A 115,343-nucleotide genomic window follows, 5' to 3' on the forward strand; every position below is an offset into this window, starting at 1 on the left:
GAGCTGTTGCAGGAGCTATATTGAATTTAAAATTTTCATGTTTTTTCCACATCATACCAGGACCTAACTGTAAATAAGCTGGAGAGAAGAAGTGCGATATTTTATTACCATTTGTATCAAAACCAGAGTCCATTTGTGTCTTAAAATCTAAGAAAGCTGAGTAAAACCAATATCCTTTTGCTCTTTTTCCTAGTACTGAATTGTATAATAATCGGTCGTCTGACTTGCGAACATCAGCGTCTTTAAGTTTTGTCAATCCATAAGCAGCTATGATTTTATTATCCCAAATTAGATCTTTTGATTTATAATTAAAATCATAATTGATATTTATATTTCCTGCTATATTAGAAGTTCCTCCAGCTCTCCATTTATCATTAAAGGCTGATTGGTTAAATAAAAAATTGAAATTACCTCCTCTTTTCCAACCTACATTGGTAGTATCTTGTGCTTTTTTTTCAGTTTCAGAAGTTCTTTTTATTAATTCTCCTTCAATTGTTTGTGCGTTAAGCAAAGTTTGGCAGATTAATAATGCCAAGCATAAAAGTGATTTTTTCATGATGTAAATTTTTATTTAGTTCTCTTAAAAATCGGAACCGCTGAACAAGCTTCTCCAAACATTACACTTTTTGCTACTTTTTGTAGTTGTGTGATGGCCATGATGTATGCTTCTTTCGGGACTGGTTTTTTTGAGCAACCCTTCAAAATTACTGGTTTATCAAGGTATTTACTGAAATCTATTCGTAGAATTTCTTCTATATATACATTAACCTCAATATCTTCTTTATTTCCGAGGATAGTTTTTTTGGCGTATTTGTCTAAATAAGAAGCTATTAGTATAGGTGCCCAAGTTGGCAAAATAGCATCTGAACTACAATAAATGGCGCAATAATGATCTTTATATTGTGACCAATCATGATTTTTTAAAGCTTGTCTAAAATCTTTTTCTTTTAACAAAAATCCATCTATGAGCCATTGTTTAATATCAACAGCCGTTCTTATTCCACTAGGATAAAAATCCTCTAGATCAAATACTTCTAAAGAACTATTCGTTACTTTATTTATAATTTCTTCCATATTTAGTTGCAATCTCTAATTTTCAGTCATTGCAAAACTGTATACTGCAACTGAAAAATTTGTTTTTTCATTAAAGCATTCCTAATTCTAATTTTGCTTCTTCACTCATTAAATCTTTGCTCCAAGGTGGATCAAAAGTAATTTCTACTTCACATGATTTAACTGCTTCTAGTTTTTCTATTTTTTCTTTTACTTCATTAGGAAGTGTTTCTGCCACAGGACAATTGGGGGAGGTTAATGTCATTAAAATTTTCACATCCATGTCCTCATTTACAAAAACATCATAAATTAAGCCTAATTCGTAAATATCTACAGGTATTTCAGGATCATAAATTCGTTTTAATACTTTTACTACTTCTTCTCCTAAATTTATATTATCATTAAATTCTTCCATATTTTTTTAGATCTTATAAGTCGTTTAAGTTTTTAAATTCTCTTTTTCTTATAATTTTAGCCTTTATTTTTTTATGATTTTATACATATTATTACTTTTTACTTTATAAGTTAAATTTTGCTATTTTTTTTTATTTTCTACATTCTTAACTTATATTTACTAGTATAATATTTTAAAAAATTACTTTTTGCTTAAAAAAGCCAAAGCATACATTTTTATTTGTTTTATCATAGATACTAAACCGTTAGCTCTTGTAGGTGATAAATGTTCTTTTAAACCTATTTCGTCTATAAAATCTGTTTTGGCATCTAGAATAGCTTGTGCTGGTTGATTAGAAAATGTCCTTATTAATATTCCAATAATTCCTTTTGTTAGAATAGCATCACTATCAGCTGTAAAAACAATATTTCCTTCTTTTTCTTCAGCATAAACCCAAACTTTAGATTGACATCCTTTGATGATATTTTCCTCTGTTTTGTATTGTTCTTCAATTAGGGGTAATGATTTTCCTAGTTCGATTATGTATTCATAGCGTTGCATCCAATCATCAAACATTGAAAACTCATCTACAATTTCATTTTGAATTTCTTCTATGGTCATTCTTGATAGAATTTATTTCTGTTAATTATTCTTGTTTTATGTAAGAAATTAATTTGGATACAAATTTTTCAATTTCTACAGGTGGGTGTCCATGATCAAAGCCAGCTGATTGATATTCTTGATCTTCTTTTTTTATCTTCATATCTGCGTGTGCCGCTCCATCATGATAACGTAATTCAGTAGGTGCTTTCAGCTTGTCTAACGCTTTCAAATTAATTTGATTTAACAAAGTTTGTAATTCATCTATTTGTTGGGCTGTTAGATCTACTGATTTAAAATCATCTGCATCACGATTTTCGGTATAACTTAAAGAGTTTGGGGTTAATTTAATTCTTAAATGATAACCTCTTGTATTTGCTACATATTCTACAAACATTCCTTTTTCTTGTTTATCCGTTCTTCCCTCTTCAACTGGTTTTATTGACTCTTTTTCTTTGTTTTTTTCATTTTTCACAAGAGTTGATTCTGCCTGGGGTAAGGTTGTTTGTTTGCATTTACAGGAAACTAATAAAACAAAAACCGAAAATAGAGTGAGTGCATTTTTTTTCATCTGTATAATTATTTAAGATAACATCATTTTTGCTTTTTTTACAGCTTCTACAAAGACATCTATTTCTTCTTTTGTATTATAAAAGGAGAAACTTGCTCTTACAGTACCTGGGATTTGAAAAAAATTCATAATCGGTTGTGTACAGTGATGGCCTGTGCGAACGGCTATACCTAATTTATCTATAATTGTGCCAATATCGTATGGATGAATGCCTTTAATATTAAAAGAAATTACGGAGGTTTTATTTTCTGAAGTTCCAAATATTTTCAGTCCCTCTATCTCTAATAATTTTTCAGTTGCATACACTAAAAGTTGTTTTTCTTGTTTTTGAATATTTTCAAAACCTAGTTGGTTTAGATAATCAATAGCAGTACCTAAAACAATTCCATCTGCTATATTAGGTGTTCCTGCCTCAAATTTGTGGGGTAATTCAGCATACGTTGTTTTTTCAAACGTTACTTCTTTTATCATTTCGCCTCCCCCCATATAGGGTGGTAATTTATTTAGCCACTCTTCTTTTCCGTATAAGATACCTACTCCTGTTGGTCCACAAATTTTATGTCCAGAAAAAACATAAAAATCACAATTTAAGTTTTGTACATCTGGTTTTAAATGGGGAGTTGCTTGTGCTCCATCTATTAAAACAGCGGCTCCTACTTGATGTGCTTTTTCAATAATATATTCAATAGGATTTATTGTTCCTAAAGCATTTGAAATATGATTAACTGAAACTATTTTAGTATTCTCAGAGAGTAGTTTATCAAATTCCGATAGAATTAACTCTCCTTTTTCATTTATTGGAATCACAACTAATTTTGCTCCTGTACGCTCACACAACATTTGCCAAGGCACTATATTGCTATGATGCTCTAATGCAGACACCATTACCTCATCTTTTTCATTTAATAACGTTGTAAAACCATTGGCTACTAAATTAATTCCTTGTGTGGTTCCTGATGTAAAAATAACTTCATAATTATGTTTTGCATTAAGATGTGATTGGATTTTGTTTCGAGATTCTTCATAGGCATCAGTTGCTAACTGACTCAACGTATGTACCCCACGATGAATATTAGCATTAATTTCGTTATAGTACTTTGAAATAGCATCTATAACTACTTTGGGCTTTTGAGCAGTTGCTCCGTTATCAAAATATATTAAGGGTTTTCCATTTACTTTTTGTTTTAAAATAGGAAAATCTTCTCTAACTTTTTGGATATCAAACATATTATTCAAAAAAAATCTAAAAGCAAAATTAGTTAATTAGTTAGGATATTTTATCAAAGTTTTCAAAAACTTTCTTTATTTGATCTTCTATTAAAGTGTTTCTATACAAATTCAATAATATGCTTTTAAACTATAATAACTGGCATCTTAAAGCATATTTTTCTAGTATTTAAAGTGTTATATTTTTTACTTTTTATTTTCTTTAAATATCACGAAATGAAGGTATCTGACGAATAAAAAATATTTTTTAAAGCTTTATTCTATTTATTACGTTTTAATAAGGGTGAATACTAAAGATGAATTTTATAAAAGAAAAGACAAAATTCTTTTTTAGTTAAAAACAATCTTTGTTGAAACAAATTCAATATAAAAATACTACTTGGTTGTAAAGGATATTCTTTATCCTTAATATGAAGAAGAAGTAGATATATTTTTTTAAAATTATAAAAAACTTTATCTTGCAGTAAGTATTTTTTTATTCATAATAACCTATCATAAAAAATACACTTATTAGGAAGAGGTAAGATATTTTTTTGCATCCTCTTTAACTTAAAATTTATATACTATGAAGAAAATATTTGGGATTATCAGCTTATTTTTTATAGGTGTTATAGGTATCTTATTATTTCAAAACTATCCAAAATTAGACTTGATTTCTGGTTTTTCTGCAAAAAGTGTTGCCTCTGGTCATTTTTTAGATAATCGTCCTCTTTCTCTTATTGAAAAAACAGATAATGATATTAATTTGATTGATTTAGCAAAAAATGAAATTAATGATAAGTTTAAGTTTGCCGAGGCTTCTGTATACGGATTAAAAAAACGAAAAGCTGTATATAGAGAAGGTTTAGGTGCTGTATTAGTAAATGACGACTATGATCCAAATATGCCTTATTTGGTTCCTAAAAGAATTTTTACAATTAATAAAAATATTCCTTTTCCTTATGGAGATGGAGAACCTTTAAAATCTGTTTTTACAAATATTGACTACAACCGATTAGATAAAGCGGTTTCTCAAGCTTTTGAACCTAATAAAAAAGGAAAAAGATGTACTCGCGCGGTACTTGTAGTTTATAAGGATCAAATTATTTCTGAAAAATACGCTCCTAATTTCACAAAAGATTCAAGATTACTAGGTTGGTCTATGACTAAAAGTATTACAGGAACACTATTTGGTATTCTTCAAAAACAAGGTAAATTAAATATTAATCAACCTGCTCCTGTTGCTGAATGGAAGAATGATGCGCGCAAAAACATTACCATCCATAACTTATTACAAATGAACTCAGGTTTAGAATGGGATGAAAATTATGATAAACTATCAGATGCTACGAAAATGCTGTTTCAAGAAAGTGATATGACAAAATCTCAAATTAAAAAACCTTTGGTAGGCAAACCTAATGCTAGTTGGAACTACTCTTCTGGTACAACTAATTTACTTTCTGGAATTATTCGCAGTCAATTTAAAACACATCAAGAGTATTTAGATTTTTGGTATGGTGCTTTAATTGATAAAATTGGTATGCACTCAATGATTGTTGAAACAGATTTATCGGGTCATTATATAGGATCTTCTTATGCTTGGGCCAACGCGCGTGATTGGTCTAAGTTTGGTTTGTTATACTTACATAAAGGGAATTGGAATGGTGAACAATTATTTGAACCTAGCTGGTCTAGTTATGTTGCTACTCCTACTCCTACTTCTAATAATGAATACGGTGCTCAATTTTGGCTAAATGCTAGTGGTGTTCTACCTGACTGTCCTAAAAACATTTATTATGCAGATGGATTTCAAGGACAACGGGTATTCATTATACCTTCTCATGATATGGTAATTGTACGTCTGGGTCATGGTCATATTGATCTAAATGCTTTAGTAAAAGAGGTTTTAGCAAGTATAAAGTGATTATAAAGACTTTTTTTGAAGAGGCTGTCCAAAAAGTAATAAATCAACATACATGCAGTTTGTCTCTCCGGTAAGGAGGAGTCTCATAATCAATATTATGTAATTTCTCCCTTTGATCGAAATGAAAGATTACGAACTTTTTGGGCAGTCTCAAGGTTGAAAAAATAGTATTATAAGGGAATTTCAAAGTTTAAATGGTATAAAACATCTTCTACAGCATTTTTTCTTTTAATTGAATGAAACAGAAAGTGAATTTATTTTTTAATTTTTCTTATGGCACTTTTATTTAACCATCCCTCTTTTAAATCAGCTATTTGAATTTTGTAATAATTATCTAAATGATCTATAATATTTACTTTTGTTCCTGCATGTAGGACAAAAGCATTAGCCGCAACTGCATTAGGTTCACTTTTTACATTGACTACATCAACAAAAACGATCGCTGGTTTTTCTTTTTCTAAACGACTTTGTTCATAAAAACCAGCAAAAAGACTTAACAAAACTAAACATAGGCTACATAAAATTCCGGCGAAGAAAATTCTTTTTAAAATGGTTTCATAGGAATAATAATAGATTATAAAACAAATTAGCATACAGAAAGCTACAACAATAGATACCCAAGCCCAAGTATCATAATGAAAAACGGAGGTTAAATCTATTATGATTTTTGAAAAGCCAACCTGTGGTACTTCTTGAATATCATCAATTACCATTTTTTTAGCAAATGCTAAGTTATTTTGTATTTCTATATCATTAGGGTTCAATAACAAAGCTTTTTCAAAATTAAAAACAGCTGGTGCTACTCTATTTAATTTGTAATAGCAATTCCCTAGATTGAAATATATTTCTGCTGATTCTTTTCCTTGAGCTAAAATACTTTCATAGGATTGGATTGCTTCTTGGTATTTTCCTTTTTGATAGCAATCATTACCTTTTTCAAATAAATCATTTGCCCAAATAAATTGAGAAAGGAATAATAATATGTAGAATATTTTTTTCATTTTATTCAATCACTAAAACACAAAAGACACTAAATAAGGTGTAATTACAGTGTTTATTTTTTAATTTCTTTTTATTCTTTTTGTATTTAAACTATCTGCTTTTCTAAATCAGAAACAATACTTATTGCGAGATTGTAATCATTTTGAATACTTGTATTTGTTGAAGGTGCATATCGAGCAAATTCACAACTTTCTATTAATCCTATAAACTGATTCACAGTATCTTTGTTTGCTTTCTTCTGAATTAATAATTCGCAAATTTTATCTTTACTCATGTCTGATGTTTCAATATGTAGTTTGGCTTTTAAGAAATTATGCAACGCACGTTCTAAAGCAATATAAAAAGGTTCTTTATTTCCTAATTGTTTTTGGGCTTCAGACAAATATCTTTTAGCTAACTTATTTGATAATTTAATCTTATTCCCTAAAATGTCCGCATTACGTTCTTTTCTTTTACGACGTAAAATTATGATAAGTGGAATAGCTAAAAAAGGCGCAAATAATAAGCTATAAAATAAACTTGATCCTAAGAAATCCGAAGACGTTTTTGGTTCTAAATTAGTCTTTGTTTTTATAAATCCAAAAGTAGAAGTTGCCGTTACTTTAGATTTATTTGTACTAACTGTATTGTTTACTAAAACATTTCCTTTTTCTACAAATAGTGTAATTTCTTTTGAAGTAATTGATTTATAATGTTTTGTATTCAAATCAAAATACGTAAAAGTCATCGGTTTTATTAAATATTTCCCCTCACTTTGTGGAATAATGGTATAAGTATCTTGAATGTTTCCAGTCATACCTGAAAGTGATGTTTGTACACTTTCTTGGTGTTGTGGATCATACATTTCTAATGAAGAGGGTACTATAGGTTTAGGTAATGTAAATAGTTTTAAATTTCCTTTTCCTGAAACGATTATTTTTAGATCAATTGATTCACCTGCTTTTACGCTGGTTTTAGAAGGAATTACTTTAAATTCAAAATCCCCTACTGCTCCTGTAAAATCAGTTGATTTTCCTGCTTCAGGAAGAGGTTTAACTATAATTGTTTTTGCTCCTGCTGAAACTTTTTTATGTCCCATAGTCATAACTGGACGACCAAAAAAATCAACCTCTCCTGATGGGACCTCTACTTCTACGTCTAAAGTTAAGGGTTCTATTATTAATTTACCTGATTTTTGAGGGTAAAGAACCGTTTTACGCAATACAGCATAACGATACATTTCGCCTTTAAATTTTCCTTCTTCTACTTTTAATTGTTTGATGTCTATATTTTGACTCCAAAAATTATTGTATTTAGGATTTTGTGTTTCCTGCCAACCTCCAACTCCTGAACGGTGACTTACATAAATTTTATAAACTACCGTAATAGGTTCATTGAGATACGGATTATTGTTAGAAATTTCGGCTACTAAATGCACTCCTTCTTTACCCATAGCGGATGAAGGAGGTGTTTGTTGGCGTTGTTGTTGATAATAAGGGCTATTTCCTCCGTAAGGATCGTAAGGATCTCGTTCTTCTTGGACTGCATTACCTATAATAACTTTAACAGAATTAGATTTATATATTTGTCCATTTATTTCAACAGAAGCTCCTTTTATAAGGAAAGTTCCCTTTTTTGTAGGTTGAAGAAAATAGGAATACGTTTTTTCATAGGATTTTCTTCCGTTAATCCACGAATAACTAACGGATTGATTGGGACCTCCTATAATTCGGAAACCATCAAATGCTGGAGGATCAAAGTTATCTCCATCATCATTCATTGTAAAATCAATTCGTAAACGTTCGTTTATACCCAAATTGTTTTTGCTGACACTTGTTACAAACTGAACTTGGGCAGTAATTTTTACACAAAATAAAATAAGTATAAAAAATAGTTTTTTCATTCTTCTTGTTTTCTTTTCTACCAATCTTTTCCTTCTTGTTTTGGAGCTCCTTTTACTTTTCGAGCATTTACTCGATCTTGAATTTTTTTCTCCTCATTATTTACCGCATCTAACAAATTTTGCATCCTATCTTTTGGAACATTATTGGGTTTAGGTTGCGGATTATTTTGGTTTTGATCTTTGTTTTGATCTTTATTATTAGGTTTATCCTGTTTGTCTTTATTTTTATCATTTTGATTTTTGTCCTTATCTTGATTTTTATCTTGATTAGGTTTTTTATCAGGACTATCTCCTTTTTTATCTTTTTTCTTATCATCATTTTTTGAAGGTGGATTTTCCTTCAGTAATTTTTTTGCTAAAGCATAATTATAGCGTGATTCTTCATCTGCTGGATTATTACGTAATGCATTCTTATAGGCTTCAACTGCTTTGTCATACGTTTTTTCTTTCATATAGGTATTTCCTAAATTATGATAAGCGTAATGTTTTTCATTTTTTGTTTTTGCAGTTTCTGTTGCTCTAGCATAGGCTACTTTAGCTTCAGAAGCTTGATTTTGTTTATAAATTGCATTTCCTAAATTATATGCTGATAATCCTTTTTTAGGATGATTGCTTTTTGAAATTCTAAAATTTGCTTCGGCTTCAACATATTGTTTTTTTTCAAATTGCGAAACGCCATCTGGCAATTCAAAATCTTTCTTCTGTTGCGCAAAAATACTAACAGAAATGAATAAAACGATATGTAATACAATTCTTTTCATGAATATCTCTCTAATCTTTTTTTGAAAGGGATTTTTATTTTTTATCTTTTTCATTAAACAAATCTAGTTTTTGTACCCATTTTGTTTTTGTTTCTAAAAGAAATACATCTAGTAGTAATAGGAAAAATCCAGCTCCTAAAAACCATTGAAATTGTGATTGAAAGTTAGCCATTTCAGTAGCTTCAAATTGTGTTTTTTGAATGTTATTGAGTGATTTTCGCATAAAATCAACTACTTGTTTGGTATTTGTTCCATTAATATATCCCCCATTAGCTGCTTTAGCAATGGCTTCTAATGCTTCTGCGCGTAATTTAGTGGTAACTGTCTCTCCTGTTTCCTTGTTTTTATGGTATTCTATCGAATGACCATTTCTGATAGGAATAGGTCCTCCTTTAGGGGTTCCTACGCCAATTGTAATAATTTTTATTCCTCTTTTTCGAGCTTGTGTTGCTGCCTCGTGGGCCTTTTCGGAATGATCTTCTCCATCGGTTACCATTACTAGAAGTTTACTGGTATTTCCACTTCCTTCAAAGTATTTTTCTGTTAATCGAATTGCTTCGTCTAAATTACTTCCTTGTGATGAAATCATTCCAGGATTCATTCCTTGTAAGAACATTTTAGCTGCGTTGTAATCTGTTGTAATAGGCAACACAGGAAAGGCACTTCCTGAATAAGCAATAATTCCGATACGGTCATTTCCTAGACCATTGATAATTTGGGAAACTAATTGTTTACTTTTCTCCAATCGACTAGGTGCAATATCTTCACAAAGCATACTTTTAGAAATATCTATTGCAAAAACAATATCAATTCCTTCACGTTTTACTTTTTCTACTTTAGTTCCTATTTTAGGATTCACTAAGCCTAAAATTAACATGATTAATGCAAAGAATAGTAACCCAAATTTTAATGTTGGTTTAAACGTTGATTTTTCAGGGCTTAATTTTTTAAGTAGTTCTAAATCGCCAAACTCTTGCTGTTTTTTTCTTTTCCAAAATTGATTCCAAAGAAAAAGCCCTACCAAGAAAGGCAACAAGAAAAATAAATACAGATATTTTGATTCGTCTAATTCGTACATTTTTTTTTCAATTGCAATTTTCAATATTATTTTTTATTATAAAAAACTTTTAAAAATTGTTTTTCTTAATATTAATTCAATTAATAACAACAAGCCTGCTAACCAAACCCAAGGACGGTATTTTTCATCATAATTAACAAACTTTAACTCATCTACTTTTGTTTTTTCTAACTTGTTTATTTCGTTATAAATATTTTCTAAACTTGAATTATTTGTTGCTCTAAAATATTTTCCTCCTGTTTTTTGAGCAATTCCTTTCATTAGTTTTTCATCTATTTGAACGGGCATCATTTTAAATAAAAATCCACCATTAGGAGCATACGCATACGGGAATAAAGCATTCCCGTTAGTTCCAATTCCTATTGTATAAACTTTAATTCCTAAATCAGCTGCAATTTCGGCTGAAGTTTGAGGATCTAAAAAACCTGCATTATTTACGCCATCTGTCATTAGGATAATTACTTTACTTTTGGCTTTGCTGTCTTTCAGCCTATTAACAGCTGTTGCCAATCCCATTCCTATACCTGTCCCGTCCTGTAAAACATTGTCATATTTAATGTCTTCGATAGCTTGTAAGACAACTGCTTTATCACTTGTTACAGGTGTTTTTGTATAAGCTTCGGCTGCGTATACGACTACTCCTATTCGATCGTTTAAACGTTCTTTAACAAAATTAGATGCTACTTGTTTTAGAGCTTCCATTCTGTTAGGTTTTAGATCTTTTGCTAACATACTTCCCGAAACATCAGAAGCAATGACAATATCTATACCAAAAGTACTATTTGTTTTATTGCTTACATCTACTGTCCTAGGTCTTGCCATAGCTATAATTAAAGCACTTAAGGCCAATAGTCTCATAACAAAAAGCAAGGGTTTTAAACTAGGTAAAATTGATTTTGTTTTTTGAAAACTTTTTAATGAACTTATCTTAAGTGTTGGTTTTTCTTTTTTATTTGTAAGAAAGTACCATACTATCAATAAGGGTAATATTAGGAACAACCAAAAAAAATCAGGATTTAAAAATGTTACGTTCTTCATTTAGGGTGCTTTTTTAAGTTCAACAGATTGTAACATACGATTTGCTATTTTTTGAGCATTTTCATCTCCTTCTTTAAAAGCAATCATTATTTGTTGCAAACCTCCTTCTTGGCTAAATAGAAGTATTTGATATATCATTTTTTCTCCATTTTTCATCAGGCTACCATATCCTTTTAGGCCTTGTAATCCTTCTTTGGTTTTAAAATCTTCTTGTTTTACTACGACATCTTCGCAATCTTGATTTTGCAACGTTTGAATCATTCCTGTCAAGGCTTGACTCAAATCTACATTATTCTTTTGTTTAAATTCAGTTGATGAAATAGCTATATAAAAACCTTGAATTAAACTCCCATATTCAAACATTTGTGTATTCTTTACAATTCCTGCTATATCGTTAGGAAGGGCTTTAGATACATCTGTACGTTTTAGAACTTCAGGTGTTTCTATCCTGATTGCTGGATTTCCGTATTCTGATTTTATCCAATTTGTATTAACTAATTCTTTTGTTGATGGTCCTGTAAAACCGTTTTTAATAAAGTCTATTCCTTTTGTTATTCCAATAAATATGAATACAGATAGTATTAAGAAACTTATAATACCTGCAATAGCGGTCATTTTCTTTTTACGCAGTTGTTTTTTGCGATTTTCTTCTTGTTCTTTTTGCCATTTTACACTTGTATCATCTATTACTATTGGGATTGATTTATGAATATTAATAATACTTAATTCTACCTTTTTTCTATCATCTGCAATTTCAAAATCTAAAGGTTTAGACTGCGCAAACTTTACTAAATCGGCTTGTTTTAAAACTTTTTCTAAGCTTTCAACTGTTTCTCTAGAAAGTTTTAATTTTCTTTTTTGAGCTGCCTGTCTTAAACCTAAAATAAGTTCGGAAGTGGTACTTTCTTTAGCTGGAATTTCAATGGCTTCTTCTATGTATTCTCGAGCAATATCTGTTAATTCTGAATAATAGGCTTTAATCTCTCCTTTTACTAAAAGTTCTTTCTTTTCTAATAGCTGTAATAGTCCTGTTGCTTTTTCTATGGGTGTACTGTATACGGGTTCTTTTTCTATTGTTTTTTTGTATTTCTTATATAGTTTGTATCCTAAAAACATTAAACCTACGAAGGTTATCAGTATTAATAGGTATTTCCACCCATCTCCTACTGGTCTTTCTGCCTGGATAATAGGTTTTATATCATACATTTTTTGTTTTAAAGTATCTACTTTAACATTAAATACTTCTACTTTAATACTATCTGAAAAATAAGGTTTATTATTAATTAAAACAGGTATTTTAGGTATTACAAATTTACCTGAATCAAATTGAACTAGACCGTATTTTTTAATTAATTCAAACTTTGATTCTTCTTGTATTGTATCTACAGGGTAAGATTCTACTACTTCAAAAGAGCCAAATTTCTTATCATCTGAAAAAGTTACATTGTTTTTTCTATTTGCGTTAACTTTTAAACTTAGAGTAAATTGTGCTCCTATTTTGTTTTGTTTTTTATCAATAGAAGTTTCTAATTTTTGTGCAAAACAAAATGATGAAAAAAGTAATAATATATATAGTTTATCTTTCATTGATTAACGTTTTTTGATTTAAAGGATATTGTTTTTCATATTTACTTTATTGTTTTTTGCTAAACGACATTTTGTCAAATATGAAATTTATTAATATGCTTTTTAATTTATCTTTTTTCATTCTTAAATCTTTATCTTGACCTAAAATAACCTAACAATTTTGTCACATAACTTTCGTCTACTCTTGTATGTATTGTTCCTGCTCCACATTTTGAAAAAATGTCTTTGAAATAATTTATTTTTTCTTGATAATATTTTTCATATTGTAGACGAACATTTTGAGAGCTTGTATTAACCCATTGTGTTTGTCCTGTTTCTGCATCTTGCATAGCTACTAAACCTATATCTGGCATTTTCTCCTCTCGAATATCAAATACTCTTACACCTGTTATATCATGTTTTTTACTGGCAATCTTTAATATTTTCTCATAATTATCATCTGTTATAAAATCTGAAATCATGAATACAATCGCTTTTTTCTTTTGGGTTGCGGAAAGAAATTCTAGAGCATTTCCAATATTAGTTTGTTTACTTTTGGGTTCAAATTCAATTAATTCACGAATAATGCGTAATACATGTGACTTTCCTTTTTTAGGTGGAATATAGAGTTCTATCTGATCAGAAAATAGGATTAATCCTATTTTATCATTATTTTGGGTTGCAGAAAAAGCTAAAGTTGCCGCTATTTCGGTTACAATTTCACTTTTTAGCTGTTTTTTTGTTCCAAAACTTTCTGATCCTGAAATATCCACTACTAACATCATGGTTAATTCTCGCTCTTCTTCAAAAACTTTCACATAAGGTTCTTTGTATCGAGCAGTTACATTCCAATCAATTGCACGTACATCATCTCCATACTGATATTGGCGTACCTCAGAAAAGGTCATTCCTCTTCCTTTAAAGGAAGTATGGTACTCTCCCGAGAAGATATGATCACTGAGTCTTCGGGTCTTAATTTCTATTTTTCGAACTTTTTTAAGTAAGTCTTTTGTTTCCATTTTTTAAGTAATAGGCAATAAACAATAAGTAATAACCATTTGTTGTGGAATTACATATACTTTTTACTTTCTATGGTACTTCTATCTCATTTACAATTTTATTAATAATATCTACAGAAGTTACATTTTCGGCTTCTGCTTCATAAGTAATACCTATACGATGACGTAATACGTCATGTACAACAGCTCGAACGTCTTCTGGAATAACATATCCTCTGCGTTTGATAAAAGCATAACATTTAGCTGCCACAGCTAAATTAATACTACCGCGTGGTGAAGCCCCAAAACTAATTAAAGGTTTTAATGATTCTAGTTTATATTTTTCAGGATAGCGTGTTGCAAAAATAATATCTAAAATGTATTTCTCGATTTTTTCGTCCATATATACTTCTCGAACGGCTTCTTGAGCACGAAGTATCTGTTCTATAGAAACCACTGGTTTTACTTTATCAAAACCTCCATTTAAGTTTTGACGAATAACCATTCTTTCTTCTTCCATTTTAGGATAGTCTATTACTGTTTTTAACATAAAACGATCTACCTGTGCTTCTGGCAACGGATATGTTCCTTCTTGTTCTACTGGGTTTTGTGTAGCTAATACTAAAAAGGGTTTATCTAATTTAAAGGTACTATCGCCAATTGTTACTTGCTTTTCTTGCATTGCCTCTAACAAAGCTGATTGAACCTTTGCAGGAGCTCGGTTAATCTCATCTGCTAAAACGAAGTTAGCAAAAACGGGACCTTTTTTAATAGAAAAAGCATCATCCTTAATATTGTATATCATAGTTCCTACCACATCTGCTGGTAACAAATCAGGCGTAAATTGAATGCGACTAAAACTACCATAAACAGCTTGTGATAATGTGTTTATTGCTAAAGTTTTTGCTAATCCTGGAACTCCTTCTAGTAAAATATGTCCTTGTCCTAAAAGACCTATCAACAAACGCTCTACCATGTGTTTTTGCCCAACAATAACTTTATTCATCTCCATCGTTAATAGATCAATAAAAGCGCTTTCTCTTTCTATTTTTTCATTAATTACTCTAATATCTAAAGTGGTCGTATTCTCTTCCATCGATTGTTTTTTTAAAGTCGTGAAATTAATATCTTATTCAATATGATGCAAATTGAAAATTTAATTGATTTTAGGGTGTTAACAATCAGTTAAATATTTTCTTTTATCCCTTATTAAGACTCATTTTATGAAAGCTTTTTATTATTTTTAAGTAACTTTTGGGAATTTAAAGAAATGATTAATAAACGACTTCTTATAAAAAACTTGTTAGCTCATAATGATGAGAACAGCTTTTACGATAAAAAAAGACAACTTAACCTTCACAATCAAGAAGGGAAAGCTAAATTTCTAAAACACATTTGTGCCCTATCTAATTCTAATCCTAACAATAATTCTTATCTTGTTATAGGAGTTGAAGATGAAAGTAATGAAATTGTAGGAGATGATTTTTTTGATGACAGTCGAATCCAGAATTTAGTAAATGCGTTTCTTCAAAATCCACCGAAAATACAATATGAAAACATTCCTTTCCCCAATTTACCAAAAGAAAAAGTAGTAGGATTAGTTACCATTAAGCCAAATCATAAGGTATCTTATTTTAAAAAAAGTATAAACACTATAGAGCTGGGAAGTACATTTAAAAGAATTGGAAGTAATACAGTTCCTACACATGACAAAATCCCCTATAGCAAACAAAATACACAAACGGTTATTAGTATTGAAAATAATTCTAGAAATAGTGTTGAACACACTCTAGAGTCTGTTTTAGATTTCATAAATGTTAGGCATAAAGATATGGAAACACAATATAAAGTTTTTAAAGAACTTTTTATTGTGTGTTGGGCAGGCAACAAAAAAGAATGGAAAGACAAAACTTATTTTTCTAGAGTAGATATTGAGTTAATTAATGAACAGATTAAACTTTTTTATTCTGCATTAGATGAAGTTACAATTGAATATTCAGAAAACAATTTTATGATTACTGAATTTATACAATTGGGCATTAACGATAAAACGAGCTATTACCCTCTTGAAAAGGTTAATATTTCTTTTTTTGATAATGGGTATTACAAAATAGAGAACGAGGTTGTATTTGAGCCTCCTCAATTCAACAAAAAACTATTACATCATGTTTATAAAACAAATCTATTATTGCTAGAAAAACTAAGTAAAGAAATACCTCTTACGAATAAAGATTTAAAAGATCTTGAAAATCTACCCCATACTCTAATGCTTTGTTATTTAAATGGGTTTGAAGATGCTAAACAAAAACTCATTGCATCTAAACCTTTTTTAAAACATTACCAGAAAGTCTATATTACTTTTAAAGAGGCTTTAAGAGTATTACGAAAAATGAAATACAATCAATAATATTCTCAAAGTAAAAAGATCTACTTATGATTAATTTGTGATTGAAAAACAAAATAAGCCCTTTTAGAAGCTATTTCTTCTGCTTTCTTTTTAGAAGTAGCGCGAGCCTTGGTTATGACTTCTCCGTTTAAGTGTAATTTTACCGCAAAATATTTTACATTTCCAGCAGCATTATCATCATACGTTTCATAATGAAATGTTTTTTTCTCTTTTTGACACCACTCAATGAAAAGGCTTTTGTAACTTATTACTTTTCCTTCTAATCGATCAATATCTACATAAGGTTTTATAATTTTTTTTTGGATGAATTCTTCACAACATTCAAATCCTTTGTCCAGATATATTGCCCCAATAAAAGCTTCAAAAATATTTCCGTGTACATTTTCTCCAAAATGCTGTGCTGAAACTTTGGTTTCAACAAAATCAATTAGTTTAAAATCTTTTCCTAATTCATTCAAATGATCTCGCGAAACAATTTTAGAACGCATTTTAGTTAAGTATCCCTCGTCACCATTAGGAACTTTACTAAATAGATGAGCTGCTATTACAGAACCCAACATAGCATCTCCTAAAAATTCAAGTCGTTCATAATTTATTGGGTATCCCTTTTCATCTGTTTTATTCATAGATCTATGAGTAAAAGCACGACGATAATGTTCTATATTATCAGGTTTAAAACCTAAAATATAAGTCATTTTTTTAAAAAAAATCCCGTCTTCAGGATTCTGAAAACGGTTTTTTTTAAATATTCTATTAATAATTCTCATAAGATAGAATTACTCTACTTTTTTAAATAAAACACACGCATTATGACCTCCAAAACCAAAAGTATTACTCATAGCCACTTTTATATCCCGTTTTTGAGCTTTATTTAAAGTAAGGTTTAGGTTTGGATCAATATTTTCATCTACTACTGTATGGTTAATTGTAGGAGGAATAATACCATTTTTAATTGCTAAAATAGAAGCTATCGCTTCAATAGCTCCTGCAGCACCTAATAAGTGCCCTGTCATAGATTTAGTTGAATTAATATTAATGTTTTTAGCGTGTTGCCCAAAAACAGAACTGATTGCTTTTAATTCAGCTACATCTCCAAGAGGAGTAGAAGTACCATGCGTATTAATATGATCTACATCTTCTGGTCTTAAACCTGCATCTTGTAATGTATTATTCATTACCGCTATAACGCCAATTCCTTCTGGATGAGGAGCTGTTAAGTGATACGCATCCGAAGACATTCCGCATCCTCCTACTTCACAGTAAATTTTTGCACCACGCGCCTTTGCATGTTCATATTCTTCTAATACCAATGCTCCTGCTCCTTCTCCTAACACAAATCCGTCACGAGTAGCATCAAAAGGTCTAGAAGCTGTCTCAGGACTTTCATTTCTTGTTGATAATGCCTGCATTGAATTGAAACCTCCCATACCTGCAATAGTAACAGCTGCTTCAGATCCTCCTGAAACGATTACATCACACATACCTAAACGAATGTAATTGAAAGCATCAACTAAAGCGTTAGCTGAAGAGGCGCAAGCAGAAACTGTGGTATAGTTAGGCCCCATAAATCCATTACGCATAGAGATATGTCCTGGAGCAATATCAGCAATCATTTTAGGGATAAAGAAAGGATTAAAACGCGGCGTACCGTCTCCTTTGGCATAACTAAGTACTTCTTCTTGAAAAGTTTCTAGTCCTCCAATTCCCGCTCCCCAAATAACTCCAACACGATATTTATTAATTTTATCTAATTCTAAACCAGAGTCTTTAATGGCTTCATCACTTGCTACAATGGCATATTGAGCAAATTTATCCATTCTTCTAGCTTCTTTTCTATCAATAAACTCCTCTACTTTAAAGTTTTTTACTTCACAAGCAAATTTTGTTTTGTGTTTTTCTGTGTCATAATAAGTAATGGGAGCCGCACCGCTTCTTCCATTAATTAGACCTTCCCAGTATTCTTGAAGGTTATTTCCAATAGGAGTTAAAGCTCCTAATCCGGTTACTACTACTCGCTTTAATTGCATAGTTTAGCTGGTTTTGTTTTAATATAAAAAACCCCAAAGCACTTTTAATAATAACTAAAAGAAACAATGGGTATTACAGAATATGCTATATGATTGTAATACAATCAATGTTTGTACAAATCTAAAAAAGATTTTGATAAAGACAGTAAAAAATAAGAACATCTGTAAGCTTTTTTACTTACAGATGCCATTATTTATTATTTTTTAGCTTCTTCGATGTAAGAGATAGCTTGACCTACAGTAGCAATGTTTTCAGCTTGGTCATCTGGAATTTGAATATCAAATTCTTTTTCGAATTCCATGATTAGCTCAACAGTGTCTAATGAATCAGCTCCTAAATCGTTAGTGAAGCTTGCTTCAGAAACTACTTCGTTCTCGTCAACACCTAACTTGTCCACGATAATCGCTTTTACTCTTGATGCAATGTCTGACATAATCTTTAATTTTAAATTTTAATTAGTTGGCAAAAATAAAAAAATAATTTAATTCCTCCTTTTTTGTTTCATAAATCTAGTCACGAAATTATAAAATTAATTTTACAAAGAAGATTGTTTTTCATTATTTCTCATGAATTATTCTTTTTTTTGCATTTTTAAATGCTTTTATTTTTCTTAAAGCATATTTTTACTACGATAACAACACTTACAAAATCATGAAAAAAATTGCAATATTTGCTTCTGGCTCAGGATCTAATGCTGAAAAAATCATCTTATATTTTAAAAATAGTTCTAAAATAAATGTGGTACAAGTTTATTCAAACAATCCAAAAGCCAAAGTCTTAGACCGAGCTAAAAATCATAAAATCCCAACTTCTATTTTTACCAAAGAAGAGCTAAACACAGGATTTGTTCTAAAAGAATTAAAAGAATTAAAGCCTGATTTAATTGTATTAGCTGGCTTTTTATTAAAATTTCCCGAGAACATTATCAATGCTTACCCAAATCAAGTTATTAATATACATCCTGCTCTTTTACCTAAGTATGGAGGCAAAGGAATGTACGGAATGAACGTGCACGAAGCTGTTTTAAAAAATAAAGAAAAAGAAACGGGTATTACAATTCATTATGTAAATGAACATTATGATGAAGGAGCTATTATTGCACAATATTCTACAAATATAGAAAATTACGAAAACGCAGAAAAAATAGCCATGGCGGTTCATTTATTAGAGCATACTTATTTCTCCGTTGAAATAGAAAAACTTTTAAATTTTTAACTCATAAAACACATACAAATGCCATACCAAGTTCATATTTATACTGATGGAGCTGCAAAAGGAAACCCTGGTCCTGGAGGGTACGGGGTAGTTATGGAACTTGTAGGAACACTCTATAAGAAAGAATTTTTTGAAGGGTTTCGCCTAACCACTAATAACCGAATGGAGTTATTGGCAGCTATCGTAGGACTTGAAAAATTAAAACAGCCTAACATGAAAGTTTTAATAATTTCGGATTCTAAATATGTGGTAGATGCAGTAGAAAAAAAATGGGTAATTGGTTGGGAAAAAACAGGTTTTAAAGGAAAGAAAAACCCAGATTTGTGGCAACGTTTTTTAAAAATCTACCGTCAGCATCAGGTAGATTTTCAATGGGTTAAAGGACATAATAATCACCCACAAAACGAGCGTTGTGATCAATTAGCTGTTATGGCATCACAACTAAAAGCACTTTCAGTCGATCTTTTTTATGAAGAAGAAAACGATAAATAATTTTAATAAACTCATAAATTACTAATCAAAAGTCCGAAAGCATTCATATCAAGCAAATTGATTATAAAACAATAAAAAAGAAAGCACTAGTCTATTTTATTTAAATTAATTTTAGTCTCACTTAATTAAATTGTTTTTTTTAAACACATTATTAAATCAATTTATTTAAGCAATAACGAGATATAATATTGATAAAAATTCAATATAGATTATCTCTGTGATTTCTAGAGATAATCTATATTTCTATGGGTTTTAAAAGAATTTATTAAATATTTTTCAAAAAACAAAGAAGATCAAGATATACGGAATTTTTGTTTCACAGACATGGTTTTTATTGCTTTGAGGAAAAATGACTGTTTTTTTACGATCTAAAGTTATTTTTATCCGTAGCAAATTTTTACCACGAGATTTGAGTTGATGCTAAAACTTAATATTATTCTTTAATTTCTAATCCGGAATGAGAAATAGTCCGTTCAACTTTTTTATAAAGTTTTCAACTGGTAGCCAATATGCTTATATAAAAAAAGCCCCATAAGGAGCCAGTAATAAAATTTTTAAGATATTATTATTTTCCAAATACTTTTTTGTTAAAAACAATCAATATACCTACTCCAGTAGAGATCGCAATATCTGCTACATTAAAGATCGCATTGAAAAAGGTGAAGTACTTACCTCCAAAAACAGGCAACCATGATGGTAATTCACCTTGCCAAATAGGAAAATAAAACATATCAACAACTTTCCCATACAACCAAGTTCCATAAGGCTTATCTGAAAAAGTTGTTGCCAATTGTCCTTCACTATGATCAAAAATAACACCATAAAAAACAGAGTCTAATATATTACCAAAAGCACCTGCTAAAATTAGCGAAATGGCTACAATTAATAAACTAGACGCTTTTTCTTTTACAGACTGCCACAACCAATAACCAATTCCAAATACTGCAAAAATCCTAAAAGTTGTAAGAATTAATTTACCATAGATACCAGGTAGCTCAACCCCCCATGCCATTCCTTCATTTTCTACAAAAAGGAATTTAAACCATTTAGCTATAACAACTTCTTCATGCAACATGAAGTTTGTTTTTACATATATTTTTGATATTTGATCTATTAATAAAACTAGGAAAACTATTAAATAGGCTTTTTTTAGATTCATTTTTAAATTTTTGATGAGCAAAAATAAGGAATATTGTAATATAATTTAAGGAAACTTAAATAAGATAAAAAACGCTCCTTTTTCAAGAGCGTTTTGCAAATTGTTTTCTCTATTTTATTTTTGCGAATTTTTAGCTTCGATACTCATCGTAGCATGTGGAACTAATTTTAAGCGTTCTTTTGCAATTAATTTACCCGTTACTTTACAAATTCCATAGGTTTTATTTTCAATGCGAATTAAGGCATTTTTCAAATCTCTTATGAATTTTTCTTGACGGGTAGCCAGTTGGGAGTTAGCTTCTTTACTCATAGTTTCGCTTCCTTCTTCAAATGCTTTGAATGTAGGAGAGGTATCATCAGTACCATTATTCAAATCATTTAAATAAGCACTTTTTATAAGTTCTAGGTCGGCTTTGGCCTTTTCTAATTTAGTCTGGATTAACTCCTTAAATTCCGCTAAATCTGAATCCGAATATCTAATTTGTTCTTCCACCATAATTTAATGCGTTTTTTGGTTAATATCTAGTTTAGTTTGTTTTTTATAAACGTTGTTTATTTTGTTATATAAATTTTTGTTTTGAGATTATCAAATTCAATTTCTGTGCCGTTTTCTATATTTTCAGCAAAGATCAATTGTTCTGTTAAGGTTTCTGTTTGAATGTATTCTAAATTATCTGTTACAGCACGTTCTATTTCATTTTGAGTCATCATTGTAACTTTAATTTTATCGGTTACTTCAAAGCCAGAATCTTTACGAATATTTTGAATACGATTAACCAATTCACGCGCAATTCCTTCTTTTTTTAATTCATCTGAAATAGTGATATCTAAAGCAACTGTAATTCCTCCTGCATTTGCTACCAACCAACCTTCAATATCTTGAGATGTAATTTCTACATCTTGAATTGTCAAAGTAGTAGTATTTCCAGAAACAGCAACGTTTATTTCTCCTTTTCTTTCAATTTCTGCAATTTGTTCTTGTGAAAAACCTTGAATTTCTTTTGCAACTGCCCCCATATCTTTTCCAAAACGAGGTCCTAATGCTTTAAAATTAGGCTTGATTTGCTTTACTAAAATACCTGAAGCATCATCAAGTAATTCAATTTCTTTTACATTTACTTCTGCCTTAATCAAATCAGACACTGCTTCGATTTCTGTACGTTGTACTTCGTCTAACACAGGTATCATTACTTTTTGAAGCGGCTGACGTACTTTTATCATTTCTTTTTTACGTAAAGACAATACTAAAGAAGAAACGGTTTGCGCTTTCAACATCTTGCTTTCTAGCGATTTATCAACACAGTTTTCAAGGTAAACTGGGAAGTTAGCAAGGTGTACGCTATCAAAAGTTTCTTTTTGAGTCGCTGCATTTAAATCTTTATACAAGCGGTCCATAAAGAACGGTGCAATAGGCGCTGCTAATTTAGCTACTGTTTCTAAACAAGTATATAAAGTTTGGTACGCCGCGATTTTATCTGTTCCGTAATCACCTTTCCAGAATCTACGACGACATAAACGTACATACCAGTTACTTAAATTTTCCTGAACAAAATCAGAAATCACACGAGCCGCTTTCGTTGGTTCGTAATCTGCATAAGCTTCATCAACCGTTTGAATTAGCGTATGCAATTCCGATAAAATCCAACGATCAATTTCTGGTCTTTCTTCCAAAGGTATTTCTGTTTCTTTGTAAGCAAATCCATCAATGTTAGCATATAACGCAAAGAATGAATAGGTATTGTATAATGTTCCGAAAAACTTACGACGTACTTCTGCTACTCCTTCAATATCAAATTTCAGGTTATCCCAAGGATTTGCATTGGAAATCATATACCAACGCGTCGCATCAGGACCATATTCTTTTAAAGTTTCAAATGGGTCTACAGCATTTCCTAGACGTTTCGACATTTTTTGTCCGTTTTTGTCTAATACCAATCCGTTAGAAACTACATTTTTATAAGCTACTTTATCAAAAACCAAAGTTCCGATAGCATGTAACGTATAGAACCATCCACGTGTTTGGTCAACTCCTTCTGCAATAAAATCAGCGGGGAAGGATTGGTTTCCGTCTATCAATTCTTTGTTTTCAAATGGATAATGCCATTGTGCATAAGGCATTGCACCTGAATCGAACCATACATCAATTAAATCTGTTTCGCGATTCATTGGTTTACCAGATGGAGAAACTAAAACGATAGTATCTACTACATTTTTATGTAAGTCAACTAAGTCGTAATTGGTTTTTTCCATATTTCCTATTTGAAAACCTTTATATGGATTTTCGGTCATTACGCCAGCTGATACTGCTTTTTCAATTTCATTGAACAATTCTTCCACTGAGCCTATGCAGATTTCCTCTGTTTTGTCTTCCGTTCTCCAGATAGGCAATGGAATTCCCCAATAACGCGAACGTGAAAGATTCCAGTCGTTAGCATTTTTCAACCAATTTCCAAAACGTCCTTCACCCGTAGCTTTTGGCTTCCAGTTGATGGTTTCGTTTAAGTCAAACATTCTTTCTTTCACCTCCGTTACTTTGATAAACCAAGAGTCTAATGGATAGTATAAAATGGGTTTATCAGTTCTCCAACAATGTGGGTAACTGTGAACATATTTTTCTACTTTGAAGGCTTTGTTTTGCTCCTTTAATAAAATTGCGATTTCTACATCTACGGATTTTTCAGGGGCTTCGCCTTCATTGTAATATTCATTTTTAACGTATTTACCAGCGAATTCTCCTAATTGTGCTACAAATTTACCTTGTAAATCCACTAAAGGAACTGGATTTCCGTTTTCGTCTAACACCAACATCGGTGGTACTTCAGGAGTTGCTTCTTTTGCTACTTTAGCATCATCAGCACCAAAGGTAGGTGCCGTATGCACGATACCTGTACCATCTTCGGTAGTAACGAAATCACCTGCAATTACTCGGAACGCGTTTTCAGGCGTTTGGTATGGTAATGCCCAAGGCAATAATTGTTCGTATTTGATTCCAACTAAATCTGTACCTTTACATTCCGCTAAAATTTGGTAAGGGATTAGCCCCCTAGCCCCCGAAGGGGGAACATGTAGAAACTTGTCTTCTAATGCTTTAAATTCATCATTAGTTTCTACCGACTTATATTTTTTATCAAATTGTTTTGAAACCAAGTTTTTAGCTAATATCACATTAACTGGTTCAAACGTGTATTGATTGAAGGTTTTTACTAAAACATAATCAATTTTAGGACCAACGGTAAGAGCAGTATTACTTGGTAACGTCCAAGGCGTAGTCGTCCAAGCTAGGAAGAAGACCCCCTCCAACTCCCCCGAAGGAGGAGAGATGCGAAACGCTTTAGCCACACTGTTGGCTCCCTCTCCTTCGGAGAGGGCTGGGGTGAGGCTCTTGAATTGCGCTACTATCGTAGTATCAGTTACATCACGGTACGAACCTGGTTGGTTTACTTCGTGGGAAGATAATCCTGTTCCTGCTTTTGGTGAATACGGCTGAATCGTGTAGCCTTTGTATAATAAATCTTTAGTATAGATTTGTTTTAGCAACCACCAAACTGATTCCATGTATTTGGATTTATAGGTTACATACGGGTCTTCCATATCTACCCAATACCCCATTTTTTCAGTAAGGTCATTCCAAACATCGGTATAACGCATCACGGTACGTTTACATGCTTCGTTGTATTCAGTTACCGTAATGGTTTTTCCAATATCTTCTTTGGTGATACCTAATTCTTTTTCGGTTCCCAATTCTACAGGAAGTCCGTGCGTATCCCAACCCGCTTTACGCTTTACTTGGAACCCTTTTTGAGTTTTATAACGACAAAAAATATCCTTAATCGCACGTGCCATTACGTGATGAATACCCGGTAAACCGTTTGCTGAAGGAGGTCCTTCAAAAAACACATACGGGGTAGCTCCGTCACGTGAAGTTACCGATTGTTCAAAGACATTGTTTTTTTTCCAAAAATCAAGTACTTCAGAGGCCACTGTTGGCAAGTTAAGTCCTTTGTATTCGTTGAAATTCATATCGTTATATTCTATTAAAAATCAATCGGCGAATGTAATGATTTATAAATCAATAGCAAAAAAAAAAGACATATTTAATACAACAAATAAAATAATTATTAGTCTAAAAAATTAAAAAAAAATGTATTTTTACGTTCATCCTTAATGAGCTCCTAAATGATGAAAAAAAATATACCCTTTTTTCTTTGGTTGTGCACAATCATTTCCTACGCTCAATCAAACGTTGGGATTAACACCACAACTCCTACCGAAACGTTAGATATTAATGGTAATCTAAGAATAGAGAACTTACCTGATGGAAATAATGCGAATACTTATTCAAAAACATTGGTAACTAATAGCTCCAATACGGTACTAACGGATGGAGGAGCCTATACTGACGGGCATGTTTTTTTAGATGTTTTATCTACTTTAGCGGTATATTATTGGAATACGACAAGTACGGCAGGTTTTGATATGATTACACAAAATTTTACTACTATAAAACCCAATCAAGTTGTTGACGTTAATTTAGACCTTCCTTTTAGAATATCTGCGTTTGCATCAACTACTCCACCTGGGCACAACGGAACACCTTTAATTTTTAGCGCGGATACTCGTGTTGTAAAGACTTTTATTTACCTAAATGGGGGCTCTTATACCAATAAATTAATTGCAGCAAAAACTCAATATCTAAGTGGAAGTTTCAAAGAAACTGGAATTTATGGTACTAATTTGAGTTCTCAGATTTCATTACCTACACTGGGTACATATACAATTACGGTTCGTGTAGAGACTAATTGTATTAACGGATCTTCATTTAGAATAAACTATAATCCTACTACTGTGGGAAAAACAAATTATTTAAAACTAACCTCAGTAAATTAAGAGACATGAAAAATATTATAAAAACAATTATTATTTTGGTTTCTAATTTTTCGATAGCACAAGTTGGAATTGGAACAGACACACCAACAGCAACTTTAGATGTTAATGGAACGACGAGGATTAGAACTTTAAATGATGGTTCTAACAGCACTACCTATCCTTATTTTGTCGTAGCAGATGCACTAGGAAATCTGGCAAAAGCAGACAGACCAACTAAATTATTCACTTCCTTAGAACCTTCTTTTACTTTGGATACGAATATAACAAGCGATACACAAACTACTAACACTTTGTATAGTGCTACTGTAACTACAAGTGTGGCTAATCAGGTATTACAAATCAGTTGTTTAATTCCTTATCGTCTTTGTGATAACACCATTACAAGCAACCCACCTGCTTATCATGCTTCTACTAGAGTTCTAACCTATGAATGTATTTTAAATACTGGGAGTGACAATACAATTGCACATGAAACTGTTTTTTTTAGTGGAGGAAATCGTTTGAAGGAAACTCATTACTCCAACTTATCAGGAAATATTACAGTTATCACACCTGGCACCTATACCTTACGAATAAATATAAAAGCCGACGCTCCAAGTGGTGCAGGTTATCGGATTGAGCATAATATTAGTGGTACTACAGCCAGGGTTTTTATTTATTCTAGTAATTAAATATTGTCAGGCATGGTAAAACTCTTTTAAAACCTCTAATGAATAAGGCTTTTTGAAATTTTCTATATGTAAGGCATAAAAATCTAAAAGAACTTCTAAAAGCCTTTGACGTTTTAAATAATCTAATTTAAAATTGGCAGTATCATCAAAACTTGAAGACATAAAAAGTTTTAAAATCTGAGAGATTTCCTCATCTATAACAGAAGAAGTAGCTTCTAAAACAAAACAACCTTCATTCAAATCAAAAAAGGGAAAATCAGCATTCGTTAGATCTGGATAAAAACCTAAAAATTTAGTTAATTCTATTAAAAAGTTAAGATGAAAATTGACTGCATGATCATGGGTATCCAACCATGTCATGGCAGTTTCTAAAAATAAATAAAGGGATTCGTTTTTTTCTTCTTCTTTAATTACATAATGCAAAATTTCGGATAAAAATAAGGCAATAGTACTTTTAACAACATCAAAAGGGATAGTATGATAAGGAACTGCTACTTTAACTTCTTTAAAATATTTCAACCCTCCTTTGTTTTTATGATTAACCTCAATTTCAAGAATAGTTAGAGGTTGAAAGTACGCAATACGTTGACTATTTTTTTTGTTAGAAAAAGCAGAAGGTACAAAATAAGAAACTACACCTTGACTTTGTGTAAAACATTTTACTATCAGGGATTTTTCTTGATAGCGAATAGTGCTTAAAACGATTGCTTTAGTTTTTGTTAGCATAAAATCATTTACGGTTTAAAAAACGTTTTTCAATTAAATGCCATGAAAAATAGGCAATTATATAGGTTAATAAAATCATTATTAAACTTACAAAGAAAGGATTGTATTTTTTAAAATATTCAAAATATACAAACAGTTGTATTATGGGAAAATGATAGAGATAGATGCCATACGTATAATCAGCTTTTGAACTAAAGTTATTAAAAAAAGGAAGCGAATAAGCAAAAAACAACACTGTAACACCTAACACAAAAGGAAAAAAGAGATCCATATTCAAACCATATATTTGAACTAAAAATAAAAACCACGCTCCTGTTAGAAACTTCCACTTGTTTTTAATAAAAAAATTAAAGTTGAGATAAATATAGATGCCAATAATAAAATAAGCTAATTTTCCTGGGAGTTGTTTTTCAAATAATGGTAAATGAAACAATTCTAACATTACATAAGAATATAAAATAGAAGCTAGGTAAAAAAAGGCTAAGACTTTGTTTTTATTTTTAAATTTGTTGATTAAATAGAATAAGATAGGTAATATAATATAAAAACCTTCTTCTATTTTCATAGTCCACAGAGAGCCATTTATAAAAGGAATCGGATTTTCAGCAAATACACCTGGAAGGCAGGGTTCTATGAAATTTAAAAAAAATAGATTCCAAAAAAAATAACGACACGTCATCTTATCACTAAAATAATCTTGATAAGAAAGAGTGGAAAGAGCCGATAAAATTACTACAGAAAGAATTATTACTGTAATGTATGCTGGTAAAATACGTTTTGCCCTTTTTAGAAAATACATTTTTAAATTGGGGGTATTTACTAGGCTTTTAGTGACTAAAAAGCCACTTAGGACAAAAAAACCACTAACCGCTAAATTGGATTTACAAAAACAACTTAAAAAATACAATGATTTATCCTTTGTTAGCTCTGCTAAATGAGCCAGCATGATTATATTGGCCATTAAAAAACGAAGGAAGTTAATACTATTTTTTCTTAGCATCTATATTTATCGAATAATTAAAAGCTTTTTAACAACGGTTTCTTCTCCTTCTTGATCTGAAACTAACACTACATAAACACCTGATGATACTTTCGTTTTAGCAAAAGACAGGGTATCCCACTCAATAGTACCTCCTTGTGAAATGTTTTCAAAAACTAGATTCCCTTCTATATCCGTAATTTTAACATTACTTTTATCTTTTAATCCTGTAATTTTAACCATTCCTTTATGTTCTGGTCTATAGGGATTAGGATAAATATAGGTGTTTGAATAATCTTTAGCACCTACAGTAGCTAAACTTTGATATGAAACAGTCCCATTATTAGTTGCAAAATAGACTTTACCTGTTGTTTGATCTATTTCAATATCATCTATTATATTACTAGGTAAAGGTGAATTTTCTTTTGTAAAATGTAATTTTGTTTGTTGTCCATCTGGGGAAATTAAAAAAACACCTGATTCTTCAACCGAAACCCATTTATTATTTGCTCCATCTACTTCTATATCTAAAATATTAGATTGATAAAAAAGTTCTTGAGCCGTACCGTCTTCCAATAAAATAATTGGTTTTGTATCTAAGTTAGTATCTGTCAAAAAAGAATTAGTATTTGATAAATAACGCAAACCATTAAAGGTACCAATCCATAATTGATTATTGTTGTCGAGGGCTAAAGAGCGAATATCGTTATCTGGTAGGCTTCCTTTTCCTTTAACATTATTAATAATTATATTTTTATTTAATTTTTCATTAAATCCTATTACTCCTGTTTTTAGTGTTCCTAACCATTTAGTCCCATTTTTATCAATTTTCATTGAAGAAAAATTTTCTTCTTTAGGGTTTACAGAAATATTTTTGAATGAATAGTCTTTCCAATTATTATTTTTATCAAGGCTAAAGAGTGCATTTTCTGCTCTACTACTCGTGATCCATAAGTTTCCATTCAAATCAAAGTTAGGTGTATTTACAAGAAGGACGTTAGCAATTAATTCATCTTTTAGTGGAGTATTTTCTTTATTATATAATTTAGTGGGAGTAAGATTATCTAATTTTAGTAATCCGCTAAAAAAGGAACCTACAAATACTTCGTTTTTATTTTTGGGATTAAAAGCAATACTTGAAAGAGCTCTTGCTTCTAATAGATCTTTATATGGCAGGTTTATCCATTTTTCATTAGAATAAACACTAAGTCCAGATTTACTAGGTCCTCCACAACAATACCCATAAGGATTATATTGTCTGTTATACCCTCCAAAAACACCCCAAAGTATATCGTTAGTTGCTTTAATTCTAAAAAAACGATTTTTTTCTGGGCAACTTGGTGTTAAGTTAATGACAACCTGAGGATTATTTAAATCCATCGAATACAAACCATTACTTTCTGTTCCTATATAAATTTTATTATTTTTAAAAGATGAGTTTGTAAAAAATGATTGAAATTGATCTCTCCAAATTAATTGTTGTATCACAATGCCATTTTCATCAAAAATATCAATATAGTTAGATGACGTTATAATTAATTTATCTTCATTGTAATTAATATCTTTCGGACTTTGTAAAACGGAGGTTATATAGGAAAGCGAATTATTTGATTTCAACTCATGTATGGCTCCCGTCTCTGATAATAAAATATTTTTTGTTTTAGTAGATTTTAAACCAAACCAACTCCCTGGTTGTACCATAGTCCATTGATTAAAATCGATCAAAAAAGGATTACTCAACTTGGCTGCATAAAGTCCATTTGATTTTACAATTGCGTAAATGGTATCATGAATTATAGTTGTTCTAACAATGTCTTGCTCTGTTCCTCCTGCGCCTATAAAAAATGTATCTCCAAATTGGGAATGATCCATATCTAAAACAGTGATACCGTATCCTGTTGATATGTATATTTTGTTTTTGTATTCTTCAAAATGATTGATTCTTTTTTTACTTGCTAAAATATTAGATTTTTCTTCTATTCCTTTTAAATAAAACATAGAACCATCTGTTTCATTAACAATAATAACCAACCCAGTTGAATGCCCTACAATGGTTTTATTATAAGTTGGACTATAATGAATTTGTGTGATAGGATCTCCTGAAAGGCCTTCTATTGTTGATTTTTTCTCATTTTGATTTGTATCTAAATTAGACAAAAAATAGGCATTATCAGCAGCTATTAGTATTTTATTATCTACTAATTCAAGATCTTTAACTGCATTATAGGAATAATAGCCTTGCCAAGGGTTGAGTTCTTGAGCAAAAACGCAAGAAAAGTTTAAGAGTATAAATAAAAATGCAGTACAATTTTTCATGTCTTTCTGATTTCTTGCAACAAATATACTCTAAAAACAAGTTTATTTTTGTATAAATAAAAAAGGCACTTGAAAACAAGTGCCTTAAAATTATATATAATTTAGGATTATACTACTCCTTGTGCTAACATAGCATCTGCTACTTTTACGAAACCAGCAATATTTGCGCCTTTTACGTAGTCTACAAAACCAGATTCATCTTTACCATAAGTAACACACGCTTCATGAATATCACTCATAATACGTTGTAATCTTTGGTCTACTTCTTCTCTAGTCCAGCTTAAACGTAAAGAGTTTTGTGACATTTCAAGACCTGAAGTAGCTACACCACCTGCATTAGAAGCTTTCCCAGGAGCGAATAAAATTTTGTTTTTGATAAAAATTTCAACAGCTTCTGGAGTAGAAGGCATATTAGCTCCTTCAGCTACACAAATACATCCATTATTGACTAATAATTGAGCTTCTTCTCCGTTTAATTCGTTTTGAGTTGCACATGGTAATGCAATATCACATTTTACTTCCCAAGGACGTTTTCCTTCTACGAATTTAGCGTTTGGATATTTAGCTACATACTCATTAATTCTACCGTATCTTACATTTTTAATTTCCATGATGTAAGCTAATTTATCTGCATCAATACCATCAGCATCATAAATATATCCAGAAGAGTCAGAGGCTGTAACAACTTTAGCTCCTAATTGAGTTGCTTTTTCGATAGCATATTGAGCCACATTACCTGATCCAGAAACTACCACTGTTTTACCTTCAAAGCTTTCGCTTCTAGTAGCTAACATATTTTGAGCAAAATACACATCACCATAACCTGTAGCTTCAGGACGGATTAATGAGCCTCCAAATGTAATTCCTTTTCCTGTTAATACTCCTGTGAACTCGTTACGTAATTTTTTGTATTGACCATACATATAGCCTACTTCACGACCTCCAACACCAATATCTCCTGCAGGAACATCTGTATCAGCACCGATATGACGTGATAATTCTGTCATGAATGCTTGGCAAAAACGCATAATTTCGTTATCTGATTTTCCTTTAGGATCAAAGTTTGAACCTCCTTTACCACCACCCATTGGTAAAGTAGTTAAAGAGTTTTTAAAAACTTGTTCGAAAGCTAAGAATTTTAAAATACTTAAGTTTACAGAAGGATGGAAACGTAACCCTCCTTTGTATGGTCCGATAGCTGAATTCATTTGAATACGATATCCTTTATTAACTTGCGTTTGACCTTTATCATCTACCCACGCTACTCGGAACATAATTACGCGCTCTGGCTCCACCATACGCTCTAATAATGTTTTTCCTTGGTACTTAGGGTTTAATTCAATAAAAGGTATAACTGTTTCTGCAACCTCTCTTACAGCTTGTAAGAATTCGGGTTCGTTTGGATTGTTTTTTGCAACTGCTTCAACAAAAGCTTCGATACTTTGCGACATAATTTTATTCTTTTATTTTCGTTTTAATATAAAAAACGTTTTTCTGTTTGGTGAGCAAATATACATTTATCTGAATAATTTACATAGTAAAAATTTAATAAAATTCAAGCTTTTTTCTAAATATTTTTAATATTTTATCTAAAGAATGGGTGATGTTTTTATATATTTGTCTAATCAAGCTAAAGTATGAGTTTATGCAGAAAATATATTATTTTATTTTATTTTTTCTTTTAGGGGCGAATTCTAATTTATTTGCTCAGTCTGGTTTTTCCAATGAGCTAGGATTGGTGGTCGGACCTGTTGCTTTTCAATCAGATTATGGGGAACGCAATAATTTAGAAACAGACGCAGGAAATACAGGAATAGGGATTGGGCTTGCATACTATCTAAATTTTGCCTACCGCTCAGATTGTAATTGTTACACACATGACACCTACTTTAATGACCACTTTAAAGTAAGAGCTGAGTTATCATACAACAAAACCAAACTAAATCATTTTGGCAAATTAGCAGATAAATCTTCTATTGGTGGTAGACAATTAAATGCAATGGAAGGTTCTTCTTCAATAACCAATATTGGAGCTCAGTTAGAATATTACCCCTTGAGCATTCGTGATTTTTCAGCTTATGCAGGAAGTTTTGCACCATACATCAGTTTAGGTGCTCAGTATAGTTTTTTCAATCCTCAAGTCAAAACTTCTTATGGAGATGGGATTCTTTTAAATCAAAATAATATTTTTCCAAAATACTGGAGTCCTTCTGACGGAAAACCTCATGGTTTTTCTAATGATTCTGGCAGTACTTGGTCTATTGTAGGAAGTGTGGGTTCTCGATATAAATTAAATTTAATGTCTGATTTAGTAATTGACTTACGTTGGCAATATTTTAATTCAAACTGGGTAGACGGTTTGAACCCAAACCAAAAATTATATCCTGAAAACAAAGCCAATGATTGGTTAGTTTGGTTAAACTTTGGATATATCTATTATTTAAATTAACAATAAATTTTTAAGAAGAATTACAAAAAAGCCCTAGAAAGGGCTTTTTTATGCTAATGCTTGTTGCAAATCTTCTATCAAATCTTGAATATCTTCAACCCCCACACTCAAACGTACTAAATCGTCTGATATACCTATTTCTTTTCTTTTATCTTCTGGTATTGAAGCATGTGTCATAAGAGCTGGATGATTGGCTAATGATTCTACACCTCCTAAAGATTCTGCCAAAGTAAAGACCTTTAATTTCTTTAAAAAATCGACAGCATCTTGCTTAGCTCCTGATTTGAATGTAAAAGTTACCATCCCTCCAAAGCCTCCTATCATTTGTTTTTTTGCTACTTCATGAAAAGGATGGTTTTCTAAACCTGGATAATATACTTTTTCAACTTTGGGATGATCTACTAAAAATTCAGCAATTTTAACTCCATTTTCACAGTGACGTTGAACACGTAAATGCAATGTTTTAATTCCTCTTAAAACTAAAAATGAATCATTAGGACCTAAAGTAGCTCCTGTAGCAAATTGTTGAAAATGCAATTGATTTCCTAACGCTTCATCTTTTACGATCAAAGCCCCAGCAATTACGTCTGAATGTCCTCCTAGATATTTAGTAGCTGAATGCATTACGATATCCGCTCCTAAATCCAGTGGCTTTTGTAAATAAGGTGTTGCAAATGTATTATCAACAGCAAAAAGAATATTAGAATACTTTTTAATTATATCTGCAATAGCCTTAATATCAGCCAATTTCATTAATGGATTAGTAGGCGTTTCTACCCAAACTAAACGAGTATTTTCATTAATTAATGATTCAAATTTTGGTAGATCATTCATATCTACAAAATGAAACTTAATACCTGATTCTTTATAAATACGGGTAAACATACGATAGGTTCCACCGTATAAATCATCCATAGCAATTACTTCTTCTCCTGCTTTTAACCCTCTTAAAACACAGTCAGTAGCCGCTAAACCAGAAGAAAAAGCTAATCCACGTGTTCCGTTTTCTATACTTGCCAAGGCATTTTCTAGGGCTGTACGAGTAGGATTTGCTGCTCTACTATATTCATATCCATTATTTGGAACACCTGGATCATGTTGTGCAAAAGTAGAGGTATTATAAACAGGAGGCATAACAGCCCCTGTACTGGGATCATGTTGTTGACCACCATGTATGGTTTTTGTATTAAATTTCATATATTTAAATTTTATTTTTAGAATAATATAATATTATCTTTTACTGTTGTATCTAAATAAGTTAATTATTAGTTTCCGACAATTTTATCATTTTAATTTAAAATCAAAAAGACATTTTGTCTGAACAAAAATAATTAATTAAACACTTGTGCACCATTTTTTATAAAGGTTTCTTTTCTGCTATTCTTTTATTTTATTTATGGAACTAGATAAGTAAGCATTACAAATAAATCTTTTAAATTCTTCTAAATACCAAATTCACTTTCTGAATATCGTTCTATATTTTAGTTTTATAAAAATAAACTTATTTCAGAATAAGACCTCTTAAAATACAATAATACAACACGTTATTGAACAACGAGAAACTCAAATCTAATTTAAAAAAAATGAGCTCGATAAAATACCGAGCTCATTATCATCAAAACTAAGTTTAAATATATTTAAAATTTTGAAACAATCATTTTCCAACAATTTTTTAAACATAGTTTATAAAATCTTACAAATCAAATTTAATACCTTGTGCTAAAGGCAAATCAGTTGTATAATTAATTGTATTTGTTTGTCTTCTCATGTATACTTTCCAAGCATCAGATCCAGACTCACGCCCCCCACCTGTTTCTTTTTCACCACCAAATGCGCCACCAATTTCTGCTCCTGATGTACCAATATTTACATTAGCAATACCACAATCAGAACCCGCGTGTGACAAGAACGCTTCTGCTTCACGTAAATTATTTGTCATAATAGCTGATGACAAACCTTGTGCTACACCGTTTTGAATTTCAATAGCATTCATTACGTCTCCTGTGTATTTTAATAAATATAATACAGGTGCAAACGTTTCGTGTTGAACAATCTCAAAATGATTTTGAGCTTCGGCAATTGCTGGTTTTACATAGCAACCGCTTTCATATCCTTCACCTGTTAATACACCACCAGGAACGATAACATTTCCTCCTTCTGCTACCACTTTTTCTAAGGCTTTATTATATGCTTCAACGGCATCTGTATCAATAAGTGGTCCTACATGGTTGTTTTGATCTAATGGGTTCCCTATTCTTAACTGACCATAAGCTGCTACGATAGCATCTTTTACCTTATCATAAATATTCTCATGAATAATTAATCTACGAGTAGAAGTACATCTTTGGCCTGCAGTACCTACAGCTCCAAAAACAGCTCCTATTACGGTCATTTTAATATCCGCATCTGGAGTAACGATAATGGCATTATTTCCTCCTAATTCTAATAATGAATTTCCTAAACGTGCGGCACAAGCTTGCGCAACTATTTTCCCCATACGAGTTGAACCTGTAGCAGATACTAAAGGGACTCTTTTGTCATGTGTCATTAATTCACCCACTTTATAATCACCATTAATGATACAAGAAATACCTTCTGGTAAATTATTTTCTTTTAAAACTTCAGCAATAATATTTTGACAAGCTATTGAACATAAAGGTGTTTTTTCGGATGGTTTCCATACACATACGTCTCCACAAATCCAAGCTAAAGCTGTATTCCAAGACCAAACCGCTACTGGAAAGTTAAAAGCAGAGATAATTCCTACTACTCCTAGTGGATGATATTGCTCATACATTCTATGTCCAAAACGCTCAGAGTGCATTGTTAAACCATGTAATTGACGAGAAAGACCCACTGCAAAGTCACAGATATCAATCATTTCTTGCACTTCTCCTAAACCTTCTTGGTAGGATTTACCCATTTCATAAGAAACAAGTTTTCCTAGAGGTTCTTTATATTTTCTTAATTTTTCTCCAAATTGACGTACAATTTCTCCACGTTTAGGAGCGGGCATCATTTTAAAAGTTTTAAACGCGGTAGTAGCCGCTTCCATTACTCTTTCATAATCTTCTTTTGTAGAAGCTTGTACTTTTCCAATTAATTGACCATCTACAGGTGAATATGATTCAATGATTTCACCATTAGCAAACCAATTAGATCCAGTTGATGTCCCTAAATTGATTTCTTTTACGCCTAATTGTTCTAACGCTTCAACAATTCCAAATTGTTGAGCTACTGCTGATTGTGTTATTGTTGACATTGTAACTTTTTTATCAAGTTTTGTTAAAATCGAATGCAAATTTATGATTTATTATCTAAAAAATTGAGTCCGTAATTATTATTCTTCAACAAATCGAGGATCTGTTTTCATAACATGACTACAATTTGTACAGGTTCTTTTTTCTACGGAAGAATAAAATTCTTTAAAGTGAGTAAGAAAATCTTTTTCAATGTCATTTAAGCTAAAATATACCTCGTGTAGTTTTTGGTTACAGTTATCACAAAACCATAATAAACCATCTGTTCCTTGGGGTCTTTTACGTTCTATTACTAGACCTATAGAACCTTCTGTTCGATTAGGTGAATGGGGAATTTTAGCTGGATGTAAATACATATCTCCTTCGGTTAGCCTGATTTCTTTTTTTTCACCATTTTCTTGAATGTAAATTGTTATTTCTCCTTCTATTTGGTAAAACAACTCTTCTGTTTCGTTATAATGATAATCTTTACGAGCATTAGGCCCGCCCACTATCATTACAATATAATCACCTGAATCAACATACAGATTTTTATTAGCTACGGGTGGTTTTAAAAGATGACGATTATCTTCTATCCACTTATTTAAATTGAATGGTTGTTGCACTGACATTTTTTATATAAAATTATGAATAAAAAAATCCCGTTTATTCGGGATTTATTTTTTAAAATTCTTTAACTAAGTAAATATAGGAAGGAAAGTGATCTGAAAAACCAGGCCCTTCACTTGTATTTCTAAGGGCATATCCTTTATATTGTCCTGTTTGTTGGATCATAAATGATTTATTATAAACACCTGCTTTCCAATATTTCCATGTTGAATAATCATTATTATGAGGTAATAAGGCTTCTGTAAAAATAATTTGATCAAAGAAATCCCACGCGTCACGATGTGCTAAGGTTCCAATTCCTTTTTTCAACATTTTTTCTGCTGGATTATACAATCCTTGTGGTTTTACTTCTTCTATTTCTCCTTTGGCTCCTAAAATTTCTTTAACACTCTTATTGAATGGTCCGTCATTTAAATCGCCCATTGTAAAGATTTTCGCATTAGGATTAACGGTTTGTAAGGAGTCTATTATTTTTCTGTTTAATGCCGCAGCAGCTTCACGCAATGGACTGCTTGCTTTTTCTCCTCCTCGGCGTGAAGGCCAGTGATTCACTATAAAACTCATTTCTTCGCCATCAAGAGTACCTGTCATCAAAATTTGGTCTCTTGTATAAATTCTTTTCGTTTTAACATCTACAATATTTTCATCAGTATCTCCTTCATTTTTATCCTTATCTTTTGCTTTACTATCTTGTTGATCTTCTGAAATGATCAAAGGATAATTTTGATAACTACTTGGATTAAAATGTTTTTTTTGATATAAAAATCCACAATCTATACCGCGACGATCTGGGGAATCAAAATGCACAATTCCGTAATTTAAATTAATCAGTAAGGGATGTTTAATAAGATCTTCTAAGACACGACGGTTTTCAATTTCTGCGACTCCTAATACTACAGGTGCATTTGTTTGCTTATCACTTGTTCCTAATTGTGAAATAACACGAGCTAAGTTATCTATTTTTTTTGCGTAATTTTCAGGAGAGTAAACAAAGTCTTCGTCATTCGTATTAGGATCATTTACAGTATCAAAGAAGTTCTCTAAGTTGTAAAATGCTATTGTGTTAACAGCTACTCTTTTTGTCTGCGCAACACCATCAATCGCTAACATAATAAAAAACAGACAAGTAATTTTAGTAAATTTCATACTTTTATATTAAAAAATCATTAAGACACAGAATATTTTCGCATCAAAAGTAAATAATTATATCAAATGTCATACATTTGTTACCCTATTTTTAACGATTTAAATATAGGAAAAGTAAATTAATTTTTAATTTTATTTATGAAAAAACTAGTTTTTAGTACCTTATTGGTACTACAGGCTGTTTTAGTTTTTGCACAACAACCAACAGGATTTTCAGGGAAGGTTATTGACTATAAAACTAATAAGCCTCTACAGAATGTAGTAACTACTATTGAAAACACTAATTTATCACAGTTAACCAACTCAGATGGTAAATTTTCTATTAAAGGTGTTCCAGTAGGCAAGCAACTTTTAAAAATTAAAGGAGATGGCTACAAAGAGCAGCTTCTATCTTTAGAAATTATAGCTAATCAAGTTTTAGATTTAGGACTAATTATTCTTGAAGATGATTCTCAAAATCAAGAACAACAATTAAGCTTAGTTACTTTAACAGAAAATGATTTGAGTGATGACAACAGCGGTTCAGAAAGCACTTCAGGTCTTTTACAGGCTACAAGAGATACTTATCAACAAGCTGCTGCATTTAACTGGGGAGGGGCTCGTTTTAGAATTAGAGGATTAGATAACGAATACGGGAATACTATGATAAATGGTGTTTCTATGAATAAATTATTTGACGGTCGCCCGCAATGGAGCAACTGGGGTGGTCTTAACGATGCCACTAGAAATCAAGAATTCACTATGGGAAGTACCGCTTCAGACTATACATTTGGTAGTATATTAGGTACTCAAGAAATAAACACTAGAGCTTCTTTATACAGACCTGGAACACGAGTTTCTTTTTCAGGAACTAACACTAACTATAACTGGAGAGCAATGGGTACTCATGCTTCTGGTCTAGACAGTAAAGGGTGGGCTTTTGTTGTATCTGCTAGTAGAAGATGGGCTCAAGAAGGACATTTTGAAGGAACGGATATGGCGGCCAATTCATTATTTGCAAGTGTTGAAAAAAGATTTGGTAAAAAACATGTTCTAAACTTCACTTCTATTTATGCTCAAAATAGAAGAGGTAGAACTTCTCCTAATACGAACGAGGTAACTGATATCAAAGGATATAAATACAATTCATATTGGGGTTGGCAAGAAGGAAAAAAACGCAATAGTAGAGACCGTATCATAAATGAGCCTATTATGATGTTAAATCATTACTGGAAATTTAACGACAAAACGAGATTAAATACTAATTTAGCATTTCAATCGGGTTCTATTGCCAATGCAAGACTAGAATATCCAGGTGGTAATAATCCTGACCCTACATACTACAAAAAGTTGCCAAGCACTTATCTAAACTTAACAAATGAAAATACAGGTGCATGGATTCCAGATTACGCAAGAGCTGCAAACGCTTTAGCTGATTTTAAAAACAATGGTCAAATTAACTGGGATGAAATGTATTATGCTAATACAAACCCCAACAATGTAGCTGGAAAAGCCTATTACTTATTGACTGAGCAAAGAAACGACGACACACAAATCACGGCAAATTCTATATTAAATTCTCAAATTTCTGAAAATATAAGTATTAATGCTGGTGTAAATTTCAAAAAATTAAAATCACATCAATATGCTGTAGTAACAGATCTTTTAGGTGCAAAATACACAGAAAACTTTGACCCTTTTTATGTTTCAAAAGGAAATTTTGCTCAATTTGACTTAAATAATCCTAATCAAAAAATTTATCTTAATGATATTTTTGGATATAATTATAACTTAAGAGCTACTGTAGTTGACGCTTTTACACAATTTAAATTTAACTTTAAAAAAGCTGATTTTTATTTTTCTCAAACTTTCTCTAAATCTGAATACGAAAGAGAAGGATTATATAAAAATGGAAAATATGCTTCTAATTCATTCGGAAAAAGCGAACGTCCTACTTTTGAAAACTACGGACTAAAAGGAGGAATAACATTTAAATTATCTAGTCGTCATTTACTAGACTTTAATGGTGCTTTTTTAACGAAAGCTCCTAACTTAAGAAATACGTTTGCAAATGCACGTTACAACAACAATGTAACGATTGATCTTGCTAATGAAAAAATAGTAAGTGCAGACGCTAGTTATATCATCCGTACACCTAAATTTAAATCTAGAATTACAGGATTTTACAATACCGTATCAAACGCAACTAATGTGGCTTTCTTTTTTGGTGAGGGCGTTGCTGATGAAGATACGAATGATGGTAACGAAGATGCTTTTGTTAGTGAAATCGTTACAGGTATGAACAGAAAAAATATAGGTGGTGAGTTAGGCGTAGAATACCAAATTACATCAACAATTAAAGCTTCGTTGGCTGGTTCATACGGTGAATATACTTATGATAATAATCCAACTCTTAGAGTTAATAATGATGCTGCTGCAACAGAATCTAACAAGTATCCTATTGAAGATTTTGGAAAAACATATCTAAAAGGATATAGAGTTGGTGGTATGCCGCAAATAGCAGGTTCATTTGGTTTAGAATATCGTAATCCTAACTTTTGGTATATAGGTGCTAATTATAACTATTTTGATCAAACTTATGTTGGTATTTCAAATATTTTAAGAACAAATAATTTTACTATTGATGACAAAACAGGGATTTCTTACGATGGTGTTAATGAAACTTCTGTAAGAAAAGCACTTCAACAAGAAAGATTACCTGCCTATTTCTTACTAAACTTAAGTGGAGGTAAATCTTGGAGAGCAAAAGGAGGAGTTACCTTTGGGTTCTTTGCTACAGTTAATAACGTTCTTGACAAAGTATTTAAAACAGGTGGCTTTGAACAATCAAGAAAAGCAACATTCCCTTTACTAAACCAAGACTCACAAAGTGGCATCAGAACCTTTGGCTCAAAATACTTCTACGGTTATGGAAGAAATTTCTTTGTGAATTTATATGTTAATTTCTAAAAACACAACTATGAAAAATTTTTTTAATTCAATTATTATTTCAGTTATCGCTGCTGGATTATTCATGGCTTGTGATAAGGAAAAGGATTTTGATATCCCTGAAATTAAAATTGCTTATTTATTTGAAAACTTTGAAGCAACAACATCAGGTTCAGGATCTACAGAAATACCCATCAATATTAAAGGTTGGTCTAATTATAATCTAAGCACAACAGGATCTAGATTATGGAACAGCCGTTTAGCTGACTCTAATAAGTATACTGAATTTTCATCTTTCTATTCTGCTCCTAACACAACAGATGAAGCATGGTTGATCATTCCAAGCACCAAATTAGATTCTGAAAAAGAAACTTTTTTCTCTTTCGATACTAAAGTTAGATTTTGGACAGGTAGTAATTTAACGGTTTTGATTTCTGAAAATTACGACGGTACAAAAGCAGGTATAAGTACTGCCTCATGGACTCCTTTAAACGTTAAGTTACCTACCTCTACAGAAGTAGATAAATTCATTTCAAGCGGAATCCTTAGCTTATCAGCTTATAAAGGCAAAAACATCCAAATTGCGTTTAAGTACGCAGGAAACAAAACAAGCGGTTTAACTACTACTTATCAGTTAGACAATATTAAACTTTTTATGAACTAAGACGTTATGAAAAATATAAATATTAAAAGTTTTTTAGTTTATTCGTTTATACTATGTACAAGCGTAGCCTGTGTAAATGAAAAGTTCGATACACCTAGTACGAATAATCTTTGTGAAAGTCTAACAGCTAATAAAAAAGTTACTGATTTTACAACTCAAGCTCCTACTAGTGGCTTTACAACTCATAAAGCAGATGATATCATTGAGGCAGTAGTTACGTCAAGCGACGAAGGAGGTACTTTTTACAAATCTATTTCATTCGAATCAATTGATAACGGATCTGGTACTGTAGGCTTTAGTATACCTGTAGATCAAAGCAATTTACATACTGAATTTGAGCCAGGAAGAAAAGTTTATATAAAAATGAATGGCTTATCTTACGCCAATAAAAACGCTTCTACAATAATAGGTGAAATCTTTAATAATGAAACACCTAATAACACCGCAGACGATCAGGTTGGAAGAATTTCTTTCGTTACCTATAAAAATATCATCAAAAAGTCATGCGAAAACGTAGGAGAGGAAAGAATTGTTAAAAAACCTTTATTCATCAATCAAATATTAAATGATTCCTATATCAATAAATTAATTGAATTAAAGGATGTTCAATTTTTAGATGCTTCGGTTGGTAAAAAATACTTCGACCCGACTCTTAACAATTTAGGTAGCGCAACAAATCATTTAATAACAGATTTAAATGGTAATAAAATTATTGTAAGAATTAGTGAGTTTGCAAAATTTGCTAGTAAAATCATTTCTAACAAAAATGGTAAAATTAGAGGTATCTTAACAAAATTTGGTTCTGATTACCAATTTATACCGCGCACAGAAAGAGACATTCAGTTAACTGAAGACAGAAAAGAAGTTGATTTAGCTCCTGCTTTAGGAGGTTCTGCTTTAACATATTCTGGATCTTTTACAGAAAATTTTGATACCTATACCGCTGGAAGTGTTACAACTGGAACAAAAGATTTTCCTAAATATATTAATGACCCTTTATTAGGATCTAAATATTGGTATGTAACTAGCTTTAGCAGTAATAAATACATCGTTATGTCTGCTTTTAACTCTGCATCTAGCGGACAAGAACAAAATAATAAATCTTATTTTATTGTTCCTGTAGACTTTACAGCAGCAAATAGTATGTCATTTAAAACACAGGATCGCTTTAATACAGGAAGTGTTTTAAAAGTTTACTATTCTACTAACTATGTTCCTTTTTCAAAAGTAAGCGATGCTTCTTTGACAGACATAACTTCTAATTTTACAATTGCTTCAGGTACTCTAACTGGCACAACGAAACCTTTCGTTAATAGTGGTGTATTTAATTTCCCCGTTAATTTAACAGGCAATGGTTATATCATTTTTGAATATTCAGGAGGATACAGTCTTAGTCCAGCTAGAACAACTACAATTCACATAGATGACATCGTAGTAAACTAAATAAAAAATAAATTTATTATAAAACCCGATTCTCATGAATTGGGTTTTTTTATTTCTATCGTTTTATTGCTTAATTTTGTACCTCAATTAAATGCAATGTTAGAAAAAGAAAAACATATTTTTGAAAAGACTGTAATTGTAGGTATCGTAACACAAAGCCAAAACGAAGATAAACTAAATGAATATTTAGATGAATTGGAGTTCTTGACCTTTACTGCTGGTGGTGAAGTAGTGAAACGTTTTACACAAAAAATGGATAAACCCAATCCAAAAACTTTTGTAGGAACAGGAAAACTTGAACAAATCAATCTATACATTAAAGAAAACGACATCAAAACAGTTATTTTTGATGACGAACTTTCGCCCGCACAACAAAAAAATATTACACGTGAATTAGATTGTAAAGTATTAGATCGTACCAATCTTATTTTAGATATTTTTGCTCAACGTGCCGAAACTTCATATGCTCGCACGCAGGTTGAATTAGCACAATGCCAATATTTGCTCCCAAGACTAACAGGTATGTGGACACACTTAGAACGTCAACGAGGAGGCATTGGAATGCGTGGTCCTGGAGAAACAGAAATTGAAACCGACCGCCGTATTGTACGCGATCGCATTGCCTTATTAAAGGAAAAAATTAAAACCATAGACAAACAAATGGCTATTCAGCGTAGTAATAGAGGGGCTATGGTTCGCGTTGCCTTAGTTGGTTATACTAACGTAGGAAAATCTACTCTTATGAACGCCGTTGGAAAAAGTGAAGTATTTGTTGAAAACAAATTATTTGCAACTTTAGACACTACAGTAAGAAAAGTAGTAATCAAAAATTTACCCTTCCTCCTTTCAGATACAGTAGGATTTATTCGAAAATTACCCACTCAACTAGTCGAATCTTTTAAAAGCACACTAGATGAAGTCCGAGAAGCTGATCTCTTACTACACGTAGTAGATATTTCACATCCTGAATTTGAAGACCATATAGAGTCGGTTAATCAAATTTTACAAGACATCAAGAGTTCAGATAAACCTACTATTATGGTATTTAATAAAATTGATTCTTACCAACATTTAACCATAGCAGAAGATGATTTGATTACTGAAAAAACAACCAAACATTACACTCTTGAAGATTGGAAAAACACTTGGATGAACCGCCTAGGCGAAAATCATGCTTTATTTATTTCAGCCACTGAAAAACATAATTTCGAAGAATTTAGAGAAAAAGTTTACGAAGCTGTAAGACAAATTCACATTACACGATTTCCTTATAATAATTTCTTATATCCTGATTATAAAGAAGCTGATGGAGAATAAAATAAAAGAGAAAGCATCCAAAAAAGTAAAACAATTAGTTTATAACTTTTACTTACATCATAATCTTGTATTCTAAAGTATTTCAATTTTTAACCAAGAAGAACAAATCAATTAAAGAAAACCACAAGATTTACTTTTTTGGATGCCTCCTCTTTTTGTTATCTTTTTCACAAAACTATAGAAGCATTTGTTGTTTATTCTTTTTGCTTAAATTAACACCTTTCCTTTTTCTAACAATCAAAACTTTGCACGTTACAACTTATAATTGTAACTTTGCGCTCTAATTTTCAATTCGTTTATGAACAAATTATTGATTGTAGGAACAGTAGCTTTTGACGCTATTGAAACCCCGTTTGGTAAAACTGATAAAATTTTAGGAGGAGCTGCTACCTTCATAGGGTTATCTGCTTCTAATTTTAATTTACAATCAGCCATTGTATCTGTTGTGGGAGAAGATTTCCCTCAAGAATACATTGACTTATTAAAATCTAGAAACATAGATGTAAGTGGCTTAGAGGTTGTAAAAGGAGGTAAAACTTTTTTCTGGAGTGGAAAATATCATAATGATCTAAATTCTCGCGATACATTAGTAACTGAATTAAACGTATTAGCTGATTTTAAACCCGTAGTTCCTGAAAACTTCAAGAATTCGGATGTAATAATGCTAGGTAATTTACACCCATTAGTACAATCAAGTGTATTAGATCAATTAACAGAAAAACCAAAATTAGTTGTTCTAGACACAATGAATTTTTGGATGGATTGTGCTTTAGAAGAACTAAAAGCAGTTATGAAACGAGTGGATGTAATTACTATTAACGATGAAGAAGCACGTCAGTTATCTGGCGAATATTCTTTAGTTAAAGCTGCTGCTAAAATCCATGAGATGGGACCTAAATATGTAGTGATCAAAAAAGGAGAACACGGTGCTTTATTATTCAATGAAAAAGAAGTCTTTTTTGCCCCTGCATTACCTTTAGAAGAAGTATATGATCCAACAGGAGCTGGAGATACTTTTGCGGGAGGTTTTTCTGGTTTTATAACACAAAGCGAAAACATTTCTTTTGAAAACATGAAATCCGCAATTGTACACGGATCTAATTTAGCTTCTTTTTGTGTAGAAAAATTTGGTACAGAACGAATGGTTAGCCTAACAAAAGAAGAAGCCCAAAGCCGATTAAAACAGTTTAAAGCTTTAACACAGTTTGATATAGAATTATCATAAATTTACGCCTCGATTTTTCGGGGCTTTTTTAATTAAATTTCATAAAAAACCGATGCTTTTCGGTCATAACTACACACAACAACAACACAATGAGCGATGCAATTAAACACGAGTGCGGCATAGCACTTTTGAGATTAAAAAAACCCTTAGAATATTACAAAGAAAAGTACGGCTCTGCTTATTATGGGGTTGAAAAAATGTACCTACTTCTTGAAAAACAACACAATAGAGGTCAAGATGGTGCTGGTTTAGCCAGTATAAAACTAGACATAAATCCAGGAGTACGCTATATTAGCAGAATACGTTCTAATCAAGCACAACCCATTCAAGACATTTTTGCACAAATTAATTCACGCATCAATCATGAATTAGAATTACATCCTGAATACAAAAACAATATAGATTTATTAAAAGAAAACACTCCTTATATTGGGGAAGTCTTCCTTGGTCACGTTCGTTATGGAACATTTGGAAAAAATAGCATTGAAAACGTACACCCTTTCTTACGTCAAAATAACTGGATGAACCGTAACTTAATCGTTGCTGGCAACTTCAACATGACCAATGTAAAAGAATTATTTAGCGATTTAGTACGTTTAGGACAACATCCTAAGCAAATGACAGATACTGTAACCGTTATGGAAAAAATTGGTCATTTCCTTGATGATGAAGTAACGGAATTATACCAAAAATGCAAAGAAGAAGGTCTTAGCAAACAAGAAGCAACACCTGTTATTGCAGAAAGATTAGATGTAGGACGTATTTTACGAAGAGCTTCTAAAAATTGGGATGGCGGATATGCCATGGCAGGCTTAATTGGACACGGAGACGCATTTGTTACACGCGATCCAGCAGGTATACGCCCAGCTTTTTATTACCATGATGAAGAAATTGTTGTAGTAGCCTCTGAACGTCCCGTAATTCAAACCGTTTTCAATGTACCTTTTGAATCTATACAAGAAATTACCCCTGGTCATGCCATTATTATAAAGAAAAATGGCCTCGTTATTGATGAGAAAATAAGAGAAGCTACGCTTAAAAAAGCTTGTTCTTTTGAACGTATTTATTTTTCTAGAGGAAGCGATGCTGAAATCTACCAAGAACGAAAGAATCTAGGCAAATTAATCCTTCCACAAGTTTTAAAAGCTATCAACCACGACACAAATAATACCGTTTTTTCATATATTCCTAATACAGCCGAAACTTCGTTCTTTGGAATGATAGAAGCAGCTAATGATTTCTTAAATCAACGTAAAATAGATACCATTTTACAATACAAAGAACAATTATCACCTGATAAACTTAAAGAAATTTTAGATGTAAAAATTCGATCTGAAAAAATTGCAATAAAAGATGCAAAACTCAGAACTTTTATTACAAATGATGATTCTCGTGATGACATGGTAGCTCATGTATATGATGTAACCTATGGAGTGGTAAAAAAATCAGACAATCTTGTTATTATTGATGATAGTATTGTAAGAGGCACTACTTTAAAGAAAAGTATTATCAAAATGATGGATCGATTAAATCCAAAAAAGATTATTATAGTATCTTCTGCCCCACAAATTCGTTATCCAGATTGTTATGGTATTGATATGGCTAAACTTGAAACACTAATAGCTTTTCAAGCTATGTTAGAGTTATTAAAAGAGAACAAAAAATACCACCTCGTAGACGAAGTTTACACAAAATGTAAGGCACAAGAGCATAAACAAGACTCAGAGGTTGTAAATTATGTAAATGAATTATATGCTCAATTTACAGATGAACAAATTTCAGACAAAATTGCTGAAATGTTAAAAGAACCTACTATAAATGCAGAAATAAAAATTATTTTCCAATCTGTTCAAAATTTACATGAAGCTTGTCCAAAAAATTTAGGTGACTGGTATTTTACGGGTAACTATCCTACGGATGGAGGAAATCGTGTTGTAAATAGAGCTTTTATGAACTTCTACGAAGGCAAAAACATGAGAGCTTACTAAAAAAAGTGTATTTTATCGAGTTTTTAAACACTTCACCGATTTTATTTCAATATAACCTATACTCTCTATAAATTTGGATCACCATTACAATAAGTAGGTTAAGTTTATGGTAGATTTGGGGCAAAAAAGACAGAATAAGCTTCTGTCTTTTTTATTTTTAGTAACTTTCTTAATTATTAAAAAGATCAAACTCTAAATTCCGTAAACTAATATTCATTCAAAAATTATACTCTCTTTTTTATTTCACGCAATTAATGGATCAAGTCAAATATTTATAGAATTGATAAATTAAGTATACAATTCATATTAATTTGAATCACAAAAAAGCAAGCTCACTCCATTTATTGAGTTTAACGCATAATTACTTCATTTTCAACGATTATTCTTTCCTTTTAACGATTATTTTTGGATAACATACAACCTCATCTTAAATTTGATCTACCATTACAATAAGTAGGTTAAGTTATGGTAGATTTGGGGCAAAAAAAGGCAGAATTAAGTTCTGCCTTTTTTTTAAATACTTCTTCCTAATTCTTAAAAAATATTTTTTTATACTTTTAAGGATCAACTAGATACAACTAAAGTTCATCATTGTATTTTCGACGATTATTCTTTCTTTTTAACGATTATTTTTGGATAACATACAACCTCATCTTAAATTTGATCTACCATTACAATAAGTAGGTCAAATTATGGTAGATTTGGGGCAAAAAAAAAGACAGAACTTTGTTCTGTCTTTTTTTATACACTTGTTTTTTCAGCTCTTAAAAACGTTTTTATCTTTTTAATTATCAATTAGATACATTTTTTTTACAATCATTTTATTTTCAACGATTATTCATTCCTTTTAACGATTATTTTTGGATAACACACACCCTCATCTTAAATTTGATCTACCATTACGTAAGTAGGTTAAGTTATGGTAGATTTGGGGCAAAATGGGTAGAGAGTTTCTCTACCTTTTTTTTTAAAAAAACCTAAGTCAAACAATGGATTTTTATTACATATAAACAGCTTTTAATCTAAAACTATTCATTTTTTGTCCCAAATACAGTAAAACATTTAAAGCATTTCATAATTTAATTAAACCCCTATTTTTAGGAGCAAAAAATAGAGGTTTGATATTTTTTATGAATGTATATTTCAAAAAATAAGTATTTCTGCTTTTTAGCTGAAAATCTATACTATACCATTTAAACTTTGAAATTTCCTTATAATACTATTTTTTAAACCTTAAAACTTTTCAAAAAGTTCGCAATCTTTCATTTCGAGCAAAGGGAGAAATCACATAATATTGATTATGAGACTCCTCCTTACGCAGGAGTGACAAACTGCATGTTGATTTAGACACTATCCTACAAAAGCAATAAAAATTAGTATTGGTTCTCGATGTGCTTCGCTCTCGAACTAACGATGATTTCAATTATATACTCAACCGTTTGTTCGAGTTGTTTCTAAAATAAAAAAACGTATCGAGAACTTTATTTTTTAATCCAGTATATTTTAAGTTTAAATGGTGTTAGAAACTATTTCTTTATTAGATTTTTACAATATTCTTAACTTATTTATGGAGACCAAAAAAGCTGTTATAAAGTTGTTGTTTCAACAGCTAAATCTATAATATCTTTTTTTGATAACTAAAAGAATTTTTCAAAACCTAAAATAGATTTCATTATTTTTTTTACAATTTATATATTTGATTTTCTTTTTTTATATCAGCCATTTCTCCTTTAGCATCAATTACTATTGCTTTTATATTTTGTTTCAAAGATGGTATGACAAAATCATACACTGGATAAGCCCAATCCCAGCTTTCTAAATCATTTCTTTTTAAATTAGATTCATTGGGTTTTGACCAACGCATAGCTGTTTGAGGTATATAATAGAGTTCTTGGGTACCATTTTCGTAAAAAACAGTTATTTCAAGTGGCATAGGCATTCTTCCCAATCTTTCTAGGATAACTTTTGTTGACTGTTTTTCTTCAACTACTTCTTTTATTGCATAATCAATGGTATTTGTTGTTTTAGTCCATTCTGTCAGATACCAATCTAGATTGGCTCCTGTTATTTTTTCAGCTGTATGAATAATATCTGTTGGGGTTGGGTGTGTAAATTTGAAATCGGCATAATAACGTTTTAAAACCTTTCTTAAGTTTTCTTTCCCTATAAGATATTCTAATTGTGTTAAAAATAGATTACCTTTACTATAGGCTTGAATGCTATACGGTCTATTTTCATCATAATGGTCTGCGTGGGTGGTTTGTGGTTGTTCTTTTCCTGATTTTACTAATAAAAAATACGCCTTATAAGAATCTTCATGAGGATTTTCTACTTTTTTTTCTGCTATTTCATTTAATCCATAATTTTCTAACCAAGTGGTAAAACCTTCATCCATCCAACTGTATTTACTTTCATTTGTTGCCAAAATATGTTGAAACCAAGAGTGTGCCATTTCATGAGCTGTAACCCCTATTAGGCCTTCTTGCGTTCCTTCTCCTAAAATTAAGGTACACATTGCATATTCCATACCTCCATCTCCACCTTGTATAACAGAATATTGTTTATAAGGATATTGACCAATTGTTTTATTGTATACATCCATCAACAGAGAAGTTTTAGGTTGTAAATTTTTCCAATTTTGAATAATTTCAGGCTTATTTTGATATAAAAAGTGTAGTGTAATACCATCAGGACGTATTAACTTATCATGAAGATATTCTTTATCTGCAGCCCAAGTAAAATCATGAACTTGGGGAGCTATAAAATGCCATGTCAGGTTTTTTGTTTTTTTAGGATATACTACTTTAAAACCATTTTCTTCGTATCCTTTTCCAACTTCATTTGCATTTTGTAGATATCCGCTTCCTCCTAATGTATATTCTTTATCTATTGTAATTTTAACATCGAAATTACCCCATACGCCATGAAATTCACGACCAATATAAGGGTCTGCTTGCCAACCATCTATATCATATTCAGCTATTTTAGGATACCATTGTGACATAGATAGCTCTATTCCTTCTTTGTTATTTCTACCACTTCTACGAATTTGAACAGGTACTTGTCCATCAAAATCCATTGTAAAGGTAGTGCTTGTTTTAGGCATAAGAGGTTTTGCCAAATTTACCTCTAAAATGGTACTTACACGTTTACTTATAACGGCTATTCCGTCTTGTTTTAAATTATTGACATATAAATATCCTATTTCATTAGGTTTTAGGGTGCTAATTCTACTTTCTTTTACTTCTTTACCTTCTACTTTTACTTTATTTACCATACGTCCATCGGGATCCTTAATTGATTTTAAACGCGCATCCATAGGACTATTAGGCTGAAAAGCATTGTTATACAAGTGTATATATACTTTCTTTAAGGTGTCTGGAGAATTATTAGTATATAGTAATGTTTGTTTTCCTTTATATTGATAATTTTTCACATCCATATTAACTTCCATTTTATAATCAGCATGCTGTTGCCAATAACCGGAATTAGGATTTTTTTGCGCTAAAGCCAATAAAGGGAAAAAGAATAGTACGTATTTTTTCATATCTATTAAATAAAAAAGAAGGGATTAAATCCCTTCCAAATGTAATAATTTAAACTAAGAGTTATTTTTTTATGATTTTTTCAGCCATTTTTAAGGCATTATAAGCATTTACTATTTTACCGGATTTAGAAATTTTATCTAAAGTAGTAGGTTCTGCATTTTCGCCAGCTAGAGCGAAATTGTTAGTTAGAGAGGTTCCTGATTCCATTAAAATTTGTTTTACTTGAGCTGCTTTTAATGATGGATAAAAGGCTCTTATTAAGGCTGCTACTCCAGCAACATTGGGTGATGCCATAGAGGTACCTTGTAAATATTCATATTTATTGTCAGGAACGGTTGCGTATATTTTTACTCCTGGTGCAAAAACATCTACATTTATCTTTCCGTAGTTAGAAAAATTAGCCATTACTTTTGATCCATATTCGTAATTTAAAGCACCTACTGTAATTACGTTATCTGCAAATTCGGGATTACTTCCTTCTGCATCATTAGGATAATTAGGTTTTATATCAATATTTTCTGCATCATTTCCTGCTGCATGAACAAAAAGTACATCTTTGGAGGCTGCATATTTAATAGCGTCGTAAACCCATTCTTTATTGGGAGAAAAAGCTTTTCCAAAACTTCCATTGATTACCTTAGCACCATTATCTACTGCATAACGAATGGCTAATGCAATATCTTTATCATATTCATCTCCATTAGGAACTGCACGCAATGCCATAATTTGAACATATTCTGATGCTACACCATCTCCTCCTTTTCCATTACCTCTAGTTTGCGCTATAATTCCCGCTACGTGAGTTCCGTGTTTACCGCTTTCTTTTTTAGGACCTATAACATTACTATTACCATATTTTGTTTGGGTAATATCGTAAGGATTATCGCCTACTGGTTTACGTCCGTCAAATTCTGTATTTAAATTATAATTTAATTGATCATAAACATAGTCTTTATACTCTCCTATTTCAGTATCAAATTTTGCTTTATCTCCTCCCATGTTAGACAATACTTGCCCAATAATGTTTTGAGATTGAAGTAGTGTTTGATCTGTTGTTTTGATTGTTTTTACTTCTGTAAGGGTGTAATTTTTCTTTTTTAAATACTCTGCAATATTTTTATCTGCATTTACAATTGCATCTATTTGTGTTTTTTGAGGTTCTAGCTCAGATTTTTTTTGTGTTAAAAGTGCTAAGGCGTTTTCATATTGAACGGAACCATCATTTCCTTTTTTCACGATGCGGGTTAATTCTAACTGTTCGTTATCTGCATCTCCTAGAAAGTTCCATCCATGAACATCGTCTATATAACCATTATTATCATCATCTTTTTTATTTCCTGGAATTTCTTTGGAATTTTTCCAAATGGCTGGTTTTAAATCTTCATGTTCAATATCAATTCCAGAGTCAATAACACCTACAATGATCTTATTTGCTTTTTTCCCTTTTAATAATTGTTCATACGCTTTATCAACTCCCATTCCTGGAATTGTATCTTTAATAAGATCTAGATGACTCCAACGTTGTAAGTCTTTTTCCTTAATGGGAGTCATTTTTAAAGGGATTTGATCAATTTTTTTAGGGTCAATGCTCACAATTCCTTTTGGCGTACTACAACTAGCAATCATCATTCCTATAGTACCTGTAAAAGTTATCGTTTTTAAAATTCTCATAAATATAATTTTAGGCTGTAAATATCTTATTTATATTAATATCAAAAAGTTGTTTTAACATTAGATTAATATATCCTCTAGTTGAAAAGTTTCTTTTAATTGAACTCCTTTTTCTGTTTTTTCAACTGTTATAATAGGATTATGTGCATCATGTTCCAACCATAAATAAAAGTTTTTTTCGGCTGCTTCGTTCAAAAATTTTTCTTTTTCGGATAGTGTTAGTAGCGGGCGAGTATCATATCCCATTACATAAGGCAGAGGTATATGTCCTGCTGTAGCTAACAAATCTGCCATAAAAACGATTGTTTTATCTTTATATTGTATGTGGGGTATCATTTGTTTTTCCGTGTGACCATCAACATATAAAATACCAAAATTCAACTCATCTGAAATTCCATAGTCTGAATCAGGTCTTTTTATAAAATTTAAATGCCCACTTTCTTGCATGGGTAAAATATTTTCACTCAAAAAAGAGGCCTTCTCTCTTGGATTGGGCTTAGTAGCCCATTCCCAATGGTTTTCATTAGTCCAATAGGTTGCCTTTTTAAATGCTACTTCATAGCCTGTTTTTTCTTTATTCCAGTTGACACATCCTCCACAATGATCAAAATGCAAATGGGTCATAAATACATCTGTTATATCCTCTCGATGAAAACCATATTTAGCTAATGATTTATCCAAAGTATCCTCTCCCCATAAAGAGTAATAACCAAAAAATTTTTCGGATTGTTTATTTCCCATTCCTGTATCTATCAAAGTTAACCGGTTTCCTTCTTCAATGAGCATACAACGAGCTGCTATATCTATTAAGTTATTAGCGTCTGCAGGATTGGTTTTATTCCAAATAGCTTTGGGTACAACTCCAAACATAGCGCCTCCGTCTAATTTAAAATTACCTGATTCTATGGGATATATTTTCATAATGTTCAAACTTTATTTTTTATATTGATACATAAAGCCATTGTTTTAGTATAGGCTTTGAGAAGATCTTTTTTATGTCTTTAATTTATGATTACGAAAGTCAAATATACTAAAAAGATGTATGAGGTTTCTCTTATAACTTTACTTACACAAAATAGATATTAAATGGAGTTCGTTTTCTTTTATATTCACGTTTTATATGATTCATACTGTATTATTTTGAATGTTTGAATCATTTTATCATCTACACAGAGTATTTTTTAATATTTTTTTATCTTTAACTTTTTCTTTATGCTTTTATTTCTATCATAAAATCGAACATATAATTTGGTTTTCACATTAAGCAATAATTCCAGAATATAAAATTTCTAGAACAAGAATAGTTTTCATTTTTTTAATTCATTAAACAGGTACTCAAGCTTTTTATTTTTATTAAAGTTATACGTCTTTTTTACGATCAATTTTTGTATAGTATTAATTCGTTCTTTAGTTATAGGATGTGAGCTCAAAAATTCAGGAACTGATAAAGCTGTAGAGTTTTCTTCTTTTTCTAATGTGGTAAATAAATCTATCATTCCTTTGGGATCTATTTGATTAGCCAACATTAGTTTAAAACCTTCCTCATCTGACTGTGTTTCAAAGTTTCTAGAAAAGGAGAGCGAATACAAACTATCTGCATGTTGTCCTACCACAGACATGATACCGTTTATGTCCCCCAACATTACTGATAAAAAAAGATACCCTGATAAATCTCTGCATAATAATTTTATTGCATGCCTTTGGTTTACATGAGCTGTTTCATGACCTAGTAAGGCTACTAATTCTTCATACGTTTTTATCTTATTTAATATTCCTTTATAAACCACTATATTTCCATCAGGAAGAGCAAACGCATTTACTACAGGTGAATCTACTATCGTAAAATGTAATTTTTTAGTATTTTTTAATTTTAGTTGATCTGCAAATTCTTGTAATAATTGAGACTCTTTTTCTTTTTTATTTTCAGTTAAAATAAATTGATTAAAAGCTGAAACTCCCAACTTATCATCAAAACTTTGAGGTAATAAAACGGCGGCTTTTTCTCCTAACCATGGTACTACATAAAAATAGCTCAAAATAACGGAGACAAATAAAACCATGGCTATAGAAATAACTATAGTTAAATTTAAATTTCTAATTTTCTGACTCCAGTTAAGTTGTTTATTTTCGGATAAATATACTTTAAAGTCTTGTATGAATTTTTGATCCGTTATTTGAATACTTTGCGAAATATCTGGTTTATAATGCAATATTATTATATTGGATTGAAAAGTTTTATCTAATTCATTAATTGACCAATTTAACCAACCTTTTTCTTTATTTTCAAAGAACAGGCAGTTTTTTGTAACATCTAAAAAAAGTTCAACGAAATGGGGTTTAGAAGAAACCCCATCATAATATATAGCTTGTGCCTTAGTTATTGTCATTATATTACTAAATCCATATCTAACATATCTTCCATATCTTCACCTGTAGCATCTTTATAAATCTCTTCTGTTTGATTAATTGTGCTAAGATCAATTGTTCCTTCTAATTGAATAGAGGACAATAGGAACTTCATAATACGCATTTCAACCCAAGCTGTTCCAATACCAAAAGTAAACGTGATAATTAACAGATTTACAATGACTACTTTAAGAAGTTCTCCCCCTGTAATATTGGTAGAAATTTTTAATTCGTCTTCATCTTTATACATTTTTAGATTATTAATGTAATATTCAATAATTTCTTTTTGCCACCAAAAACCATAAATACCAAGAGTAAACAGAGTTAAAAAATAGCCTTTAATATTTAGTATCAAATAATCTCCCCCATTTCCCTCATACTCCATTTTTATATTTCCTAAACGAATATTTTGAAGAGTATATTTTCTTAAATTAATTGTAAACCAAGATCCATAAATACCAAATGTTATTGCAGTAAGCCCAAACCATTTTAAGAAATTAACCATCAATTCTTTACGGTTTCCTCTATATCCAAAACGAATCCCTCTCCATGAAGTTCTAGACATTCTATAACGATAAGATCCGTGTATGGCAAAAGGTACTATAACTAAAATAACACCTACTAAAAAAAGGAAAGCAATACTTTCAAATCCTGCATAATAAATTAAACCAAAAATAACCGCTAAACCTAAAAAAACCGCAATACTTGTTATATATCCTTTAAACATTTCTTTTCCTGTACCATGAAACTCAAAAGGACTCCCGTCTAAAGTTGTTTCACTATACAAATATTTTAGTCGTTTTTCTTTTGCCCAAGGATGATAAAAGCCTAATGTTACAGCATTTAAGACCCAATTAAGAATTAAAATTCCAAAATACGTTTCACCTTTTCCGCAAAAGTCCACATTGTAGTTTTTAGCTTGCTTTAATTTTTGATCCATTTTTTAAATAGTTAATTTGTTTTTTGTAACGCAATATAAAGGATTTCAATAATCTATCATAACTATTTTTTATTATAAAATTGATTACAAAAATGTTAGAGATTATGAAAAAGAATTTTTATGTTGTACCTTTGCAATTAATTTAGACAAAATCAAAATAAGAAATGATAAAAGTTTCAGAATCAGCAAGTAAGAAAATCATAGATATGATGAAAGAAGACGGCTTTGATGCTTCAAAAGATTTCGTACGTGTAGGGGTAAAAAGTGGCGGTTGTTCAGGCTTGTCTTATGAACTTAAATTTGACAAAGAAACCACTGAAAATGACAAGGTTTTTGAGGACAATAACGTTAAAATAGCTGTTGAAAAAAAATCATATTTATATCTAATAGGCACTGTACTTGAATATTCAGGAGGGCTTAATGGTAAGGGTTTTGTTTTTAACAATCCCAATGCACAAAGAACCTGTGGATGTGGAGAGAGTTTTTCTTTATAGTTAAACAAAGGTCCAAGAAATAAAAACTAAAAGAAATGAGTAATACGTTTTAAATCTGATAAAGATCAAAACATATTGAAAACCATTTATTTTAATATTAAAAATTATCATTTTTTGGATCTACAAAAGCTTTATCTATAGAAAACGCTCTATATATTCAATTAATTATCACTGATTTTTGAAAAAACAAAAAATCAGCAAATAAATATAAAAAGGTATTTAATTTTCTCTATTTATGTCAGATTTATAAACAGAAATTAATTCTATTGAGGTAGAAATAACAAAGTTAAATTTCAAAATAACCAGAGAATTTATTAAATATTTAAAACAGAATAAGGTGAATCAAAAATTAAAAAGATTTAAAAATAAAAAAGTACAATATTTTGTTTCATTTTTATAGATTTTTAAATTTTTTAAATTTTTACATTTTTAGATACATTATGTCAAAATATACCGAAGACGATTTAAAAATAGAATTAGAAAACAAAGAGTACGAATATGGTTTTTATACCGATATCGAATCAGAAACGTTTCCTGCAGGTTTAAACGAAGATATTGTTCGTGCCATTTCTAAAAAGAAAAATGAACCTGAATGGATGACTGAATGGCGCTTGGAATCATTTCGTATTTGGAATGAAATGACAGAACCAGAATGGGCTAACGTTCATTATGAAAAACCTGATTTTCAAGCAGTATCATATTATTCCGCACCCAAGAAAAAAGATAAGTACAATAGCTTAGATGAAGTAGATCCCGAGTTGTTAGAAACATTTAAAAAGTTAGGAATATCAATTGATGAACAAAAACAATTAGCAGGTGTTGCCGTTGACATCGTAATGGACTCCGTTTCGGTTGCCACTACATTCAAAAAAACCTTAGCTGAAAAAGGTATTATTTTTTGTTCTATATCAGAAGCTATTCAGGAACACCCTGAATTAGTTCAAAAATATATCGGAACAGTTGTTCCTCAAAAAGATAATTTCTATGCTGCCTTAAATTCCGCTGTTTTTTCTGATGGCAGTTTCTGTTATATACCAAAAGGCGTTCGTTGCCCTATGGAATTATCTACCTATTTCCGTATTAACCAAGGAGGAACCGGTCAGTTTGAAAGAACTTTAGTCATTGCAGATGAAGGAAGTTATGTATCATACCTTGAAGGTTGTACAGCTCCAAGTCGTGATGAAAACCAATTACACGCAGCAGTAGTAGAGTTAATCGCTCTTGACGATGCCGAAATTAAATACTCAACCGTTCAAAACTGGTATCCAGGAAATAAAGAAGGAAAAGGCGGTGTATACAACTTCGTAACTAAACGTGGTTTATGCGAAAAAAACGCTAAAATTTCTTGGACACAAGTTGAAACAGGTTCTGCCGTAACTTGGAAATACCCGTCTTGCATACTAAAAGGAGATAACTCAATAGGCGAATTTTACTCTATTGCCGTTACTAACAATTTTCAACAAGCAGATACTGGAACGAAAATGATCCATTTAGGTAAAAACACCAAATCAACCATTATCTCTAAAGGTATATCTGCTGGAAAATCACAAAACAGCTATAGAGGATTAGTGCAAATTAGTTCACGTGCCGAAAATGCACGTAACTTCTCTCAATGTGACTCTTTATTAATGGGTAACAACTGTGGTGCACATACGTTTCCATATATTGAATCCAATAATTCAACCGCTAAAATTGAACACGAAGCCACCACTTCTAAAATTGGTGAAGATCAAATTTTTTACTGTAATCAACGTGGCATTCCTACAGAAAAAGCAATTGCTTTAATTGTAAACGGTTTTAGCAAAGAAGTATTAAATAAGCTTCCAATGGAATTTGCAGTAGAAGCACAAAAATTATTAGAAATTTCTTTAGAAGGTTCAGTAGGATAATGAGCAATTCAGTAATTATAGTCGGTTCATCTCGTAAAAACGGTAATACCACCACAATTGCTGATGCTATTGCAGAGCAATATAAAATGGATATCATTAATCTAAGTGATTATCAATTTACATATTACGATTATGAGAACAAAAATATAACAGATGATTTTCTTCCACTAATGAAGGAAATCATAGAAAAATACGATACCCTCCTATTTGCTACACCAATATATTGGTACAACATGAGCGGTATCATGAAGGTTTTTTTTGATCGTTTTTCTGATTTAATCCGAATTGAAAAAGATTGGGGTAGAAAATTAAGAGAAAAAAAAATGGTCGTAATCTCTAATTCACATGATTCCGAAAAAGATCTAGATTATAGTTTCTATATTCCTTTTCAAAAATCAGCCGAATATTTAGGAATGCAATATATAGGAAATAAGCATATTAACGCTGACAATCCTAAAGAATTAAACAACATAGAATTAGCTTTTTTATAAAATAAAACAAAATGCTTAAGATTAGTAACTTACACGCTTCAGTAGAAGATAAAGAAATATTAAAAGGTATCAACCTAGAAATTAAAGCAGGAGAAGTTCACGCGATTATGGGACCAAACGGTGCTGGAAAATCAACATTATCGTCAATCATCGCTGGTAATGAAAATTATGAAGTTTCAGAAGGTGAAATCATCCTTGATGGTGAGGATTTATCTGAATTAGCACCTGAAGAAAGAGCACACAAAGGTGTCTTTTTATCATTTCAATACCCTATTGAAATCCCAGGAGTTTCAGTAACTAACTTCATTAAAACAGCCATTAATGAAAAACGTAAAGCAAATGGTGAGGAAGAAATGCCTGCTAACGAAATGCTGAAAAAAATCCGTGAAAAGTCAGAGTTATTAGAAATGGATAGAAAATTCCTTTCTCGTTCACTGAATGAAGGTTTTTCAGGAGGTGAAAAAAAACGTAATGAGATTTTTCAAATGGCAATGTTAGAACCTAAAATTGCTATTCTTGACGAAACAGATTCAGGTTTAGATATTGATGCTTTACGTATTGTAGCTAATGGCGTAAATAAATTAAAAAATCAAAACAACGCGGTTTTAGTAATTACACACTATCAACGCTTATTAGACTATATCGTTCCTGATTTTGTTCACGTACTAATGGATGGTAAAATCGTAAAATCAGGTACTAAAGAATTAGCCCTTGAATTAGAAGAAAAAGGATACGATTGGATTAAAAATGAACTCGTATAAATTTTGTTTCAAGTTTCGGATTTCAAATTATATGACTACAATAAATAAGTTTGAAAAATTAGAAATCTAGCAAGAAACACAATTATTAACTAAAAAAATCATTTAATTTTAAAAGAAACGGAACTAAAAACTGATTTCAGATTTAAAGAAGAAGTTAGATCTTCTTCTGAATCAGTAATAGACAGAAGATTTTGAAAAAGATAGAAACATAAAAACCAAATAACTCTTATCTATTTCAAAAGATTCAAACAAAAAATACGGTTCTCAAATATATAGACTTTATGACTATGAATATATTTTAAAAGATAAATTCATAGAATTAAAAAATAAGTATAAAATCTAAGCGATAGAATTATTAAAAATTTTATTGCTTATTTAAATAAGAAAGATTTCAAAGAAACCTAATTCCAATAACTTGGAATTTGAAACTTGAAACTTGAAACAAAAGAAGTATGGATTTAAAAGAAAAATTACTTTCCTCTTTTATGGCGTTTGAAGAAAAGGTAGATGTAACCACTGAATTACACGACCTTCGTACTTCCGCATTAAAAAATTTTGAAGCTAAAGGTTTTCCAACAAAAAAAGAGGAAGCTTGGAAATATACATCGCTTAATACAGTATTAAAAAATGATTTTAGTATCTTCCCTAAAAAAGAAAATGCAGTTGAAATTAAGGATGTAAAAAAATACTTTATCAACAATGTTGACACCTACAAAGTAGTATTTATTGACGGTGTTTTTAGCACTTTTTTATCCTCAACTACGCATGACGGATTAGATGTTTGTTTAATGTCCTCAGCATTAACAAAACCCAAATATAAAATGGTTATTGACACCTACTTTAATCAAATAGCAAGTAAGGAAGAAGCATTAACTAGCTTAAATACCGCTTTTGCCTATGAAGGAGCTTATATAAACATTCCTAAAAGTAAAGTAGTTGAAAAACCTATTGAAATTATTTATTTCTCAACTGGTGTTGAAAATGCTCTAATGATACAGCCTCGTAATCTAGTTATTGTAGGTGAAAATGCACATGTACAAATTATCGAACGTCATCAAAGTTTAAACAAAAATCCTGTCTTCACTAATTCAGTAACAGAAGTTTTTGCCCAAAAACGAGCCATTGTAGATTACTATAAAATTCAAAATGATTTACAATCCGCTAATTTAATTGACAATACCTATATTGCTCAAAAACAAGAAAGTCGTGTTTCTGTACATACATTCTCTTTTGGAGGAAATATTACACGTAATAATTTAAATTTCTATCACCAAGGAGAACGTATTGATTCTACCCTGAAAGGAATTACAATCATTGGAGATAAACAACACGTGGATCATTATACATTAGTTCAGCATGCGCAACCAAATTGTGAAAGCCATCAAAACTACAAATGTATATTAGACGATCATGCAACGGGTGTTTTTAATGGCAAAATTTACGTTGAAAAAGAAGCTCAAAAAACAGATGCTTTCCAACAAAACAACAACGTTTTATTAAGTGAAAAAGCATCTATAAATGCAAAACCACAATTAGAAATCTTTGCTGATGACGTAAAATGCTCACATGGGTGCACCATTGGTCAACTAGACGAAAGTGCTTTATTTTATATGCAACAACGTGGCATTCCTAAAAAAGAAGCCAAAGCACTGTTAATGTATGCTTTTACCAGCGAAGTAACTTCAAGCATAAAAATACCTGAATTAAAAGAAAAAATTGGCAAAATTATCGCCACTAAATTAGGTGTCAATATGGGATTTGATCTATAAAACGCTTATTTATAAAACCTAATTAAAAAGCATTTGTTCAATTCGTACAAAATAACTACTCTAAAATATAAAAACCCCGTTTTAGCTATTCTTGCCAAAACGGGGTTTTCAACTATAATTTATTGATTTTGCTAATCAATACCATTTTACTAAGTATAAAAAACAATTAATATTAGTTCAACCCTATATCATCTTTTCAATGTATACCCTCTTGACCTTCTTGTTTTTTTACATCATCCGTTTTTTCATCCCATTTATCGGACTTCTCTTTTAAATCAGCAAACCAATCTCCTAAAACGGGCAATAATATTTCAGATGTTTTCATACAAGGGTTAAAAAACAAAGAATTTTCTTGTGTTTCTTTACTTACAATCATATCATTTACATTTACTTTCTGAAAAAGATTTAAAACTACACCAATTAATAAAGCTGATTTTAATGTTGCAAAAAGTCCTCCAACTAACGTATTAGCCCACCCTAAAAAAGCAAAACTAGCAATACTTGAAAGTAATTTTGCAATCAAATGAATTCCTAATACAACCAATACCAAAGTAATAACAAATGCCAAAACTTGAATTGTTTTAGACGACCAGAATATATTCTCTTCTAAAATACCACTCACAAAATACGAAAATTTAATAGCGATAAAAATTCCTACAAAAAACGCCACCAAAGAAGCTAGCTCAACAAACAAACCATTTTTAAATCCTTTATAAAATCCAAAAACTAATAAAGTTCCTATAATAAAATCTATAAATCCCATTTTTTCTTTTTTTCAAATATAATAAAAAGAGAAAACAAGAAAGAAAAAAGAAGGCTATCCCTTATTAGTATTATATTTGCAGAAAGAAGAAATCTTTTAATCTATCTTCTTTCGTCTATATAAAATGAGTCGAGATATACAATTAAAAAAACGTTGGGAACAAATTGTTAGGTTTCTATCTAATAAATTTGCCGATGGTGATGAACTTGATTTAGATGCCATTATTTACCTTGTAGGTATACAAGAATTAGGAAAATTTAATCAAAACTTTAAAAAAGATGAAAAAGTAAACCTAATGCACATAGCCATCTGTAGATTATTAGAACCCTATGGCTATTACGAATTTGACTATTTTGATCAAGAAGGCTGGCCTCATTACAAAATAAAAGAAGAACTACCACTGTTAAAGGCAGGTGAACAATCTGTTTTAATGAAAGAAGCCATTGTGAATTATTTTGTAGAAAAAAAAATTATTGAATAGTCAGCACACAGAAACAAATAATTAGAAATATTAATTAAACTAATCACTAAAAAAAAATTAAATTTGCACCTTTCAAAGGAGAACCGATGATAGATAAGATTAAAGAATACATTGCCGAAGCCCAAGCTTTTGATACACAGGATAAGGAAAAATTAGAAGCATTCCGAATTAAGTTTCTTGGAAGCAAAGGACTAGTAAAAGACATCTTTGCTGAATTTAAAAATGTCCCTAATGATCAAAAAAAAGATTTTGGTCAAATTATTAATACATTAAAAAATACAGTAGAAGAAAAAGTAAAATCAATTCAAGAAGCTTTAGAAAGCAAAGAAGAAACCAAAGGACTATATGGTGATTTAACACGTCCTGCTGAACCTATTAAATTAGGCTCAAGACATCCTATATCATTAGTAAAAAATCAAATTATTGATATTTTTTCAAATGTAGGCTTTAACGTTTCTGAAGGCCCTGAAATTGAAGACGACTGGCACAATTTTACCGCTTTAAATTTACCTGAATACCATCCAGCACGTGATATGCAGGATACTTTCTTTATTCAAACTAATCCCGATATCTTATTACGCACCCACACCTCATCTGTACAAGTGCGTTATATGGAAAATAATACGCCTCCTATTCGTACCATTTCTCCAGGACGTGTTTTTCGTAACGAAGCCGTTTCTTCACGCTCCCACTGCATTTTTCATCAAGTAGAAGGTTTATATATTGATAAAGACGTTTCTTTTGCTGATTTAAAACAAACTTTGCTTTATTTCACCAAAGAAATGTTTGGCAAATCCAAAATCCGTTTACGCCCTTCCTATTTTCCTTTTACTGAACCAAGTGCTGAAGTAGATATTTACTGGGGATTAAAGAACGAAATAGATTATCGTATTACCAAAGGAACAGGCTGGTTAGAAATCATGGGATGTGGAATGGTCGATCCTAACGTACTAAAAAATTGTGATATTAATCCTGAAGAATATAACGGATTTGCATTTGGTATGGGTATTGAACGTATTGCTATGTTATTGTACCAAATTGGAGATATTCGTATGTTTTATGAAAATGATGTACGTTTCTTAGAGCAATTTAAATCAAGTATATAATTACATATAGCCAAATATTGAAAGTCAAAAGTGCGAAATGAAACAAACTTTTGACTTTCTTCTTTTTAATATTAATACTAAAATGAAAAAAGACATTATAATCCCTAAAGTAGAAAATGTATTTTTAGCCGCTGTACAAGAATGGAATGATGATTTTATGGATAAAGTATGGAATGTTTACCTTATTAATGATTCTGATTTTGAATTAGAAAATATTATAGTCGTTTCTAAAGCTTACGGCAAAATAGAAGGTGAAATGCGCAAAACATCTTTGTTACGTCACGGATTTAAAACATTACCAAGTGTTTCTGCTTTAAAAATAGAAATGATAGAAAATAGTGTTCTAGCCCTTAATAATGAGTTTATGGTAACTTATTTTATAGAAAATACACTTTACGACAAAAAATTTACTTTCCGACAAAATACAATTAATGAACGTGCTACTGAAGAAGTCCCTATTTTATGGCAAAATGGAGTGGTAGTAAAATAAATGATCTAAAAAGAAGATAATTCCTAATTTTATTTTGTTTAATCTTTTACTTTGGCAGAAAGACTAGGAGAAATCACATAATACCTTTTGTAATGTGACTTCTCCTTTTCATTAAAACAACAAACTAAATGTTATAAAATTTCTATTCATATAGACTCATTTATTATCTAAAAATCAATCTAATTTTTCTGTTAATTTTTTAAAGACTTTCTTTGCTTCTTTGTTTTCATACAAAACTTGATAAACTGCATCTAATATGGGAGTTTTAGCTTCGTATTTTTGGTTTAATGTCCAAGCACTTTTGGTAGCATAGTATCCTTCTGCTACCATACTCATTTCCATTTGAGCTGATTTTACGGTATATCCTTTACCAATCATATTACCAAACATACGATTTCTTGAAAAAACAGAATATCCTGTTACAAGCAAATCTCCTAAATAAGCGGAATTATTTATATTTCGTTTCATACGATGTACTTGTTTAATAAAGCGCTTCATTTCTCGAATAGCATTACTCATTAATACCGCTTGAAAATTATCACCATATCCTAATCCATGAGCTATACCTGCTGCTATAGAATAAATATTTTTTAAAACAGCCGCATACTCCGTACCTACAATATCATCTGATGTTTTAGTCTTAATATAATAGCTGGAAAAATTAGTCGCTACAACTTTTGCTTTTTCCATATCTCCACATGCTATAGTTAAATAAGAAAGTCGTTCTAATGCTACTTCCTCTGCATGACAAGGACCTGTTATTACACCAATATTTTCATAGGGTATATTGTATTTTGTATGAAAATGCTCTCCTACTATTAAACTACTTTCAGGAACAATTCCTTTAATAGCTGAAAAAACTATTTTTCCTTCCAGACTCTCAGTCATTTTTTCAAGTTCTGCACTCAAAAAAGCAGAAGGTATTGCAAAAATTACATAATCAGCATCTTGAATTGCTTTATTTATATCATTAGTAAGTTGTAATTTATTAATATCAAATGCTACAGAACTTAAATAATTAGGATTATGTTTGTGTAATTTCAAATGCTCTAATGCGTAAATACTTCGCATATACCAAGCAATTTGATCAACATTTTCACATAACATTTTTACAATCGCGGTAGCCCAACTACCACCACCAATAACAGCAAATTTGGGTTGTGTATTCATACTTTATTATTCCCGATCAATTTTTACCACGCTCGAGGCAAACGTTTTTATCATCTGTCTATTAGATTAAGATAAAATAGTTTTATCTGTAAAGATACAATTCTAAACAAAAAACCAAAGTTACAAAAAAATGGCACGCATATTGAATAGTTAAATAAGGAAACTTCAAAATCTTAATAGTATGAAAACAATAAGAATATTTTTGTTAATCATAATAATACCTTCCTTATTTCAATCTTGTACTAATGAAGTAATAATTGAAGATCGTCATACATCTACTAATAGTAATAAAAGTCTATCCAAATTAATGGAAAGTTATGATTTATGGTATGTAGATTATAATACTACAGAAGGTTCTGGTGATATTCCCTTCATAACACGTGCTTTTACTATTTCTTTTTTAAATGGGGCTTTATATGCTAACAATAACTTAGCAGGTATTGGATCAACTGGCAACGGATTTGGAATAAGAATAGGAGCCTATAATTATTATTCTAATTCTATTCGTATTTTTCATGATGTATACGGAACATTTGAATTAGAAATAAGTCAATTAACAAATAATAAAATTAAGATACATGATCCCTCTCGAAAAGTAAGCTATTATTTAACGGGATACCAACGAAATAACTTTGGTTATAACAAATTATTTAACGATAACATTCATTACTTTTTACAAGAATATGAAGCTTGGGAAAAAGTGTACACTAGTAGAATAGGTGCTTTAAATGATTTTGATAAAGAAAATTTCATACAATTTCTAGCGGGTGGAACAAACGATCATTTTCGTTCTTCAAAAGATTTACGAGGAACCAATGTAAATAATATATACTGGGATTTTAATGGTTTATATGGTGTTTCAAACAATCTTAATCCTTATACTAAAAATTTAACATTAGATTATGATTTTTGGGGCAATGAATCTTTTACACTAAGCGTTATTAATGACCATCGCATTCAATTGTTTCACAATGCAAGTCGTACAACTTATGAATTTGAAGGCAGAGGATTCATTCAGTATCTTCGATTAACTGTTAGCAAAACCAAAACAGATGTAGAAAAATAATTGGGTTAAAAGTTAAGTTACGTTTTGTTTTTGGTGTTTAGTAAAAAAGCGCACATTGAAATAATCAAGTGCGCTTTTTGAATTAGGTTAAGATTTAAAATATTTTAGTAACTCATTTCTACAATGGCTCTTACTTTTTCAGGTGTAATGTTTTGTTTTTCTCCTAAAGCTTTCCACCCTCTTTCTTCAAAACGATTTACAATTATAGAAGCTGTTTCTGTATAATTTTCCGTATTTTCAGATAAACGAGTAAGCATTCCCATGGTATGGAAGAACTCTGTTGTTTTTTCAATCGCTTTTTGGGCAATATCTTCATCTGATCCTGTCAAATCCCAAACTCTCTTTCCGTATTGAGTTAATTTTTCCTTTTTAGTATCAAACATTACTTTATACAAATTAGGTGCTATAATTGCTAAAGTTCTTGCATGATCTATTTCGTACAAAGCAGTTAATTCATGACCTATCATGTGAGTAGCCCAATCTGATGGGACTCCTTTTTGGATCAACCCATTTAGTGCCATTGTACAAGACCACATAAAATTAGATGCTAATTTATAATCGGTTGGATTTTCAACTACAGAGGGACCTATTTCAACTAAAGTTTGTAAAATACTTTCTGCTATCCTATCTTGTAGTAGCGCATCATGTGGATACGTTAAATATTGTTCCATAACATGTGTAAAAGCATCTACTACGCCATTTTGTAACTGACGCTTAGGTAATGATTCTATTACAGTTGGATCACAAATAGAAAACACAGGAAATAAAGCACTACCTCCCAAAGTTAACTTTTCTTGTGTTGCTTCAATTGTAATTACAGCACCTGAATTCATTTCAGAGCCAGTAGCAGGCAAAGTTAAAACTGTTCCAAAAGGAACTACCTCTTTAAGATCTTTAAACAATATTCGTTGACGAAGAATTTCTACTTCATCTCCTTGATATTTAACAGCTCCTGATATAAATTTAGTTCCATCTATTACACTACCACCTCCAATAGCAAGAATAAAACCTATATTTTGTTCTCGAATTATCTGAACTGCTTTCATTAAAGTTTCAAAACGAGGATTTGGCTCTATACCCCCAAACTCAATTACTTCAAATTCATTTAAAGCTGTTTTTACTTGATCATAAATTCCGTTTTTAAAAATACTACCTCCTCCATAAGTAAGTAAGATCTTAGTGTTTTGAGGTAATAATTCCGTTAATTTTGTTATCTGTCCTTTCCCGAAAATATAATTTACAGGATTGTATAACTCAAAGTTTGTCATGTTTTTTGTGTTTAAAGATCTAAAATTAGAAAAGAATTTATCTTTAATATTATAAAATAAAGTTAAATTTCAATAGCCACCCACCATAAAAACACAAACATCTGTATTACAAATAATTGACTCTAAAAACAAAAGCAAGCATTTGTTTAAAAATATATATTTTTAACGGTAGTGTATTATATCTTGCTTCATTACCAATCTGTCTTTTTTATTACAAATTTTTAATACACTACCAAATCTCCTTGTACATTTTCTACATATAGCTCTTTAATTAAATTCACAAGACCCAACTGGCAAAGTCTCCCGACTTTGAACTATCACAAATTAAACTTTTTTGCAATAAGTCACTTATTTTGATTTTTAATGAAAATGCAAAAATGTAAAATAATATACATTACTAGCTTAACGCAAAGTCAGGAGACTTTGCCAGCATGTCTATCTTAAAATTATAGCTCAGACTCTGGGGAGCAGGGCATTCTCTTTGTGGGCACAGAATACAATTCTGCGCTAACTGCCACGTTGAAAACTAGACGCTTAGATTTGGATTGTATAAATTCGAGCGATCGGGTTATGCGCCAACTGTTTCGTTGAAAACTAGACGTTTAGATTTGGATTGTGTAAATCCGAGCGATCGGGTCTGTATCTTCCCAATTAAAAAGCACGCCAACACTTTTGGCTGTGTTGTTTACGTAATATACATCTATGGCTAGTATCATTTTATAATTCCGTATTGGTTAAGTTCATCATTCATAAAATCGATTCTGAATTGCTCAGGCATCTGTTGGCGAGCAATCTCAATTGCCTTTTCAAGTACAAAAGGAAGTCTTGTTGATTGCGTTGTTTCTAACACCCAATTTACACTTGTCTCTAAAGAAATCTTATGTCCTATAGAAATATATATTGGGTTTGTATTTTCTTTTGTTCGGAGGGCTTTTCCAACTACTTTTTGGTCAAATATAAGTTCTATACGATCTGCTCTTTTATCCCCTAAATCTTCCTTCTTATAATACCCTACAAGACGTTTTTTGGCGCAACCAATAGTAGGTATATCCAGTTGAATACCCAAAAAAGTAGCCAAGCCCATATTTTTAGGATGCTCAATACCGTGTCCATCACAAAAAATAAGTTGGGGTTTTATAGATAATTTTTCAAAAGCTTTTATTGCCCACTCTGTTTCATTAAATCCAAAAACATCTGGAATATGCATAGTGATCTTGTCCTCAGTATAAATTGCTTGATCTACAATTTCTTGACTATTTACATTCATAACTGTGATAACGGCTACAATTACTTGGGTAATATCGTGATAAGCTACTGTTACTCCTCCAATAAATTGTATATCAGTTGGCAGTTGATCCTCGTTTATTGTTTTACCAATTTGTTCTTCTTGCCATACAAACTTTTCCATGAAAGTATCAGGAATTGTTTTTCCTAGGTATTCTTTCATTTGATTATGAATAGCATAAGCGACAATAACCTTTGAATATCTTTCAACATCTTTATGTACATAAACAAATGTATCTAGATCAATAGGACCATCTTCATCATAAGAGTGGTACTTATCAATCACATCCTTATTGTTTACAATTAATTTTTCATAATCCAAATCTTCACGATTTAAAAGTACTTTAAAGTTCAATTGTTCAATATTTTCTCCGTTTTTAAAACGAAAATCATCAAAAGAAATAAAATCGTAACTCAAATTATAATGACTAACATTAGTATTTTTTATACAATCTAAACCTAATGTAAACCTTTTCACACCATATATATATATGTATGCATACCATTTATACTCTCTAAAACAAAAATCATAAATTAATCCATGTTCAAAATTATTCACATATGAAATTCTAAAATATAAATTTTTATCTAGGTCTAACTTTTCTTCTATTCCAGTAAACAATTCACGTTTATCATTTACGTTAATGTAGGCTTTTAAATTTTCCCAATTCTGTTGCTCAAAATATTTTATCATTTTATTTACTATTTGGAAAGAAAACCCCTTCCGTTATATAAAAACAATGAGGACAAGTAACCATCTGCTTAAAAATTTGACCTTTTACTTTCCATCTTATAACAATTTTAATATCGAGTGCTCTAATATCTGCTACACTGGTAATGTTTTGTTTATCTTTTATTAATTCGTTCAAAACTAACACCTCCGTATGAATTCCTGGTCTCTGAGCACTAGTAAGTTTGCCTAAACTAATTTTACCTCCATATAGCTTTTCATATAATTTACCATCACTATAATTAGAGCAATCTTGTCGAATAAAATCCATATATTCTATATGCTTTTGTAAAAAGGGATGTAATGTACTTATAAAGTCATCATATGCTGTATCAGAATTTTCTAAAACATCTCCATTATATTTCTTTCTATTGTACTTTATAACTATGTTCTCATTTGGTAAATTACCTGATGAAACTTTATTACCATCAAAAATACCTTGCTCTTCTACATTACAAATTTCTTTAACTTTATTCCAAGAATGAATATCCTCGTTATCAATAGCTTCAACCAATAATTTCTCTCTTGCTCCCATCCCTTTAACAATTTTAGAACTTGTATCCCAATCTCTATGATCGTCTCCGTGATAAGGTCTAATCGTTTTATAAAAGTCTCCATTTTCTTTCCAATAATCAACTAAATGCTCTTTTGATTTCAAAATAGCCATTCCTCTTTCAGAAATACCTGAAAAATCATCTACAAATACTTTTTGCTTTGCAATGGTATAGCTTAGCACTTTATCTAAAATCTTTAAATTAATTCCCTTGTCACATAGTTTTTGTACCGCGACAGCATTTTGTGTATTTGAAGCTAATTTTTCTAATTTTTTACAAAGCTCGCTTTCTTTGCTATTCCCAATTTTATCAGGACAAAAGGTACATTTAGGCGAAGTATTGGTGTTAGTTGGATCTTTATCCTCTGTAAACTCATAAATATGATAACCATCTACAGCTGACTTTATAAAATTAATCTTTACTTGATTATTAATTAAAGTAGCTAAGATGTTATCTTGTCCCACATTAAGAATTACAAATTTTCCATCTACGGCTTGGGCAGTTGGAGAAGTCTTAATACTTACGAAAATTTCATTATCAAATGCTTTTAATATCTCATCTGATTTTGACGTAATAGTACTTCTAATAACATCCGTTAATTGTTCTGTTTTTCCTGAAAGGTTTAAAACAGTTTCAATTTTGTTTGCATTATTTGATAATTGTAAAATATTATCAGTTGCATTAACATTTAAATTTAGAGTAAGGACAGAGGCTAAAATTGTTTTCTTAAAACCTGTATTTATTTTTGAAATGTAATTACTAAAAGTTTTCCCTCTATTTAGCAAGTTAAGATCAGCTGAGGTATTCTTGAAAATATTTTTTAAGTGGCTCAATCTTTCGGTGAATACTGTATTTTTAAAAAGGTTAGAGCTACTTATTGCGGTGTCAAAAGCATTATAACTTTTTGCAAAATTGGACAGCTTTAAAATATTATAACCTGTATTAGCTAAATTAGTTACTGCTCCTGCTCCATCAATAAAACTATAAGCTGTATATGTAGTATCCCAAGCTTTGTAAAAAGAACTATCTTTAAAACTAGGATCTGAACTAGCTAAAGAAGTTACATAAGCATCTATGGAACCTACTGCAATACCTACAGAAGATATTGTAGATAAAACCCCAACTAGAGAAGAACCTCCTGAAAAAGGAACAGCCAAAACTCCAGTAGTTATCATCACTGCATTTCCGAATTGCCTCAACGTTTCTTGTTTTCCCTCTTCATCAAGTATAGCCTGATAAGCAAAAGCAGCTATAGCAGGCATTACTATTTCTTTTTTAGTCTCTAATCCTAATTTATTTTCAATACCACATATTACTGTTACAGGTTCATACGGATTGTAATTTTCGTCATATTCAAAATAAGAATAATAGCTACTTAATGGAGGTGGATTATTTGGATCATAAATTCTAGGTGACAAATCTGTCATCATATATTTATTAAAAAATCTTAGCTTTCCATCCTCTAAAAATTCAAGTTCGGTTTTTTGAATATTTATTTCACTATTGTTATCAATTTGTAGAACTATATCTTCATTATCTTTTCCTAAAACATAAGGCTTCATACCCGGATAATAATCAGACACAGCTTGTCCATCAAAAACAAAAGCCTGTTTAACAGTTGGTTTTATATTTAATTTATCATAATGGGTAACAATCCATTTACTCAATTCCAAATAAACCTCAGAAACTTGATTTATATCTATATCATTTCCAAAACCGCCGTTTGTTCTCCCAAAGTTGTATAGCTTTTTAAGCCATACAAAATTATTTTCCTTAAACTTTAACAATAAATTTAATCGTTGATTATTAGGAGTATATTTAATTAGATCTCCAATAAAGAAATAATCACATCCTGAATTTTCACACATACTAATTTCTAGATCACTGTCATCAGTAGCCTCTTTGAAATATTTAGATAATATTTTAGTTCTCAAAGATTCTTCCATTTTTTGCATCGAACACAGAGTGATATTGGCTCTAAAAATTGGTTCTAAATCTTTGATTGTATTATTTGATTTATTTACAGCTTCAGCTATGTTTAATAATTGCTTTTTAATAACTACATCATCCGCAATGTTACATGACACAATCGTATCATCTTTAGCTAATGACCAACCAGTAATTTGATTAGGCTTACTATTATCTAAAGGATTACATTCTAATGGTAACGAGGAATTTAATTTTGATGCTAAGAAATCAGCTAAAACTTTATTTGAATTATAATTTGTAGGTAATTTTGATTTATTTAAAAATAGTTTTCTTGCTGGACAATCAATTAGATTCAAGAAAAATAATATTTCTGGATCATTTGTTTTATTTTCTACACCAAATATAGGTTCACTATTTGCTATTGTTTCAAATTTGTTTTTTTCATTATTCCAACTTAAACTGGTAGTATTTACATACCTATCTTGATCCCAATAATAATATCTTTTTTTAGTTATTATTTCTTTGTCTTTCTCAATTACAACAAAACCAGGTACAGTTCCTGTAGGTATATTTTTGTCTTTTGGTTCTAAAACTATAGACGATTGATCAATATTAACAATTTTAAAATTTGGTGTCATTACACTTTTTGAAAACTCCCCCTTCTCACTTCCATCCAACACATACAACCCAAATTTAGGGTGGCTAATGCGTTGCCAGTGTGGATAAGCTAGTTTTGTGCCTAAAGCATAATCCATTAACCATGGGGTATTACTGTTTTTATCACCTGTAGAAAATTGTTCCCATGGGTGCTGCAACTCGAATACGCCGTGACCTAATTCGTGCCCAATTATTGTTGCTAGGTCATTGCCTGCTTTTACCTCTTCTCCACTTTGATTGGTAAACACAAAACCAAATTGTGAATGGCGTGGCATGAAACCTGAAATGGCTCTACTTGGGGTAATCCCCTTGGTAACAAACACATAGTATTGGTCTTTTTGGATGTCTTTACCCGCTTTGTATTGCTCTACAAATTGCGATTGGTCTTCGGATAATTTTTCTAATAGGGCATCTTTACCACATTCTAAGGTGTTTTTTGCTACTTCATGGTTGGGCGCAATTGTCACTTTAAATTGTACTCCAGCATCTGCATAAATGGCATTAAGTTGCGTAGCGATCCCATCAGGTATGGTCGCATTATTTACGGGTACTAAGGTTATATTTACATCCGTTTGTGTTTTGATTGGAATAATTTTTGCCGCGCCTAATACTTGGTGCTTGGCTCCGTCTTTTCCTGGTATTAGTGCCAATAGTTCCTCAGGGGTTGAGCTATGATATACGGGTACTTCTAGTCGTTGATAGGCCTTGCCATTTTTCATAACCAGCCCCCCTATTTTTTTAGCCACGCTGCCTTTGATATTAAATAGGATACTCTCAGGCTTTATTGTTGTACCATTAACGGCTATTACTGCATCTATAAAATCAAAACTACGACTTCCTTTTCCATCATTTTGGATTCCTTTATGATATAAAGTATAAGGTGTCGCTCCGTCAGCAATGGTTTTGTATAGTTTTTGAATGTCAGGATGTGCTTTTGCAGGCATTACATCGTCAGCATACTTACTTTCTGCCGATCGCTCAAAAGTAACACGAGCGGCTATAGGAGCTAGCTTTGTTACCATGCCTGCGCTGGTAATTCCTTGTGTATTAGAAGCATCAGGAATAAATCCTGCGGCTTGTCCTTCATTTAAAACCACGGGCTTATCGCTTCCTGGGGGCACTGCATATACGTTTCCTTTGGGGTCGCGGATGATTATGAGTTCTTTGGGGTCTAGATCAAAACTTTGGGTTTGTCCATTAGTACCGGTGACTACTACTTCATTACTGTTTACTGTAATATGTGACAGATCGGGAATATCAAAATTGGTTTGAAATTGATGTTCTTCGGTATCGGGGGAAAGAAGATCAAAACCGTCTTCTATTTGATCGTATAGGCTACTGAGATCTGTTATATTTTTCCAACTTGGATCATATAGGGCTTTGATTTCGCCTTTTACTAGCCTAAAGTCTGTATTAAGGGTAATGTCTTTAAATTCTACGCCTATTTTTACAAAGGATAAATAAGGGACGTTCACGTAGCCTTTGCCGCTATAGCTTCTTTTGCCTCTTACTTCGGTGAGTTTGATGGAAAAATCGCCTGCAAGAATGATTTGATCATTGGGTAATTCTCCTTCAAAAAGGGTTGTATTACTTAAATCTATATTGGGTTTTATGCCACATTTGATGGCTATTTCTTCTTTACGGGGTTGGGTAAATTCTTCTACGGGGGTATAATTTATAAGTCCTCCTATGCACTCTCCTCCTACTCGATATTCGTAGGTTGCTCCTGCTTCTAGATCGTATAGTTTGGCTTCGTTATTGTAGTAGGCTGTTGGGTACCAACTATTGGTTCCTTTTTTACGGTATTCTATTTTATAATCTACAAAGTCGGGATTGGTTTGCCACGTAATTTTGGATTGGGTGGCATTAAGGGAAATAGCTACTACGAATTTTGGAGGGGGGCAATTACCTGGGTAGATAAAATCAAAAATTTCGCTATAACCATTGTTATTAAATATGGCTTTATCGCCAAATCCAGGTTGACTTAGTGCTTTTACGCGCCAAGCGTATTTACGTCCTGCAATTAGTTGGGACTCTACGGGACCGTAATGTAAAACGGTCGTGGAGGTGGTGGTTTTGTATAAGGGTATGCTGGTTAGAAAGGCATGGTTAGAGGGTACTTGCTGGTCTAGGAGTTCTACTAGTTCAAATTCGTATTCTATATTTACGGCATTGAGGTGTCGCGGGGTCCAGGTAAAAATAAGGTTTTGGGGGTCTTGAAAACCAACCAGTTCATGATTACTAGGGCTATTCAGTAACGGGGGTTCATTGTATACAAAATAATAGAAGGTACAGGATTTTTGTGAAATTCGCTGGTTGGTTATAAAATCATATACTTCTATACAGTATTTGTAATTGCCTTGTGGTAAGGTACCGCTGTATTGGTTTTGATTAATTCCGGATAGGTTTTCTAATTGAAAATAAGGGGCTAGATCTAGATTGGATAGTTGTAGGGTTTCGCCTCCGTTTAGGTACATAATGGGCGCACCTTGTACCATTGGAAGGGATTGGGCTTGAATACCATTTCCTTCTATGTATAGCTGTAATCGTACTTGACGATGAACAACATTTAGATCCGCTGTGTAGATATTGACTAGATATTTTTGATCAACTGTTGTAGCATAGCTCGACAAACTGGATAAATAAGGAGGAAATACGCTGCTGTTTACTTGTACTGGGTAAAGTTGTGACCATCCTACGCTATTTAACAGTAGTAACAGAAGGTAGAAAAAATATTTTAATCTATTCATATTCAATTTTTTATTGAATTTTGTTTGTTTATTTTTTATCAGTTATATGGAGTGAAAAATGACTCCTGTCTTTATGACTTATTTTTAAATTTTTCTTTGTAGTTTTTTACATAAGTGTCTATTCCTTTAACTACTAATGCTTCAACGATTCCTAGCGGTTCTTTTGCCTTTTTGAATTGTTGGTAATATTGGTTTTTTAAACTTATTACTGTTTTGTTGTAGGAATTGTTTAAATCTGGGGTTTCCAATTGAAAGTATAGACTGATTTGTGCCATTGCAAAAAGATCTTTTGGGGTGTGCTTGGCTTTTTGTTTGATCATTTCTTCTTCAAAGGCTAAAAAGGTTTCTTGACTATTCTCGTCATCTTCTTTAAAAAATTCTGACTTGTATTTGGTTTTTAAATGTTTTTTATTAACGTCTAAGTTCTCTATTATTTCTTCTTTTATTTTACTGAGAGCTTTGTTTTTTGATTCTTTGTATAAGTCATTAAACGCTGCTATTTTTTGCAATTCTAAATCCCAAAGATGAAATTCTTTTTTTATTGTTTTTTCAATTTTGTTTTTTTCTTTTGGATCTGTGCTTTGATCATATTTCGATACGTTTTCTTGTAAGTTCTTTTTTTGTATTGATAGTATTTCTTGAAGGGGTTCTAATCCTTCAAAATCTATGGCATTGTTTTTTTCTTCTATGAGGATGCCTATGGCTTTTGAGTCTAAATCTGTACTGATTCCTGATATATTAAGGGTGATTTTGGGTTTTTCTAGTGATTCTAGGGATACTTTTTTTTCTTCTTCTTCTTTTTGTTTCTTTTTAGTTCCTGCAAAATTAAAGTTATAACCAATAGTGATTGTCAAATCATTGATGTTATTGGATGTTGAAGCGTTTGAAGAATTTGATATTAGTTGAGATAACATAAAATTAAAGTTATGTTCTTCTAACATTTTGTAGGTTGCGTTAAAACGACAATTAAAATTGTGAGCATTACTAGAAGGGCTTTTACTGGAATTATATGAAGTGGCCCATTGGGTGGTTAGTTTATCTTTAAAATATTTTTTACTAATACCGAGTACAGGACCAAATGTATGGGTGTTCTGACCTGTTATTTGACTTATTGTATAATTTAAAGAGGTATTGAATGCCCATTTGGTTTTCATTAAAAAATGGGTGTAGAGGGCATTTAAATTATGAAAGACTGTTTTTTGATTGGGGCTTATTTGTCCGCCTTGTTCATTTTCTACTTGATTGTAATTATAGTTGAAACTGCAATTGCGTTTTGATTGTTTTGATTCGGGGAGTTGGTAATTTGTATTCCATATCAAGCTATTGGACAATTGTCTATAATTTAATTGGTTAATAGCATTAATAGCAGGATTGTTTTGATTAATTTGTACGAATTGATCTGGATTTACATTAGTTGTAGTAGATTGATTGGTAAGACTAAGGTTGGTTGAGAGTTTTTCGTTTATCTTAATATTTGTATTTACAGTTCCTACGAGTCTATTGGTTGTTTGTGCTTTTTTATGGTCTAAATTATCCTTTTGAATCCCAAGATTCATTGTTAATTGTACTTTATCGTTAAACAATGGTCTAGAGGCATTAATCATGATGTTTTGCAAATCATTGGAAAAAAAATAGGCTCCCATGGTTTGATAACCTGGATCTATACGTTCAAAACTGGCTCCTACTAGCGTTTTTTGGATTTTATAGTCGAATCCTAACTTGAAGGCGTTAAAATTTTGAGTAGAGGCATTGCCTTTTAGTAGTAAAGAAGCAACTCCTTGAGGGCTGTTTTTTCCTGTTGATCGAACATCCTCTGTTAATGACGAATTGGTATAATCACCATAAATTTTAGCTTCTTTGGATACTTGTGTTTCAAAATTTAAACCTATCACTAAGTTTTCTTTGGGGCTCAAATTCCCTACATTAGATGCCATCGATTGGTATAACAATGGGGTTTCTTTATCTTTTGCATAAAAACCTATAAATCCTAGTTTATATTTATTTTTTATGAGCTCTATTTTTGTTCCGTATCCCCAACGTTCAAATACGGGTAAACTTTTTGGATTGTGTATATCATTTACTTCTTTTAGTAATCGGCCGTACATGGCGGATATTTTTATAGGACTATCGGGAGTAAGTTCTATTCCTCCTCCTGTAAACATGTGACCTGCTAAGGAATAGGGGGAAAAGGTCATAGAAGCATCACCAATATAAACTGAAATCCATTTATAACGGGGGTTTAGACTTAAACGATTGAAGTTAAAAGGTACTTGATAACTTAATTTTCCTCCCATATTGGAAAAATTATAGGTAATGGGCATCGAAAAGGAATAGAGGGAAACATTTAGGTTTCCTGTAAAATTATAAACAAAGGGAGCTCTAGCATCTCTATTAGATTCAGAAAAGGTGGAACCAACTGATGCGCTTCCTCCTATTTTTAAAGGTTTTCCTTGAAAAGCGCCTAAATCTATGGTTTGAGCTGTAGTGTTTATTCCTAGTAGGAATAAACTATTTAAAATAATTAATCTTAGATTTACTTTAGTTTGCAATGCTTGCTTGTTTTTTGTTTTCTTAATTCTGTTATCAAAAATCGTTACTATGAGTATTTAATAGACTACTTTTACTTCTTTAAATGCACTAAAACTTCCGTCTTTAAAAACACCTCTTATGCTGTAATAGTAGGTGTTCCCAATATTTAAAGTGGTATCTATGAATTGATTTTTTTTGCTTGGCGGTAGTATTTTAAACAAGATATTTTGTCCCTCATTTACTCGTTTGTATAAATGATATTCTACTAGATCTGTTGATTTTGTATTCCAATACAATTCAATTGCTTTAGAGGATATATCTGCCATACCACTAAATGTAGTTATAGCGGGTTGTAATATACTCGGCAGGGTTTCTAAGATTAGGGTATCTGATGGTTTTGTTTCGTTCCCGTCTTGATCTGTTGCTGTCATCGCATAATAATATTTCTTTTTGCTGTCTACTGATTGATCTTCATATTCTATTATGTTTGGATCTGTGGTTTCAAAAATAACTTTCCATTGTTTTTCATCTTCTCTTCTTCTGTATAAACTGTGTTTTTTAACGTCTTCTGACTGACTTTGTAGAAAATGAATTTTTATTTTTTTTTCTTCTAGTTCGTAATCGGATAGTACGGGAATAGACGGGGCAATTTTATCCTTTTTCTTAATTTCGAAAGCATTTGAAAGGGGCGATTCATTATAGCGTATATCCAAAGCTTTTAGTTTATAAAATACTTTTTTATTTAAAGATTTTATAGTGATGGTGTCTTGATAATGAGTTCTATTAAAAACTTTTGTGGATAATTCTACATATAAGCCTTCTTTTTCATAACTTCGAAATACTTTGTAACCGTATAAATCGGGTTCTGTATTGGGTTTCCATTTTAATTTTATGATGCCCAATGTATCTATTACTCCTTCTAATCCTTGTGGGGCAATGGGAGGAATAGAGTCTATGGGTTGGACCAACATGGCATACGATTCTTTAAAACCTCCTTTTTTGGCTACCGCTTGAACTTTGAAGTAATTAGATGGTTTTAATTTGGCTTTAAAAACTATTTTACGGGTAGTAGCGGGTAGTTCTTTTTTAACCATTTCAAAGGGACCGCTTTCTTGATCGGCTTGTAAAATATTAAAACCATTGATTTTTTCATCGCCTTCTTTGGGAAAATCCCATTCTAAATTTACTGTTTGGTCATCTAAAGCTGCTTTGGCTGTGATTTGGGGTGAATATTCTAAGAAATCAGCTCCCATTCCGGAGATTATTTTAGAAGGTTCACTCAAAGAACCAAAGGTATCTATACCTCGAATACGATAATAGTATTTTACATTATTTTCAGGTAGTTTATCTGTAAATGTTGTGTAAGATGACTTGCTTATTGTAGGAAATATGGGGGTGTCATTTAATTTCTTAAATACTTTTCCATCAATGGAGCGTTCTATATTGTAACATGAAAATAATGCTTTCTGGGATACAAAATCCCAAAATAGCATGACCGTTTGATTGCCAAAAATGGCTTCTGGGGTAACTGGGGGGGTGTTATCATTTTGGTCTGATAGACCTATATAAAGGCTTCCGTGTGTTACTTCTCCTTCTTTTACTCCTAGCAAAGTAAGGGTGTATACATATTTTTCATTGGGTTTTGCACTGGTATCTTCATATCCCCAACCCGCGGCTTTTGTGGCTAGGTAGGACTGCTCCGCTGCTAGCATGGAAAATGCGTAACGTTGTTGATTTTGATCATTTAGCATCATCATTTTTGCAAATCCTTTTTCTTTTGTGGTGGTTTCAAAATCATCACCATATATTGCTTGTGCTAAAACAGCAGTAAGTGAATCTTGTTTGATTAAGGGTTCCCATTGAGCTAATGGTAAGGGTTTTAAAACTTCTTTTAGTATCACATGTTCTTCTTTGTTAATTGGTTGTCCATCACGAAGTACCGTGCTACGTTGTAATTTATAACCAAAATTTAACGATTTTTTCCAATAATAGGGGTCGTTAACGTTCCATTTTAATAGGATTTTTCCATTGACTATTTTCCCTTTTACAAAAACGGCGGGTTTTACAATTGTTGTATCTATCTGTGCTGAGATTCTTTTTGGGATAAATACTAAGATTACAATAATAATGAGTAACGTTCTTATTTTTTTTTCCATTTTTATTACTATTATTTTCTTATTACTTTTTTGGCTTGAACTGCTCCATTGGTTTTCATTATCACATAGTACACTCCAGCAGCGTGTTGGAATGGAATTTTTTCTACGTGATTTTTACTTGCTGGTTTTTCTAATTCTAAAATTAAGGCTCCTAGTTCCATACGATATACTGATAGGGTAATGGGAGAATCAAATGCTAATTCTACTTCTACATTCATTTCTTTATCATCTGATTCTAATGGATTAGGGTAAATTTTATAATTCTTAATTAATAAATTGCTTGCATGGGTTGTTGTATTTTTTGTGTTTTCTTCTACTATAATTTCTTTTAGTTGTTCTTCTTGGCAACCTGAAGTTGTTTTACTTTTAATTCCTACTTGGTATTTCCCATTTTGTTTGAATTTTACAATAATGTTATCTTTATTTTGCGCTATAATTTCTGCACTGTCTGGCAAGATCCATTCATACGTATTGGGAGTAGAATTGTTGCTAATATTTACTAAAACAATCTCTTGGTCTCGATAGGTTTGGGTTGCTATCATAAAATTTGCTTCAATGGCTTGATCTAAAACTTTAACTACAATTTGATCACTATATACACAATGTCCATTTTTTACTTGAAGGGTATATGTACCACTTTGAGTGAAGGTGACTTTTGGATTGGTTGAACTAAACCCTTTTTCAGAAGTCCATAAATAATCCAACCCTTGTAGTTTGATCTCTGCATCTATTGTATGGGATTGTCCTTTACATAACACTATATCTTCTCCTAGATTTACCACTAAAGGGATTGATCCTTGTAAGGTTAATGTAAATGGTAGCTTACAATCACTGCCTAGATCTGTCAACGTTCCTTTATACGTTCCTGCTTCTAGATTTGTTAATTCTAAACCTTGCCAAGATGGATTTTCCCACTCTACATGGTATTTCCCTGTTCCTCCACTAGGGTTTAAAAGGATGCTTCCGTTATTGGTTTGACCGCAGCTTACATTTGTAACTTTTTCGTTTAATTGTAATCCTCCAGTAGTTTTTATATTTATATTAGTGAGTTTTGGATCTACTAAAACGCAATGATTTGCATCGGTAACCTGCACGCTATAATTTCCTATACCTATATTTTTTAATTCATGATAGGAATCTGTAGCTAGGGAGTTGGTTCCTTTGAATCCATTGCTCCATAGGTAGGTATAGGGGGCTGTTCCGCCGCTTACTTCTAGGATAATCTTCCCTCCTATGGGAGCTTCACATGAGGCATCTACTTTAGTATAAATAGCTCGTAATGTTTCTGGTTCTTTTATTGTTATCAATGCGGAAGATTGGGCACCTGCATTGTCTATTATTTGTACTTCATAGGTTCCTGCTCCTACTGAATTCAGTTTGTTTAATTGCGCATTTGGAATTATTATTCCATTTTTTTTCCATTGAAAAAAATAGGGTTGTATTCCTCCTGTTGTTATACTTTCTAAATTGACTGGTTGATCGCCATGGCATTGGATAATGCCTTGATTGGTATTTAAAATACGGGTTATGAGTTCTTCTGGTTCTGTTATTTTGGTCTTTAAATCTAGTGAGCATCCATTGGCATCTTCAACCGTTATGGTATAATTGCCTGCCTTTAATTTTTCAAATTTTGTTGTGGTTTGCCAACTACCAGCATTCATCTTATAACGATAGGGCTTTGTTCCTCCTAAAATTTCTTGTAGTTCTATAGTTCCTGTTGGTTGTCCGTAAATAGTCCCCATAGTAGATTTTAATACTCCTTGTAAAACTGCTGGTTCCGTAATTATACTGTTTTGATTGGTCTTGCAACCTTTGGCATCTTCTACAAAAAGGGTATAGCTTCCTGCCCCTATATTAGACAGTAATTTTGTTGTTGCTATTAATTTATTGGATGAATTTTTCCATTGATAAGTATAAGGGGGCGTTCCTCCTTGAACCGTTGCTTGCAATTCGGCTGTTTTTTGTTGATTACAAATTACTGCCTTTGTTTGTGTGAGTTGTAAATTTAAAGCTGCTAAAGGTTGAGTAATTGTAACTATTTTTTTTATTTCTCCTTTCGGGGTATTAAAATCGGTTATCGTAACGCTATAATTTCCTGCTGGTAGATTACTAATAGTTTCTTTATCTCCTATCTGCTGATTTTTAGCATCATACCACCTTATTGTATAAGGTGCTTCTATAGGTCCTGGTCTTCCTCCATTTATAAGGATGCTTATTTTACCTGTTGATTCGCCAAAACAATTTAAATCTAAATGACTATTTGTTCCATCTAAATGTAGGTTTAGTGGTTCTATGAGTCCAACGTTGTATACTTTATCTAAATGACATCCTTTACCGTCGGTTAATCTAAGTTTGTATTCTCCTTTTAGAAGATTTCGAGGATTGTTTGTGTTACCCAAATCAGGGGTCCAACTATAATTATAAGGGGGCGTGCCTCCGCTCACGGTAACCTGTATGGCTCCGTCTGCTGTTGTTAATGTGGAAACAGGAAGAATCTTTTCTGTGGCTTTTAATGGATCAGGTTGTGTTAGTATTATTACTGCTTTTTCTGAAATACAATTATTTGCGTCTTTTACTTTGGGTGTGTAATTACCTGGTGATAAACCGCTTATTATGGCATTTGGATATATTGTATCATTTATATAATATGTATACGGAGGGGTTCCTCCTAGTACATCTAGACTAATTTGACCATCATTAGCTCCAAAACAACTCAATTGTTTGGTAGTAGTAGTAAAGTTTAATACACTTGGAGATAACAGTTCATATTGAGCTGAACGTGTAACATTATTTTTATCTGTTACTAGTATTGTGTATGTCCCTGCTGGTAAATCTGTTAGGGTTTCTCCTGTATAAACCGTACCTGTAGTGGTATGAGTCCAACTATAATTATAAAAAGGAGCAGTGGCATTAGGTGTTCCTCCTATTGCGATGGCTTTGAGACTTCCTGTTGTTTCTCCAAAACATTTAATCCCTTCTATTTTTTGAATAGTTATTTGAAATACTGGTGGTTCTGTAAGAGTGATTCTTTTAGGGCCTATTATACAACCGTTTGTATCTTTTATATAAAAATCGTAGTTACCTGCTTTTAAATTAGTAAAAATGTTTGAAGGTTGCCAATTGACACCTTCTTTACTATAGGTATAATCTCCTGTACCGCCATTGGCGTTGATACGTATGGCTCCTGTAGCTGTACCAGGATCAAGTATAGCCGTTTCAATTAATGGGGTAAAATCAAGTGGAGTAGCTCCTACCACATTAAATAACTGGGTTGTTATACAACTGTTAGCATCAGTTACATTCAACTGATAACTACCAGGGGTTGGTGCTATTAGATCTTCAGTAGTACTAAGTACTATGCTAGGATTGTCTTTATTGGTCCAAACATAGTTATAAGGAGCTACTCCACCTTGAATGGTTACGTCTATTCTTGTATTGGTATCGCTGGAACATTTTTGATAAACTGTAGAAATACCCCTTATAATTGTAGTATTTAATCCTGTTATATTTAGTTTTGAAGGGGCTGTATCAACCTTGTAAAGGGCTGTTCGGATAACATCTCTTTGGTCTACTACTCGAAATAGATAATCTCCTGCTGATAGATTGTTTATACTAGAAGTATTGGCAGTATTTATTGGTAGATAATTATTAGGTATCCATTCTAAATTTTTATAAGGTAGATTTCCTCCTGATACGGTTGCTGTTAATCTAACGGTGCCTCCATGGCATTTAATCAGAGGATTGTCAAATTTTATGACTATGGGTTCAGGAGCTTCTAAAGTTTGAGTAAAAGAGGCTGTACAATTATTTTTATCTCTAACGATCAAAGTATAAGTCGCATCTCCTGATAAACTTGATATGTCTTCATTGTTTATCTGACCATTGAGGTTATTTGTGGTAGATTGCCAAAAATAAGTATAAGGGGCTACTCCGCCTATAATACGCACATCTATTTGACCATCTGTAGATACATCTGTTGAAGGGGAAATGGTTTTGACTAACTCGATCCCTAATAATCCATTAGGTTGATTTATTAGTACATCTTGTGCACCATCGGGAGCTAAACAGCCATTGCTGTCTTTTACTTGTACAGAATAATTCCCAGATCTTAATCCATTAAATACATTTGAGGGTTGCCAACTATTTCCTCCATCTTTACTGTATTGATAATTGCCTTTCCCTCCAATGGCGTTGATTGTTATTGAGCCGCTGTTATCTCCATAACATAATATAGGCGTTGATGTAGTAGTAAAGGTAAGTTTTGAGGGAGAATCAATTTGAATCTTTGGGCTAATCACTAAACTGGAAGGTTGACTTCCTGATTTTATAGTTTGATACTCTAAAATATAATTTCCTTTTGGTAAACCATTCCAAACTAAATTTCCTCTATTGTTATTAAATTCAGTAGAAGAAACATCTTTTTGTCCAAAGACACCACTAGTATTTGCATCTTTTAAAAGAAGATGTAAAATTTCATCAGGCTCTAGATCATTATCAAATTTAAACCTTATTAAGCCGTCTGAAATACTTGAACAATTAGTATCAACACCAATTGATGAAATTAATTTTGGAGGGCATCTATAAAAAGTATATACAGCAACATTTGTATACAAAGGAAAACCAAAATTAGAACTATACAAATAATTTGAGCTATTTTTATAAATTCCTCTAACAAAGATTGTTTGAGGTAGATTTGACGACAAACCTACAAGATCTTCAAAATAAACTCTCGAATCTGATCTTATAGGCAACTTATAAAAATTTATCTTATCAAAACTATATTCATAATAATCAACAAGATAATTAACATTATTTTCCCATTCAAAAGAACCACATTTGGGATAATCTTTACTTGATAAAGAATATCCAAAAACAGTATCACTGAAATAATTTAAATCCCCTATTGCTGGAGGTATTTCACAAATATCTTCTCCCTCTGTAACATCAAAAAAAATATTTTGGGTAGCATCCTCAAGTTTTATAATTTTTGTTGAATTACCTGAACAATCATTACCTAAATAGCGTTTATTAGTAGAATACTCTACTCGAATTGGATATTGATCTGAAGAAATTTCTAATATTTCAGACCTCCTACGCGTAGGATACAAATTTTCTGAATAATACTCCCTATAAATACCAAGAACTTGAGTATAAAAATTTTTTGAATATATTTTTTTATTACTATGGGAATAAATATCTAGATTTAGACTACTTGATCCTTCCGAAGTTAGTCCAACATTTCTTTTTCCATGATTTACATAAATTTTATCTCTAGTAACGACCAAATATTTATATGATCCTTGTGCTAAAAAGCATACTGGAAATAAAATAAAAAAAAATAAAACTTTTTTCATAATCTTAAATTAGACACGAATCTATCTTTTAATTTATTCGCTTATATTTTATTATAACCTCTCTAGAAAATTCTTTTTCTGGACTATTTTGATAAATCAACTTTATTAAATATTCTCCTTTCATCAATATAGGAAAAACACCATTTATTAGATCCTTATACTGATTGTATTTTTCCCAATTAATAGGAGTACTTAAATAGCTATTGATTACTTGATCTCTTATATTTAAAAAATCTTGTTTGTAGGTTTTCACCAAACTATATTCATAAGGAAATCGCTGGTTTATAAATATTGAATTGGAATTATTAGACATCTCATTCCTGTAATATTCTATAATACTGATGTCTCGAACTGGGGGCAATCCTAACTCGAATATATTTCTGTTTTTTATTGTAATTTTCCCTTTTTCAAGTGGATAATTTTGATAAATCAACGGTAAAATTATTTCTTTATAATAAGAATCTTCTAAAACCGCCTCTACACTAATCAAGGCTTTGCCATTTGTATACTGGTTTCCAAACAATTCTGCTTCATTAAAATTTTCGTACTTATTTGTTGCTAATTGTATTTTATGAACGTCTGCTGAAACAGGTATAAAGAAATTATCTTCTGTCTTTATACTTTTTATCTTTTCTGTAAACGTAGCATGCTTACTGGTTTTAAACTCATAGTTTAAAAACGATTTGGTTAAATTTGTATTATTCTGAGCCAATGCTGTGTTTTGAGTAATGATTTGTTCATTAGTAAAGCTAGCATCAGTAACCATAGTAGTTGTTCCTGAATTTTGGGTAGAATCTATACTTGTTCCTGTGCTTATTACCGTACCTACTGGATAGGCTGTTAATTGCAATTGATAATTCTTTTGGGTTGCTAATTTATCATAGGTAAAGCTTACTTTTTTAGCACTCGCCTCATAGTTTAAAGCCGCTTGAACTTTCAGCTGGTTACCTTCTTTAACTTCACCTTTGAGTACCCAGTTTTGTACTGATCCGTCAAACAAATATTTTTGTCCTTGTTTTAGTTTTATATAAACGGTTTTATGTTCCTCTGGATAAAAGTTGTTTGCAGCTACTACAGGATAACTGTAACTAATATTTTCTAAAGGTATGTATTCTGGTGCATTACCTGTTTTAAAGGTAAACGTCTTTTTTTCTGTATCTGTATTTCCTCCCTGAAGAGCAATCCATGAGGAACCTATTTTTTCTTCTACTCCTACTTCTACTTCTGCTACTATTTCTTTTTGAGGTGGAAGTACTTCTGAAGATACAAAGTTGACTTTTGTATTATGATCCATCCATTGAATATCTCCTAACAAAGGGGTTCCGTCTACTTTTAGTACGTATTTTTTTAGATTGATACGAACTAATTTACGGTTCCCATTCATATCCTCAGCTGAAAAAGGTTCTAACATGCTATAATTAAAGGCTACTTGTGGTTTTTTAAACACATCTACATTGGTTTCTCCATCTGGACTTGCACTTGCTATTAGTGGGATTGATAGAGGTTGTGACATTCCTATAAATTCACATTTCTCTCCTATTTCTGCTTTGTATTTAAATCGTCCTTTTATCATACCTCCCAGCACATTGTAATACACTCCCACATAACCTTCCATGTGGGTTGGATTAGGAAATTCTCCTCGTAACATGGCGGCTATACCTACCCCTAGTATTTTTATATCTTTTTTGATTCCAAAGATTTTTATGCGTAAACCGGCTTCTCCATAAATATAGGCATACACCTGTCCCATAGAGTACCATCCATCATTCCCCACTAACCCCGGACGTCCTGCACAACTCACTCCATTTAGCTTTCTATGGGTAATATCAAATCCTCCTCCTGCTTCTAGAAACGCATAAAACCAATCTTCATCATACGAAATGGCAACACTAAAGTTTAATCCGAATGCAAAACCTTTGCCATCGTTTAATAAACTTAAATTACGATTATCGTTCATGATATCTGGACCAAGAATTTCTAAAACTCTTGGGTGCGGTGGGGTTTGGGAAGGCAGCACATCTCCTGTCATAAAATATGCGCCTACATTTACATCGTATGATCCTATTTTAAAAATGGCCCCTAACTTATCCATAGGAGTCCCTACATGCAAATAATTTTTGGTAGGACTTGAATACATGTGTACCATACCAAATTTATGATTTTCTCCAGATCCCTTTATCCCTTCTAAATTGAGGTATAATTCAAAGAGTCCATCAAAAGAATCATGAACAAAATCTTTTTCTATACTCACAAATACACCTACTTTTCCATCTTTAGCTATTTCTGATACTGGGTGGGTACGTTTAGAAATGGCCAACATATTACCATTAGCAAGATAATTATTCATTTCACTCGCTTCGTTACCTGAAAATATTTTGTCATAACTTGCCCATGTATCTCGAAGATTCCCTTCTGTTTGACCATTACCAGACATCATGGCTCCTTCGCCTAGAAAATAAATGCGATTTAATCCTCCTGTGTGATTATACTCCATCTCTAAAAATACTTTCGCTTTAAATGAAGTAGATTCGCCAAATTTTGCTTTTACCCCTGCTCTAAAGCCCAGTCCTGATTTTGCATCGGGCTTATACACATTAGTAGCTATATTTGCCATCATCCCGCCATCAACACGCTTCATTCTGTAAGACAAACCGCCTTCTACCCGTTGTAAACCAAACTTTCCTGAAGATCCTGTATTTTCTATTTGAAAATCTACAAACCAATGGGCAAAGTCTTTATTAGCAAAAATTCCTTTAGCTATACCTTTTACCTCTAACTTCTTTAATTCTACAGCTAATTCTCCTTGAAATCCTTTGCCATAAATAGGATCTTCATTAAATACTTTTAAACCTCCTTTTAGTGTAAAACCACTTTTTTCTACATCTACTTTTATCTCGTCTATTACTACTCTATTAAATTTATAAGAATGGAATGTTTTATTTTCAAATTTGCTTAAAATCTTGAGTCCTGCTTCTGCTGATATAAATCCGTTTGTATCTGATTGAGAACCTCCTCCCATTAGGTTCACTTTCATATTAAATGCTAATCCTAATTCTTCTTTTGATGGGGTTATTAGGTGAATATTACTTATTGCTACCGAAAAATTTCCAAATTTTTGCTCTGCTGAGGCTGGATAACCAAAATAATCCGCCTCTATATAAGGCAATGCGTGGGATTGTAATTTTAAATTCTGAAAAACTATGCCTTGAAAATTATAGAATTCTTTATCCTTCTCTTCCTGACTATTTTCTTTTTCTGCTTCTATATTTTTTTCACTTGCTATTTCCGCGGCATAAGAAAAAACCTGGGCTTGAACAAAAACTCTCAACTGATCATATCCTTTATCAACATATTCTTTAAGTTGCTCAACGGCTTTTTTCTTGGGATCTGCTTTAATAAATGAAAAATTATTATTCAAATAATCGTGTACTTTCGTAACAACTACTTGACTACCTGTTTGAACACCTCCCAAAGCCTGATCTACATTACTATCAGAACTATCAAAGGTATGAATTGTGCTATTATCGTTCGGACCAGTATTATTTTTTTCTATTCCCCCTTTAAAAGCCATTTTCCCATTTAAAAAAGCGGAAGCTTTGAACTCAGCATTGCTATCATCCATTTCTAATTTTACCCAAGAATTCTTTTCAAAGATTAACTTTCCTTTAAACATCTTAAAATTAGATTTCGTAACAGATGCTTGAAACAAGTATTTATCTTCATTAAAAGTTCCTAAAATTTCTATAAAATCACCTGTTGCAGATGGTTTTATATAACCTAATACTTTTGCTGATTTTATCCGTCCTAATTCTAAACCTATACCTACATAATCTAATTTATACTGCCATCCTGATGCACTCCCTTTTTCTAAAAGTTTATATCCTGCAAAAGTGCCGCTTACACCAAAATTGTCTATCAATAAATTTGTGCTTTGAATTTTCGTTCTTTCTCCTGTGGATTTATTTGAAAATTGTTTGGGCATAGTAATTTCTACTTCTTCCGCAAAAAAACCTTTCCATATATTTTTATTTCCTTCTGGAAAAAAACCATTCGTATCATACACTTTTGGGAAACTTTTATCGACCTCTGGGTTATTTTTAACATCACTTAGATCTATTGTAGCTTTTTTAAGTTTAAAACTCCAATTTTTTAACTTCGTTATCTCAAAAGCAGGTAAGTCTAATTCGAGCAATAAATCATTCCATCCTCCCCCTTTTATTCCTAAAGTAGCTCCTACATAATGATCATTCCCAATTGCTTTCTTTTTATCTTCCGACAAATCTGAGCCGTATTCTTTACGCTTACCCTCTCCATCAATTGGTACTACCAACGAACGAGACAATCGAACGTCTAGTTTAAAAGATAAACCTTTGAATCCATTACAATCAAATTCTATATAACTATCCCCCTTTATTGATCCCTCTTTCCGATTTATGTCTCCTCCTAAAACAGTTAACAAAACTTTACCGCCCAATTGAGGTAAACTCGTATTACCTAAAGAATGTAACTTCCAATCTCCTATAATACCTCCAGAATGAGACAATTTTAAATCTTCTGCTGCAAAATATAAGTGCGTATTTAAAAATTGAGTTTCTAAACGTGCAAAAGCTGTTAATTCTAAATATTCGGGAGTAACTTTGGCTTTTACTATAACCATTTCTGCTTTAAAGCCATCATTTGTTTGCCCTTTTAAGCCTATTGGTAGTTGTACTAATTCTTCTTTTGATATATTCTGAACGTATTTTAGCGTTTTTTCATTGAAGATTTTACTCAAAAAATCGTCTTGAATAACTTTATCTTCAATATCAAAAAAAGAGGATATATATTCTGGGCTAATCCATTTATTTTGGGTTTTATACCCCATAGATTCTCGAAATACTATCTTTGAATCTAATCTTGAAAAACTTGTTTTCTCCTTACTTTCTTTTACTATTGTGTCTCTCTCTTCTGAAAAAACATTACAATAGTTATACAAAGAGGTAAATAAAAAAAGAACTGCTATTTTGAGCCTCATGAAATCTAGTTTGTTTTTTTGAGAACAAAAATATAATTTTTAAATAAAAAAACATCACAAATACATCTTTTTAAACAAATGTTATTAACTAGCGGTAGATGTGTTTAAAATTAACATTCACGAATTAGATATAAGCTATTATTCTTTTAAATCAACAATATTTTCCCCGTATTAATTGATTTTTAAAAAAAACACACTACAAATTCAAACAAGAAGCTTCTCACAAAATCAGTAAATAATCAACTCGTCAAACAAAAAGTTTAAAAAAGAAAACAGATTTTCTACTTTTGCGTAAAAATAACGCAGGATATGAGTATCTCACAAAACATACGAATAGCAGTTGATGGGGTTGTTTTTGCTTATGCAAATTCGTCATTATATGTTTTACTTATTCAACAAAAATTTGGTACAGATACATTACACTGGGCACTACCTGGTGGATTAGTAAAAGAAAATGAATCATTGATAGATGCTATAAAACGAGAACTCAAAGAAGAGACCAATGTTACAGTAAACTATATTGAGCAACTTTATACTTTTGGCGACGATGTGTATCGCGATTCTAGAAACCGAGTAATTTCTGTTGCGTATTTTGCACTTGTGAATCCATCTAAATTAAAATTAATCGCCGACACTGATGCTGATGCCGTATGTTGGGTTAAAGTAGATGAAATTCCTAAAATGGCTTTTGACCATAATAAAATTGTAAGTAAAGCATTGGAACGTTTACAAGCTAAACTAAGGTACCAACCTATAGGTTTTGATTTACTTCCTAAAGAATTTTTATTTTCTGATTTGGAACATCTATATACATCTATCATTGGAAAAGAAATTGACCGACGTAATTTTAGAAAAAAGATTCTCAGTTTAGGTTTTATTGAAGAAACAGATCATATCCATCATCCAAAATCTGGTCGTCCAGCTAAATTTTTTAAATTTAACGTAGCTAAATACGAAGAACTTTCAAAAGAAGGCATGGTTTTCGAAATCAAATTTGCGTAAAGCACAGGGCATTCGCTTTTAAAAATATTTGAAGAAATAACCACAGATGCACAGATTTTATATACTTTTTTTTAGAAAATTAATTGTAAAATTATCCGCTTTGCGGAAATAAATATTAAAATTTATATTTTATCAATTTATTTTTATCTGTGCATCTGTGGCATTTTTTTAAACGCGAATGCCGTGGTAAAGCATTTATTCGTATCAAAATAAGTTAAAACTTTGTACTTTAGTACAAGTACATTTGAAGCTCTAAAATTTATACAACAAAGATCGTAAAGATTTACTGCACTAATGTGTTTTAATCCTTTAATCTGTGGCTGTCTCTAAAATCAACTTTGCGTAAAAAAAACACAAAATATTTTGTCGGTAAAAAAATACGTTTTATATTTGCGTAACATTAACGCAAACTCATAAAGATATGTTCGTATTAAATTTAGATAACAGCTTCACTCCCTTTGGAATACAAAACCAAATTGAATGTCAAACATTCACTTTTTCTGGAGGAGAACCCCATATAAAAATTCAACCATTTGATACTACTCAAAAAGTTATCATTACCCATCGTGCAAATAGTTTTAACGATTTTGGATTAATTATTTTAACGATTGATGCTTTGAGAAGAATGGAGGTAAAAGAAATTGAACTTTTCATTCCGTACTTTCCAGCAGCAAGACAAGATCGTGTAATGATTCCTGGCGAACCACTTTCGGTAAAAGTATATGCTGATATCTTGAACAGTTTAAACCTTTCTAAAGTGTATGTTTTTGATGCGCATAGTGAAGTAACTCCTGCGGTACTTAACAATTGCCAAGTCATAACCAATTATAAATTTATTGAAAAGGTAATTGAAAACATAGGGCAAGAAGTAATTTTAATTTCCCCAGATGGCGGTGCTTTAAAGAAAATTTACAAAGTATCTGAATATTTAGGCGGAATCGAAGTGGTTGAAGCAAGCAAAAGCCGCGATGTAAAAACAGGAAAACTGAAAGATTTTAAAGTATATACCGATGATTTACAAGGAAAAGCTTGTTTAATTGTAGATGATATATGCGACGGAGGTGGCACTTTTATAGGATTAGCCGAAGCATTACAAAAAAAGAAGGCTGGCAAATTATATTTGGCTGTTAGCCACGGAATTTTTAACAAAGGATTCGATCAATTACAAATTTTTGAAAAAATCTTTACAACCAATTCGGTTAAGGATTTTGAAGAAGAAAAAGTTCAAACGATTAAGATTGAAATAGAATGAAATACACAATAGAAAATATAGATAAAAATGCGAAGTTCCTTTTCTTTTGGGGACATCAACCTTCAAATGACGGAAGTATAACCAAAACCTGTTTTAGTCAATGGTGGCAGAGTTCATTTACTGTGGACGGAATTGTCTTTCCAACTGCCGAACATTGGATGATGGCACAAAAAGCAAAATTGTTTAACGACGATGAAATGTTTGATAAAATAATTCACGCTAAATCGCCAGCTCAAGTAAAACAGTTTGGCAGACAAGTCCGAGGATTTGACCAAAAGATTTGGGAAGACAACCGATTCGAAATTGTGGTTCAAGGGAATTACCATAAGTTCTCTCAAAATGAAGCCTTGAAAGAATTTTTACTAAATACCAATAACAGAGTCATAGTTGAAGCGAGTCCTGTGGATAAAATTTGGGGTATTGGTCTAACAGGTGATGATCCAAAGGCAAATAATCCTAAAACTTGGAACGGACTAAATTTATTGGGATTTGCATTGATGGAAGTGAGGGATATATTAATTGAGAAACAATGATTTTACAAGCAGCTATAGGAGACGCTTATGGAGCTGGTTTTGAGTTTCAAAAGCAAGAATTTATTGATGAATATAATGATGTAACGACCTATTATCCACACGGATTATATACGGAAATACATAAACGATATACCGATGATACACAAATGGCGATTGCTATCACTGAACTAGTTTTGGAAGACCTTGATTGGACTGAAGAACGAGTAGCTCAAAAGTTTGTGGAGGTTTTTCATAGGGATAAACGAAGAGGCTATTCAGATAGGGTTTATAACGCGCTTGACATAAGTAAGAATGGAAATGAATTTATGGCAAATCTTACTTTTCAAAGTAGTGGTAATGGTTCGGCAATGCGGGCGTATCCTATTGGATTTATAAAGGATATTCCAACGTTGTTGAAATGTTCCGAAATTCAGGCTAAAACATCACATAATACCACTGAAGGAATCCAATGTGCAAAACGTATCGCTTTGGCAGTGCATTTTTACAGATATGGTTTAGACACAAAGTATGATTTGATTGAATTTTTAAATTTGACTTTGAACGAAAATGAAACCTATGAAATTATCGCTCCCATTGATATGCACGGTTATCCTACTACAAAAGCAGTGATTAAGTTGGTTTCAGAAGCGACTTCAATCTACGAATGTTTACAAAAAGGGATAAGTTATGGGGGAGATACAGACACGGTTGCTGCTTTATGTATGGCAATTTTGAGTCAAAAAACGAATTGTGAAAATTCACTTCCAGCGTTTTTATATGAAGAATTAGAAAATGGACTTTATGGAAGAGAGTTTTTAATGAATTTGGATAATAAATTAGAAGAGAAGTTTAGAAAATGAAAACGATTCAAAAACATAACTATAAAAACATTGAGTACTTGACGTAAACCTTAGCGCCCTTGCGGTTAAAAAAACAAACTAAAAAATGAAACTCACTATACACGGCTATTCCACTGCATTATTTTCCACTTGGTACGCCATAGAAGAACTCGGAATTATTTTTGATGCAGGCGACGGACTCGTTTCGGGCTTGATGGGAAAGTGCGGAAAGTTCAAAAATCTCTTTATTACGCATCCAGACAGGGATCATCTTACTGGCTTATTAGCATTCAATCAAATGTACGGATATAATAAATCAACGATTTATTATCCAAAAGATTGTAAATCCTTCCCGTTTTTGGAGACGTTTACAGCAAATTTTGATCCGCAGTCAAAAGGCACACAGTGGATAGGAATTGAAGCAAAGGAGACGATAGCCATAAAAGAAAAATTAGTAGTCGAAGCCATAAAAAACGAACATATTTACACACCCAATGGTGAAAATAAAAGTTTGAGTTACAAAGTTTGGGAAACCAAGAAGAAACTGAAACAGGAGTTTTTAGCTTGTTCGGCTAACGAATTAAAAGAATTACGAATAGAAAAAGGGAAACAGCACTATTCGAGGAACAAAAATCACTACTTCTATCCTATTCAGGCGACACCCCTGTAACGGATTACCAACGGTATAACGGTTCAAAAGTTTTAATTCACGAAGCCACTTTTTTAACCAAAGAAGAGCAAGCCACTAAAAATGACAAAAACCAACATAGCTCACTGGAAGAAGTAATGCAAATGATCGCAGAAATTGAAGTCGGAGAAGTTATTTTAGGACATTTTTCATCACGCTACACCAACGAACAAATTATCGAAGCCATCAAAAAATGGAGTATACATTACAACATCAAAGTGCCTATTTATTTGATGCCTATTGGAAAAATGAAAAAGGATATTTTGAATGGGAATACTGTAAATTAAAAACCTAAAAAGTTGAATTATAAAAATTAAATGTCACAGAGATGCGCAGAGAAATAGCTAAGAGATGCACAGAATTTGAAAAACTTCGTGTGACTTCGTGAAAAACTTTGTGCAACTCTGTGTAACAAGAAAAAATATGAACTTAGAATTAAAAAAATATACAGAACAATTACAAGAATGGCCACAAAGCGGACACCATATTATGGCGCAGTATGACCAAGAAAAAATAATCGTTTATCAATCGTACCGACCGGAAATTGGAAATTTTGCAGTCCAGAATCAATATTTTGGAGGTGCTTTTAGCCTCGACCGAATGACGTGGATTAAACCCAATTTCCTTTGGATGATGTATCGCAACGGTTGGGGAACAAAAGAAGGACAAGAAGTCGTTTTAGCCATTCATTTAAAACTAGAAGCCTTCAAAAAATATTTGGAAAATGCTGTCTATTCTTCCTTTAATCAAGTAGAAGGTATGTCTATCGAACAATGGCAGGAAGCAGTAAAAACATCCAATGTTCGTTTGCAATGGGATCCAGATCACGACCCTTACGGAAACAAATTAGAAAGAAGAGCCATACAAATTGGATTACGAAACGAATTTAGTCGGTCATTTGCAAAGACGGATATACTTCAAATCGAAAATATAAGCCCATTTGTAGCTGAACAATACGAATTCGTGAAAAAAAATGAATTAGAACAACTTCTTATTCCTGAAGAAAAACCACTTCGGTTTAAAAATGAAGAATTGAATAAAAAATTGAAGTTAGTTTAAATCAAATTTTAAAACTTCGTGTGACTTCGTGAAAAACGTTGTGCAACTTTGTGTAACAAGAAAAAAAATGAAAATGGATATTTTAATAGAAATCCTTTAAATAAAAATTGAATTATAAAAAAATTAAATATCACAGAGATTTAAAGAGAAATGACTCAGAGATTCACAAAATTTAAAAAACTTTGTGTGACTTCGTGAAAAACTTTGTGTAACTCTGTGTAACAAAACTAATATTACAATGAACGAAAAAGAGATAAAAAATATAAGCAAATTCCTGAGTCTAATTCTCAGACATTCCCCAGAAACAATTCATCTGAATCTAGACGAAAACGGATGGGCAATCGTTGACGAACTCATTGAAAAAGCCAATAAAAATAGAAATGAATTTCACAAGGAATTGGATTTTGAAATTATAAGTCAAGTGGTGGAAACTAATGACAAAAAACGATTTTCCTTCAATGAGGATTTAACAAAAATCAGAGCCAATCAAGGACATTCCATTACTATAGATTTAGAATTACAACCACAAACCCCACCGGATGAATTATACCACGGGACAGTGGCAAAGTTTATGGATGCCATTTTGAAAGACGGAATACAAAAAATGAGTCGGCAACACGTACATTTAAGCAAAGACAAAGAAACCGCAATCAAAGTAGGTAGTCGTCGAGGAGCAGCTATCATTTTAAAAATCAATACCCACCAAATGACCAAAGACGGCTATCTGTTTTATTGTTCCGAAAATGGCGTTTGGCTGACCGATGAAGTACCACCAAAATATATTCAGCGATGTTAAAAATTCAATTAGTATATAGAGAAGAAGCTTTGGGAGAAACGATTTTGCAGACTGTCAAAATGTTGAAATTATATCAAGAGATATTTTACAAATTCCTTCGGATTTATGGATGGCGGACTCGATTTGCATATTTCGGAAACCTTGGGTTGGCATATTGAAGAAAACCTGCAAAAGCAAATAGCGCAATTAGATGAAAAAGAATTGCTAATTGGCAAATCTATCACCATTGAAACAGGAAATGATAAAATTCCTTATCTCATTTCGGCACCCACTATGCGAGTACCTATGAGTTTTAATATTGCTACTTCGGTAAATGCTTATTTAGCAATGAAAGCAATATTAATTGCGGCTAGCAAAAATGATAAAATACAAACGGTTTCAATACCAGGACTTTGTACAGGTTCTGGACGAATGCCTTTTCATATTGCTTCCAACCAAATGTTTTTAGCGTATGATGAGGTCATCAATGGGAATCATAGAACCTATGAAAACTTTGGCGATGCTCAAAAGTATCAATACCGACTAAATGAAAAGGGATTTATTTGGGATTATTAATCGGTAAATAAGCATTTTTAACTTTATATTTATTCTTAAAATTAATATTTATTGAAAATAGAGTCAACTATTTGATCTTATTTTTTATTTTTGTATAAAATAAGGAATTTTATGTTAAAAGAAATATCTAAAAAACAGGTTCAGGACAGAATGCGTTTTGAAAATCCTTGGTGGGTTGATGGTTGTATTGAAAGTGACTATAATGAACTATCAAGAAGGTTGTATTTCGAATTATTCAAACCATTGGTGCACGAAAGAGAAATCCGAAGAGCGGTAGTATTAATGGGACCACGTCGAGTAGGAAAAACAGTAATGCTGTATCATACAGTTCAAGACTTAATTGATAATAATTATGATCCAAAAAAAATTATTTTTTTGACTATCGAAAACCCAATTTATAACAATATTAGCCTTGAGCAACTTTTTATTTTAGGAAAAGAAGCTACTGGTTTAACAGATAAAGAGGGTTGGACAATTATTTTTGATGAAATTCAATACTGTAAGAATTGGGAAGTACATCTCAAATCTTTAGTTGATAGTTATCGTAAAGATAAATTTGTGGTATCTGGTTCAGCGGCAGCAGCGTTAAAATTTGCCAGTAATGAGAGTGGTGCAGGTAGATTCACTGACTTTTTATTACCTCCACTAACATTTAATGAATACATACATTTAAAAAAACTAGATAGAATAATAATACCTACTCAAAAACAATGGCAGGATTCTACGATCGAATTTTTTACTGCTTCTCATATTGAAGAACTCAATAAACATTTTATAGATTATATAAATTTTGGAGGATATCCAGAAGTAATATTTTCACAAAGAATGCAAGAAAATCCTGGTAGATATATTAGACAAGATATAGTAGATAAGGTTTTATTAAGAGATTTGCCTAGTCTATATGGGATAAGTGATACTAGAGAATTAAATTCCTTATTTACAACGATAGCTTATAATACGGGAAATGAGTTTTCATTAGAAACATTAAGTATTCAATCGCAAGTACCTAAAAATACTTTAAAAAAATATATAGAATATTTAGAAGCAGCCTTTTTAATCAAGCAAGTTAAAAGAATAGACCAATCAGGTAAAAAGTTTAAACGGGATAATTTCTTTAAAATTTATTTAACCAATCCATCTTTGAGAAGTGCTTTGTTTTCTCCGATAACATATAATGATGAGCTCATTGGTAATTTGGTAGAAACAGCAGTATTTGCTCAATGGATGCACAGAGAGTGGTTTACTCCTTGGTATGCTCGTTGGAATAATGGAGAAGTAGATATGGTTGCTTTAAGTGATTCAAGTTTAAAACCTATTTGGGCACTTGAAATAAAATGGAGTAATCGATATTTTGATAAGCCAAGTGACCTTAAAAGTCTGTATAAATTTTGTGAAGAAAATAAATTAGATTTTCCAATTGTTACGACCATTGACAAAGAAGGTGATCTAGAACACAATGGTTTAAATATAAAATATTTCCCTGCTTCATCCTATGCATATACGATAGGGAAAAATACTTTGGAAAAAAAGAAAAATAGATAAAGGATCCTGCTTTCAAAGTTATAAACATACAAATGGAAAAAAGAACACTAGTTTTTGGCGACATACACGGAGGACTTCGCGCCTTGGAACAATTGATAGAAAAGGTAGGCATCACTCCGACTGATAAATTAATTTTTCTTGGTGATTATGTCGATGGATGGAGTGAATCTGCTCAAACGGTAGAATATCTTATCCAATTAAGTAAAAAACACCATTGTGTTTTTATACAAGGAAATCACGATTTGTGGTGCGGACGTTGGTTGAATTTGGGAGTATCAAACCCCGTTTGGGAAGAACACGGTGGGAAAGCAACCATTCAGAGTTATATCCAGTCAGGTTTACTTGTTTCTACCGAACATAAAATGTTTTATGAAAATCTCCAAGAATACCATATCGACGAGCATAACCGTCTTTACATTCACGCGGGTTTTACTTCTATGCACGGAGTAGAAAAAGAAGAAAACCGATTGGATTTTTGCTTTGATAGAACCCTGTGGGAAATGGCTTTGACTATGGACAAACGAATCAAAAAAGATTCCAAATTGTTCCCCAAGCGATTATTACATTATCACGAAATCTTTATTGGACATACACCTACCTTGAATTATGATGTTGATGTTCCTATGCAAGGTGGCAATGTTTGGAATATCGACACCGGAGCAGGTTTTTCAGGGAAACTAACCTGTATGGATGTTGCAACTAAAGAGTTTTGGCAAAGTGATATTGTATGGGAATTATATCCAAATGAAAGAGGGAGGAATTAAATATCCCTTAGTGTAACTTTGTGAAAAACTTAGTGTACTTTGTGTAACAATTTTTGAGTTACACAATGTCACACAAAGTACAAGCACAAAGTTTATAGAAGTTTTTAATTTTATAAAAGAATATATGAATCCATTATTATTAACCGATGGCTACAAAGTAGACCACCGTCGTCAGTACCCAAACAACACCACCTTAGTATATTCCAACTGGACGCCGCGTAAATCCAGAATAGAAGGAGTGAATGAAGTCGTATTTTTCGGTTTACAGTATTTTATTAAGAAATACATTATCGAAGATTTTCAAACCAATTTCTTCAACCAACCTAAAGAAACTGTAGTGTCGCGTTACGCCCGACGTATCAACAACTACTTAGGCGAAAACCAAGTCGGTACAAAACACATCGAAGACCTACACGATTTAGGTTATATCCCAATGGTTTTCAAAGCCCTACCTGAAGGAGTGAGCGTGCCTGTTCGTGTGCCAATGTTTACCATGTACAACACCAAATCCGAATTCTTTTGGTTGACCAATTATTTCGAAACCCTATTATCCGCCGTGGTTTGGTTGCCTTGTACCTCTGCAACAATTGCCAAAGAGTACAGAAAAGTACTAGGCGCTTACGCCCAAGAAACTTCTTCCATCCCCGAATTTGTAGATTGGCAAGGACACGATTTCTCGATGAGAGGAATGGGCGGCATAGAATCGGCGGTGATTTCAGGAATGGGACACTTGTTAAGTTTTACAGGAACTGATACTATACCAGCGATTGATGCTTTGGAAACTTATTATAATGCCAATTCCGATGCTGAATTAGTGGGAGGATCCGTAGCTGCAACAGAACATTCGGTAATGTGTATGGGAACAACCGAAGGCGAGTTTGAAACCTTCCAACGTTTAATCTGTGAAATCTATCCTAAAGGAATTGTATCTATCGTTTCAGATACTTGGGATTTATGGAAAGTACTAACTGATTATATGCCTCGACTAAAAGAAACGATATTGGCAAGAGAAGGTAAAGTAGTGATTCGACCTGATAGTGGAAATCCAGTACTTATTTTATGTGGTAACCCTGATGGAAAAACCGAACAAGAACGCAAAGGAGTAGTAGAATTACTTTGGGATGTTTTCGGTGGAACGACTAACGCCAAAGGGTATAAAGAATTAGCACCACAAATTGGAGCCATATATGGCGATAGTATTACGGTTGAAAGAGCTACTCAAATTTGTGAAAAACTAAAACAAAAAGGATTTGCATCGACTAATGTCATGTTAGGAATTGGCTCTTATACCTATCAATATAATACTCGCGACACCTTTGGTTTTGCGATGAAAGCAACTTATGGTGAAGTCAATGGCGAAGGACGCGAAATTTTCAAAGATCCAATAACAGATGACGGTACCAAAAAATCAGCCAAAGGATTAATGAAAGTGGTTTTGGAAAACGGAATATATCAATTAATAGATCAAGTTTCTTGGGAAGAAGAACAACAAGGCGAATTAAAAGAAGTTTTCCGTGATGGGAAATTGATTGTTGATGATTCATTGTCCGAAATTCGAAATCGAATTAAAAAATAAGTTTTTAACCACAGATGCAAATGGTATTCAATTAGTAATAATTAATCGTTTATTTGTCACTTCGACAAAAGGAGAAGTCACATCACGAATATTATGCGAATTACTTTGTCAATCTAAGATTGTTTTCAAATAAGGTGAAATAAAGTTATACAATTTGAATATTGAATATCTGTGCATCTGTGGTTCATTATTTAAAAATAAAATTAATGGAAGGTATCTTATATGTTGAAAATTTCATTTCGCAACCCCAAAATTTATTTCATAACTTAGAAGGAATTACGTGGGACGAACGAATGATATCTCGCTATCCCAAAATCCAACACGGATCAAGATAGAATGAGTTTGACTTTTAGGAAGATTAAATAAAATGGAAATCAATATAGAAAAAGTCCAAAGAATTATTGATAAACAAATTGGTTTAAATCTTATTTAATTAGTATATTTGAATTTATAAATCAATTGCAATGCAAAAGATTTCATTTTTATTTTTTTAGGATGCACTTTGTTTTCACTCAAACTAGTTGACACAATTCAATAATGAATATAGTAACAATGAAAGAATGAGCCAAATAAACCAAATGGATCTAGACCTACACGAAGCACTCTAAAACTGCATTCTAATAAAGAAATAGCTAGCAGAGTAATGGAAAATCTTAAAAACAGATAATGAGTTTGGATACTTTGCAAGGGATTGCTATTAAAAACATTTTGATCCAAAGTCTAAATGCACAAGGCGTAATTCTAAAATAAGACGATTCTAACGAAAGTAAAAGCGAGGATATTAAAGTGATCTCTTAAAATACCGACCAAAAAATACTAGAGTTATTAAATTCAGATCAAAAATATATTTACAAAAAAATAATTGCAAGAGGATTCAAAAAGAAATAAAAGAAGCCAAACTTGCTATAACAACTAATCAATTTACAAATGTACAAACAACTTTTACTTAGTATTACTTTGGGTTTACTTATAAGTTCATGTGGAACTAATCCTTATAAAGAAAGTAATAAAATATACGCGAAACAACTAAAAGTTTTACAGCGAAAAATAGCCGAAAAAGAAGCTATTACTCTACAAAAAGTAGAGACTAGCACCACTTCTTTGGACACGCTTTATACGAAACAAATTAAAACCTTAAAGGATTCTATCTCTAAATTTAATCCAACTACATTCGAAAATATAACTACAGAATGGATTGGAACAGTAAACTTTAATCTAAGGAAACCAAATTTTGTAATTATACATCATACCGCACAAGATTCTTTAAGACAAACATTAAAAACCTTCACATTAGCCAGTACAAATGTTAGTGCACATTATGTAATAGCAAAAGATGGAAAGGTAGTACAAATGCTAAATGATTACTTAAGAGCATGGCATGCAGGCAGCGGAGTTTGGGGAAGAAATAGCGACATTAACTCTGCTTCTATTGGGATTGAACTTGACAACAATGGACTTAAACCCTTTTCAGTACAACAGATCAATAGCTTATTAGCTCTATTAACAAAATTGAAGAAAGACTATAATATTCCTACACAAAATTTCATAGGTCATTCTGATATTGCTCCAACTAGAAAAGTAGATCCTAGTGCTTTATTTCCTTGGCAATTATTAGCTGAAAAAGGTTTCGGAATCTGGCCAGATGCACCATTAGAAACTGCACCCGCAGATTTTAATCCCGAAATGGCTTTACGAATAATTGGATATGATACTAAAAATTTGAGTGCCGCAATCAAAGCGTTTAAATTGCATTATATCAAAACAGAAATTGACTCGGTTATAGATCAAAAAACATTAAATACTATCTATGCAATCTTTAAAAAACAGTAACAGTGTTATCTAAATAAAAAAGGAGACTGTCCAAAAAGTAATAAATCAACATTATGCGATTTCTGCCTTTAGTGGAAAGATTGCGAACTTTTTAGACAGCCTCTTTTTTATTATTACTTAATTTATTTCCTATAGAACAAATTATGGTCAATATATTCCCAAACTTTGTTAGGCAACATAGGGATTACATTTTTTTTGTTTTTAATACTTTCACGGATAAATGTTGAGGATATTTCAATGACAGGCGCATCTACTCGGTGAATTTTAGGGTGAGCCACAAATTGACTATCTAGTATTTCCGAGTTTAATCTTGGATAGACATAAATATTATGATTTTCTAAAATATATTCGTAATTTTTCCATTTATGTAGTGAATTTAAATTATCCTCACCCATAATCAAGGCAAACTCATGCTGTGGATATTTTTCCTGTAAATGTGCCAACGTATTGACGGTATAATTTGGTTGAGGCAATTTGAACTCAACATCAGAAGGCTTGATTTTTGGGTAATCTTCTGTAGCTAAATGAACCATCTGCAAGCGATGATAATCATCTAACAACGAACTCTTCTGCTTGTGCGGATTGTGCGGGGTAACCACCATCCAAATTTGTTCCAAATCAGAATGTTCCGCCATGTGACTCGCAATAATTAAATGCCCAATATGGATGGGATTGAATGTACCGAAATATAGTCCTATTTTCATTTTTTATAGTGAAAAGTGATTAGTGAAGAGTAATTAGTTTTTGAGAGTTTTATAAAAAGCATTAATCATTTTTGACTCTTCTTCAATTAACAATAAAATTTCATTGTACAAATCTATATCTGTAATGAATATAAGTTCTTTAGCGATAATAAGCTGTGTTTCTAACTCATTTAAAGAGCCTCTTGAAATATCAATAAAATGGCTAAAAGATTTATCCGTATTCCTCCCATAACCTTCTGCTATATTTGAAGGTATAGATACTGCTGCTCTTTTAATCTGATTAGTTAGAGAGTATAATTCTTCAGGTGGAAAAAATCTAATCAATTGGTACACTTTTACAACCAATGTAATTCCCTTTTGCCAAATCAATAAATCTTTATAAGAATTAATACTACCCATAAAGCTATTAATTACTCATTACTTTTTACTAATCACTATTTGGATACAAACCCCTTCACCAATTCATAAGCCTCTTGTTTGGCCACATCTAAATCATAGTTTTTGATGATGGTGTCAAACTGAGGAGCGGTAGCTAATTCTACGTGAGCTTTAGCAATACGCATATTGATTTTATCTTCGCTTTCTGTCGAACGTTCTTTTAAACGACGTTTCAATTCGTCCACACTAGGTGGCTTTACGAAAACGGCTAGAGTTTGTTCTGGGAATTTCTTTTTGATACGCAAACCACCGGCAACATCAATATCAAAAATCACATTTTTGCCCATCGCCCAAATGCGTTCTACTTCTTTTTTCAGCGTACCATAAAAATTATCTCGGTATACTTCTTCCCACTCGACAAAGTCTTCTGCTTTAATATGTTTTTTAAAATCTTCGATCGACATGAAGTAATAGTCTTTTCCATTTACTTCCTGTCCTCTAGGTTCACGAGTTGCAGCCGAGATTGAAAATTCTAAATTCAATTCGTCAATACCTAATAAGTGTCTTACTATAGTGGTTTTTCCAGAACCTGATGGTGCTGAGAATACGATTAATTTTCCTTCTTTGTTCATTTCAATAAAGTAAAAAGTGATTAGTAATTAGTGATAAGTTGCATTTTTTATTTGAATGATTTTGAAAAAGAATTTATCATTTTTGATTCTTTTGTTATTAAACACATAATTTCATGATACAAGTCCCAATTAGTTAGAAAACCTAATTCTTTAGTAATATCCTATAAAATGGCTAAAAGATTTGTCGGTATTTCTACCATATCCTTCACTTATATTTGAAGGAATAGAAATTACGGCTCTTTTCAACTGGCTTGTCAAAGCATATAACTCTTCTTGTGGAAATGTTTCTACCAATTGATACACTTTAACGACTAAAATAATACCTTTTTGCCAAATCAATAAATCTTTATAAGAATTAATGGTATTCATAATTTGACTTTTTACTTGGTCACTCTTTACTAATTATTAATTTTATAAAACATTCAATACTTGTTCTTTTATTTTCTCCAATTCATCTTTCATCATCACAACCAATTTCTGCATTTCAGAATGATTAGATTTTGAGCCCATAGTATTAATTTCACGTCCCATTTCTTGAGTAATAAATCCTAACTTACGACCATTAGCCTCGGTTCCGTTCAGCGTTTCTAAAAAATAATTTAAATGATTTCCTAAACGTACTTTTTCTTCTGTTATATCATATTTTTCTAAATAAAATATCAATTCTTGCTCAAAACGATTTTCATCTGTGCTTACCTGAAGTTCATCCAAAGCAGTACGTAATCTCGTCTTTACAGTCTCTATACGTTCTGCATCATAAGCTACAGCACTATCCATTAGTTGACGAATATTTCCTATTCTCGTTTTGAATTCATTTTCAAGAGCGAGTCCTTCATCTTTTCTAAATTGATTAATATTTATCAATGCTTCGTTTACTGTTTTTTGAATTTCAGCCCATTCTGTTTCATCTATTTCTTCCCTTTCTGTTTTTAAAGCATCTGGCATACGTACAGCCATTTTCATTAATTCAGTAGGATCAGCATCAACAAGTATTTCCTTCATTTGTGCAATGTAAGCCTTTATGATGGGAATATTTATTTTGGAAGTGGTTTCTTCTCCTGTTGTTTCTAAGTATAATGAAAAATCAACTTTACCTCTTTCTAAACTTTGAGAAATTTGATTACGTAAGCCTAGTTCCATTTCACGATAAATAGAAGACATACGAACATTTAGGTCTAAACCTTTACTATTTAAGGATTTTATTTCAACGGTAATTTTTTTGGTAGGCAATTGTAATGTTGCCTTTCCAAAACCTGTCATTGATAGTATCATTCTTTTTTATTTGATGCCAAAGATAACTATTTTTAGTCGTAGTTATGGTTTCCTAGTATAGTTTTCAGGCTTAATTTTTAAGTGATAAAAATCATTTTTTTAGACAGATAAACAACCTAATTTAGTGTAGAATAAGATCAATAAGTTGGGTATTATATCACTATTTAATTTATAATTAAAAGGTCTTATAAAAATAAACGATTCTTACTATAAACTTTAAAAAACATTTTATGAGAAAAACAGTATTTTTAATTCCTCTAATTTTGGTAGCCTGTAAAAAGGAAAATCAAGAAAATTTTTCCAAACCAGCTGAAGATGGTCGTAATAAGAGTGAGTTATTAATCAAATCTTCTAACTATTTCAAATCTATTTCTACAGTAGCAGAAGAAAATATTTCTGAGGAAAAAGTTGATTTAGGAAAAAGGTTGTATTTTGATTCTTCTCTTTCTAAAAATGGAACTATTAGTTGTAATTCTTGTCATAATTTAGAAAATTATGGAGTTGATAATAAAGCGTTATCTTTGGGTGATACTAAAAAATTGGGTGGTAGAAATTCTCCTTCTTCTATTTATGCTTCATTACATTCGATGCAATTTTGGGACGGAAGGGCTAAGGACGTGGAAGAGCAAGCGGGTGGTCCTTTGTTGAATCCTGTAGAACATAGCCTTCCTAGCAAAGCCTTTTTAGAAGAAAAATTACGTAAAAATCCTGAATATGTAACTTTATTTAAGAACGTTTATCCAAATGAAAAAGAGCCTATTACTTTTTCAAATATTACCAATGCAATTGGCTCTTTTGAAAGAAAATTACATCCAAAAAGTAGGTTTGATTCATATTTAGATGGAGATGAAAATGCGTTATCTGATAATGAAAAAGAAGGTTTAAAATCTTTTATAGATAATAACTGTGTAATGTGTCATAGCGGAGTTGCTTTAGGCGGACAAATGATACAAAAATTTGGGATTTATGGAAGCTATACAAACCTAACTCATAGCAAGAAGGTTGACAAGGGAGTTTTTGAAAGAACTCAGAAAAAAGGAGATGAATTCATGTTTAAAGTACCTAGTTTAAGAAATGCTGAAAAAACTTTTCCTTACTTTCATGATGGCTCAGTTGCCTCATTATCTGAAGCTATCAAGATCATGGGTAAAGCACAATTAAATAAAGATTTACCAGAAAAAGATGTTAATAATATTGAAGCTTTTTTAAAAACGCTTACAGCAGACGTAGAATCAAAATACAAAAAATCATAAATAATCAAGTTGTCAGAAAATTTACTTTTTTCTAAAAAAGCATTATTTTAGTTTTCTGACAACTTTTTTTTATGTGTTACAAGGTATACTCCCAAAAAAATCAAAATAGCGGATCCTACTTTTATCCAATTCAATTCATCTTTTCCTAATCCAACAGCAAAAATTGAAGCAAAAAACGGTTGTAAGTAAATAAAAACAGCCACAGTAGTTGGTTTTAACTCGCGCATTGACAGTAAATTTAAAAGATAGGTTAAAAAAGTTGAAAACACGACTACAAAACCTATTTTTAAAAATGCAATAGTCGGAACATTCGACCATTCTACAGCTTGAAATTCACCCCATCCAAACGGTATAACCATCAAAAAACCAAATAAATAAATCCATTTCACAAAGGAAAAGGCATTATACTTGTCCATTAATTTTTTAACAATAATGAGATAAAAACCATAAGAAATAGCATTAACAAATACTAAAAAATTCCCTAAAGTAGCATTAGAGGCGTTTTTTAAAGATTTTCCATATAATATAAGCGTTATAGTACCTGCCAAACCTAAAAGAATTCCCAATATTTTTTGATTTTTCATTCGTTCTTTCATAATAATTGCTGAAAGAATTAATACAATTATAGGGGTAGTCACCATTAAAACAGCTCCCATGATAGGTGATGTATAACTCAATCCTTTAAAAAAGGTCAACATATTAAAAGCTACTCCAAAAAAAGAGGCTGCTATAATTCTTGGGAAGTCTTTTTTGTCAATTTTTTCTGTCTTTACAAATAACGTTGTTAACCAAAACAATAACATTGCTCCCCCAACACGTAAAAAGATAAAACCAAAAGCGTCAATATATTTCGGCATTACATCTTTAGCAATAGTAAAAGTCACACCATAAATGATAGCTACACACCAAGCAGCAACTAACGCCCAAGTTCTTTTATTCATTGTTTAAAAAGTTTACAACCTCGGTTACTACTTTAACGTTATTTCCTATAAATATTCTGCCATCAACTAAAATCACAGGACGCGATAAAAAAGTATAGTGTTCTAGAATGTATCTTTTATAATCTGTTTCTGTTAAAACTTCATTTTTTAATCCCATTTCTTTATATAAAGTAGCTCTTTTACTAAATAAAATTTCATAATTACCTGCTAATCCCTTCATTTCATCAACTTGTTGAACTGTTAACGGTTCTGTTTTTATATCTTGTAAAATAAAAGTATCTAATTGTGGCAATGATTTAAGGATACGTTGACACGTACTACAGGTTTTAAGATAATATATTTTTCTCATAAAAATCTTTTTTGCAAAATTAAGAAAGTAAATTTTAAAGTCGTCTTATACTTTTTAAAAATATCATCTGTAGAATAATCTTTTCTAGAAACTTGTTTTTTTAAAACTTCTCAAAAGAATTATTTTATAAATTTGATTATCAAAATTATATGCCACGTGGAAAATATATCGAATATTGCTCTTTTTGCCTTGCAATTTGTAAATCAAACTCATAGGAGTGTTTTTTTAACAGGAAAAGCAGGTACTGGAAAAACTACTCTACTAAAGGAAATTATTGCTACCTCTCATAAAAACACTGCAATAGTTGCTCCTACTGGAATTGCTGCTCTTAATGCAGGAGGAGTTACCATTCATTCCCTATTTCAGCTTCCTTTTTCGGGATTTATTCCTGATTATGTTTCTGGTCATTTACAAAATGAATCTATCCGTTTAGAAAACAAAACAAGTTTAGATAAATTATTTAAGATGAGTGCTTCTAAAAAACAAGTACTTCGCAGTCTTGAATTATTAATTGTAGATGAAGTTTCTATGCTACGTCCTGACGTATTAGACGCAATGAATTTTATATTACAAAAGGTGCGCAGATCTGGTCAAGCATTTGGTGGTGTACAATTGCTCTTTATTGGTGATTTATGGCAGTTACCTCCCGTAATAAAACAAGAAGAATGGCATTTTTTACAAAAGTATTATCAAGGTTCGTATTTCTTTTATTCAAAAGTTTTGCAAGATGAACCTCCTTTATATTTAGAATTAGATAAAATTTATAGACAAACAGATCATTTATTTATTGATATACTCAATAATTTAAGAAATAATACCATTACTCCACAAGATCTATTGATATTAAACAAGTATGTCCAACCCAATTTTGATATAAAAAAGGATAAAGGTACTATAGTAATTACAACGCATAATCTCAAAGCAGACCGTATAAACAAAGAGGCTTTGGAGGCTTTGAGATCAGATAGTATTTTTTACAAACCCCAAATTATAGGCGACTTTCCCGAAAAAATGTATCCTTTAGATTCTATTTTAGAGTTAAAAGTAGGAGCTCAAGTAATGTTTATAAAAAATGATGTTTCAATCGAGAAACGTTATTATAATGGAAAAATAGGAATCGTCAAATCTCTTTCAAAAGAAGAAATTTTGATAACATTTCCTGAAGAAAATAAAACCATAGAAGTTGATTTATACACTTGGGAGAATATTCGATACGAATTAAACAGTAATACACAAGAAGTTGAAGAAAAAACAGAAGGAACTTTTAGCCAATATCCATTAAAATTAGCTTGGGCCATTACGGTACATAAAAGTCAAGGATTAACTTTTAAAAAAACAGTATTAGATGTATCATCTGTATTTGCTCCAGGTCAAGCTTATGTAGCTCTTTCTAGATTAGAAAGTTTAGAGGGATTAACACTTCTAAGACCTATTGAATTACATGGAATTCCTTCCGATCAAGCCGTAATTAATTACGCTCAACATAAGGCTAATATGGCTATTTTATCCAATACATTAAATTTAGAAACTAAAAATTATTTACTTACAGAAGTTATAAAAGCTTTTAATTGTCATGATATAACACAATTATGGCGTAATTTTTTATTTTCATTCAAAGAAGAATTACCTAATTCTCCTAAATTAAAATACAAATCTTGGGCAGAAAAAGTACTAAAAGATTTATCAGAACTAACTGAAACTTCTAAAAAATTTATTTCTCAATTACAAAAAATAGGAAATCAACCAACCGTAGATATTGCTTATTTAAACGAACGGAGTGAAGCAGGGTATCTATATTTTTTAAATAAATATGATATACAGTATAGTGAATTGTTATTAAAAATAGTAGAAATAAAACAACTAAAAAAGATAAAAACATTTATAGACGAATTATTACTTTTAGAAGAAGCACTCTTAAAAACCATTTTAAGGTTAAAAAAAATGCGCTTACTACTTAAAAATACACAAGAAGGGATTCCTCTTTCTAAAAAAAGTATGCAATCAGATGATATATTGTATTACAAAATCAATAAAGTGGCACAACTTTCAGAACAATTCAAACAAATTACAGGTCTTATTGATCAAGAATATACTCCTAATCTTTCTAGCAGTTCTAAAACTAAAAAGAAAGACAACAATGAAATAAAACAAAACACAATAGAAATAACACTTAATTTATGGAAACAGACTAAATCTATTCACGAAATTGCCAAAGAGCGAAAACTTACGAATCAAACCATTTATAACCATTTTTCTAAATTAATTTTAGAAGGGCAAGTTCAATTATCTGATTTACTTCCATTGGAAAAAATAAAAGAACTCGAAATTGCTTTTGAAGGATACCAAGATGAAAGTTTAGGTTTATTAAAAGAACAATTTGGAGAACAATTTACATGGGATGAATTAAGATTATATATAGCAGCTATAAAAAAGAATAAAAATAATTTAACAACGTCATAATTTCTTCAGAGGTATTATAGGAATGTAAACAAAAACGCAAACGTTCTTGTCCTTCAGGCACCGTGGGAGATAAAATAGGTTTTACATCAAACCCTACTTGTTGTAATTGAGTAGCTAACCATTTCACTCTATCATTTCCTTGTACTATAGCACACTGTATAGCTGATTTACTATAAACGAATAAAGGTTTTATTCCTAACATTTGTTTTTGCTGATTAAAGCAAATGATATTTGCTTTTAAATTCCCTAGATCTTCTGAATGATCGGTTAACATTTTATATGCTGTATAAATAGTAGACAGAGTATGTGGTGTAAGTCCTGTGGTGTAGATAAAGCTTCTAGTAAAGTTAATCATATAATCTTTTAACTTTTGAGAGCCTAAAACAGCTGCACCATGGCATCCTAATCCTTTTCCAAAAGTTATAATACGAGCAAAGATCTTATCTTCCACTCCTAATAATTGAATTAATCCCTCACCACGATCTCCAAAAACCCCCAAAGCATGTGCTTCATCTACTACTAAAAAACAATTATATTTTTCAATCAAAGTAGTCAATTCTTCTAAATTAGGCGAATCACCATCCATAGAATAAACAGACTCTATAACAATATAAATATCTGCTGTTTCTATTTGATTTTTTTGAATGAATCGTTCTAATTCTTCTAGATCATTGTGTTGAAATTTATAGGATTTAGCGTTACTTAATCTAATTCCATCTCGAATAGAAGCATGACATAATTCATCATATAAAATTACATCTCCCCTTTGCGGAACACTTTCAAAAAAACCAACATTAGCATCATAACCCGAATTAAATATTAGAGCGGATTCTGCATTATGAAATTGAGCAATAAGGTTTTCTGTTTCTGTATAAAGTAAATGATTTCCTGTTAACAAACGGGATCCTGTTGCACCATTTATTTTAATTTTTTTTTCGAGTAGTAACTCATGTGCTTTATCAAAAAGGATTTCTGATTTTGAAAAACCTAAATAATCATTTGAAGAAAAATCAATTAAAGACGACTGAGCATTAAGTGTTCTAAAAGCATTAATTTCTTTACGATGGGTGAGCTTATGTCCCAACTTATTAGGAAATTTAACCATAACTAAAATTCAACTCCTAAACGCTTCACATTTTTAAGATTATCAACATCTATAAAAAGAAACCCATTACTATCTTTTATTTTAAACTTATAATCTGCAAAATAAATTTTTTTTATCTGCTCATGCTTTGCCTCTATTTCTTCAAACAAAGTTCCGATAGTAATATTATTAATTTTCCATTTTTTATTGGTAATTGTAACATTTTTAAACTGATTATCTTGCATAATCATCGTCAATCCATCGTATGTGAAATTAAAAACAGGAGGCTCATTTTTTTCTTGAATTTCTTTATCTAAAGTAATCGCTTTACCTAAAATAGCTTCTACTTTATCAGGATCTATTTTTGTACAGATATTAATTTTCTTACCTGTTTTAACATTTGTTAGCTGCAATACACAAGCAGATTGGGCAATTATACTATTTATCATTAAGAATAAAAAAGTAAAAAGAAAGTATATTTTTTTCATCAATAAAAAAATTATTTACAAAATAAACGGATCTAAATTATAACGAGCTTAAATCATTATAAAAAACTAAAATAACAAAAAAAAGCCAAACAGTGATGCTTGGCTTCTTTCTATTTTTATTATCGTTTTAGTCAGCTAAAACAATAATTTTATTATCATTCATTTCAATAGTCCCTGAATTGATAGGCAACCAAAATGTTTGTTCATTAATTTTACTAAATTTATCTTGAAATTCTTTAGCAATTTTAATATTTGAACCTACAATTTTCACATTACCTTTTGCTAATAATGACACTATGGGAGCGTGATTATTTAACATTTGGAACTCGCCATTAATTCCAGGAACTGCTACTGATGTAACTTCTCCTTTGAATAATGTAGCTTCTGGTGATACTATTTCTACAATCATCTTTTTAAATTTTGAATTTTAAATTTTGAATTTTAAATTAATTTATAATTCAACATTCAGCATTTAAAATACGTGATTATGCTTCAGCTAACATTTTTTGACCTGCTTCAATCACATCTTCGATGGTGCCTTTTAAGTTGAAAGCAGCTTCTGGCAAGTGATCTAACTCACCATCAATAATCATGTTAAATCCTTTAATTGTATCTTTAATATCTACTAAAACACCAGGAATACCTGTAAATTGCTCTGCTACGTGGAACGGTTGCGATAAGAAACGTTGCACACGACGCGCTCTTGATACAGCTAATTTATCTTCTTCAGATAGTTCTTCCATACCTAAGATAGCAATAATATCTTGTAATTGTTTATATTTTTGTAGAATTTCTTTTACTCTTTGAGCACAGTTATAATGATCCGCTCCTAAGATTTCTGGAGTTAAGATACGAGAAGTAGAATCTAATGGATCTACCGCTGGATAAATACCTAACTCAGCAATTTTACGAGACAATACTGTAGTAGCATCTAAGTGTGCGAAAGTTGTAGCTGGCGCTGGGTCAGTTAAGTCATCCGCAGGTACATATACCGCTTGTACAGATGTAATTGATCCTTTTTTAGTTGATGTAATACGCTCTTGCATTGCACCCATTTCTGTTGCTAATGTAGGCTGATAACCTACCGCAGATGGCATACGCCCTAATAACGCTGATACTTCAGATCCTGCTTGTGTAAAACGGAAAATGTTATCTACGAAGAAAAGTACATCTTTTCCTTGATCTGAACCAGCTCCATCACGGAAATACTCAGCAATAGATAAACCTGACAATGCCACACGTGCACGTGCTCCAGGTGGTTCATTCATCTGACCGAATACGAAAGTTGCTTTAGAATCTCTCATTCCTGTCTTATCAACTTTAGTTAGATCCCATCCTCCATTTTCCATAGAGTGCATGAAATCATCACCATATTTGATAATACCTGACTCTAACATCTCACGTAATAAGTCATTTCCTTCACGTGTTCTTTCACCTACTCCTGCGAATACAGAAAGACCACCGTGACCTTTAGCGATATTGTTAATCAACTCCTGGATTAATACGGTTTTACCTACACCAGCACCACCAAATAATCCAATTTTCCCTCCTTTTGCGTAAGGCTCAATCAAATCAATTACTTTGATACCTGTGAATAAAACTTCAGAAGAAGTTGATAAATCTTCGAATCTAGGAGCTTGTCTGTGGATTGGTAATCCGTTAGCACCCTCTTTTGGTAAATCACCTAAACCATCAATAGCGTCACCTACAACGTTGAACAAACGACCGTAAATATCACCACCGATAGGCATTTGAATAGGAGCACCTGTAGCTACAACATCAACACCACGGCTTAAACCGTCAGTAGAGTCCATAGAGATAGTACGCACTGTATTTTCTCCAATGTGTGATTGTACTTCAAGTACTAACTTAGTACCATCTTGGTTAGTGATTTCTAATGAATCGTAAATTTTCGGAAGTTCAACTTCTGCAGCATTGAAAACCACGTCTACTACGGGACCAATGATTTGCGCAACTTTTCCTATTACCTTAGACATACTTATGTATTTATTAAATAGCTATTTAGTTATAAAAAACGCTGTGTTTTTTCAGATTGCAAAGATAATTTTAATATTGTGAAATCCAATATAAAAATTTTGTTTTTTTTAAAATATAA

At 31.6% G+C, this 115,343-nt stretch carries 90 protein-coding genes (1 of these 90 only partly in view); 37 read left to right on the forward strand and 53 right to left on the reverse strand.

Annotated features, from left to right (window positions below):
* From ACUXZJ_RS02110 to ACUXZJ_RS02135, 6 genes are all read right to left on the reverse strand, one after another.
* Positions 1 to 556, reverse strand: partial view of a DUF3078 domain-containing protein gene (locus ACUXZJ_RS02110; protein ID WP_060381497.1) — the 5' portion only. Its footprint begins 335 nt before the window's first position; only the first 556 of its 891 coding nucleotides appear in the window; it begins with the start codon at positions 554 to 556; the stop codon falls past the left edge of the window.
* A gap of 11 nt (positions 557 to 567) precedes the next feature.
* Complete coding sequence (locus ACUXZJ_RS02115) at positions 568 to 1,074, reverse strand: DUF2480 family protein (RefSeq protein ID WP_060381496.1); 507 nt, start codon at positions 1,072 to 1,074, stop codon at positions 568 to 570.
* Between the two features lie 70 nt (positions 1,075 to 1,144).
* Positions 1,145 to 1,468: an SUF system Fe-S cluster assembly protein gene (locus tag ACUXZJ_RS02120; RefSeq protein ID WP_014166706.1), complete on the reverse strand. Its 324-nt coding sequence runs from the start codon at positions 1,466 to 1,468 to the stop codon at positions 1,145 to 1,147.
* Positions 1,469 to 1,648: 180 nt separating this feature from the next.
* Positions 1,649 to 2,068, reverse strand: coding sequence for a SufE family protein (locus tag ACUXZJ_RS02125; protein ID WP_060381495.1), 420 nt, complete (start codon positions 2,066 to 2,068; stop codon positions 1,649 to 1,651).
* Between the two features lie 25 nt (positions 2,069 to 2,093).
* The gene (locus ACUXZJ_RS02130; RefSeq protein WP_063743359.1) at positions 2,094 to 2,618 is read right to left on the reverse strand and encodes a hypothetical protein; all 525 of its coding nucleotides are present in this window, start codon (positions 2,616 to 2,618) and stop codon (positions 2,094 to 2,096) included.
* A gap of 12 nt (positions 2,619 to 2,630) precedes the next feature.
* A complete protein-coding gene (locus tag ACUXZJ_RS02135; RefSeq protein WP_060381493.1) occupies positions 2,631 to 3,845 on the reverse strand; it encodes an aminotransferase class V-fold PLP-dependent enzyme in 1,215 nt (404 codons plus the stop codon).
* A 565-nt stretch (positions 3,846 to 4,410) separates the two neighbouring features.
* Between ACUXZJ_RS02135 and ACUXZJ_RS02140 the strand changes: the two genes are divergently transcribed.
* Positions 4,411 to 5,748, forward strand: a complete 1,338-nt coding sequence (locus tag ACUXZJ_RS02140) for a serine hydrolase domain-containing protein (protein WP_063743361.1) — start codon at positions 4,411 to 4,413, stop codon at positions 5,746 to 5,748.
* A 254-nt stretch (positions 5,749 to 6,002) separates the two neighbouring features.
* Here ACUXZJ_RS02140 and ACUXZJ_RS02145 read toward each other — a convergent pair whose 3' ends face one another.
* From ACUXZJ_RS02145 to ACUXZJ_RS02180, 8 genes are all read right to left on the reverse strand, one after another.
* A complete protein-coding gene (locus tag ACUXZJ_RS02145) occupies positions 6,003 to 6,749 on the reverse strand; it encodes a tetratricopeptide repeat protein (RefSeq protein WP_060381491.1) in 747 nt (248 codons plus the stop codon).
* Positions 6,750 to 6,835: 86 nt separating this feature from the next.
* Positions 6,836 to 8,632, reverse strand: coding sequence for a BatD family protein (locus tag ACUXZJ_RS02150; RefSeq protein WP_060381490.1), 1,797 nt, complete (start codon positions 8,630 to 8,632; stop codon positions 6,836 to 6,838).
* Between the two features lie 17 nt (positions 8,633 to 8,649).
* A complete protein-coding gene (locus tag ACUXZJ_RS02155) occupies positions 8,650 to 9,447 on the reverse strand; it encodes a tetratricopeptide repeat protein (protein ID WP_376777410.1) in 798 nt (265 codons plus the stop codon).
* Positions 9,428 to 10,471 (reverse strand): vWA domain-containing protein, encoded by a 1,044-nt coding sequence (locus ACUXZJ_RS02160; protein ID WP_063744151.1) that lies wholly within the window; start codon positions 10,469 to 10,471, stop codon positions 9,428 to 9,430. The genes ACUXZJ_RS02155 and ACUXZJ_RS02160 overlap by 20 nt, the downstream gene beginning before the upstream one ends.
* 36 nt (positions 10,472 to 10,507) lie before the next feature.
* Positions 10,508 to 11,509, reverse strand: coding sequence for a vWA domain-containing protein (locus ACUXZJ_RS02165; RefSeq protein WP_060381488.1), 1,002 nt, complete (start codon positions 11,507 to 11,509; stop codon positions 10,508 to 10,510).
* Entirely contained in the window at positions 11,510 to 13,096 is a 1,587-nt protein-coding gene (locus ACUXZJ_RS02170; protein ID WP_063743364.1) for a BatD family protein, read from the reverse strand.
* 131 nt (positions 13,097 to 13,227) lie between these two features.
* A complete protein-coding gene (locus ACUXZJ_RS02175; protein WP_060381486.1) occupies positions 13,228 to 14,094 on the reverse strand; it encodes a DUF58 domain-containing protein in 867 nt (288 codons plus the stop codon).
* A gap of 70 nt (positions 14,095 to 14,164) precedes the next feature.
* Complete coding sequence (locus ACUXZJ_RS02180) at positions 14,165 to 15,169, reverse strand: AAA family ATPase (RefSeq protein WP_060381485.1); 1,005 nt, start codon at positions 15,167 to 15,169, stop codon at positions 14,165 to 14,167.
* A gap of 174 nt (positions 15,170 to 15,343) precedes the next feature.
* Between ACUXZJ_RS02180 and ACUXZJ_RS02185 the strand changes: the two genes are divergently transcribed.
* Positions 15,344 to 16,480, forward strand: a complete 1,137-nt coding sequence (locus ACUXZJ_RS02185; RefSeq protein WP_060381484.1) for an ATP-binding protein — start codon at positions 15,344 to 15,346, stop codon at positions 16,478 to 16,480.
* A gap of 20 nt (positions 16,481 to 16,500) precedes the next feature.
* Here ACUXZJ_RS02185 and rnc read toward each other — a convergent pair whose 3' ends face one another.
* The 3 genes from rnc to ACUXZJ_RS02200 all read right to left on the reverse strand — a co-directional run bounded on the left by rnc (position 16,501) and on the right by ACUXZJ_RS02200 (position 18,941).
* Positions 16,501 to 17,247, reverse strand: a complete 747-nt coding sequence (rnc, locus tag ACUXZJ_RS02190) for a ribonuclease III (protein ID WP_060381483.1) — start codon at positions 17,245 to 17,247, stop codon at positions 16,501 to 16,503.
* A 9-nt stretch (positions 17,248 to 17,256) separates the two neighbouring features.
* Positions 17,257 to 18,507 carry a beta-ketoacyl-ACP synthase II gene (gene fabF, locus ACUXZJ_RS02195; protein WP_063743366.1) on the reverse strand — a complete coding sequence of 417 codons (1,251 nt, stop codon included), beginning with the start codon at positions 18,505 to 18,507 and terminating at the stop codon, positions 17,257 to 17,259.
* 197 nt (positions 18,508 to 18,704) lie between these two features.
* Positions 18,705 to 18,941, reverse strand: coding sequence for an acyl carrier protein (locus ACUXZJ_RS02200; RefSeq protein WP_014166687.1), 237 nt, complete (start codon positions 18,939 to 18,941; stop codon positions 18,705 to 18,707).
* Positions 18,942 to 19,159: 218 nt separating this feature from the next.
* Between ACUXZJ_RS02200 and purN the strand changes: the two genes are divergently transcribed.
* Both purN and rnhA read left to right on the forward strand, forming a co-directional pair.
* On the forward strand, positions 19,160 to 19,723 hold the full coding sequence (gene purN / locus ACUXZJ_RS02205) for a phosphoribosylglycinamide formyltransferase (protein WP_060381481.1): 564 nt from the start codon (positions 19,160 to 19,162) through the stop codon (positions 19,721 to 19,723).
* Between the two features lie 18 nt (positions 19,724 to 19,741).
* Entirely contained in the window at positions 19,742 to 20,215 is a 474-nt protein-coding gene (gene rnhA, locus ACUXZJ_RS02210; RefSeq protein ID WP_060381480.1) for a ribonuclease HI, read from the forward strand.
* 565 nt (positions 20,216 to 20,780) lie between these two features.
* Here the strand turns inward: rnhA and ACUXZJ_RS02215 are convergent.
* From ACUXZJ_RS02215 to ileS, 3 genes are all read right to left on the reverse strand, one after another.
* Positions 20,781 to 21,374, reverse strand: a complete 594-nt coding sequence (locus ACUXZJ_RS02215; RefSeq protein ID WP_060381479.1) for a lipoprotein signal peptidase — start codon at positions 21,372 to 21,374, stop codon at positions 20,781 to 20,783.
* A 114-nt stretch (positions 21,375 to 21,488) separates the two neighbouring features.
* Entirely contained in the window at positions 21,489 to 21,869 is a 381-nt protein-coding gene (locus ACUXZJ_RS02220; RefSeq protein ID WP_060381478.1) for a TraR/DksA family transcriptional regulator, read from the reverse strand.
* A gap of 56 nt (positions 21,870 to 21,925) precedes the next feature.
* Entirely contained in the window at positions 21,926 to 25,393 is a 3,468-nt protein-coding gene (gene ileS, locus ACUXZJ_RS02225) for an isoleucine--tRNA ligase (RefSeq protein WP_063743368.1), read from the reverse strand.
* 156 nt (positions 25,394 to 25,549) lie between these two features.
* Here ileS and ACUXZJ_RS02230 point away from each other — a divergent pair, with 156 nt between their 5' ends.
* On the forward strand, positions 25,550 to 26,260 hold the full coding sequence (locus ACUXZJ_RS02230) for a hypothetical protein (protein ID WP_063743370.1): 711 nt from the start codon (positions 25,550 to 25,552) through the stop codon (positions 26,258 to 26,260).
* Positions 26,261 to 26,265: 5 nt separating this feature from the next.
* Complete coding sequence (locus tag ACUXZJ_RS02235) at positions 26,266 to 26,931, forward strand: hypothetical protein (protein ID WP_063743372.1); 666 nt, start codon at positions 26,266 to 26,268, stop codon at positions 26,929 to 26,931.
* Positions 26,932 to 26,937: 6 nt separating this feature from the next.
* Here ACUXZJ_RS02235 and recO read toward each other — a convergent pair whose 3' ends face one another.
* From recO to gdhA, 4 genes are all read right to left on the reverse strand, one after another.
* Positions 26,938 to 27,657: a DNA repair protein RecO gene (gene recO / locus ACUXZJ_RS02240; protein WP_063743374.1), complete on the reverse strand. Its 720-nt coding sequence runs from the start codon at positions 27,655 to 27,657 to the stop codon at positions 26,938 to 26,940.
* 4 nt (positions 27,658 to 27,661) lie between these two features.
* On the reverse strand, positions 27,662 to 28,657 hold the full coding sequence (locus tag ACUXZJ_RS02245) for an acyltransferase family protein (RefSeq protein WP_063743376.1): 996 nt from the start codon (positions 28,655 to 28,657) through the stop codon (positions 27,662 to 27,664).
* 6 nt (positions 28,658 to 28,663) lie between these two features.
* Positions 28,664 to 30,952, reverse strand: a complete 2,289-nt coding sequence (porZ, locus tag ACUXZJ_RS02250) for a type IX secretion system anionic LPS delivery protein PorZ (protein ID WP_060381472.1) — start codon at positions 30,950 to 30,952, stop codon at positions 28,664 to 28,666.
* A gap of 107 nt (positions 30,953 to 31,059) precedes the next feature.
* Entirely contained in the window at positions 31,060 to 32,403 is a 1,344-nt protein-coding gene (gene gdhA, locus ACUXZJ_RS02255; protein ID WP_060381471.1) for an NADP-specific glutamate dehydrogenase, read from the reverse strand.
* Positions 32,404 to 32,597: 194 nt separating this feature from the next.
* Here gdhA and ACUXZJ_RS02260 point away from each other — a divergent pair, with 194 nt between their 5' ends.
* A complete protein-coding gene (locus ACUXZJ_RS02260) occupies positions 32,598 to 33,401 on the forward strand; it encodes a THC0290_0291 family protein (protein WP_060381470.1) in 804 nt (267 codons plus the stop codon).
* A gap of 48 nt (positions 33,402 to 33,449) precedes the next feature.
* Here the strand turns inward: ACUXZJ_RS02260 and ACUXZJ_RS02265 are convergent, their stop codons facing one another.
* The 4 genes from ACUXZJ_RS02265 to ACUXZJ_RS02280 all read right to left on the reverse strand — a co-directional run bounded on the left by ACUXZJ_RS02265 (position 33,450) and on the right by ACUXZJ_RS02280 (position 38,416).
* Complete coding sequence (locus tag ACUXZJ_RS02265; RefSeq protein ID WP_060381469.1) at positions 33,450 to 34,598, reverse strand: cystathionine gamma-synthase; 1,149 nt, start codon at positions 34,596 to 34,598, stop codon at positions 33,450 to 33,452.
* 496 nt (positions 34,599 to 35,094) lie between these two features.
* Positions 35,095 to 36,663 carry an L-piperidine-6-carboxylate dehydrogenase gene (amaB, locus tag ACUXZJ_RS02270; RefSeq protein ID WP_060381468.1) on the reverse strand — a complete coding sequence of 523 codons (1,569 nt, stop codon included), beginning with the start codon at positions 36,661 to 36,663 and terminating at the stop codon, positions 35,095 to 35,097.
* A 78-nt stretch (positions 36,664 to 36,741) separates the two neighbouring features.
* A complete protein-coding gene (locus ACUXZJ_RS02275; protein WP_060381467.1) occupies positions 36,742 to 37,272 on the reverse strand; it encodes a 3-hydroxyanthranilate 3,4-dioxygenase in 531 nt (176 codons plus the stop codon).
* 52 nt (positions 37,273 to 37,324) lie between these two features.
* On the reverse strand, positions 37,325 to 38,416 hold the full coding sequence (locus ACUXZJ_RS02280) for an endonuclease/exonuclease/phosphatase family protein (protein WP_060381466.1): 1,092 nt from the start codon (positions 38,414 to 38,416) through the stop codon (positions 37,325 to 37,327).
* A gap of 138 nt (positions 38,417 to 38,554) precedes the next feature.
* Between ACUXZJ_RS02280 and ACUXZJ_RS02285 the strand changes: the two genes are divergently transcribed.
* The 6 genes from ACUXZJ_RS02285 (at position 38,555) to ACUXZJ_RS02310 (ending at position 47,981) form a co-directional block, all read left to right on the forward strand.
* On the forward strand, positions 38,555 to 41,365 hold the full coding sequence (locus tag ACUXZJ_RS02285; protein ID WP_060381465.1) for a carboxypeptidase-like regulatory domain-containing protein: 2,811 nt from the start codon (positions 38,555 to 38,557) through the stop codon (positions 41,363 to 41,365).
* 10 nt (positions 41,366 to 41,375) lie between these two features.
* Positions 41,376 to 42,008: a choice-of-anchor J domain-containing protein gene (locus tag ACUXZJ_RS02290; protein WP_158512427.1), complete on the forward strand. Its 633-nt coding sequence runs from the start codon at positions 41,376 to 41,378 to the stop codon at positions 42,006 to 42,008.
* A gap of 6 nt (positions 42,009 to 42,014) precedes the next feature.
* Positions 42,015 to 43,451: a DUF5689 domain-containing protein gene (locus ACUXZJ_RS02295; RefSeq protein ID WP_060381463.1), complete on the forward strand. Its 1,437-nt coding sequence runs from the start codon at positions 42,015 to 42,017 to the stop codon at positions 43,449 to 43,451.
* Between the two features lie 96 nt (positions 43,452 to 43,547).
* Complete coding sequence (gene hflX / locus ACUXZJ_RS02300) at positions 43,548 to 44,768, forward strand: GTPase HflX (protein WP_060381462.1); 1,221 nt, start codon at positions 43,548 to 43,550, stop codon at positions 44,766 to 44,768.
* Positions 44,769 to 45,066: 298 nt separating this feature from the next.
* Positions 45,067 to 45,993 carry a PfkB family carbohydrate kinase gene (locus ACUXZJ_RS02305; protein WP_060381461.1) on the forward strand — a complete coding sequence of 309 codons (927 nt, stop codon included), beginning with the start codon at positions 45,067 to 45,069 and terminating at the stop codon, positions 45,991 to 45,993.
* A gap of 89 nt (positions 45,994 to 46,082) precedes the next feature.
* Positions 46,083 to 47,981 (forward strand): hypothetical protein, encoded by a 1,899-nt coding sequence (locus tag ACUXZJ_RS02310; RefSeq protein WP_063743379.1) that lies wholly within the window; start codon positions 46,083 to 46,085, stop codon positions 47,979 to 47,981.
* A gap of 1,681 nt (positions 47,982 to 49,662) precedes the next feature.
* Here ACUXZJ_RS02310 and ACUXZJ_RS02315 read toward each other — a convergent pair.
* The 5 genes from ACUXZJ_RS02315 to ACUXZJ_RS02335 form a co-directional block, all read right to left on the reverse strand.
* Positions 49,663 to 51,528, reverse strand: coding sequence for a M1 family metallopeptidase (locus ACUXZJ_RS02315; protein ID WP_063743381.1), 1,866 nt, complete (start codon positions 51,526 to 51,528; stop codon positions 49,663 to 49,665).
* A 61-nt stretch (positions 51,529 to 51,589) separates the two neighbouring features.
* Positions 51,590 to 53,200, reverse strand: coding sequence for a S8 family peptidase (locus ACUXZJ_RS02320; protein WP_060381458.1), 1,611 nt, complete (start codon positions 53,198 to 53,200; stop codon positions 51,590 to 51,592).
* A 60-nt stretch (positions 53,201 to 53,260) separates the two neighbouring features.
* Entirely contained in the window at positions 53,261 to 54,121 is an 861-nt protein-coding gene (locus ACUXZJ_RS02325) for an MBL fold metallo-hydrolase (protein WP_063743383.1), read from the reverse strand.
* 386 nt (positions 54,122 to 54,507) lie between these two features.
* Positions 54,508 to 55,587, reverse strand: coding sequence for a M48 family metallopeptidase (locus ACUXZJ_RS02330; RefSeq protein WP_060381456.1), 1,080 nt, complete (start codon positions 55,585 to 55,587; stop codon positions 54,508 to 54,510).
* Positions 55,587 to 56,546 carry a YjgN family protein gene (locus ACUXZJ_RS02335; RefSeq protein ID WP_063743385.1) on the reverse strand — a complete coding sequence of 320 codons (960 nt, stop codon included), beginning with the start codon at positions 56,544 to 56,546 and terminating at the stop codon, positions 55,587 to 55,589. Before ACUXZJ_RS02335 ends, ACUXZJ_RS02330 begins: the two co-directional genes overlap by 1 nt.
* 164 nt (positions 56,547 to 56,710) lie before the next feature.
* Here ACUXZJ_RS02335 and ACUXZJ_RS02340 point away from each other — a divergent pair, with 164 nt between their 5' ends.
* The 5 genes from ACUXZJ_RS02340 (at position 56,711) to sufD (ending at position 61,950) form a co-directional block, all read left to right on the forward strand.
* A complete protein-coding gene (locus ACUXZJ_RS02340) occupies positions 56,711 to 57,040 on the forward strand; it encodes a HesB/IscA family protein (protein ID WP_060381454.1) in 330 nt (109 codons plus the stop codon).
* Between the two features lie 440 nt (positions 57,041 to 57,480).
* Positions 57,481 to 58,929, forward strand: coding sequence for a Fe-S cluster assembly protein SufB (sufB, locus tag ACUXZJ_RS02345; RefSeq protein WP_060381453.1), 1,449 nt, complete (start codon positions 57,481 to 57,483; stop codon positions 58,927 to 58,929).
* Positions 58,929 to 59,420 (forward strand): flavodoxin family protein, encoded by a 492-nt coding sequence (locus tag ACUXZJ_RS02350; RefSeq protein ID WP_063743387.1) that lies wholly within the window; start codon positions 58,929 to 58,931, stop codon positions 59,418 to 59,420. The genes sufB and ACUXZJ_RS02350 overlap by 1 nt, the downstream gene beginning before the upstream one ends.
* Before the next feature lie 11 nt (positions 59,421 to 59,431).
* Positions 59,432 to 60,181 carry a Fe-S cluster assembly ATPase SufC gene (gene sufC, locus ACUXZJ_RS02355; RefSeq protein ID WP_060381451.1) on the forward strand — a complete coding sequence of 250 codons (750 nt, stop codon included), beginning with the start codon at positions 59,432 to 59,434 and terminating at the stop codon, positions 60,179 to 60,181.
* A 452-nt stretch (positions 60,182 to 60,633) separates the two neighbouring features.
* The gene (gene sufD, locus ACUXZJ_RS02360) at positions 60,634 to 61,950 is read left to right on the forward strand and encodes a Fe-S cluster assembly protein SufD (RefSeq protein ID WP_060381450.1); all 1,317 of its coding nucleotides are present in this window, start codon (positions 60,634 to 60,636) and stop codon (positions 61,948 to 61,950) included.
* Positions 61,951 to 62,146: 196 nt separating this feature from the next.
* On the opposite strand, the gene ACUXZJ_RS02365 is transcribed toward sufD, so the two are convergent.
* Positions 62,147 to 62,713 carry a CvpA family protein gene (locus ACUXZJ_RS02365; protein ID WP_063743389.1) on the reverse strand — a complete coding sequence of 189 codons (567 nt, stop codon included), beginning with the start codon at positions 62,711 to 62,713 and terminating at the stop codon, positions 62,147 to 62,149.
* A gap of 124 nt (positions 62,714 to 62,837) precedes the next feature.
* Between ACUXZJ_RS02365 and ACUXZJ_RS02370 the strand changes: the two genes are divergently transcribed.
* The 3 genes from ACUXZJ_RS02370 (at position 62,838) to ACUXZJ_RS02380 (ending at position 64,790) form a co-directional block, all read left to right on the forward strand.
* Positions 62,838 to 63,194, forward strand: coding sequence for a hypothetical protein (locus tag ACUXZJ_RS02370; protein ID WP_063743391.1), 357 nt, complete (start codon positions 62,838 to 62,840; stop codon positions 63,192 to 63,194).
* An 86-nt stretch (positions 63,195 to 63,280) separates the two neighbouring features.
* Positions 63,281 to 64,300 carry a phenylalanine--tRNA ligase subunit alpha gene (gene pheS, locus ACUXZJ_RS02375; protein WP_063743393.1) on the forward strand — a complete coding sequence of 340 codons (1,020 nt, stop codon included), beginning with the start codon at positions 63,281 to 63,283 and terminating at the stop codon, positions 64,298 to 64,300.
* A gap of 82 nt (positions 64,301 to 64,382) precedes the next feature.
* Positions 64,383 to 64,790, forward strand: coding sequence for a hypothetical protein (locus tag ACUXZJ_RS02380; protein ID WP_060381446.1), 408 nt, complete (start codon positions 64,383 to 64,385; stop codon positions 64,788 to 64,790).
* 174 nt (positions 64,791 to 64,964) lie between these two features.
* Here the strand turns inward: ACUXZJ_RS02380 and ACUXZJ_RS02385 are convergent, their stop codons facing one another.
* The gene (locus ACUXZJ_RS02385) at positions 64,965 to 65,960 is read right to left on the reverse strand and encodes an NAD(P)H-dependent glycerol-3-phosphate dehydrogenase (protein WP_060381445.1); all 996 of its coding nucleotides are present in this window, start codon (positions 65,958 to 65,960) and stop codon (positions 64,965 to 64,967) included.
* 181 nt (positions 65,961 to 66,141) lie between these two features.
* Here ACUXZJ_RS02385 and ACUXZJ_RS02390 point away from each other — a divergent pair, with 181 nt between their 5' ends.
* Positions 66,142 to 67,026, forward strand: coding sequence for a hypothetical protein (locus tag ACUXZJ_RS02390; protein ID WP_060381444.1), 885 nt, complete (start codon positions 66,142 to 66,144; stop codon positions 67,024 to 67,026).
* A 104-nt stretch (positions 67,027 to 67,130) separates the two neighbouring features.
* Here ACUXZJ_RS02390 and ACUXZJ_RS02395 read toward each other — a convergent pair whose 3' ends face one another.
* The 7 genes from ACUXZJ_RS02395 to ACUXZJ_RS02425 all read right to left on the reverse strand — a co-directional run bounded on the left by ACUXZJ_RS02395 (position 67,131) and on the right by ACUXZJ_RS02425 (position 91,251).
* Complete coding sequence (locus ACUXZJ_RS02395) at positions 67,131 to 68,294, reverse strand: iron-containing alcohol dehydrogenase (RefSeq protein WP_060381443.1); 1,164 nt, start codon at positions 68,292 to 68,294, stop codon at positions 67,131 to 67,133.
* A gap of 712 nt (positions 68,295 to 69,006) precedes the next feature.
* Entirely contained in the window at positions 69,007 to 70,272 is a 1,266-nt protein-coding gene (locus ACUXZJ_RS02400; RefSeq protein WP_063743395.1) for an endonuclease V, read from the reverse strand.
* Position 70,273: 1 nt separating this feature from the next.
* Entirely contained in the window at positions 70,274 to 76,198 is a 5,925-nt protein-coding gene (locus ACUXZJ_RS02405; protein ID WP_063743397.1) for a fibronectin type III domain-containing protein, read from the reverse strand.
* 71 nt (positions 76,199 to 76,269) lie between these two features.
* Positions 76,270 to 78,747 carry a hypothetical protein gene (locus tag ACUXZJ_RS02410; RefSeq protein WP_063743399.1) on the reverse strand — a complete coding sequence of 826 codons (2,478 nt, stop codon included), beginning with the start codon at positions 78,745 to 78,747 and terminating at the stop codon, positions 76,270 to 76,272.
* Positions 78,748 to 78,804: 57 nt separating this feature from the next.
* Entirely contained in the window at positions 78,805 to 80,883 is a 2,079-nt protein-coding gene (locus tag ACUXZJ_RS02415) for a fibronectin type III domain-containing protein (protein WP_088418279.1), read from the reverse strand.
* 11 nt (positions 80,884 to 80,894) lie between these two features.
* The gene (locus ACUXZJ_RS02420) at positions 80,895 to 86,237 is read right to left on the reverse strand and encodes a SprB repeat-containing protein (RefSeq protein WP_063743405.1); all 5,343 of its coding nucleotides are present in this window, start codon (positions 86,235 to 86,237) and stop codon (positions 80,895 to 80,897) included.
* Positions 86,238 to 86,265: 28 nt separating this feature from the next.
* Positions 86,266 to 91,251 carry a hypothetical protein gene (locus tag ACUXZJ_RS02425; RefSeq protein WP_063743407.1) on the reverse strand — a complete coding sequence of 1,662 codons (4,986 nt, stop codon included), beginning with the start codon at positions 91,249 to 91,251 and terminating at the stop codon, positions 86,266 to 86,268.
* Positions 91,252 to 91,560: 309 nt separating this feature from the next.
* Here ACUXZJ_RS02425 and ACUXZJ_RS02430 point away from each other — a divergent pair, with 309 nt between their 5' ends.
* The 13 genes from ACUXZJ_RS02430 to ACUXZJ_RS02490 all read left to right on the forward strand — a co-directional run bounded on the left by ACUXZJ_RS02430 (position 91,561) and on the right by ACUXZJ_RS02490 (position 103,666).
* Positions 91,561 to 92,253, forward strand: coding sequence for an NUDIX hydrolase (locus ACUXZJ_RS02430; protein WP_060381436.1), 693 nt, complete (start codon positions 91,561 to 91,563; stop codon positions 92,251 to 92,253).
* Positions 92,254 to 92,674: 421 nt separating this feature from the next.
* Complete coding sequence (gene prs / locus ACUXZJ_RS02435) at positions 92,675 to 93,505, forward strand: ribose-phosphate diphosphokinase (protein WP_060381435.1); 831 nt, start codon at positions 92,675 to 92,677, stop codon at positions 93,503 to 93,505.
* The gene (locus tag ACUXZJ_RS02440; protein WP_060381434.1) at positions 93,502 to 94,038 is read left to right on the forward strand and encodes an NADAR family protein; all 537 of its coding nucleotides are present in this window, start codon (positions 93,502 to 93,504) and stop codon (positions 94,036 to 94,038) included. The genes prs and ACUXZJ_RS02440 overlap by 4 nt, the downstream gene beginning before the upstream one ends.
* Entirely contained in the window at positions 94,035 to 94,877 is an 843-nt protein-coding gene (locus ACUXZJ_RS02445) for an ADP-ribosylglycohydrolase family protein (RefSeq protein WP_060381433.1), read from the forward strand. Before ACUXZJ_RS02440 ends, ACUXZJ_RS02445 begins: the two co-directional genes overlap by 4 nt.
* A gap of 85 nt (positions 94,878 to 94,962) precedes the next feature.
* A complete protein-coding gene (locus ACUXZJ_RS02450; RefSeq protein WP_060381432.1) occupies positions 94,963 to 95,526 on the forward strand; it encodes a hypothetical protein in 564 nt (187 codons plus the stop codon).
* A gap of 122 nt (positions 95,527 to 95,648) precedes the next feature.
* Entirely contained in the window at positions 95,649 to 95,831 is a 183-nt protein-coding gene (locus ACUXZJ_RS02455; RefSeq protein WP_235588336.1) for a hypothetical protein, read from the forward strand.
* Between the two features lie 136 nt (positions 95,832 to 95,967).
* The gene (locus ACUXZJ_RS02460) at positions 95,968 to 96,603 is read left to right on the forward strand and encodes a DUF4291 domain-containing protein (protein ID WP_060381430.1); all 636 of its coding nucleotides are present in this window, start codon (positions 95,968 to 95,970) and stop codon (positions 96,601 to 96,603) included.
* Positions 96,604 to 96,841: 238 nt separating this feature from the next.
* On the forward strand, positions 96,842 to 97,399 hold the full coding sequence (locus ACUXZJ_RS02465) for an RNA 2'-phosphotransferase (RefSeq protein WP_060381429.1): 558 nt from the start codon (positions 96,842 to 96,844) through the stop codon (positions 97,397 to 97,399).
* Positions 97,400 to 97,471: 72 nt separating this feature from the next.
* Positions 97,472 to 97,954, forward strand: coding sequence for a macro domain-containing protein (locus tag ACUXZJ_RS02470; RefSeq protein ID WP_256366393.1), 483 nt, complete (start codon positions 97,472 to 97,474; stop codon positions 97,952 to 97,954).
* Between the two features lie 111 nt (positions 97,955 to 98,065).
* Positions 98,066 to 99,496 carry an ATP-binding protein gene (locus ACUXZJ_RS02475; protein WP_060381427.1) on the forward strand — a complete coding sequence of 477 codons (1,431 nt, stop codon included), beginning with the start codon at positions 98,066 to 98,068 and terminating at the stop codon, positions 99,494 to 99,496.
* Positions 99,497 to 99,528: 32 nt separating this feature from the next.
* Positions 99,529 to 100,260: a metallophosphoesterase family protein gene (locus ACUXZJ_RS02480; protein WP_060381426.1), complete on the forward strand. Its 732-nt coding sequence runs from the start codon at positions 99,529 to 99,531 to the stop codon at positions 100,258 to 100,260.
* Between the two features lie 124 nt (positions 100,261 to 100,384).
* The gene (locus ACUXZJ_RS02485) at positions 100,385 to 101,836 is read left to right on the forward strand and encodes a nicotinate phosphoribosyltransferase (protein WP_060381425.1); all 1,452 of its coding nucleotides are present in this window, start codon (positions 100,385 to 100,387) and stop codon (positions 101,834 to 101,836) included.
* Between the two features lie 927 nt (positions 101,837 to 102,763).
* Positions 102,764 to 103,666, forward strand: coding sequence for an N-acetylmuramoyl-L-alanine amidase (locus tag ACUXZJ_RS02490; RefSeq protein WP_060381424.1), 903 nt, complete (start codon positions 102,764 to 102,766; stop codon positions 103,664 to 103,666).
* A gap of 122 nt (positions 103,667 to 103,788) precedes the next feature.
* Here the strand turns inward: ACUXZJ_RS02490 and nadD are convergent, their stop codons facing one another.
* The 5 genes from nadD to ACUXZJ_RS02515 form a co-directional block, all read right to left on the reverse strand.
* Positions 103,789 to 104,370, reverse strand: a complete 582-nt coding sequence (gene nadD / locus ACUXZJ_RS02495; RefSeq protein ID WP_060381423.1) for a nicotinate (nicotinamide) nucleotide adenylyltransferase — start codon at positions 104,368 to 104,370, stop codon at positions 103,789 to 103,791.
* Between the two features lie 33 nt (positions 104,371 to 104,403).
* Entirely contained in the window at positions 104,404 to 104,769 is a 366-nt protein-coding gene (locus ACUXZJ_RS02500; protein WP_060381422.1) for a four helix bundle protein, read from the reverse strand.
* Between the two features lie 35 nt (positions 104,770 to 104,804).
* Positions 104,805 to 105,380 (reverse strand): guanylate kinase, encoded by a 576-nt coding sequence (gene gmk / locus ACUXZJ_RS02505; RefSeq protein WP_060381421.1) that lies wholly within the window; start codon positions 105,378 to 105,380, stop codon positions 104,805 to 104,807.
* A 150-nt stretch (positions 105,381 to 105,530) separates the two neighbouring features.
* The gene (locus ACUXZJ_RS02510) at positions 105,531 to 105,749 is read right to left on the reverse strand and encodes a four helix bundle protein (protein ID WP_081078367.1); all 219 of its coding nucleotides are present in this window, start codon (positions 105,747 to 105,749) and stop codon (positions 105,531 to 105,533) included.
* Between the two features lie 42 nt (positions 105,750 to 105,791).
* Positions 105,792 to 106,652, reverse strand: coding sequence for a YicC/YloC family endoribonuclease (locus ACUXZJ_RS02515; protein ID WP_060381420.1), 861 nt, complete (start codon positions 106,650 to 106,652; stop codon positions 105,792 to 105,794).
* Between the two features lie 230 nt (positions 106,653 to 106,882).
* Here ACUXZJ_RS02515 and ACUXZJ_RS02520 point away from each other — a divergent pair, with 230 nt between their 5' ends.
* Positions 106,883 to 107,905 carry a cytochrome-c peroxidase gene (locus tag ACUXZJ_RS02520; RefSeq protein WP_063743408.1) on the forward strand — a complete coding sequence of 341 codons (1,023 nt, stop codon included), beginning with the start codon at positions 106,883 to 106,885 and terminating at the stop codon, positions 107,903 to 107,905.
* A gap of 47 nt (positions 107,906 to 107,952) precedes the next feature.
* Here ACUXZJ_RS02520 and ACUXZJ_RS02525 read toward each other — a convergent pair whose 3' ends face one another.
* Positions 107,953 to 108,846 carry a DMT family transporter gene (locus ACUXZJ_RS02525; protein WP_060381418.1) on the reverse strand — a complete coding sequence of 298 codons (894 nt, stop codon included), beginning with the start codon at positions 108,844 to 108,846 and terminating at the stop codon, positions 107,953 to 107,955.
* Positions 108,839 to 109,195 (reverse strand): arsenate reductase family protein, encoded by a 357-nt coding sequence (locus ACUXZJ_RS02530; RefSeq protein ID WP_060381417.1) that lies wholly within the window; start codon positions 109,193 to 109,195, stop codon positions 108,839 to 108,841. The genes ACUXZJ_RS02525 and ACUXZJ_RS02530 overlap by 8 nt, the downstream gene beginning before the upstream one ends.
* Before the next feature lie 156 nt (positions 109,196 to 109,351).
* On the opposite strand from ACUXZJ_RS02530, the gene ACUXZJ_RS02535 reads away from it, so the two are divergent.
* Positions 109,352 to 111,655 carry a helix-turn-helix domain-containing protein gene (locus tag ACUXZJ_RS02535; protein ID WP_446195702.1) on the forward strand — a complete coding sequence of 768 codons (2,304 nt, stop codon included), beginning with the start codon at positions 109,352 to 109,354 and terminating at the stop codon, positions 111,653 to 111,655.
* Here the strand turns inward: ACUXZJ_RS02535 and ACUXZJ_RS02540 are convergent.
* The 4 genes from ACUXZJ_RS02540 to atpD all read right to left on the reverse strand — a co-directional run bounded on the left by ACUXZJ_RS02540 (position 111,618) and on the right by atpD (position 115,224).
* Positions 111,618 to 112,760, reverse strand: coding sequence for an aminotransferase class I/II-fold pyridoxal phosphate-dependent enzyme (locus tag ACUXZJ_RS02540; protein ID WP_063743411.1), 1,143 nt, complete (start codon positions 112,758 to 112,760; stop codon positions 111,618 to 111,620). The genes ACUXZJ_RS02535 and ACUXZJ_RS02540 overlap by 38 nt on opposite strands.
* Positions 112,761 to 112,762: 2 nt before the next feature.
* Positions 112,763 to 113,227, reverse strand: a complete 465-nt coding sequence (locus ACUXZJ_RS02545) for a hypothetical protein (protein ID WP_060381404.1) — start codon at positions 113,225 to 113,227, stop codon at positions 112,763 to 112,765.
* A gap of 127 nt (positions 113,228 to 113,354) precedes the next feature.
* A complete protein-coding gene (locus ACUXZJ_RS02550; RefSeq protein ID WP_060381403.1) occupies positions 113,355 to 113,636 on the reverse strand; it encodes a F0F1 ATP synthase subunit epsilon in 282 nt (93 codons plus the stop codon).
* Positions 113,637 to 113,712: 76 nt separating this feature from the next.
* Positions 113,713 to 115,224, reverse strand: a complete 1,512-nt coding sequence (gene atpD / locus ACUXZJ_RS02555; protein ID WP_060381402.1) for a F0F1 ATP synthase subunit beta — start codon at positions 115,222 to 115,224, stop codon at positions 113,713 to 113,715.
* Between the last annotated feature and the right edge of the window lie 119 nt (positions 115,225 to 115,343).

The organism is Flavobacterium sp. TN-1 (genome assembly GCF_052828645.1).

Coding starts and splice junctions, on each gene's coding strand:
- ACUXZJ_RS02115 (WP_060381496.1), bottom strand. CDS start 1,074: ATGGAAGAAATTATAAATAAAGTAACGAATAGTTCTTTAGAAGTATTT.
- ACUXZJ_RS02120 (WP_014166706.1), bottom strand. CDS start 1,468: ATGGAAGAATTTAATGATAATATAAATTTAGGAGAAGAAGTAGTAAAA.
- ACUXZJ_RS02125 (WP_060381495.1), bottom strand. CDS start 2,068: ATGACCATAGAAGAAATTCAAAATGAAATTGTAGATGAGTTTTCAATG.
- ACUXZJ_RS02130 (WP_063743359.1), bottom strand. CDS start 2,618: ATGAAAAAAAATGCACTCACTCTATTTTCGGTTTTTGTTTTATTAGTT.
- ACUXZJ_RS02135 (WP_060381493.1), bottom strand. CDS start 3,845: ATGTTTGATATCCAAAAAGTTAGAGAAGATTTTCCTATTTTAAAACAA.
- ACUXZJ_RS02140 (WP_063743361.1), top strand. CDS start 4,411: ATGAAGAAAATATTTGGGATTATCAGCTTATTTTTTATAGGTGTTATA.
- ACUXZJ_RS02145 (WP_060381491.1), bottom strand. CDS start 6,749: ATGAAAAAAATATTCTACATATTATTATTCCTTTCTCAATTTATTTGG.
- ACUXZJ_RS02150 (WP_060381490.1), bottom strand. CDS start 8,632: ATGAAAAAACTATTTTTTATACTTATTTTATTTTGTGTAAAAATTACT.
- ACUXZJ_RS02155 (WP_376777410.1), bottom strand. CDS start 9,447: ATGAAAAAGATAAAAAATAAAAATCCCTTTCAAAAAAAGATTAGAGAG.
- ACUXZJ_RS02160 (WP_063744151.1), bottom strand. CDS start 10,471: ATGTACGAATTAGACGAATCAAAATATCTGTATTTATTTTTCTTGTTG.
- ACUXZJ_RS02165 (WP_060381488.1), bottom strand. CDS start 11,509: ATGAAGAACGTAACATTTTTAAATCCTGATTTTTTTTGGTTGTTCCTA.
- ACUXZJ_RS02170 (WP_063743364.1), bottom strand. CDS start 13,096: ATGAAAGATAAACTATATATATTATTACTTTTTTCATCATTTTGTTTT.
- ACUXZJ_RS02175 (WP_060381486.1), bottom strand. CDS start 14,094: ATGGAAACAAAAGACTTACTTAAAAAAGTTCGAAAAATAGAAATTAAG.
- ACUXZJ_RS02180 (WP_060381485.1), bottom strand. CDS start 15,169: ATGGAAGAGAATACGACCACTTTAGATATTAGAGTAATTAATGAAAAA.
- ACUXZJ_RS02185 (WP_060381484.1), top strand. CDS start 15,344: ATGATTAATAAACGACTTCTTATAAAAAACTTGTTAGCTCATAATGAT.
- rnc (WP_060381483.1), bottom strand. CDS start 17,247: ATGAGAATTATTAATAGAATATTTAAAAAAAACCGTTTTCAGAATCCT.
- fabF (WP_063743366.1), bottom strand. CDS start 18,507: ATGCAATTAAAGCGAGTAGTAGTAACCGGATTAGGAGCTTTAACTCCT.
- ACUXZJ_RS02200 (WP_014166687.1), bottom strand. CDS start 18,941: ATGTCAGACATTGCATCAAGAGTAAAAGCGATTATCGTGGACAAGTTA.
- purN (WP_060381481.1), top strand. CDS start 19,160: ATGAAAAAAATTGCAATATTTGCTTCTGGCTCAGGATCTAATGCTGAA.
- rnhA (WP_060381480.1), top strand. CDS start 19,742: ATGCCATACCAAGTTCATATTTATACTGATGGAGCTGCAAAAGGAAAC.
- ACUXZJ_RS02215 (WP_060381479.1), bottom strand. CDS start 21,374: ATGAATCTAAAAAAAGCCTATTTAATAGTTTTCCTAGTTTTATTAATA.
- ACUXZJ_RS02220 (WP_060381478.1), bottom strand. CDS start 21,869: ATGGTGGAAGAACAAATTAGATATTCGGATTCAGATTTAGCGGAATTT.
- ileS (WP_063743368.1), bottom strand. CDS start 25,393: ATGAATTTCAACGAATACAAAGGACTTAACTTGCCAACAGTGGCCTCT.
- ACUXZJ_RS02230 (WP_063743370.1), top strand. CDS start 25,550: ATGATGAAAAAAAATATACCCTTTTTTCTTTGGTTGTGCACAATCATT.
- ACUXZJ_RS02235 (WP_063743372.1), top strand. CDS start 26,266: ATGAAAAATATTATAAAAACAATTATTATTTTGGTTTCTAATTTTTCG.
- recO (WP_063743374.1), bottom strand. CDS start 27,657: ATGCTAACAAAAACTAAAGCAATCGTTTTAAGCACTATTCGCTATCAA.
- ACUXZJ_RS02245 (WP_063743376.1), bottom strand. CDS start 28,657: ATGCTAAGAAAAAATAGTATTAACTTCCTTCGTTTTTTAATGGCCAAT.
- porZ (WP_060381472.1), bottom strand. CDS start 30,952: ATGAAAAATTGTACTGCATTTTTATTTATACTCTTAAACTTTTCTTGC.
- gdhA (WP_060381471.1), bottom strand. CDS start 32,403: ATGTCGCAAAGTATCGAAGCTTTTGTTGAAGCAGTTGCAAAAAACAAT.
- ACUXZJ_RS02260 (WP_060381470.1), top strand. CDS start 32,598: ATGCAGAAAATATATTATTTTATTTTATTTTTTCTTTTAGGGGCGAAT.
- ACUXZJ_RS02265 (WP_060381469.1), bottom strand. CDS start 34,598: ATGAAATTTAATACAAAAACCATACATGGTGGTCAACAACATGATCCC.
- amaB (WP_060381468.1), bottom strand. CDS start 36,663: ATGTCAACAATAACACAATCAGCAGTAGCTCAACAATTTGGAATTGTT.
- ACUXZJ_RS02275 (WP_060381467.1), bottom strand. CDS start 37,272: ATGTCAGTGCAACAACCATTCAATTTAAATAAGTGGATAGAAGATAAT.
- ACUXZJ_RS02280 (WP_060381466.1), bottom strand. CDS start 38,416: ATGAAATTTACTAAAATTACTTGTCTGTTTTTTATTATGTTAGCGATT.
- ACUXZJ_RS02285 (WP_060381465.1), top strand. CDS start 38,555: ATGAAAAAACTAGTTTTTAGTACCTTATTGGTACTACAGGCTGTTTTA.
- ACUXZJ_RS02290 (WP_158512427.1), top strand. CDS start 41,376: ATGAAAAATTTTTTTAATTCAATTATTATTTCAGTTATCGCTGCTGGA.
- ACUXZJ_RS02295 (WP_060381463.1), top strand. CDS start 42,015: ATGAAAAATATAAATATTAAAAGTTTTTTAGTTTATTCGTTTATACTA.
- hflX (WP_060381462.1), top strand. CDS start 43,548: ATGTTAGAAAAAGAAAAACATATTTTTGAAAAGACTGTAATTGTAGGT.
- ACUXZJ_RS02305 (WP_060381461.1), top strand. CDS start 45,067: ATGAACAAATTATTGATTGTAGGAACAGTAGCTTTTGACGCTATTGAA.
- ACUXZJ_RS02310 (WP_063743379.1), top strand. CDS start 46,083: ATGAGCGATGCAATTAAACACGAGTGCGGCATAGCACTTTTGAGATTA.
- ACUXZJ_RS02315 (WP_063743381.1), bottom strand. CDS start 51,528: ATGAAAAAATACGTACTATTCTTTTTCCCTTTATTGGCTTTAGCGCAA.
- ACUXZJ_RS02320 (WP_060381458.1), bottom strand. CDS start 53,200: ATGAGAATTTTAAAAACGATAACTTTTACAGGTACTATAGGAATGATG.
- ACUXZJ_RS02325 (WP_063743383.1), bottom strand. CDS start 54,121: ATGAAAATATATCCCATAGAATCAGGTAATTTTAAATTAGACGGAGGC.
- ACUXZJ_RS02330 (WP_060381456.1), bottom strand. CDS start 55,587: ATGACAATAACTAAGGCACAAGCTATATATTATGATGGGGTTTCTTCT.
- ACUXZJ_RS02335 (WP_063743385.1), bottom strand. CDS start 56,546: ATGGATCAAAAATTAAAGCAAGCTAAAAACTACAATGTGGACTTTTGC.
- ACUXZJ_RS02340 (WP_060381454.1), top strand. CDS start 56,711: ATGATAAAAGTTTCAGAATCAGCAAGTAAGAAAATCATAGATATGATG.
- sufB (WP_060381453.1), top strand. CDS start 57,481: ATGTCAAAATATACCGAAGACGATTTAAAAATAGAATTAGAAAACAAA.
- ACUXZJ_RS02350 (WP_063743387.1), top strand. CDS start 58,929: ATGAGCAATTCAGTAATTATAGTCGGTTCATCTCGTAAAAACGGTAAT.
- sufC (WP_060381451.1), top strand. CDS start 59,432: ATGCTTAAGATTAGTAACTTACACGCTTCAGTAGAAGATAAAGAAATA.
- sufD (WP_060381450.1), top strand. CDS start 60,634: ATGGATTTAAAAGAAAAATTACTTTCCTCTTTTATGGCGTTTGAAGAA.
- ACUXZJ_RS02365 (WP_063743389.1), bottom strand. CDS start 62,713: ATGGGATTTATAGATTTTATTATAGGAACTTTATTAGTTTTTGGATTT.
- ACUXZJ_RS02370 (WP_063743391.1), top strand. CDS start 62,838: ATGAGTCGAGATATACAATTAAAAAAACGTTGGGAACAAATTGTTAGG.
- pheS (WP_063743393.1), top strand. CDS start 63,281: ATGATAGATAAGATTAAAGAATACATTGCCGAAGCCCAAGCTTTTGAT.
- ACUXZJ_RS02380 (WP_060381446.1), top strand. CDS start 64,383: ATGAAAAAAGACATTATAATCCCTAAAGTAGAAAATGTATTTTTAGCC.
- ACUXZJ_RS02385 (WP_060381445.1), bottom strand. CDS start 65,960: ATGAATACACAACCCAAATTTGCTGTTATTGGTGGTGGTAGTTGGGCT.
- ACUXZJ_RS02390 (WP_060381444.1), top strand. CDS start 66,142: ATGAAAACAATAAGAATATTTTTGTTAATCATAATAATACCTTCCTTA.
- ACUXZJ_RS02395 (WP_060381443.1), bottom strand. CDS start 68,294: ATGACAAACTTTGAGTTATACAATCCTGTAAATTATATTTTCGGGAAA.
- ACUXZJ_RS02400 (WP_063743395.1), bottom strand. CDS start 70,272: ATGATAAAATATTTTGAGCAACAGAATTGGGAAAATTTAAAAGCCTAC.
- ACUXZJ_RS02405 (WP_063743397.1), bottom strand. CDS start 76,198: ATGAATAGATTAAAATATTTTTTCTACCTTCTGTTACTACTGTTAAAT.
- ACUXZJ_RS02415 (WP_088418279.1), bottom strand. CDS start 80,883: ATGGAAAAAAAAATAAGAACGTTACTCATTATTATTGTAATCTTAGTA.
- ACUXZJ_RS02420 (WP_063743405.1), bottom strand. CDS start 86,237: ATGAAAAAAGTTTTATTTTTTTTTATTTTATTTCCAGTATGCTTTTTA.
- ACUXZJ_RS02425 (WP_063743407.1), bottom strand. CDS start 91,251: ATGAGGCTCAAAATAGCAGTTCTTTTTTTATTTACCTCTTTGTATAAC.
- ACUXZJ_RS02430 (WP_060381436.1), top strand. CDS start 91,561: ATGAGTATCTCACAAAACATACGAATAGCAGTTGATGGGGTTGTTTTT.
- prs (WP_060381435.1), top strand. CDS start 92,675: ATGTTCGTATTAAATTTAGATAACAGCTTCACTCCCTTTGGAATACAA.
- ACUXZJ_RS02440 (WP_060381434.1), top strand. CDS start 93,502: ATGAAATACACAATAGAAAATATAGATAAAAATGCGAAGTTCCTTTTC.
- ACUXZJ_RS02445 (WP_060381433.1), top strand. CDS start 94,035: ATGATTTTACAAGCAGCTATAGGAGACGCTTATGGAGCTGGTTTTGAG.
- ACUXZJ_RS02450 (WP_060381432.1), top strand. CDS start 94,963: ATGAAACTCACTATACACGGCTATTCCACTGCATTATTTTCCACTTGG.
- ACUXZJ_RS02455 (WP_235588336.1), top strand. CDS start 95,649: ATGATCGCAGAAATTGAAGTCGGAGAAGTTATTTTAGGACATTTTTCA.
- ACUXZJ_RS02460 (WP_060381430.1), top strand. CDS start 95,968: ATGAACTTAGAATTAAAAAAATATACAGAACAATTACAAGAATGGCCA.
- ACUXZJ_RS02465 (WP_060381429.1), top strand. CDS start 96,842: ATGAACGAAAAAGAGATAAAAAATATAAGCAAATTCCTGAGTCTAATT.
- ACUXZJ_RS02475 (WP_060381427.1), top strand. CDS start 98,066: ATGTTAAAAGAAATATCTAAAAAACAGGTTCAGGACAGAATGCGTTTT.
- ACUXZJ_RS02480 (WP_060381426.1), top strand. CDS start 99,529: ATGGAAAAAAGAACACTAGTTTTTGGCGACATACACGGAGGACTTCGC.
- ACUXZJ_RS02485 (WP_060381425.1), top strand. CDS start 100,385: ATGAATCCATTATTATTAACCGATGGCTACAAAGTAGACCACCGTCGT.
- ACUXZJ_RS02490 (WP_060381424.1), top strand. CDS start 102,764: ATGTACAAACAACTTTTACTTAGTATTACTTTGGGTTTACTTATAAGT.
- nadD (WP_060381423.1), bottom strand. CDS start 104,370: ATGAAAATAGGACTATATTTCGGTACATTCAATCCCATCCATATTGGG.
- ACUXZJ_RS02500 (WP_060381422.1), bottom strand. CDS start 104,769: ATGGGTAGTATTAATTCTTATAAAGATTTATTGATTTGGCAAAAGGGA.
- gmk (WP_060381421.1), bottom strand. CDS start 105,380: ATGAACAAAGAAGGAAAATTAATCGTATTCTCAGCACCATCAGGTTCT.
- ACUXZJ_RS02510 (WP_081078367.1), bottom strand. CDS start 105,749: ATGAATACCATTAATTCTTATAAAGATTTATTGATTTGGCAAAAAGGT.
- ACUXZJ_RS02515 (WP_060381420.1), bottom strand. CDS start 106,652: ATGATACTATCAATGACAGGTTTTGGAAAGGCAACATTACAATTGCCT.
- ACUXZJ_RS02520 (WP_063743408.1), top strand. CDS start 106,883: ATGAGAAAAACAGTATTTTTAATTCCTCTAATTTTGGTAGCCTGTAAA.
- ACUXZJ_RS02525 (WP_060381418.1), bottom strand. CDS start 108,846: ATGAATAAAAGAACTTGGGCGTTAGTTGCTGCTTGGTGTGTAGCTATC.
- ACUXZJ_RS02530 (WP_060381417.1), bottom strand. CDS start 109,195: ATGAGAAAAATATATTATCTTAAAACCTGTAGTACGTGTCAACGTATC.
- ACUXZJ_RS02540 (WP_063743411.1), bottom strand. CDS start 112,760: ATGGTTAAATTTCCTAATAAGTTGGGACATAAGCTCACCCATCGTAAA.
- ACUXZJ_RS02545 (WP_060381404.1), bottom strand. CDS start 113,227: ATGAAAAAAATATACTTTCTTTTTACTTTTTTATTCTTAATGATAAAT.
- ACUXZJ_RS02550 (WP_060381403.1), bottom strand. CDS start 113,636: ATGATTGTAGAAATAGTATCACCAGAAGCTACATTATTCAAAGGAGAA.
- atpD (WP_060381402.1), bottom strand. CDS start 115,224: ATGTCTAAGGTAATAGGAAAAGTTGCGCAAATCATTGGTCCCGTAGTA.